The organism is Desulfomicrobium aestuarii (assembly GCF_055385525.1).
Window position 1 is genome coordinate 3,677,099 of sequence record NZ_AP042427.1, and the last position, 111,953, is coordinate 3,789,051.

Here is a 111,953-nt window from a genome sequence, read left to right on the forward strand (position 1 = left end):
ATTTCGGCCTCGGGCTGACTTATCTGGAGCGCGGGGAGACGGGCAAGGCCGACAACATCTTTCAGCGCCTGATCAAGATGGAGGCGACCTTCGAGGCTGAACACAAGCATCTTTTCAACGACTTCGGCATCAGCCTTCGCAAGAACGAGATGTACGACCAGGCCATCGAGTACTACGCCAAGGCCCTGGAACTGTCCCCCAATGACGAAAACCTCCATTACAACATGGCGCGGGCCTGCTTCGCCAAGGCCGACATCATGAAAACCGTCGAGCATCTGCGCAATGCGCTGAAGTTGAACAAGGACCTGGAGATAGCGCAGAAGTTTCTCTTGTATCTGAAAAAGAACAACTTGTTGCCGCAAAAATTATCCAGCACGGGACCTTCGACTTCCGAATGACCCAGTGAGCTCGACGGAGGCAGGCATGACCCGAGGCGGCGATGCGTCAAAGAGTGACAACCGAAGAAGAATTGAACGCTTTTCCATGAGCATTCCCTCGAAGGTACGTTCGATCATGTACGACCACTCCGACCAGGCATTGGCCACAAAGAACATTTCCGCCGGTGGCGTCTTTTTCGAAACTGGGCAGACCTACCCGGTGGGCACGCCCGTGACGCTCAAAATTTCCCTGGATTTCGGCAGCCGCAAGCCGGGGATGTTCCAGTCGCGCTTCCAGGTCGAGGGAACGGTCATCCGCAGCGAATCCAACGGCATGGCCATCGCCTTCGACCCGGATAAGGTGACGGCCATCCGCGTCAACTCCGCCGGCAAAGCCGGGCAGGCCGGCCCGGTCATGATCGGGATTGTCGGGGAGGACCCGCTCCTGAACGACCTGCTCGCGGCTCGCCTCAGTCAGGAAACCGGCGCCAACTGCAGCCATTCCTCGTCCTTGCCGAAGATCCTGGAGGCGGCACGTCCGAATCTGACCCTCCTCGACTGCACGGGCCTGACCATGGAAGAGTTGTTGCGGGAAGCCGGGGGAGAGGATTCGCCGTTCATGACCACTTCCGTGGCCCTCTTCAACGTGCCCGAGGACCGCTCGTTGGAGCTTGAGGCCCTGAACACGGGAATCCGCGGCGTCTTTTACCGCAACTCGCCTTTCAAGACCATGGTCAAGGGCGTGAACGCCATGCTGGACAACGAGCTCTGGTTCTCCCGTGAAGCCATGTCCGCCTTTCTGCTGGGCCGCCAGAACCGCCCCGTGGAAGCCGTCCCCACGGAGGAGGAGCAGGGAGAAGAGTTGAGCCAGCGCGAGCGCGAGATCCTGCTCATGCTGGCCGAAGGCGCCACCAACAAGGACATCGCGGCCAAGCTTTTTCTGAGCCTCAACACCATCAAGTCTCACATCTACAACATCTACAGGAAGATCGACGTTCCCAACCGGCTCCAGGCCTCCCTCTGGGCCGCCAAGCATCTGCGGGACACGGATAATTCTTGAATTTGCGCCGCAAGTGTATCAAGGAACATCGCACGCCGGGCAGGTCCCGGTTTTTTTCGTTCATCACACCCACAGGATGCCGTTCATGAAGATATTGTCCATCTCCGAGCTGGATATTCAGCCCGAGTTCGATTTTTCCACGTTCCTTTTTCTGGCCCAGGTCGACGAGATCGGTCCGCAGGAGATGCTTTCGGTGCTCGGCACCTGGGAGAAATGGCGGCTGAACCTGAAGGTCTACCAGCTCGGGGCGCGCAAGGGACACGTTCTCGTGTATCTCGAAAAGAAGGTGGAGGACGAGGTGGACGAGATCTGGAAGGCCTCGCCCTCGGAGGGTTTCAAGCATGAGGCCATCGCCCAGACCATGATCATGGGCACCTTGAAGGCTCTCATGCCGGAGTTGGGGGAAAAGGAGTGCGCGCCCGTGCCCGAGCCGACCAAGCCCCTGCGCCGCACACTGGAGAAACTCGGCCTGGACCTGCAGGAGTCCGGGGCCATGAACCGCAAGTACGCGACCCTCACCCCGTATCCCCACCGCTACGGCTGCGAGCGCTGCCATCTCAAGGACAGCTGCATCAAGAACATGAATCTCGATTTGAGCTCCATCATGAAGGGCAAGGCGGAATAGCGCGGATTTCTCGCTGTCACGAAGCAGGGCGGGTCAGGCATTGCCGGGCCCGCCCTGCGTGTTTCTTCTGTCCTGTCCCTTCCTGGTGGCGGAGTAAGGGCGGCGTCGCCGCCGCGTGCGGAGCGGGGTCAGTCCCCGAAGGCCCGGGCCATGAGGTGCCGGTACAACCCCCCCAGGTCTTCGGGCGTGCGGTCAAGCACGGCCCGCCAGACTTCGTCCGACTCCATGCACAGGTAAAGCTGTCTATCCAGCCCGCCCCCTTTGAGCCTGTCGGCCAGGAATCGCAACTGCTCCACGCGCAGAGGGCGCAGCAGGCGCTGCTTGCCGTCGATGCCCGTCACGAACTCCCCGTAGATATAGGACGACTGCGGAAAATTTTCGCTGATGCAGCGTTTGAGGTCCGGCATGTGCCGGAATGACCCCATGCTGACGTAGGCGATGTTCTCGGGCCGCAGATGGTCGAAGATCATCTCTACAGTGCGGGCGTACCCCTCCTGCCACCCCGGGAAATGGATGACGGGGTCGAAGTGCAGGCAGACCCGGAAGCCCGCTTCGGCGCAGCGTCTGGCGGCGGCCAGTCTTTCCTCCAGCCCGGCGCACTGGCCCTGCTCCTCCCGCTCGACGATGAAAGGCGCGTTCATGGACCAGGCCGGCAGAACGCGGGACGGGTCGCGGACCGCGTCCATCCAGGAGAGGTCGACGACCTTGGATTTGAGTTCCAGGCAGACCTGCGGGAAGCGCCCGAGAAATTCCACCAGATTCCGGCTGTAGCCCGTCAGAGCCTCCAGCACCAAAGAGTCGGTGAACTCGCCGGTGCCGACCCGGTAGCGGCGTCCCGGGACGGATTCAAAGGCCCGCTCCAGTTCGGCCCAGAGGTCGTCCTGGTTGGCCCAGACCTTGAGCACGCGGTCCTGGAAATAGGCCTGCAGGATGCAGTAGGAGCACCGCAGGGGGCAGTTCTCGCCAATGTGGATGATCTGGTACCCGCAGCAGCGGTAGTGGCTGGTGCCGGGGCAGTGGCGCAGGAAACGGCCCTTGTAGCGCTTGAGGTAGAGGATGTCCTCGCGGTCCAGCCCCGGTGTCAGGCTCTCGCCCTCGGCCAGGGTTTCGGGCGTCAGGTGGGGGAGCTTGTCCCTGACGCGGCGCGCGATGGGCGTATGGGCCACGGCCTCGTCCATGACGATGCGGCTGATGCCCTGCAGGTGCGCAGGAAGGGCGCTCATGCGCCCTCCGCCGGGAAGAGGGCGGCCAAGTCTTCGCGGGCCGCCATGCGGGCCAGTTCGGCGCCGGCCGCGCGGATTTCGTCGACGTTTCGCGCACGGACGGTCATTTCCACCATGTCGCTTTCGAACTGGTCAGGCTGGACGATGCGCCAGCGCGTTCCGGCCGCGACCCTGCGGGCCGCTTCGGTGAATTCCTTCTCCAGGGCGTCCAGGCGCGGGAATCGGCGCAGCCGGATCTGCTGGGAGATGCGGGCCATGGCGTCCTTGGGGGAGAGGCCTTCGGCCAGGATGCCGCCCACGCCGCAATCCCGCAGCAGACCGGCTGCGTCCGTGCCGTCCCGCAGGCACGTCTCCCGCAGCCAGGTCAGCAGGTTCACGGCGTTGCCGCGCGACCAGGACAGGCCGTCGAAGAGCGGTTCCAACGCGGCGAGGTCGCGGGCGGAAAACCCGGCCAGCAGTTCGGCGCAGGCCAGGGGGACGCCGTCGAGAAGGCGGTCCCAGTGCGCGGGCAGGCCGAGCCAGGCCTCGACCAGGCGCAGACGCTTGGAGCGCGGTTCCAGTCCCAGGAGCTCGAAGACGGGTGTCATGTCGGACGCCGGAATGGCGCGGAAATAGCGCATGGCCGCCACGACCAGGCGGTCGGTCAGCTCGCGCCCGATGTTGGACTGCAGGTACGCCAGGCCCCGTCCGGCCATGTCCAGGGGGCCCACGTCGAGGCACAGGACGTCCCGGCCCGCCTCGGCCAGGACGGCCACCCGCGCCGCGCCCGCCACCAGCAGCGGAGAACCTTCGCTGCGGTCCACCAGCACAGGCAAGAGCTGCCCGTGGCGTTCCAGGCTGCGGCGCAGGGCCACAGAGGCCTCTGCGGGCCAGAAGAGCCACGGTCCGGAAACATCGATGCTTGCGGCCGGGCAGTGCGAGATGCGTGCGTCTTCAGGCGCAATCGGCGGGATGGCGGCTGTGCTCATGATTTTCTCTCAACGATTTTGCAGAATTATGCGTGGCTGAAAAATCCGCCGCTCTTGACAACTTCCAAGCCCCCTCCCTATAGGGGTATTTCTTGAAAAAAGTTCAGGATAGCAGGAGGTTTGCAAGGTCGCCGGACAATGGAGCATGGGACCTTCATCCAATTTCTTCTCTTTTGCAAGCGATTTCCCGCCCTTCGTTCAGGAAGCCGGGGAAGGTTTTATACCCTGTAGCCGTATGGTTGCGTAATACTTTGCATAAGGGGGCTGTATGCAGGATCAACTTCAAAAACAGAGGACTTTCGCCCTGATAGGGCATGGCGGAACCGGGAAGACATCGGTGGCCGAGATGCTGCTGTTCAATTCCGGTTCCATCACTCGGTTGGGAAAGATCGACGAAGGGACCACCTCCCTTGACTACGAGCCCGAAGAAATCAAGCGCCGGGGCAGCATCCAGCCTGCCTTCGCCCAGTTCGCCTGGAAGAAGAACCTGAATTTCCTCATCGACACTCCCGGTGACAACAACTTCATCGGCGACCTTCCCTACCTCCTGCAGGGCGCGGACAATGTCGTACTGGTCATCGACGCCATCGACGGGGTCAAGCCCCTGACCAAGAAGATCTGGTCCGAGTCCGCCAAGGCCGGCCTGCCGGCCATGGTCTTCATCAACAAGATGGACCGGGAGCGCGCGAATTTCCAGATGGCCTACCAGGGCCTGTCCGAAGTCCTCGGCATCAAGCCGGTCCTGCTGTTCATGCCCATCGGCAGCGAGACGAATTTCAGCGGCGTGGTCGATGTCCTGGCCGAGAAGGCTTACGCCTTCGACGACAAGGGTGAGCTGAAGCCCATCGACATGCCCGCGGACCTCGCCGACGAGGTCACCGCCGCGCGCGAGATCGCCGTCGAGAACATCGCCGAGAGCAGCGAAGAGCTCATGGAGAAGTATCTCGAGGAAGGCGCCCTGACCGAAGAGGAGATGGCCGTCGGGCTGCGCGCCGGAGTGCTGAGCCGCGCCCTCGTCCCGGTATGCGCCGGCGCCGCCATGCTGAACAAGGGCGGCGTGCCGCTTCTGGACATCATGCAGAACTACATGACTTCGCCTCTCGAACACGCCGCCTGGCTCGACGCCGACGGCAACGAGCGTGCGTCCAGCCCCGACGCCCCCTTCGCCGCCTTCGTCTTCAAGACCATCGCCGACCCCTTCGCCGGCCAGCTTTCGGTCATGCGCGTGCTCTCGGGCGTCCTGGCCCCGGACGCCTCGGTGCTGAACGCATCCAAGGACGAAAAAGAGAAGATCGGCCAGATCCTGTTCCTCGAAGGCAAGAAGCAGAACCCCTGCAAGCAGGAAGTCGGCCCCGGCGCCGTGGTGGCCGTGGCCAAGCTCAAGAACACGACCACCGGCGACACCCTGTGCGCCGAAAAATCCCCCTTCGTCCTGCCCAAGCCCAAGCTGAGCCCCGGCATCATCTCCTACGCCCTGGCCGCTGCCGAGAAAGGCGACGAGGACAAGGTCTTCGCCGCGGTGCAGAAGCTCCTGGAAGAGGACATCAACCTGCGCCTGGAGCGCAACGACGAGACCGGCGACATGCTCCTGACCGGCATGGGCCAGCTGCACATCGAACTGGCCGTGGAGAAGGTCAAGCGCCGCTACAAGACCAACATCGTTCTGAAGACGCCCAAGATCCCGTACCGCGAGACCATCAAGGGCAAGGCCCAGGTCCAGGGACGCCACAAGAAGCAGTCCGGCGGCCGCGGCCAGTTCGGCGACTGCTGGATCCGCATGGAGCCCAACAAGCGCGGCGGAGGCTACGAGTTCCTCGATGAGATCGTCGGCGGCTCCATCCCGCGCAACTACATCCCCGCCGTGGACAAGGGCGTTCAGGAGGCGGCCGCGCGCGGTTTCCTGGCCGGCTACCCCATGGTCGACTTCAAGGTCGCGGTCTACGACGGTTCCTTCCACACCGTCGACTCCTCGGAAATGGCCTTTAAGATCGCCGGCTCCCTGGCCTTCAAGAAGGCCGTGGAGATGTGCAACCCCATCCTGCTCGAACCCATCATGCTCGCCGCGGTTTTCATCCCCGACGAGTTCATGGGCGACGTCATCGGCGACCTCTCCAGCCGCCGCGGCCGGGTCCTGGGCTCCGACTCCATCGGTGGCATCACCGAGGTCAAGGCTCACGTGCCCATGGCCGAAATGATGAAGTACGCCCCGGACCTGCGCTCCATGACGGGCGGCCAGGGCACCTTCACCATGGAGTTCGCCCACTACGAGGAATGCCCGCCCAACGTGACCGAGCAGGTCATCGCCGACAGCAAGAAGGAAGAGGAATAATTCCTCGCTTCCAGCCACGCGGTCCGCACACGTCCGCGTCGTGGAAACGCAAAACCCCCGCCGCGAGGTCGGGGGTTTTGCGTTTGTATCGTCTTTTCCCGGAAGCCTGCTGCTTGAGTTGACCCATCATGCCGGGGCAATTGTGACGAGCTTGAAGCGGCGACCTGTGAATCGCGGGCGATCAGGGAGTCTGTTCAATGAAAGCCTTTTCCGGCGTCACCTCGACGGGGTTGCCGGAGCTGTCTGCGCCGGCCATGGCAAAGTGGTATGTGCGTATAGGCAGCGGCCGGGAATTCCATGAGCGTCGGCCAGGATACACGCCGAAATACTGGTCTGCGATCCGTCCATCGTCATCGAACACGACTATGAGCAGCCTAGCCGCCTCCGAGCGGGGCAGGTGGAAGGAGGCTATGCCCCGGCCGGTTGCCATGTTCTCGGTGGTGTTCTCATGAGATTCCGGGCCTCTTGTCCAGGGTAGGGTGGGCGCTTTTGCCACGGAGATCTTCTTGGCCAGGCGTTTCGTGCTCACGAGGAATGGCGGTTCATCATCCGCGAGCGTGATTTTGTATGCTTCAAAGGGGGCCAGCAGTCTCAACGAGTAGCTCGTCCTTTTTCCAGACATCTCCTGGGAAGCGATGCGCCGGATCGCCGTGAAGGTGCGTTCATCGTTCTTGATCAGCAACTCCACGTCGCCCCTGGGCTGGGACGGTGATATGATGACCGTGAACTCCGTCATCAGGTTTGCGGTGTCCGCATCGATTTCGACAGCGAGTATTTCCTGGCTGCGAGCCGTTGCGGGCGGGATGAGGCCTATCCCTAGGCATGCGAGAAACACGGCGAGAAATCTCATAGATTGCTAACCTGTGCGTTTCTCATGCCCGCCGTTTCGCCGGGAGTGAGTTCGCCCAGTTCGTGGCTGCGGTTTCTGAACGGGGTCTCCTGAAAGAGCGTGTCAATGGATACGATGCGTGTCTTTGGTACGTGCCTGATCTGGAAGAAATTCAGCCTGTCGTAGATGGTCAGCTGGCGCTCGTCCTCGGCCAGCAGAAAGACAGGGTGTGTCGGGGGTGACTCTGGGGTGTCGAGACGGAGGGTGATCACGGGAAAGACGAGGCTTCGGCCCAGTTTGCCGTACAGCGTCGCAAACATGAATACCTGGCTGGCAATGACGATTATCGAAATGGTTCTGCCCAAGCGACTGAGGACGCCGTTGTCGTCCTTGCGGCAGGAGAGCGCCAGTCTGTCGATGACGAAGGTCGTACCTGTGGCCAGCGCAACGAGCAGGACAGCGAGGGCGAAAATCTGTGCCCTTGGGCCCTCCTGGTCCCCTTCGGCGTCGGGCCTGAACCATGGTCGGTTCGTCATGTGTTCGGCTAGGTTCGATGGATTGGCCAAAAGACGTTGGAGAAGGTAGACGCGGTTTTCCATCTTCCTGGAAGCTCCCGGCCTGCCCTGCATGGACTCGGAGAGAATTTCCCCTTTTACGGGTTGCAGCACGGCCCTGATATCGAAAATCTCCGCCTCGAAGTTCATGAGGCAGAAATACCCTGCGAGCACGCAGACCGTACCGGCGGACAGCAACAGATCAAGAACATTGAAGTACGTCCTGTTCAGAGATCTGTGCCGGTATCCCCAGATCAGCACGCACAACACGCCGGAGGTTGCCAGCGCAGCCAGGCAGGCGGCGAAGCACCACGTCAGTGCCGCCTCATGCAGCAGGGATTCAAGCACGCCGATACGGAAGCCCTTATCCGTCATCAGTCTGGTGAGGTTGGCGCATACGGCCGTCACCGCGTCCAAAGCGAACTGGATGTCCGCTTCGAACGAGACTGCGGGATCGCGACCGAGGAGGAGTTTGTCGTGCTCCATTCGCGCCAAGCGGCCGATGGCGTAAAGGGCAATGGCGACAGGCGCGGATATTTTAAGAGGCTTCACGAGGCGCTGGCTCAGTATGGCGAAACTATCTTGCCGCGATGTGAGGAGGAAGTCGTTATGCATTACTGGAATCCTTTTCCGTCGTGAGTTTGGAATAAGTTTTTATTTCTAATTTTGTAATATTAATTTATAAATATATATTCACAATAATGCGATAATTAATTGTATTTATATCATTTAATGTCAATATTCATAGATAGTTTTATTATTGATATAATTGATATTTAATTAAGGTTGTTCCGGAGCATTCGTTTCTTCCTTGAGGAGAGTTGGAATGAAAAGAAGTCTGTTTCGTGGTTCAAAACGTTTGGATTGTGTTTTGCATGTCATTCGTTGTATCGTTGTGAAATTGGTCTATCCGATTTCTACGTCTGAGCTGGCTTCGATCATCCGCCCCGTGCCGCCGCAGTGCTTCGTGGCATCACCGAGCCGTACAACGGGCTTTCCGTTGACGAGGACGTTCGAGCTGCCCATGACTGCCGTCCACGAGTTGGGGCCGCAACACGAGGAATGCGTCCCCTGATCGCCAAGGCGCAACGCAGGCCGCCCGTTGATGACGACATCGGGCGAACCGCTGACGGCAGGGCCGCGGACCGCATGGGTGCAACAGCTTCCGCCGTGCGAGTCGCGCGGACAGAAGGATTTGTCTCCGACTCTGCATGCTGGCGGCATGGAATCTCCTTTCTCGATGCGTTTGTCCCAAAACACCTTCATCCCCGAAAAGACGATCCCGGGAAGAGGCATTCCGGGGGGCGGAATGCTTCAAATGGGAGCGCAGATTCTCGCAGGCCGTGGCCGTGTCAGCCTGAAAGGACGCGCATTCCCATCACCGTGGGTCTTGCGTTGCCGCAAAGCCTGGCCTCTTCGGAGGAGAAAAAGGGGCCCGCATGGCGGCGGGCCCCTTTTTCTCCTCAGGCTTGGTTGGACATGGTTCTCCAGTCGTCGCTTTCCGACGTGCTGGCGATCTCGTGTGTTTTGATGATCTTGCGATATGTCATGTAGACGTCCTCAAGGTGCGTGAAGTGCGCCTTCCCGGGGTCCTGGCAGTTGGGCATGTAGGCCTGGATGTCGACGAGGATGGCGTCTTCGAGCTGGATGGTGAAGTAGTGCTCCATGGTCCCGGAGGCAGAAGTGCGATAGAATTTCATTTCAACCTTTGGGAGTTTTTCGCCGGTGGCCAGGGCCCTAAAGAGCAGGGGCGAAGCCTTGTCCATGACCTTGGTAATCTTAAGGGGCTTGTGTACGCGCTGGCCCGTGGGCTGTCCGGACTGGGGGTCCCGGGGCAGGATGATCTGGTGCTCGAAGGCCTCCACCAGGCATTCGTCCTCGTGGCCTTCCTGGTAGATGTTGCCCACCGAGGCTTCGGTGAAGTTTCCGGCCGTGATGAGTCCCTGACGCTCTCCGGTGATGCTGATATAGGCGGGAACCGGCATGATGCTCTCCTTTGGGATAAGGTTGTTGAAGATGTTTCCGTACAGGGCAACATTTGTGCCCCTGCTATAAAGTCAATTATATTGGAGTGTTGTGTTGGTAGCTGTGCGGCGAAGTCGGCAAGATGCTGCCCGATCTGGAAGGCGGAAAGAAAGAAATGGGTGGAAATGAATGAAAAATCAGGATGTTGTTACTGGCAACATCTTGCTTGAATTTAAGGCCGACTTTCTTGGTTTCTTGTCAATATGCTGAAATGACAAGTAATTTTCGAGCAATTTGTTGCCGGAATATATCAACTTAATCCGTTTCGCGGTATGCAGCGTGAAACGTCAATCTGGTTTCGTTGATGAAAAGAGGAGTTAGTATGTACTGGCTGTGTTCGGATATCTGCTACAAATCTTGCAGGGAATAATCGTCGGTCAATTGGCGGGTAGCATGGAGTTAATGACGATAAATTATTGTATTCTTGGTGATTTGAGCGAAGTAATTCAAAGAAGTCCATATTTGGCATGCAGAAATTATTATAAATTTCTCTCAGGGAGATGATATTTTATTTCAGGAATTGAATTGAGCAATATTCATATTTTTATGCACATGTAGGATTGTCATATATTAAGTAATTTGTAGTATTTTTATTCATATAGTTGTACGAATTGTTTTTATTGTAGCGTGGCCGTTAATAAATGACATGTCGGATGCGCTACAGTACAAGGGAGTAAAGGACGTTCTCCCATCTCTGCCTGATCCCATTTTTCAGACGTGGATCGCCCCCCTGAGTGAGGAGTCTCCGTGCGGTGAAGATATCGGCTTCTCCGACGAGTTCGAGTCGCTCAGGGCGGAAGTGGAGAAAGGTACGTCGTTGCATGGGGGACAGAGAACTGACTGGCCCCTTGTCCTGCGCGTCGCCACGCGGATTCTCGGTGGAAGCAGCAAGGATCTTTGGGTGTTGTGCTACGGCGTCATGGCGGCACATGAGTCCCAAGGACTCGTTTGTTGTGCGGCCGCCCTTTCAGCTTTTTCATCACTCCTCGAATCATATTGGGACGAGTTGCATCCCGGCATTTCCCGCGTTCAGCGACGAATTGCCCCTGTAAAATGGCTCGCGCTGCGCCTCGAAGCCAGCCTTGCGGCCGAGTTGAAGGCCGATGACAACGGCGCTGCCGCGATACTGAAAAATGAAGTTGGCAGACTGCAGGCGATCCTCGACGCCAAGTTCGGCGATGCGGCACCTTCCTTTGCCGGCCTGTCACGTCTGCTGGACAACTTTTCCAGCGAGGGGGGTGACGTCAGTGCTTCCCGCCCTCATCGCGTCGAGAACATCCCGCAGGCTTCATACGCTTCCTCTGATTCTTGCCTGCCAGACGACGATTTTCTGGCCTCCATTGACGGCAACGGCCGCGTGCCGACCGCAGTGCTGCCGCGTCTCCTCAGATCGGCTCAGGACCAGTGCCGGCAGCTGGCTGCACATTTTTCCTCGTTCGATGTCTTGGACTGGAGGGTGATTCTTCTGCACCGCGCGGCTCTGTGGTGCACCGTCGCCCAACTTCCCCTGGCCGATGCCGCCGGCGTGACTCAGCTGCGTCCCGTACCGCCGGAGAGGGCTCAGTCGTATGCAGCGGCGGTGGAGGTGGGGCGATTCCTGGAGGTTCTGCCCCGGTTGGAACGGTCCGCCGGAAAGGCGCCTTTCTGGTTTGACGGGCATTATCTTGTCGCCCGCTGTCTCGAAGGGCTCGACGCCTCCGGGGCTCTGGTCATTCTGAGGAGCGTGCTCGCCCAGTTTCTGCGACGTTATCCTGAGCTGGTCCGCTGCAAGTTTCAGGACGGAACTCCCTTTGCCTCGCCACGCACGATGCAGTGGCTCGATTCCCTCGAATCGCCTTGGTCCGGTCAAGCGTCGAAGTGCCTGACCTCAAGCGCGGGAGAGTCCGTCCATGAGCAGGAATTGCTGGATGAAAGTCTGGCCATTCGGGCGGAGAGGGGCTTCCCGGCCGGCCTGTCCCATCTGGAAAGAGTGCCTGCCGGGCGTAGCCGCGCGGCCGTACGGCAGGGGCTTCTGCTGGCGCGATACTGCATCGCCGCCGGAAACAAGAAGGCTGCCGTTCGACTCCTGCAGTCCCTCTACGGGCAGCTGGAGAAATGGGAGCTGCTGGATTGGGAGCCCGAACTCAGCGCCAGAATCATTTCGCTTCTTCTGTCTTTGCAGCCCAAGGACAGGGGGAGCGGGACGGAGCTGATGCTCAGCCGTTTGCACTGGCTGCATCTCGCGACGGCGGTGGGCAGTATCAAAGAATCGTAACTTCAATCTGTAACGGAGGCATTAATGGCCAGAGAGTCGTCAATCGCACCCAAGGAACGCATCAACGTCACGTTCAAGCCCGCTGCGGGCGGAGGCCAGGAGGAGATCGAACTGCCCATGAAGGTCATGGTCGTGGGCGATTTTCTGCAGAGGCACGATCCACGAAACCTCATCGACCGCAAGCCCGTGTCCATCAACAAGAACAATTTCGAGGAAGTCCTGTCCAAGCAGGAGCTCTCACTCCATATTGTCGTTCCCAACAGGCTTCGGGACAACGCGCAGGACTACGACATGTCTGTCGCCCTGAACTTCAAGGGCATGAGGGACTTCGAGCCCGCCGGCATCGCCGAACAGGTCCCGGAAATGCGCAAGCTTTTGCAGTTGCGCGACGCTCTCGTCTCCCTGAAGGGGCCAATGGGCAACATCCCGGCCTTCCGCAAGGCCATTGAGGATGTTCTTGCCGATGACCGTCATCGCGAGATGATCATGAAGGAGCTGGGCATGGACGATGCTGAAGTGAAGAGCGTTCCGAATACGAAAGACGCTGGTGGCGAGAGCTCCGAAGCCAAGGCCAAAGGATCCCAGAAAAAGAATTGAGACACCCCCTATCCAGCGAGGATATCCGTAATGAACCAGACCCAAGACACCGCCCTGGGGCGGCAAAGCACGGGCTCGCTTCTTGAGCAGATCATCCGGGAGACAAATCTCGATCCACAGGATGAAGGCTACGAGGCGGCGCGACTGGGCATCAGCGCCTTCATCGAGGAGATGCTCAAACCTTCCTACGCGGACGAGCAGGTCAAGAAGATCACGGTCGACCGCATGATCGCCGAACTGGACCGTCGGCTGAGCGCCCAGACGGACGAAATCCTGCACCATAAGCAGTTTCAGGAGTTGGAATCCGCGTGGCGGGGGCTCAAGCTCCTCGTGGACCGTACCGATTTCCGGGAGAGCATCTTCGTGGAGATGCTGCACGCCAGCAAGGACGAACTGCTTGACGATTTTCTCGACGCCTCTGAGGTCACCCAGTCGAGCCTCTACAGGCTCGCCTATACCGCGGAGTACGGCCAGTTCGGGGGTAAGCCCCTGGGGGCCATCATCGGTAACTACTATTTTGACCCGACGGCCATGGACATGCGTCTGCTGCAGAGTCTGGCCAGCGTTTCGGCCATGGCCCACGCGCCCTTCGTCGCCTCGGCCGGACCGTCTTTCTTCGGGCTGACCGGCTTCGACCGCCTGCCGGTCCTGAAGGACCTCCAGGATATCTTCAGCGGGCCGCGTTACGCCAAATGGCAGGCCTTCCGGGAATCGGAAGACTCGCGTTACGTCGGCCTGACCGTGCCGCGCTTTCTTCTGCGCCAGCCCTACGACCCCGAGGACAATCCCGTCAGGGCCTTTGTCTACAAGGAAAGCGTCGACGACGATCACGAGAACTTTCTCTGGGGCAATACCGCATTCGCCTTTGCCTCCCGCATCACGGACAGCTTCGCAAAATACCGCTGGGGGGCGAACATCATCGGTCCCCGCTCGGGTGGAGCGGTGGAGGATCTGCCCGTGCACCTCTACGAGAGCCTGGGCGATATCGAGATGAAGATCCCTACCGAAATTCTCATCTCCGACCGCCGCGAATATGAACTGGCCGAGCAGGGGTTCATCGCCCTGACCATGCGCAAGGGATCGGACAACGCGGCCTTCTTCTCGGCCAATTCCTGTCAGAGGCCCAAATTCTTCGGCCTCACCGCCGAAGGCAAGACCGCGGAGCTCAACTATCGTCTGGGCGCCCAACTCCCCTATCTTTTCATCGTCAGCCGACTGGCCCACTACATCAAGGTGCTGCAGCGCGAGCATATAGGATCATGGAAGGAGCGGACGGACCTCGAACGCGAACTGAACACTTGGATTCGCCAGTATGTGGCCGATCAGGAGAACCCGAGCTCCGACACGAGAAGCCGGCGCCCCTTGCGTGATGCGCGCGTGGTAGTGGAGGACGTCGAGGGCGATCCGGGCTGGTACCGGGTTTCGCTCAGTGTACGTCCTCACTTCAAGTACATGGGCGCGTACTTCACCCTGTCATTGGTCGGAAAGCTGGACAAGGAGTAATGCCGTGGCGGGGAGTCTGTTCGACCGGTTGACCCGCGGCGAGGCGGGGGCGCGCATGGATGAGGACGAGTCAATTCGCCGCCATCTTTTGCGCATGCTGACCACGCGCCAGGGCTCGGTCCAGGCGCTGCCGGACTATGGACTCCCCGACCTCAACGATTTGAGCCTGTCACGGGCCGAGGTTGTCCGGCAATGCTGCCTGGCCATCGAAAAGTGCATCGCCAGATACGAACCGAGACTTCGAGAAGCGAAGGTTATGCACATCTCCGTCGATGAGGGTAAGCTCAATATGGCCTTTCGCATTGAGGCCATAAGGGAGGACTCAGACGGGATGCAGGTCCCATGGCGCTGGTCCGTAGTCATGGACGGCGACCAGGTGAGGGGGGCGGCGTGAACACCTTCAACCGTTATTATCTGGATGAACTCGTTTCGTTGCGGGAACTCGGCCGAGAGTATTCCAGGAACAACCCTTCCCTGGCCCCCTTTTTCGACACGCCCAGACGCGACCCGGACGTGGAGCGCATTTTGGAGGGAGTGGCATTTCTTTGCGGGCGTCTCCGCCAAAAACTGGATGATGAATTGCCCGAGATCACGCATGCCCTGTTCAGCCTGCTGTGGCCCAACTACCTCCGCACCATTCCCTCCTGCAGCATCGTCCGCTACCGGCCTGCGCCAAATCTAACCTGGGCCGTGACCGTCCCTCGCGGCACCACGGTTGAGTCGGTGGAAGTGGAGGGTACCAAATGCCGTTTCCGCACGGTCTACGAAACCCAGATTCTGCCCATCCGGCTCAAGGACCAGGCCGTTTTCGAACATGACGGCCAGATCGTTCTGGCCCTGCGCTTCGACCTTGTCGGCGCCACCCTGGGGAACATTCCCCTTTCCAGGCTGCGCCTGTTCTTCACGGGGGAGCCGGCCATTGCACATTCCCTCTATTTCACCTTGACGCGCGGAGTCCGGGAGATTCGTTTCCTGTTGCCGGGAGACCGGGGAAACTATGCACCCGTTCATGTTCTTTCTTCCGACATGATACGCCCAGTCGGATTCAGGGAGGAAGAGGGGCTCTACCCGTACCCCGCCAACACGTTTCCCGGCTACCGGATCGTCCAGGAATACTTCTGCTTCAGCGAGAAATTCCTGTTTGCGGAGATATCGGGGCTCGACGCCTGCGTCGCGGCCGGAGGAGAGGCCGTGGCCGGCGCTTCGGAATTTGTGCTGCATTTCGTGCTGAAGGATTTCCCTGTGCAGTACGAATCTTGGAAGCGGCAGAACATCCAGCTGTTCTGCACGCCCGTGGTCAACCTCTTCTCCATGGATTCCACTCCGCTGACAGTGGATCATCGCCAGCCCGAATACCGCATCGTTCCCGATCCGAGGCTTCCGGACCATTATGCGGTGTACAGCGTCGAGCGGGTGAGGAGTTGGGGAGGCGATGGCAAGCTCCGGCGCGAATACAGGCCCTTCGAGTCCTTCGAGCACGGGAGCGGCCAGAATGTCGACGCGGCCTACTACCGCCTTCGTCTCAAGCCTTCCCTCAACGACCAGAGCACCGAGACCTATATTTCCGTCGTGCATTCCCAGGCGTCATCGGCGGCGTCCGGCGAGGAGATTCTCTCCCTGGAACTCATGTGCACGAACCGTCTCCTGCCGGTTCAGCTTTCCGTGGGGGACATCAACACGCATGCCGACGACACGCCGGACAGCGTGACCCTCGGCAACATCACCCCCGTTACGCCTCCCTATACGCCCCCCCTTGAGGGAGACCTCCTTTGGCGGCTGATATCCAACATGTCCCTCAACTACCTGCCCTTGAGCAACGTGCACGCCATGCGGGCACTTCTTGCGAGCTACGACTTTCGGGCGCTTCATGACCGCCAAAGGGCGCGGGTCCTGGACAAGACGCTGGGAGGCATGACGGGCATCGCTTCGGAGGAGACGGACCGGATTTACCGGGGGCTGCCCGTGCGCGGAGCGGTCACGCGGCTTGTCCTGGATCGAGGCGGTTTCAGCAGCGAGGGGGAGATGTATCTTTTCGCGTCGGTAATCAACGAGTTTCTGGCTCTGTACGCCACGGTCAACAGCTTTCATCAGCTTGTGGTCGTCGACTCCAGGAGGGGCGAGGAATACCAGTGGCCGGCCAGGCTGGGGAGGAAACTGATCACGTGAGCCTGCCCCGGAATTCCGAAACGCGCTGCGCGTCTGAAGCGCTGGCGCGCATCTCAGGAGGCTACGCCTTTTCGCGGGCGGTGGAGCATGTTCTGCGCGTCGTGGGGACGGAATGGCGGGGCGAGGATTGGCTGCGCTTCAAGGTCAATCCCAATCTGTCCTTTCCGCCGGGCGACATCCGCGGTGTGGAGTGCGCCGACGACGATTCCGAAGACGGACGTGTCTGGTTCGTGCTCAACCTGATGGGGCTGCACGGGGCAGCCTCGCCGCTTCCTGCGTATTTCGCCGAACACGTGGCCCAGCACCAGGATGAACCGGACGCTCTCCGCGACTTTCTGGACGTCATCAACCATCATCTCATTTCAATATTTTACGGGATCTGGAACAAGTACCGCTACTACCTTCAGTTCCGCGAACACGGGACGGACATCAATTCAAGACGGTTCTTCAGCTTCATCGGCCTGGGACACAAGGAACTGCAGGGCACCAGCGGCCTGCGCCGCGAACGCCTGCTGTCGTACATGGGGCTCATCGCCTTCAGCGGCGAGGCGACCGGCTCCCTGGAGAGCATTCTGCGCCACTATTTCGGACACCCATGCGTTCACATCATCCCCTGCATCCATCGTCAGGTGCCCATTCCCGTGGATCAGCAGTGCGCCCTCGGGGTGGCCAACTGCAGGCTGTCCAAGGATTTTCTGCTCGGCGGCGAGGTTCTCGACCAGACCGGAAAATTCCGGGTGCTTTTCGACGTTCTTGCATGGAAGCGTTTCACGGACTTTCTTCCAGGCGGGAACCTGTTTTCGGAATTGCAGACCCTCGTACGGTTCGTGCTGCGTTCGCGCCTCGGTTTTGACGTGGAGCTGAGGCTCAAAGCCGCAGAGATTCCGGAATTCATCATCGGCAAGGCCAGCCCGTGCCGACTCGGATGGACGACATGGGCCGGGGCAGGCGGGGACGGCGTCATCATTCTCGAAACAGACAGCAGATACATGGATTAGCCAATGATTGCTATGAATCTGTCTTCCCTTGTCGCGGCACTGGACGAGACCTGCCGCCAGGCGCTGGAGGAGGCGGCCGGGGCCTGCGTGAGCCGGGGCGGCTGTGAGATCGGCATCGAGGACTTTGTGGAGAAGATGCTGCCGACGTGCGAAATGCGGAACATCCTCACGCAGTTCGAGCGCGACCCGGAGGCGATGCGCCGTCTTCTGGCACCGGCGAGGCGGCAGGAGAAATTCGCGTCCCGACCCGTGTTCTCGCCGTTGCTCATAGGCTTCCTGCAGGAGGCCTACCTGCTTGCGAGCCTGGAACTCCGTCTGGAGAGGGTGGGGGTCGGAGAGCTGCTGCTGGCCATGCTGCTCAACCCCGCGCGCTATGGAGCCATGCCGTTTTACCAGGAACTCGGCCAGATACCGGCAGATGCCTTGCGCCGTCTTCTGCAGGGGCTGCGGGACGGGCGGGGCGCGTCCCCGGGGGACGCAGCGCAGGCCGGACAGCAGGGGTTTCTCGACAGGTACTCCACGGATTTTACTGCAGACGCCAGGGCCGGCCGCACGGACCCGGTCTTCGCACGGGGCGCGGAAATCCGCCGGATGGCGGATATCCTGACGCGCCGCCGCAAGAACAACGCCATCCTCGTGGGCGATCCAGGCGTGGGCAAAACCGCGGTGGTGGAGGGTTTGGCCTTGCGTGTCGTCGAGGGCCTTGTGCCGGACGCCCTCAAGGGTGTGCGCATCGTGGGGCTGGACATGGGGCGGCTGCAGGCCGGCGCCAGCGTCAAGGGGGAATTTGAAAAGCGACTCAAGGGCGTCATCGATGAGGTCAAAGCTTCGCCCGTGCCGACGATCCTTTTCATCGACGAGGCGCACACCCTGGTGGGCGCGGGCAACGTCCCGGGGGCGGGCGACGGGGCGAATCTCCTGAAGCCGGCCCTGGCGAGGGGGGAGATGCGGACCATCGCGGCCACCACCTGGAGTGAATACAAGAAATATTTTGAGAAGGACGCGGCCTTGGCCCGCCGTTTCCAGCTGGTAAAGTTGAACGAGCCGTCTCTGGAAGAAACGGTGACCATCCTGCGGGGCATCGTCCCGCATTACGAGAAGACCCATAAGGTCTACGTCCGCGACGACGCGGTCCTGTGCACGGCGGAACTTTCCTGCCGGTACATCAGTGGTCGTCAGATGCCCGACAAGGCCATCGATGTCCTGGACACGGCCTGCGCCAGGGTACGGGTGAATCTGGGGGCCAAGCCCGTCGATCTCGAAGCCATGGAAGAGGAACTGGCCGCAGTGCGCAGGGAACTCGACGCGTTGGAGCGCGATCGCGCGACATTCAGCCGGGACGACGTCGAGCCGTCAGACGTCGAAAGGCATGCGGCCTTGTGCGGACAAGCCGACACGCTCTCCCGGGAGATGGCGGCACTTGCCGAACGTTGGCGCAGAGAACTGGACCTGGCCGAGGCCATCCTGAAATGCCGCAATCAGGAAGGAGAACCGGACGAGGCAAAGATGAGGTTGCTTGTGGCGGAACTGCGCGCCGCGCAGCTCGACCGGCCCCTCGTCTTTCACGAAGTCACGCCTGATCTCGTGCGCGGCATCGTTTCCGAGTGGACGGGCATCCCCATGTCCAAGCTGGGGGGCAACGGACTTGGCGCGCTCGGTAGACTGGGGTCCGATCTGCGCCGACGGGTCCGAGGCCAGGATCACGCGCTGGAGGCCATCGAACGCGCGGTGCTTGCTGCCCAGGTCGGGCTGAACAGCGCCTCGAAGCCCACAGGCATTTTTCTGCTCGTGGGGCCTTCGGGGGTCGGAAAAACCGAGACTGCCCTGGCCGTCGCGGACTCGTTGTTCGGGGGCGAGCGCATGCTTGTGTGTATCAACATGACGGAATTCCAGGAAAAGCATACAGTGTCACGCCTCATAGGGTCACCTCCGGGCTACGTGGGTTTTGGCGAAGGCGGTCGCCTGACCGAGGCTGTGCGCAGACAGCCATACAGCGCCATCCTGTTCGACGAGGTGGAGAAGGCGCATCCCGAGGTGCTGAATCTTTTTTACCAGATCTTCGATAAGGGCATCCTCGCCGATGGCGAGGGACGGGAGGTGGATTTCCGCAACTGCGTCATCTTCATGACCTCGAATCTCGGCGGCGACATCGTTTCCGCCCTGTGCGAGGGGGATGAAATTCCCGACCCCGAGTTGCTGAATGAGGCCCTGCGTCCGGTCCTGCTCCGGCATTTCCAGCCCGCCCTGCTCGGGCGCATGACCGTCGTGCCTTTCACAACCATTCGCGGTGAGACCATGAAGGAACTCGTGGAAATGAAGCTGGCCAGAGTCGGGGCGCGCCTGGCCGGTAGGCATCGGATCAGTCTGAGCTGGGGAGAGGACGTCATATCCTCCATAATGGCCAGCTGCACTGCGGTGGAGACCGGGGCGCGCAACATCGACCACATCATCGGCGTCTCCCTGTTGCCAGGCATTGCGACCACTCTCCTCGGCGCCCTGGACGGCGGCGGGAAGGCATGCGGAGAACTTCGCGTGGGGCTGAACCGGGCAGACGGGAGCTTCACCTTCAGCCTGGGGGGACTTTCATGAGCGAGGTTCAGACCCTCAGAGAATGGTGTGGGCGTTTGCGGGCTTGTTCCGGTCCTGCGGCCGTGGCTCAGTGTCTGGCCAGGGCAGTGGCCGGTCTGTCAGGGTCGAAGGTCTGTTCGGTGGGCGTCTTTCTTCTGGATCAGAGCGGGGAGACGTTGCTCCTTGGGGGCCGTCATCCATGCGGTGCAGACGCCCAGGCCGAACCGGCTGCCGTCCCGGCCTGGGAGCTGGACGATCCCCTGGCCTTCAGCGTGCACGGCGGCAAGCCCTGTCGTGTCGCTTCGGAACTCTGCGCCGGGCTTCCTCCCTCCCTGGAATTGCTGTGCCCCGATATGACGGTGAATATCCGCAGCGCGGTCGTTGAGCCGTTGATGGCTCCGGGGGATTTCGTCGCGGGGGGGGTGGTGCTGGCTTCCAGAGGCCGGCTTGCCGAGGTCCCCAACCATGTCCGGATCGTGCTCGACTACGCGGCGGCAATTTTGGACGGGGCCGTGTTCAAGTCGCGCCATCAGTCCCTCGTGAACGGGTTGAGCCAGGATTGCGTCAGGCTCGAGCGCGAGGCCCGGGAGGCCCGGGAGAGGCCAGAGAACAGCATTCTCGGCATGAGTGAGTCCATGGAGGCCATCCGGACCATGGTCGTGAACATCTCGGCCAGCGACGCGCCGGTCCTCATCACCGGTGAGACGGGTACGGGCAAGGAGGTCGTGGCCACGGCGATCCACAAGGCAAGCGCCCGTCGAAACGGTCCCTTTGTGCTCATCAACTGCGCGGCCCTGCCGTCCAATCTGCTGGAGAGCGAACTGTTCGGTCACCGCAAGGGCGCTTTCAGCGGGGCCGAAACCGATCACCAGGGTCTGCTGCGCAGCGCCAACGGAGGCACGGTCCTGCTCGACGAGATAGGGGACATGCCGCCTGATATCCAGTCCAAGCTGCTTCGGGCGCTTCAGGAGCACACGGTGCGCCCGGTGGGTGATGTCCGTTCGCAGGCCGTCAACATCCGGGTCCTGGCTGCCACCAACAGGGACATGCACGCGGCCGTGGAAGAGGGATCCTTCCGACGTGACCTGTATCACCGTCTGGCGCTCGTCCACCTGAAACTCCCGCCGTTGCGGGAGCGTCTCGAAGATCTGCCGGTTCTGGCCAGGCACCATCTGGCGCAGTTGGCTGTCCGCTACCGCCGTCCCGGCCTGCGCATCGCTCCTGAGGCCTGGGCTGCGCTGTCCTCGCTTCCGTATCTGGGAAACGTCCGCGAATTCTTCTCCATGCTCGAAAGGGCGGTCATCATGACGGGCAAGGACTCCACGGCGCTTTCCGCCAGGGATCTTCTGGGGGGCGAGTCTGGCCGGAAGTACGGGGCGCTGAAGCTCAACGATCTCGTAAGAACATACGAATCCTCCATAATTCTCGAAGTGATGAAATTTTACGGAAACCGGACAAGGGAAGCCGCCAGCGCCCTCGGCGTCCCCATAAGGACGCTGAATCACAAACTGAGCCGGATCGACGGGGCCCAGGTCTCAATGGCCGGTATTTCGGAAGACAGTCACTACAGGAGCCGCCGTGGAACTCATGTTTGAAGTCATCAGCAGACAGAAATTTTCGACCGGCTTCTCCGTGTCTCATGTTTTCAGCGAAGCGGGAGGCTTCATCGGGAGGTCCGGTGAATGCGAGTGGATTCTCCCTGACAAGGGGAAGCGCATTTCCCGCAAGCACGCCGCCATCAGCTGCGATGGGCAATCGTTTTTCATTGAGGATGTCAGCCGTAACGGGATCTACACGGAACCGGGAAGGACCGCCTTGGAGAAGGGCGTGCAGCATAAGGTCGAGCACGGCGACAGCTATGCCATCGGCATCTATACCGTTCAGGCGCGTCTGCTGCGCCGTCCCGATGCGTACATCCCGCCCAGAACCGTCGAGGACTGGCTGGTTACTGACGACAACGTGCTCTCTTCGGACCCTCTTGTAGCCATGGACCAGCAGGAGGATTTCGAGGCCAAGCGGCGTCTGGGTTACTATGATGATCTGCTCGGTGAAATCGTGCCCGGCAAGGTCGATGTGCTCTCGGACCACAACAGCGCCGCCACGGACAGCCTGCCGCGTGTCTCCATGACGATGCAGCCCAAGGGCTTCGATCTGCCTGAGGACTGGGATAGCGATGACGATGAACTCTTGTTCTCGGGCGCCAGTTCTTCGGAGGCGATCCCGTGTCCCCCGATTACGGGGAAGTGTCCTGCGCATGAGACCCGGGAACGGATTCATTTTTCCGGCGTTGATGCATTTTTCAGGGCCTTGGGGTTCTCCAGTGCCCCGAACTCACCAGCGGAATGCGAGCGTATTCTTCGCCAAGCCGCCGAAATCGTTGTCGCGGCGGTGGACGGTATGCACCAATGTCTACGCAACCAGTCGGAATGCAAGGTTGATTTACGCCTTCCCGTGACCACGATGCGCCTGTCCGGCAACAACCCCTTGAAGTTCACGCCCACTCCCGGGGTGGCGCTCGAGCAGCTTCTCGCTCCGGTGCGCGAAGGCATGATGCCGGCAGGGGAAGCCATGCGAGCCGGATTCCTTGACGTGCACGGTCATCATCTGGGGCTTCTGGCGGGCGCCAGGGCTTCCATCCGGGGGGCTCTCGAAAAGGTTTCCCCAGCGGCGATCGAGGTCCGACTCGCCAGGAACGGACAGGTGCGTTTTTTCCGCAGTTCCAGGCTCTGGCACCTTTTTCGGAAAACGCATCAGGCGCTTCTGGACGACCATGAGGGTTTTGCGGCGTTTTTTCTTCACGATTTCGCCCGCGCATATGAGTTGCAGGTCAGGACGATCGAAGCTTTGCCGGGGCGGTCCGCTTCAAAAGGAGACTCATGATGCGTTTGCCTCTTCATGCGTTCATGTCGGCCGTGCTGATTACGTCAAGCCTTCTGTGCGGCTGCGGCAAGCCGAGCATAGAGCTGGCAGTGGCGAGCCAGGCCAATGTCAATCCGGACCATACCGGTCGGCCGTCACCGGTCATCGTCAAGATATACGAGATGCGTTCGGACCTGGCTTTCAGTCAATCGGACTTCGGGCCCCTTTTTGAAGCTCCGGTTCAAGTCCTGGGAGCCGATCTTCTTGCTGCTGATGAACAACTGCTCGTCCCGGGAGAGGCCCGACGGATAACGTACGAGCCGGTCGAGGGGACGAGGTTCATGGGAGTCGTGGCCGGTTTCAGGCAGGTGGACCGGGCCGCGTGGAAAACCGTCGCGCCCGTCGACTGCGAAGCGTCGAATATCGTGGGGATCGAGCTTCGCGATGTGACGGTTTCGCTCGTTCCCGACGACGAAGTCCCTAACTGGGATCCTGTGGAAGCGGTGAGGGACTTCCACAACCCCACGCCGGAACCTTCGCCCGCAGGCGAGGAGGTGGAGATGGTCTCCCCGTCCGCGGAGGAGCAGGGGCCGAAGGCCGCGAAGCGCAGCACACGTATGTTCATGCCGCTGGAAGAGAGATAGGGGAGGAGATCGCGATGCTTCCCGAGAAGATTTTCTGGTTTGAGGGAATGGCCGTGGGGCCGCAACATTTTCAGCAGCAGGACCGCTACATGGACTCCCAGATCCGCATGAGGGCTCTGGCCCATGTGCATCATGGCTGGGGCTTCATGGAATTCTCCATCGACGAGCAGTATCTCCCCCTGGGCAAGGTGGTGCTGAATCGGGCCAGGGGCTTTCTGCCGGACGGCACGTTGTTCGAGGTGGGGCAGGGGAGGGAAGTGCTCTCGTTGGACATACCCCCCGGAATCACCAACCGTCGGGTCGTGCTCGCCCTGCCTCTGTCGCCTGAGGGGGCTTCGGAGGTGCGCCAGGAAGGGCTCCATGGCATTTCGACACCCTATGTCGCCCACAGGTCCCTCATCCGAGACAGCGTCGCCGGCAGCCGCAAGGAGGTCGAAGTGACTTGCTGCCGACTGGATCTGAGGCTCATGCTCGAGGAGGAGACCGGGGTCAAAGGGTTCGTCAGCATGCCCGTGGTGCAGATTCTGGAGTGCAAGCCCGACAGGACGACCCTTTTGGACAAGGATTTCATGCCGACCTTCCTGCACCTCTCGGCGTTGCTCGCTTTGTCAGGCTATCTGCGGGAAATAGTCGGCCTTCTTTCCCATCGCGGCGACCAACTGGCCATGAGGGTCAGCAGCGCGGGGCAGACGGGCACGGCCGAAGCGGCGGATTTCTGGCTATTGCAGTGCATCAACCGTGCGGAGCCTGTCTTCCGTCATCTGGGAAACACCCCCTGCCTGCATCCCGAAGAGTTCTATGTCCACCTTCTGGGACTCGTGGGCGAACTCTCGACGTTTGCTGAGTCCGGCAAACGTCCGGCCGAACTCGCGCCCTACGACCACAGCGGCCAGGACGCGGTGTTCGCGGGCCTGATGAGCCACGCCCGCCAAGCCTTGAGCATGGTCCTGGAGCAGCACGCCGTGGAACTGCCGTTGCAGCAGCGCAAGTACGGCATCCTCGTCTCGCCCATCCACGACCGCAACCTGCTGGCCACGGCGACCTTCGTCCTGGCAGTTCGCGCGGACATCGACTCCGAGACCCTGCGCGCCACTATCCCGAAACAGCTCAAGATCAGTTCCGTGGAGCGCATTCGCGACATGGTCCGGCTGCAGCTACCCGGCATCAAGGTCCGAGCCCTGCCCGTGGCTCCGCGTCAGATTCCCTTTCACGCTGGCAAGACCTACTTCAAGCTGGAGATATCCTCCGAGGAACTGGCTCAGCTTGAACTCTCCGGAGGTTTCGCCCTTCATGTCTCCGGAACATTTCCAGGCATCCAGCTGCAATTTTGGGCCATCAAGGAGTAACGCATGCAGTTCGATGACAGCGACAAGACGTGTTTCGAAGGACAGGAATCATCAACGGCAATGTTTTCGCCTCCAGGAGAGGTCGTCCATGTCTTGCCGGGCAACGGCGCCCGATCCCCGGTGTACGTCGCCCAACAGGCCTCCCTGGAGGACTACACTCCCGGCCTGAATCCTTTGGTCAACTGTGCGTCGCATCTGCTGCTCGAAATGGTCTACCTGCGGACGCCGGGCGCCGAGGGTCTGGATCCGCAGGGTGGAGAGCGGAGGGATGGCGGCCAGGGGCTGGAGGCTCTTCGCCGGCGTCTCGAGGCGGGGATACGCGGTTTTGAAAACGTCGCGCTGGGGTGCGAGATCGACCACGCCCAAGTGCTCGCCGCCAAGTACGTCCTGTGTTCGGCCCTTGATGAAAGCGTCAGCACGTCGCCCCTAGGTGTCGGGGGGACTGGTCGAATCAGGCGCTTCTGACCACCTTTCATAACGAAACGTGGGGTGGAGAGAAATTCTTCCAGATCACCGAGCGATGCATGCAGCAGCCTGCCAGAAATCTTTACCTACTTGAACTCATATATCTTTTGCTGAGTCTAGGGTTCGAAGGGCGTTACAAGCTTCAGTCCCGGGGGCCCATCGAATTGGAACTGTTGCGGGAGAGGATATACCGGCAGGTACGGATGTTGCGTGGAGAGCCAGAACAGGATTTATGCAAGAAACTGCCTGAAGGAAAATACAGGAACAAAATATATACGTACGTTCCCATTTCCTTGCTGGTCACGTTTGTGGTTTCCTGTCTGGCTGTTTCGTATCTGGGGTTTGCCCATGTCCTCGCGAACCGGGCCGAGCCGATTCTGCATCTGTTTGCCATCCATGCCGGCAAGAACGGGGGAGGCGCGCAATGATCCGCCGTTTTCTTCATGCCCTGCGCGAAGCATTGAGGACAGGCTGGGTGCAGGGACTGCTTCTTGCCTTGTTCCTGCTTCTGGTCCTGTGGAAGCTTGGCCCCCTTGTGGCGGTGGCGGGACATGTCATTTTCGAGAGCGTCACGGCCAGACTCGTCGGCAGTCTCGGCATCGTGTTCACGTGGGGGCTTCTGGTGGCGGTTCTGTCCTCGCGGCAAAAGAGACGCGAAGCCGCAAACCCGGAGATCGCGGCCCGGAGGGAGCGGGATGCCGTCGCGCGCGACAGTCTTCGTGAGGAACTCGGGCACATTCGGCAAGTACTCAAGTCGGCCATCAGAACCGTGACGACTTCGAACTTCTACGGGCCGACGAGCCGTTCGCGCTATGCCCTGCCGTGGTACATGGTCCTCGGCCCCTCGAACTGCGGGAAGACCTCTATGCTTCTCAATTCCGGGTTGCAGTTCCCTTTGAACGAGCAGGCTGACAGACACCTCTACAAGGTCAAGGGTACCGACAGGGTCGAGATTCTTTTCGCCAATCAGGCTGTTTTCATCGACACACCCGGGGCCTATGCGGAAGGCGCCCCCGAGTCCGGAGCGCATGGTTTGTGGACGGCGTTTTTGCGCCGCCTGTTCCGGGCCCGGCCGGCAAAAGCGCTGAACGGGGTCGTGGTCTGCGTCAGCATGCGGGAGATGCTCGACGGCGATGCCTCTCGTCGGGAACATCTGGCCAGGACGGTCCGTGCCCGCTTGAGTGAGGTGCTGAAGCATCTGAGGTCCTACGTGCCGGTCTATCTCATATTGACCAAGTGTGATGCGGTTCCGGGTTTTGCCCAGTTTTTTTCACACTTGTCCCGCAGCGAGCGTGAGCAGATTTTCGGATGTCCCGCGGGCGGCAACGCGATGGAAGCCGACATGACGCGCAAGGAACTCAAAGCGCTGCTGCAGACCCTTGACACGCAGATCATCACCAAAATCCACCAGGAAAGGGACCCTCTCGCCCGTGCCGCAATGTTTCGCTTTCCCCAGGAGATGGCGGCGATTGCGCCCCGGATTCAGGACTTCACCTTCGAGGCCTTCGGCCCTTCCCGCTATCACCGGCCCGTAATGTTCCGCGGCTTCTTTTTTTCAAGCGCACTGTCCTCGTCGGACATCATGGGAGGCGCGGCCCGCACCGGGGAGTTGAGCTTTCAGAGCGGTTTCCGGGCTTCACTGGGCGATTATGCCCGTGGCTTTTTTCTGCTGCGGCTGTTCGAAAATTTCATCATCCCCGAGGCCGGGTTGGCGGCCGTCGACCGGGACCGTGTCTGGCTGCTCCGCCTCTGCCGTTTCGGGCTGCAGCTGGTGGCAGGGCTGGTGCTCGCGGGCGGAGTTTCCCTGCTGGCTCTGAGTTTCAGGGAAAATTTCAACCGTCTGGAAGTGTTTGAAGCCACCGCGCGGGATTACGAGCAGGAGCTTCAGAAGCATCCGATTGCCATGGACGCCGTGGAGATCCTGCCGGAACTCTCGCATCTGGAGCAGGCAATGACGGTATTTCGTAGCGGGCCGGACTCGTTTCTGACACGTGGGCTGGGATTGTACCTGGGAGCGTCCTTCGAGGAGGCCTCCAGACGTGCCTATCTGGACGCGCTGAACGGGCGCCTTCTGCCGCTCGTGCGTCAGGCCGCCGCGACGGCCATCGCGAGGTCCCTGGATGACTTGGGGGCCTTGAAGACGGCCATGCGGGCCTACCTCATGCTGTGCCAGCCTGCAAAGCTGAACGAAACGTTTTTGACGGGGTGGCTGGAGCACCGATGGTCTGAACTGTACTCCGGGCGAGCCGACGACCAACGGGCACTCATGCGCCACATGGCTTATCTGATCGAACACGGCATTTCCCCCGCGCCCCCGGATGAACGCCTTCTCGCCAAGGCCAGGGAATCAATGCTGAAGACGCCCTGTCACAACTCGCGTACCAGCAGATGAAGGACGAGGCATCCGATGGCGACCATGAGCCCTTCACTTTCCGTGGGGCTCTCGGCGGGCTTGTGTCGCCTTTCTCCGGAGATACGCGCCCAATCCCCTATCTGTACACGGCTGCAGGCTTTCAGGAATACATCATCCATCGCTGTCCGGGAATCATTCAGGGCCTGGCCGAGGATGGCTGGGTATTGGGCCCAAAGCCTCCCCTGTTCAGCTCTCTCGACATGGACAAGATCGCCAAGGACGTGCGGACCCTGTATTTCCGAGATTACATACGCCATTGGGGCCAGACGCTGGATGCGCTTGGCATAGCCACGCCCGGGAACATGGCCGGCGCCGCCACGCTGGCGGAGCAGCTTTCCGCCGGCGTGTCGCCCGTGGTCATTTTTTTACGAGAACTGCGCAAGAACATTACGTTTGCTCTCGAAGAACAGGAGCCGGGAAGCCTGGAGACCGCCGTCGAGGCGCAGGCGGTAAGGAAGGGCGCGCAGAAGCTGACGGGCGTGGCCGGGGCGGAACTCGCCAAGACGGCCACTGAAGCGGCCCGCAATGCCGTTGCTCAGGCCCATTCAAAGGCGGTTCGGGATGCGCTGAAAGACGCTCAGGCGGTCAGGGCGTCCTTCAAGTACTTGGACGGCTTGCTCGATGCTGAAGGCATGCCGATGCCCGCTCTCAAGGCGACCCATGACGCCATGGCCCGTGCGGGGGATTTCTTCCGCAGGCTTCGGGATAGCGACGACAGGGGGGGGAAGGTTCTGGACGCTCTGGAGGGTATTGTCGAAGAAAGGGACGAAACATTGCGTCAGGCGGCCAGTGCCGTGGAAAAGCTCCCGCCGCCTGTCCGCCAATGGTACGAGGCCGTCCTCCATGGGGGACTGCGCGACATGTTAGCCATGGGTGCGTCAGCCATTGACACGGCCTATCGGGAGTCCGTTCTCAATGAATACAATGCCAAGCTCAGGTCGCGTTATCCCTTCGACATGGAAAGCGAGAGTGACGCAAACCTCGCGGATTTTACCAACTTCTTCAAGAAAAACGGAGTGCTCGACTCGTTTTATGGCACCTACGTCAGACCGTTTGCCGGTGCCGACGGCGGGCTCCGCCCCATCATGGGCCAGACCCTTCCCATTTCGGTCGAGGCCATCAAGCGTTTGAAACTCGCGCACAGGGTGCAGGAGGCCTTCTTCCTTTCGGACCAGGAACTGGGTGTTCGCTTTCTCATGGAGCCCTACGCCCTCGACGTCACGCTCAAGCAGGCCGATCTGGGCCACGGGGACAAGATGTTGAGCTATTGGCATGGCCCCGTGCAGGGCGGGAGTTTCTCCTGGCCGCTCGGCGAGGGCCTGCCTCCTGAGGCTTCCTTCGCCATCTGCGATATCCATGCCGTCAAGGCGCACAGGACCCTGCGCGGGGACTGGGCCCTATTCCGCCTCTTGCATCGAGGAAAGATCAGTCCATTGGCGGACGGCAGTTGTCTCATCGAGTTGCGCGAAAACGGCAAGTGGGCGCAGTTCCTGATCCAGTTCCGGAACAAAGCCAATCCGTTTGATCCCGAGACATGCAGCTATTCGCTGCCGGAGTCGTTGCTTTGAATCGGCGGGGCGCCACGCGTATGTGCGGACGGGGTGAGCGCAGGTTGGGTCCGGTCCTGGCGTGTCTGCTCTTGCTCGGGATGAGCTGTGCGGGGAAAGGGCGCAGAGACCTCGAAGCGGCAGGGCCTGTCCGAGCGAGGGTTGTTGCGATGCGCAGCGAGGTGCTCGTCCTGCCCTCGGCGTCTTCCCTGCCTCTTCCGCAATCATCCCGGGAGCGGGGGGTGCCGAGGGAGGCCTGCGGACCCGTGGTCCGGCGGGTTGTCAATGGCGCTTCGGGAGTTGCCGTAATGGAAGGGTTCATGTCTCGCTGGCTTCCGATTGGCGAGACGGGAACCATGCGGCGGTCCATGCGTACGCTGTTCGCGGCCCAGGGGCCGCCGTTGCCGATGCTAAACCGGATGCGCAGGGATATCAGCCTGATACGCGATGTCATTGCGAGCTACGATCTCCCCCCGGAACTGGCATTCCTGCCGGTGATCGAAAGCCGTTTCGAGCCGTGGGCAGTGTCGCCGGCAGGGGCGGCCGGGTTGTGGCAGCTAATGCCCGAAATGGCGCGTCGTTTCGGACTCAAGGTTTCCGGAGGCGAGGACGAGCGGTTCGATATGCGCAGATCTACGGAGGCCGCAGCCGCATATCTGGCCGAACTGCATCGGCTCTTCCGTGACTGGCCCCTGGCGCTGGCAGCCTACAATTGCGGCGAGGGCGCCATGGCTCGGGCGCTGGAGCGCTCTGGCGCGGGAACTCTTTCGGAATTGACCGCCGCCTGTCGGGAGAATCGTGTTTTCCGTGAACTGCTGTCCGATGAAACGCTTGATTTTGTCCCAAGGTTCGTTGGCGCGGTGCAGGTCATGTCCGGCGTGGCGGATTTCGAGGAATTGATGTGTTCGACTGACGGCGACGCGCCGGAGACCGGCCCGTCCTTTCCCGAAGTGGCGCAAGGCGGCTCGTTTGGCGATGGAGAAGCGAGGCAGGCGGGCGTTGCCGTCCTTGGGTCGGCGCTGCGATGACGCGGGGGAATTCATGATGCCGACTTCACGGGGATCAATAGTCGCGGTTGAATCCTGGGGGCTGACCATACAGGGGCATGGTCGCGAGGAGAACGAGGATGCGTTCCTGAACTGGCCCGATCATCTTCTCTGGGGCGTGGCGGACGGCGTGGGGGGCGGATGCGGGGGCCGGGAAGCGAGTCGGCTTCTGGTGAGGAATCTCATGCGGACGCCCGCTCCGTCGTCTCTGGACGCACACATCGGCAATGTCAGGTGTCTTCTGGAGCGAGCCAACCATGAATTGCGTCAAGGGACCACGGGTCACGCGGCCAGCACGATCGTGACCCTGCTGATCCATCGGGACCGCGCCGCCTGCCTGTGGTCGGGAGATAGCCGTTGTTATTTGCGGCGCGGCGACGTTCTGTACCAGTGCACACGAGACCATACCCTGCGGCAACGCACGATCGATCGGAAGGAGCTTACGGTTCACGAAGCGGCGCGCATGGTGCGCGGCAATATCGTGACCAATGCCGTGGGGATCGGGGATGTCCTGGAATTGGACACGGCATGCTTTCCCCTGCGCAGGGGCGACAGATTCCTGCTTTGCTCGGACGGACTTTCGAACTGTATTTCCCCGGAAGTCTTGTCCGCATGTCTAGGCAGGTCAAGGGCCAGGGACGCCGCCTTGGGCATCGCCGAGGCCTTGCATGGATGCGTGCATTCCGACGACGCCACCTTAGTCACGGTCTTCCTTTGCGGAGGCTGAAAATGTCAAGGAAAGGGCGGCACCGTCCCTGGGCCTCGAAGAATTCCTCCCGCCAGAAGCTCATGGCTTCGGCCGGGGCGTTCGTTGGCGGTGACAGGTTTGTTCTGAGATCTCGGCTCGGTATGGGAGGCATGTGTGAAGTTTTTTCCGCCACGGATTTGCGCCGGGTTGAGTGCGGGGATTCGCAGCCTTTGGTGGCCGTCAAGAGGCTTCTGCCCGAGGTTGCCCAGGTCCGTCAGGCTCAGTCGACCCTGGCCAGGGAATTCTTCACCCTGCGTCATCTCGTGCATCCTGGAGTAGTCCGCGTTTTCGATCTGCACCGTGAAGGATGGGGTTTGTGTTTCAGCATGGAGCTGCTGGAAGGGATGCCGGCCCACGCCGTGCTGGGAAGCCATCCTGTCGGCCTTGGCGGGGCGGGCATCGCCGTGGGAGCAAGGATTTTTGAATCGCTTGCCTATCTGCACGCCCACGGTGTGACCCACGGGGACGTCAAGCCGGCCAACGTGTTTCTCGAGCAGGGGGGAAGAGCGGTGCTTCTCGACTTCAATGTCGCGCAGGTCCTGGAGCGCCCCGGGGCTGCCGGAGCAAAGGTGCTCCAGGGGCTGCCGAGCCGTGCCCGCATCCCGGGCCTGAGCCTTCTGCATGCCAGTCCCGAGGTCTTGAAGGGAGGCCCTCCAAGCCCTAGAGGGGATATCTTTTCGGCCAGCTGCACCGTCTACGAGCTGATCAACGGCCTGCATCCCTTCAATATGCTGCCCGCCCACGAGGCCGCGTCAAGGGGACTCAGACCTGCAAAGCCGTTGGCCTTGACCCGCGGGCAGTGGCGGGAACTCAGGAAGGGCCTGTCCTTCGAACCACAGGTCCGACCGACGGCGCAACGGCTCCGCGCCGTCCTTGACGAGCGCGGGTGGCTTGCGGGTTTTAGATGGATGCGTCCATACACCGGAGCGTGACGAATCCTGTACGTAGTTTGCGCTGAGTACGTGCTGGGTTCTCGGGAACGGTCGAGAAACGTCCGGACGTGGAGGGCGGTTGGCGTTGCCGTAGGATTATTCCTTCAGGGTTTCGAAGGCGGCACGATGTTGCGGGATGATGCCCCCCCTCGGGCCGGTCGGCCCGAAGGGGATGCATCGCGGGAGGGAGAAGTTAGCCGATGATTCCGGGGGAGTCTGCGGCGTCGACTTCAACAGGCGTGTTGCGCGCCTTGAGTATAAAGAGGACGAAGCAGACGGCGGCCACGGCGATGCCGACGGGGTAGCCGATGTCGGAGGTGGCCTGGATGGGGAATTCCGGGGCCACGCAGAGGTAGGTGGCGCAGACGGCGGTCATGAAGACGGCCGGAATCGTCGCGATCCAGTGCAGCTTGCCGTGGCGGACCATGTACATGGCCGCGGCCCACAGGACGATGGTGGCCAGGGTCTGGTTGGCGAAGCCGAAGTAGCGCCAGATGACGTTGAAGTCAGTCTTGCTGATGATGAAGCCGACCACGAACAGGGGCACGGCGATCATCAGGCGCTTGACGATGGACTTCTGCTCGATCTTGCCGAAGTCGGCGATGATCAGGCGCGCGGCGCGGAAAGCCGTGTCGCCGGAGGTGATGGGCAGGACGATGACGCCGATGATGGCCAGGAAACCGCCGATGGGTCCCATCAGCGTCGTCGCGACCTGGTCGACCACGGCGGCCGGGCCGCCGCTGGCCAGGGTCGCCTGCAGGGCGTCGGGGGTCTGGTAGAAGGTCATGCCCAGGGTGGCCCAGACCAGGGCGATGATGCCCTCGCCGATCATGGCGCCGTAGAAGATGGGACGCCCGCACTTCTCGTCAGGCAGGCAGCGGGCCATCATGGGCGACTGGGTGGCGTGGAAGCCGGAGATGGCGCCGCAGGCGATGGTGATGAACATCAGCGGCCAGATGGGCAGGCCCTTGGGGTGCACGTTGGCCAGTCCCACGCCGTTGGGGAAGAAGGTGTAGCCGTCGACGATGAGCATGGTCGTCAGGCCGAAGGCCATGATCAGCAGGCAGACCGTGAAGAGCGGGTAGAGCCGTCCGATGATCTTGTCGATGGGCATCATGGTGGCCAGGAAGTAGTAGGCGAAGATGATGGCGGTCCAGACCACCACGGCCACGTTCTTGTCCAGGTTGAAGCCGATCTTGTTGGCCAGGAGCTTGGCCGGTCCGAGGATGAAGACCACGCCGACCAGGAGCAGCAGGATGACCGAGAAGACATTCATGAACTGCTTGGCGAAGGCGCCCAGGTTGTAGCCCACGGCGTCGGGGATGGACTTGCCGTCGTAGCGCACGGACATCATGCCCGAGAAGTAGTCGTGCACCGCGCCGGCGAAGATGCTGCCCAGGACGATCCACAGCAGGGCTGCCGGACCGTACAGGGCGCCGAGGATGGGGCCGAAGATGGGGCCCAGGCCGGCGATGTTCAGCAATTGGATCATGTAGATGGTTTTGGGACTCATCTTGACGAAGTCGACCCCGTCCTCCATCCGGCAGGCAGGGGTGGCCCGGCATGTATCGGCGCCGAACTGCGCCTCCACGACCTTGCCGTAGACGAAATACCCGGTGATGAGCGCCGCGCAGGCAAGAAAGAAATAGAACATGTCTCACTCCTTTGGAAAATTGGTCGTAAGTTGGACGAGACCCTCGTCGGGCCCGCTCCGGGAGCCTGGTCGACCAATACCTCAACTGCGAGAAGGCAAACAATGCCCCTCGCGCCAATTGCCTCAAATGGCGCTTGAACGTTCCGTATGGAGTGATGAACCGATCTAGATGTGCGCGGGCATGGGCAGCAGAAAATCCACCTTCGTGCCCTGGCCCGGGGCGCTGACCACCGACGGGAGGTAGGACGGCCCGAATATCTGCTCCAGGCGCTGGAAGCAGTTGCGCACCCCGATGCCCCCGGACCGGGAATCGAGGCGCGTCTTGTCGAAGAGCTTCTCCACCTGGTCCGGGACCATGCCCACGCCGTCGTCGCGTACTTCGATATGCAGATGCTCTTCCTTCCGGCCGATTCGGACGCTGATCTCCCCCCCGTCCTCCCGGGTCAGGATGCCGTGCCGCACGCCGTTTTCCACCAGAGGCTGGATGATGAGCGGCGGGATGGGCCATGACTCGCACCCTTCCTCCACGTCGAAATTGACCCGGACCCGATCGCCGAATCGGGCCTGCTCGATGGCCAGATAGCAGCGGATCTGGTCCAGCTCTTCGGAGAGGGGGATGAAGCCCTTGCTCGCGTCCAGGCTTTTTCTCAGGTAGCTCGACAGGTCCTGCAGGAGGCTTCGCGCCTTTTCCGGGCTGGTCCGGCAGAAGGATGCGATGGTGTTCAGGGAATTGAAGAGGAAATGCGGGTTGATCTGGGACTGCAGGCGGCGGATTTCGGCATGGGCCAGCATGCGTTCGGTGATCTGGATGTTTTCGAGTTCCAGCTGGGTCGAAAAGAGGTTGCCGAGGCCCTTGGCCAGTTCGAACAGCATCAGGTCCAGGGATTTGCCGGCCGTGCCGTAGAACTTGAGGGTGCCGACGACGTTGCCGCCCTTGTGCAGCGGGACGATGACTGCCGAGGCGAAGGGGCAGCCGGGGTGGGCGCAGCCGATGTTTTCCTTGTTGCTGACGTACATGGGCTCGCCGGTTTCGAGCACCTCTCGCGTGGCGCTGGTCACGACCGGACGCCCGGCGAGGTGGTGGTCGCAGCCCTGGCCAACGTGGGCCAGTACGTTGACCCGGTCCGTGATGGCCACGGCGCCCACCGCGACGCGAGAATGGATGATGCGGGCCGTGGCGGACGCGCTTTCCAGGGTCAGGCCGGCCCGCAGGTGGCTGACCGTGGCGTTGGCGATGTCGAGGAGTTCCTGGGCCTGGATCGAGTCCTGCCTGGCCCTGAAGCGGAAGACCACGTTGATGACCTGCACGAAGGCCGCGGCGCCCAGGGTGTTCAGGATGATCATGGACGGGGCGATGATGCGCACCAGTTCCAGGGCCTGGGTGAACGAGTGGGACAGGGCCAGGACCATGCCCATGTGCATGGTTTCGCCGACCAGGGCCAGCCCGGCAGCCCAGCGCCAGTCGACGCTGCGCTCCTTGAGGTACAGGGTCAGCAGGCCGGCGGCCGCGCCCTCGATCATGGTCGACAGGCCGCACGGCACGGCGCTGAACCCGCCGATGTCGATGAGGATGCGGTGCCCGCCGGCGATGAGCCCCGAGGCGATGCCGACAACAGGCCCGCCGAAGAGGCCGCCCGTGATCACGGCCATGGCCCGGAGGTTGGCCACGGACTGGAAGACGAGGTTGCCGCCGTACGTGCCGAGAATGCCGGCGGTGCCGAAGAAGGCGATCTGCAGCAGCGTCGTGCGCCATTGCGGGCCCTGCTTGAGGCGGAGCTTGTGGATGGGCGTCACGGTCAGGAGCAGGAAGGCTCCGGCCACGATGAGCCCTAGCCGTTCGGCCAGGGCGAGTACGAGGGCGTCTGGGTTCATGGCGGTTTTCTTCAGGCCAGGCCCAGGCGATCGCGAAAGTCGCGCACCCGGCCCTTGCTGACGGTGATTTCGGTTGAAGCGCAGTCGCGCATGGTCAGAACGTATTTTCCGTTGAACCAAGGCGCAAAGTCGCGGACCTGGGCCAGGTTGACGAGTTCGGCCCTGTTGGCGCGGAAAAAGGACAGCGGTTCGAGTCGCTGCTCCAGTCGGTCGAGGGTGCACGGGCCATGGGCTGGAAAGCATCCTTCGCGGGTGTGGATCATTGTCCGGCGCTCCTCGGTGCGGATGAAGACCACGTCCCCGTGGTCCAGGAGCAGGACGCGCCCCCCGTTGTCCACCGACAGGCGCGTCAGCGACGGGCCCAGGCCCATGCCCCGTAGCAGGGACCGGAAATCGGGCTGGGGGGCGGACTGGGGCGCGGCCCGGCTGGTCAGGGCGCGCAGGCGGTTCAGGCACTTGGCCAGCCGCTCCATGGACACGGGCTTGAGCAGGTAGTCCACGGCGTTGTCCTCGAAGGCGCGGATGGCGTACTGGTCGTAGGCCGTGGCGAAGACGAAGAGCGGGGCTTCGGGCATCAGCATGGCCCGTTCCAACACCGAAAAGCCTGTTCCCCCCGGCATCTGGATGTCCTGGAAGACGACGTCGGGCCTGAGGCGTGCGATCTCTTCCAGGGCCTGGCCGGCGGACCTGGCCGTGCCCGCGATCTCGATGTCGTCGAACCCGGACAGGAGGAAGGACAGCTCGTCCAGGGCCGGGAGCTCGTCGTCAACCAGAAGGCATCGCAATGGCTTGGTCATGGTTCATCTCGCGTTTCGGACGCGTCGTAGCAGAATTCCAGGCAAAGTACACAGGCGGCTAACGGCCCGTTTCCCTTGGGGAATCAAACGGTTCGCAGACCGCGCATGGAAATGGAGCCCAGGGTGACCCGGTCGTTGAAGAAACTCGCCCCCTCTCCCGGGTCCATGGCCCCCAGAACGTACAGCAGGGGCAGGTAATGCTCCTCCGTGGGTATGGCAAGACGGGCGTGGGGCAAACCTTCGAACTCGACCAGGGAGTCGTGATCCCCGGCCTCGATGAGTTCGGCCATGGCCGCGTCGCACTCCACGGCCCATTCGAACCCTTCATCCTGCCAGGCCATGACCCCCAGGTTGTGGACCATGTTGCCGCTGCCCATGATGAGCACGCCCTGCTTGCGCAGGGGGGCGAGTTCCCGGCCCAGCTCGTAGTGGAAATACGGCGGCGCCCCGGCGTCGATGCTCAGCTGGACCACGGGGATGTCCGCCCGCGGGTACATGCGGCACAGCACGGACCAGGCGCCGTGGTCCAGGCCCCAGGAACGGTCGTGCCGGATGCGGGCGTAGCGCGTGGAGTCCATGACCTTGCGCGCCAGGGCCGGGAATCCGGGGGCCGGGTACTGCATGTGGTTCAGTTCCGCCGGGAATCCCGAAAAATCGTGAATGGTCTCGGGCATCTGCGCCGAGGTCACGCAGGTGCCGTCGGTCTCCCAGTGGGCCGAGACGCACAGGATCGCCCGCGGGCGGGGCAGTTCGTGGCCGAGCTGCGTCCAAGTGCGGCTGAACTCGTTGTCCTCTATGGCGTTCATGGGGTTGCCGTGGCCGACGAAAACAAGGGGCATCTTCATGGTTATCCTTTGGTGGCGAACACCCTGGTCCAGGCCAGGGTCAGGGCGATGGAGTAGAGGGCGGCGACGATGCCCAGGGCCACGTCGTACATGGCCGGGGCGGCCAGGGCCAGCCGGATGAAAAGGGTCGAGAGGGCGTAGCCCGAGTTGCGGAACACGGCGTGGAACGAGGGCCGGAAACACTGTGAGATGAGCACGACCAGGATGTCGGTGAAGATCAGCAGCGTATAGAAGACGGGAAAGAAATCGATGTGCGGCAGGCCCGCGAACTTGTTGTAGAGGTTGTTCAGCCCAAGAGTGACGAAGGTGCCCAGGAGCAGCAGGGCGATGCCCTTCTTGGCGGCCACGAAGCGGAACAGGTCGTGGGGCATGCCCATGTCCTGCTTTTTGGCGGGCTGGATGCGGTAGTAGACTCCAAGCAGCGCGAAGACCGCAAGGGCACCGAAGCCGTAACCCAGGATGTGGTAGACTTGGGTCAGTTCTGTCCCGATGGTGATGGGCTCGGCAAAATGGGACAGTTCCTTGAAGGCGTCGCGCAGGAGGATGAGGGACAGAATCTCGAACTGCTTGCCCACGGACCTGGAAAAGGAGCACGGCAGGGTGAAGATGAGGCTTATGACCTCCAGGATCAGCACCAGGGTGAAGGCCAGGTTCACGGCGTGAAAATGGTTGGTCGGGGTGTGCGCGGCCAGCGCTGCCGGCAGCAGGCCGTTTCTGTTGAGCTCGATCCCGGCCATGGCCCCCAGGAAGACGACGATGAGCCCCAAGGCGAAGCGGCGGTGCATGCGCTCGTGCTCCCAGAAGTGGTGCAGCGGGTCGAAGATGTAAGTCAGGCGTTCGAATATCTGGTCCATTGGAGTGCTCCTTCGGGTCGATGCCTTTAGAGATGCCTTGAGGCGATGGCCACGACCTCGCTCAGGTAGGACTTGCGGACCTCCTCCGACACGGAGGCAACGCTGCCGAAGAAGGCGTGGTGGAGCACTTCGATGCCGCAGAGCTCGAAAATCCCTGTGTCCGTGGTCATGGCCATGGCCTCGTGCATGCCCCGCGAGTCGCAGACGGTGCTGGGCAGCCCCGTGGTGCTGAAGATGAGGGCTTTCCTGCCGCTCAAAAGCCCCGTCATCATGTTGTCGTGGAGCGCGTAGGCGAAGTCCTGGCAGAAGACCCGGTCGAAGTAGCCTTTGAGCATGGCCGGCATGCCTGTCCACCATACCGGGTAGACGAAGGTCAGGATGTCGGTCCAGGAGACGAACTCCTGTTCCTGCCGGACGTCCTGGGCCCGCATGTGCGGCGGCGCCTCCAGTTCCACTCTCCCGAGCACCGGGTTGAATCCGATGCCGTACAGGTCGCGGCGGAGGATGTCATGCCCCATGGCCGAGGAGACCGCCTCCACGGAATCGGCGATGGCCGCGTTGAAACTCGCGGGGTTTGGGTGGCAGAAGATGATGAGATGGTTCATGGCGTCCCCTTGTATGCGCTGAGTTTCACGGGGTTCTTCCATCTGTTCCCGGCCGATGCGCCGGAGAACAGGGGATGGGATTATGATGAACCATACGTCACGTGAGAAATTCTGGAAAGTTTTTTTTGGTTCGAAGGGCGAAGTTGGAGCAATTCAAGCACGTTGTCAGGATGTCCGCAGGATTTCCGCAATCCGCTCGGCCTTCGGGATAAGACCCGTTTCGAGTTTGGAATGGACCAGGCGGCCCTCGACGAAGACCTCGAAGGATCCCCTGCTGCCTTCGCTCAGGCTCACCGATGCGCCGCACTCGACGCGCAGTCTGTCCGCAAGACTTGCGGCGCGCTGGGCATAGCCCGCTCACACGCCGCAATAGAGAATCCGTACCTGCATGTTCCGCCCCGGCCGTTTCAGTTCTGGAAATATTCCGTCTTCCTGAGTTCCCCGCCTTCGAAGGTCAGGACGTAGTAGCCGCCGCTTACTTCGTAGGTCATCTCCGTCACGTAGAGCAGGACTTCCTGCCCTCCGCGCCTGACCGTGATCTCGCCCACGCGCTCTTCCCAGAGAGGGTCGCCGCATTTCTTGCGCACCTTGGCGACGATGGTGCCGGGGGTCATGAGGTCGCCCTGGCAGCGCATGTCCGCGGACCATGACGGGCCGGCCAGGAATGTCAGGGCCGCCAGAATGAAAAAGCTCTTTCGCATCGGGCTGTCTCCGGTTAGGGGGAATTGCAGCGCCACACTAGGCCTCGACACAGGGGCGCGTAAAGGGGGGGAATATGGATTACCGGATCGAGAAGGACTCTCTGGGCGAAAGGAAGGTCCCGGCGCACGCCTATTACGGGGTGCAGACCGTGCGGGCCATGGAGAATTTCCAGGTCACGGGGATCCACATCTCCCACTATCCTCTGCACATCGAGGCCCTGGCGTGCATCAAGCAGGCCGCGGCCCTGGCCAACCTGGAGCTGGGCATCCTGGACCCGGCCATCGCCGAGGCCGTCATGGCAGCCTGCCGGGAGGTGCGGGAAGGGAAGTTCAACGACCAGTTCGTGGTCGACGTCATCCAGGGCGGGGCCGGGACCTCGGTCAACATGAACGCCAACGAGGTCATCGCCAACCGCGCCCTGGAACTCATGGGCCACGCCAAGGGCCAGTACGCCTTCTGCCACCCCAACAACCACGTCAACCTCTCCCAGTCCACCAACGACGTCTACCCGACGTCCCTGCGCATCACGGCCATCTGGAAGATCCGGGAGGTCATGCGCAGCATGGAGGACCTGGTCGAGGCCCTGGCCGCCAAGGGCGAGGAGTTCTCCGACGTGCTGAAGATGGGCCGCACCCAGCTCCAGGACGCGGTGCCCATGACGCTCGGCCAGGAGTTCGCGGCCTGGGCCGTGACCGTGGGCGAGGACATGGAGCGCATCCAGGAATGCCGCAAGCTGCTCATGGAGATCAACATGGGCGCCACGGCCATCGGCACGGGCATCAACACCGTGCCGGCCTACGCGGCCTTCGTCTGCGAGAAGCTCGCGCACATCACGGCCCTGCCCCTGACCAAGTCACCCAACCTCGTGGAGGCCACCTCGGACACGGGCGCCTTCGTGCAGCTCTCGGGCGTGTTCAAGCGCGTGGCCGTCAAGCTCTCCAAGATCTGCAACGACCTGCGCCTGCTGTCCTCGGGCCCCTTCTGCGGTTTGGGCGAGATCAACCTTCCTCCCCGTCAGCCGGGCTCGTCCATCATGCCGGGCAAGGTCAACCCGGTCATCCCGGAGATGGTCAACCAGGTCTGCTTCCAGGCCATCGGCAACGACCTGACCGTGACCATGGCCGCCGAGGCCGGCCAGCTCGAACTCAACGTCTTCGAGCCCATCATCGCCTTCAACCTCTTCCAGACCATGGACATGCTCGTGCGGGCCATGCGCATCCTCAAGGACCGCTGCATCGTCGGCATCACGGCCAACCGCGAGCGATGCGCCCAGCTGGTGCGGGCCTCGGCCGGCATCGTGACGGTCCTGGTGCCCTACCTGGGCTACGACGAGGCCGCGGCCATCGCCAAGGAGGCGGCCTCGACGGGCAAGGCCGTCTACGACCTGGTGCTGGAAAAGGGGCTCATGACCCAGGAGGAGCTGGAGGATGCCCTGGACCCCATGAAGATGACCCATCCGCGCATGGTGCGCAGCGGCCGTTTCTAGTCGGCGTCCTCTCCGTTTTTCCGCCAGATGGCGGCGATCTGAGCGGCCGCGCTCGTGATGAGCCGGTCGCCGTCCCGCCTGGCGAGCCACGTAAGGCTCAAGGGCACCTGCAGTTCGCCCGGCTCCCAGATGATGCCGGCCCCCTGCCGGGCCACGTCCAGGGCTTCGGCCTTGCGCAGGAGCGTCACGCCCAGGCCGCCCAGGGCCAGCTCCTTGACGATGTTCTCGTCCACGGCCTCTGTCACGGTGTTGGGCTGCACCCCGGCCTCGTCCATGCGCTCGCGGCAGAGCAGGTGGAAGGGGCACTGGCAGGTGGTCCAGACCCAGGGCATGGCCGCGATGCGGCGCCAGTCCAGGGTCGATGGGTCTTGGGCCAGATGCGCCGGCACGACCACGCTGACCGGCGTGGTGGCCAGTTCCACGACCGTCACGTCGGCCGGGAAGTCGGTGCCGAATGCGAAGCCCATGTCCATCTCGCCGCGCCGCAGCATTCCCTCCGTGGTCAGGGTCTGGCTGATGCAGAAGGTCAGGGACACCCGCGGCAGGGCCGTGGTCACGGCGCGGATGACGCGGTTCAGGCGCAGGAACGTCGGGTCGGTGTTGAGGCCGATGTTCAGGCTGCCGCCGACCTCACCCCGCAGGTGCACGGCCGCCCGGCCCATTTCCGCCGACTTCTCCAGAATTTCCCCGGCATGGGGCAGCAGGGTCTCCCCGGCCGGGGTCAGCCGCATGCCCTTGGCCTGCCGCGTGAAGAGCTCCACCCCGAGCTCATCCTCGAGGTTCCTGATCTGCACGGACAGGGCCGACTGGCTCAGGTGCAGGGCTTCGGCCGCCCGGGTCAGGTTCCCGGTCTGGGCCACGGCTTGGAAGGACCGCAGTTGAAACAGCTCCATTTTCGCTCCGTTCGGTTTTGTTGAACGCCGATTTCACAAATGAGCATTGGATTTGTCAAATCCCTGCGGGTAGCCGTGCAGACAGAGACAAGGAGGGTACATGTCCGCGCGAAAACTCGGCCCGGTCCTGCTGACGGGCTTCATCATCGGCCCCATCCTGGGGTCAGGCATCATCATCCTGCCGCCCCTGGCCTACGAACTGCTGGGGAACTGGGCCCTGCCGGCCTGGGTGGTCATCACGCTCGTGGGCGCGCTCTTCGCGTCCGTGTTCGGCAGCTTGAGCGTTCTCTTTCCCGGCGACAGCGGCGTGAGCCAGTGCGTGGCCGAGGCCTTCGGCCCTCGTGCCAGGACCCTGACCTCGTTCTTCCTCCTGGGGGCGGTCTGCGTCGGCCCCGTGGCCGTAGCTCTGACGGCCGCCAAATACATGGGGCTGGGCGGCTTCGTCCGCGACGGCTTCGTGGCCGCCGGGCTGGTCGTGGTCATCTGGGCGCTTCTGCTGCGCCGGATCACCTCCCTGGGCGGGGCGGCCTTCGTCCTGTCCACGGGGGCCGCTGTCCTGCTTCTCGTCGGAGGCATCGGGAGCCTCGCCTCCGGGGCGCCCGTGCCCATGCCCGCGACGCCCTTCGAGCCGGCGCGGTTCGGCTACGGCCTGCTGCTCCTCTTCTGGACGGTGGTGGGCTGGGAGATCATCGGCAACTACTCGGCCGAAATCCGCGACCCGCAGCGGACCATCCCGCGTTCCGTGGCCCTGAGCGTGGCCGTCATCGCCGGCGTGACCCTGGTCGTGGCCGCCGCCATGCAGGGCGTGGGCGGCCGCAGCATGACGGACATCCTCGTCCCGGTCTTCGGTCCAGGCAGCGCGCTGCTTCTTTCGGTGCTGGCCGTTGCGCTGTGTCTGGTCACGGAGCTGGCCTTCACCGGCGCCGTGGCCCGGCTCGTCTCGGCCATGGCGAGCGATGGGGTGCTGCCCGCCATGTTCGGGCTGCGCAACAGGGCCGGCGCCCCGGCCGCAGCGGCCACGGCCCTCACGGCCATTCATCTGGCGGTGCTGGGGCTGAACCTGTCCGGCGCGCTCGGTCTGGAGGATCTCGTGGCCATGGCCAACGCCTTTTTCCTGGCCAACGCCATCATGGCGCTGCTGGCCGGGACGCGCGTCCTCGCTTCCGGGGCCATGCGGGTGCTGTCGGGCCTTCTGGCCTGCGCGCTCGGCGTGATGCTGGCCATGTCCGCCTGGCCCGTGCTGGCGGTCCTGGCCGTCATGACGGGGTGGGCCTTCCGTCGTGGGCGGGCGCGCCTGCCCGAATGCGGCCGGGCTTGACGAAAGCGCCGGAAGCGGCGATTTTCCGTCCATGTTTCGGACCATCGCGCACGAGTTGCTGCGCTACCTGCAGGCGGCGCCCTTCCCTCACCTGACCACCCTCAAGGTTTCAGCCCTGTCCGTGGTCACGGGCCTTGAGGCGCGCCTCGTCCTGGCCGGGTCCGAACCGTCCTGGCTGGCCTGGGGCTGGGCGGCCCTGAGCGGGCTGTTCGCCTGGGGCGTGGTCCTGTGCCAGGCCGACGCCCTGTCCCGCTACCGCGAATTCAAGCGCCTGTGCGGTCTCCTGTCACGCTACGGCTTCCGCCCCAGGGTCTTCAGGCTGGTGGCCTCGTCGCGCTGCCAGCGCGACGCGGCGCTCCTGGCTGCGCGCCAGGCCGGTTGTCGGGACCAGGCCCGGCGCGTCTTCCGGGACCTGGGCTACCGCTGGTATCACATCCTGCCCGACGCCATCGTGGCCAACCCGCTGTATTTCTTTCACCCCAGATTCCTGCGCTCCACCTTCGTGCCGGGCAAGCGTCCCTGATCCCGACTACCAGTTCTCGGCCAGTTCCTCGAAATGGGCCTGGGGATGGTCGCAGGCAGGGCAGCGCTCGGCGGCCCTGGCGCCCTGGTGCACGTAGCCGCAGTTGCGGCAGCGCCAGCTGATCTTCTCCTCCCGCTGGAAGACCCTTCCCTCCTCGACGTTCCTGGCCAGGGCCCGGTAGCGGCGCTCGTGGTGCTTTTCAGCCACGGAGACGGCCTGGAACAGGGAGGCGATCTCGGGGAACCCCTCCTCGCGGGCGACCTTGGCGAAGTCCGGGTACATGTGCCCCCACTCGTGCTGCTCGCCGTCGGCGGACTCCAGCAGGTTCTCGAGCGTCGTGCCGATGCGTCCCGCCGGAAAGGTCGCGGTGATCTCGGCCTCGCCGCCTTCGAGGAGCTTGAAGAACGACTTGGCGTGCACCATCTCCTGGTCCGCCGTTTCGGCGAAGATGTCGGCGATCTGCACGTAGCCTTCCTTGCGGGCCTGCTTGGCGAAGAAGGAGTAGCGGTTGCGGGCCTGTGACTCGCCGGCGAAGGCGGTCAGAAGGTTCTTTTCGGTCCGGGTTCCTTTGATTGATTTCGACATGCTTCCTCCGTGGGTGGGTTGTCTGGGTGCCCCGTACCGGGCGTCGGGGCCATGTCCGCACACGGCGCCCGGGTTGACGCTCCGGGGATCGTGGTTAGTTATGTGCCATCAAAAGCCAGGAGGTGTCACCCATGGTTATCGATTTCAGTTCATATTACGATCTGCCCCGCAACATGGACAGCTTCTTCGAGGAACTCTGGAAGCCGAGCTCCCTGAGCCAGCGCCGGGTCGCCTATCCGCCCGTCAACATCAGCGAGACCGACGGCGAGATCATCGTCACGTCCGAAATTCCAGGTATGGACACCGGCGACATCGAGCTGACCCTGAACGAGAAGAGCCTCATCATCAGGGGCGCCAAGAAGAACGAGGTCGGCAACTACTATCGCCAGGAGCGCCCGACGGGCAGCTTCCAGCGGATCGTCAACCTGAACGTCCCCGTCCAGGCCGACGGCATCAAGGCGACCATGAAGGACGGGCTGTTGCGGGTAGTCCTGCCCAAGGCCAGGGAAAGCCGTCCGCTGACCATTTCCATCGACGCGCAGTGAGCGTCCGGCAAGAGGAGACGACGCCATGACCAACGATCTTGAAAAAAAGACGACCCCGGCCCTGCCCCGCTTCCGCCCCAACACCGACGTGCTGGAGCGCGAGGACGGCTTCCACATCTTCGTCGACATGCCCGGAGTGGGCAAGGACGGCCTGTCCATAGACCTGAGGGAAAACGAGCTCGAGGTGCGCGGCCGCGCGGTCTACCCGCGCGAGGAGAACGCCAAGGCTCTGCACGTGGAGTTCGGGGACGGTGAGTACGTCCGCACCTTCACCATCTCCGACGGCGTTGACCGCGAGGGCATCCGCGCCACCCTGAAGAAGGGGCTGCTGGAGCTCTTCCTGCCCAAGGCGGCCCGGCTCAAGCCGAGGCGCATCGAGATTCAGGCGGGCTAGCAGGCCGTCCCAAAACGGTGATCTGCCGCGTCAGCGGATAAAGCCAGACCGCTTATGTATACGAAAATACACTGCGCGTCCTGGCTTTATCCGCTTCCTTGCATCTGACCATTTTTGAACGGCCTGCGAATTTTCAGTTTTTCAAGAGTCGGCGAAACCGCCGACTGCAAGGCCCGGGTTTCCGGGCCTTTCTTTTTTTGGGCGTCCGGGTCAGGTCCAGCCCAGCTTGGCGAAGAGGGTGCGCATCTCTTCGTCCGGAGGGCACTGCAGGAGCATTTCCTCACCGTTTGCGGGATGGCGGAAACACAGCTCGACGCTGGCCAGCAGGAGGCGGCGGATGCCGAAGTGCTCGCGGAAGAAGCGGTTCTGGCGGCCGTCCCCGCGCAGGACGTCGCCGATGAGGGGGTGGCGGATGTGGGCGAAATGGCGGCGGATCTGGTGGGTGCGGCCCGTGCGGGGTTCGACGCGGACCAGGCTGTAGCGGGCCGTGGAGTGGGGCCCCACGGGATGCGGGATTTCGACGAGGCCCAGGCGTGTGAATTCGGTGCGGGCCGGGGCTTCGGCCCCGGACTCGCTCTTCAGGGGTGAATCGATGACGCCCTCTTCGTCCGTGAATCCGCGGACTACGGCCAAGTAGGCCTTGCGGACTTCCTGGGCTGCGAACTGCCGGGCCAGGACTGCCGCCGCGCCGGGCGAGAGGGCCATGATCATGAGGCCCGAGGTGGGCCGGTCCAGGCGGTGGACGGGATAGAGCCGTGCTCCCATCTGGTCGCGCAGCATCTGCAGCAGGAACGGTTCGCGGCCGGCGTGGGCGTTGCGGTGCACCAGGAGTCCCGCCGGCTTGTGCATGGCCACCAGGTCGTCGTCGCGGTACAGGATTTCGATCTCAGCCTCGATCATGGGTTTCGGTCAGCTCGCCGCGCAGGTTCCGCGGCATCTGCGCCCGGATGTCCCCGGGCGGGAGGCCGAGGCTGAAGAGGTAGATCATCTTGGTCAGGGCTGCCTCGGCCGTCATGTCCGCGCCCGAGACCACGCCGGCCCGGGCCAGGGCCGACCCGGCCGCGTACCCGCCCTGGTCCACGGTGCCGCGCAGGCACTGGGTGCAGTTGACGATGACCACGCCGCGCTCGCAGGCCTCGGCCAGGACGGCCATGAGCCCGGTATCGTCGGAGGGGCCGTTGCCCATGCCGTATGTTTCGAGGACCAAGCCCTGCAGGGGCGAGCGCAGCACGTTGGCCACGAGGTCGGCGGAGATGCCCGGGAAGAGGCGCAGGGCGCCGACCCGGGCGTCGGACAGCGGGTGGACGGTCAGGCCGTTCACGGGCCGCGCCGGCAGGATGTGCTCCGGGTGCGGCCTGATGGTCACGCCGATGTGCCCCAGGTCCGGGTAGTTGGGCGAGTCGAAGGCCTGGAAGCCCGCCGCGTCGACCTTGGTCGCGCGGCAGCCGCGCAGCAGGCGGTTGCCGAAGCACAGGCAGACCTCGGGGATGTGCGTCTGGGCCACGACCATGAGCGCGGTCACGAGGTTCTCGCGGCCGTCGCTGCGGACCCGGCACAGGGGGATCTGCGACCCGGTCAGGACCACGGGCTTGGCCAGTCCCTCAAGCATGAAGGGCAGGGCCGAGGCCGTGTAGGCCATGGTGTCCGTGCCGTGGATGATTACGAACCCGTCGAAGTCGCGGTACAGCTCGGCGATGTCCCGGGCGATGGCCAGCCAGTGCCTGGGGCCCATGTTGGACGAGTCCAGGAGCGGCGAGTATTCGCGGATGACGTACTCGGGCATCTCGGGGCTCGAGAAGTCGGGCATGGAGGCCATGACCCGCCCCAGATAGCCCGCCTCGGGGGCGTAGCCCTGGGGGGTGGGCTTCATGCCGATGGTCCCGCCCGTGTAGAGGATGCAGACTTTTTTCTTCATGCCGTTTTCCAGGCTTCAAGCTTCCAGTGGATGAACTCCATGACCTCCTCGTGCTCGTTCTTGCCCGCGCCGTCCACCCGGATGGGCTCGCCAAAGCAGAACCGCACCGGCAGTTCGGGTCGGATGAAGCCGTAGTCCTTGATGAGGGAGCCCACGCCCCAGGCGTCGGTCTTCAGGGCCAGGGGCAGCACCGGCACGCCGGCCTTCTTGGCCAGCTTGATGCCGATGGTGTTGAAGGCCGATCGGTCAAGGCCCGGCGTGCGCGTGGTCTGGGGGAAGACGATGACCGAGATGCCGCGCTTCAGGCGTTCCTGCCCCTCGTCCATGACGGTCTTGAAGTCTTCGCGGGGGTTGACGCGGTCCACGGCGATGGGCTCGATGGCGTTCACCACCCGGTTGAAGACGGGGTACCTGGTCAGGCTGCGCTTGAGCACGTAGGCCACGGGCTTGTGGGGGGCGAGAATGCCCGGCAGGCAGAAGGTCTCCATGGTCGACATGTGGTTGGCCACGACCACGCACGGGCCGTCCAGCTTTGCGTAGGCCGAGGCGTTTTCGATGACGAAGCGCACCCCGGCGGTCTCGGCCCGGCGCATGAACGTTTGGCTGTCGGCGGCCCACTGGGCCATGGAGTAGCCGCCGCGGGTCCGCCAGGCGGCCTCGCAGACGATGGCCAGGGTGCGGGCGTAGAAGGCGAAGCTCGGGAAGAGCCTGGAGACCGGGTCGACCTGGATTGCGGGGGAGACGTAGGGATCGTCGAAGGGCGCGATGTGCATGCGGGAATCCACCGGTTGGGTTTGGCGGGCCCGGGGCCCGCCGTTGTCTCGTGCCGGTGAGGGTAGCCCAAGTGGCTCCGGGCTTCCAGCGCTTTTTGCCCCATGCGGGGCCGGGGCGCCTAGAGGGCCTGGGTCAGCTTGGCCAGGATGGAGGCGAACTGTTCAGTCTCCTCCGGGCTCAGGGCGGCCTGCAGTTCGCGGGTCAGGTGCAGGTGATGGTCGTGGTGCTCGTGGAAGAGCTCCTCCCCGGCAGGGGTCAGGGCCACGAGGATGGAGCGGCGGTCGGTCTCGTGGGGGATGCGCGCCACGAGGCCCTGCTTTTCCAGGCGGTCCACGTTGACCGTAAGCGTGCCCGTGGTCACGCCCATCTTGGCCGCCAGTTCCTTCATGCGCAGCGGGGACTGCTGGCCCAGGATCTCCAGGGTGTGCATCTGGGGCAGGGTGATGGGCGTGTCCCGGACCACGGCCTGCTCCCAGGACGACAGCTTTTCGTAGAATTCGATGAGCAGGTCGCTCAGGCGCTCCAGGTCATGCATGGCCGCCCCCCGGACAGGCGCCGGCCTGCGCTTCGGCCGGACAGGGGCAGGAGTGGACCTCGACCGTCACCCGCTCCAGGTGCGGAACCTCGGCGATGAGTTCCTTGTAGAACTCCGGCGGACGAGGGGCCGCGTCCTCGATCGTGACATGGGCGGCCAGACGCCTGGGGCCCACGTTCCAGACATAGAGGTCGCGGACCTTGACCGCGCCGCCGTTTTCGAGGCGGCGTACGATGTCGTCGTGCAGAACCGGGTCGGCGCGGTGGTCCAGGAGGACCCGGGCGGTCTGGCGCAGCAGGCCCAGGGCCCAGCGGCCCACGACCAGCGCCCCGACGATGCCCATGACCGGGTCAAGCCAGGCCAGGCCCCAGAACCTGCCGCCCAGGAGGGCGAAGATGGCCAGGACCGAGGTCAGGGCGTCGGCCAGGACGTGCATGTACGCGGCTTTCAGGTTGTGGTCGTGGGCGTGGGAGTGGCCCTCGTCGCGCAGCCACCAGGCGCTGACCAGGTTGACTGTCAGGCCGATGACGGCCACCAGGGTGGCGGGGCCGAAGGAGATGGTCACGGGCGACACGAGGCGCATGATCGATTCCGCGCCCATGTAGGCCGCCACGAGGAACAGGCCCACGGCCGAGGCGAACCCGGCCAGGGCGTTGACCTTGCCGGCCCCGAAGACCAGGTCGGGGTTGTCGGCGTTGCGGCGGGCCCAGACGTAGGCGAACCAGGCCACGGCCATGGCCCCCGCGTGGCTGGCCATGTGCCAGCCGTCGGCCAGCAGGGCCATGGAGCCGAAGAGCCAGCCCGAGATGATCTCCACGGCCATGGTGGCCATGGTCAGCCAGAAGACGAGGCGCGTGCCGCGTTCGCCGTGATCGTGTTCGTGGTGATGATGGCCGCAGGAACAGGAATGGTCGTGCATGAGGACTCCTCTTTTTATTTGAACGCCTGAAATCTTGAAGATCAAATAAAAAGGGGATGTTTGATTGTCAAACTTAATTTCAGGAGAGGAGGACAGGCTCGCGCCGTTCCGTTGCCGCAGCAGACGCCGCGGTCCAACCTTCTTGTCCGGTCGCGGAGGCCATTGCCGCCCCCGTCCGGGGATTGACAATTGTCGCGGGCTTTGAAAGTCCCGGGAACAAACATTTTTCTGGAGGTAGACGTGCAGGACAAGGACGGACTCTTTTACTACCCGAACCCGGCCAACAAGCGCATCCGCATGTACGTGCGCGAAAACGAAGGCAACATCGAGTTCAGGTTGAGCAATGTGGACCATCCCGAGATCTGGGAGCAGCACGGCTGGATCGACATCGACATCGTCCGCCGCGGCGCCAGGATGTTCGAGGAGCGCGGTTCCAAGGGCGACCCGACCAAGATCTACGATCTGGAGACGGCCCGCTATCTGATCAGGGAATCCAAGAAGAAGTGATGCGGCTGACCCGGGGCCTGCCCATCCAAGGCTTCGTGCAGGTGGCCGGGGTGCGCGGCCTGGAGGAGGCGCGCATGCTGCGAGGTTGCGGGGCGGATCTGCTCGGGTTTCCGCTGCGCCTGCCCGTGCATGAGCCCGACCTGTCCGAACCCGAGGCGCGGGCTGTCGTCGACGCGGTGGGCCCCGCGTGCTGCGTGCTCATCACCTACGAGTCCGACCCGGTTCGTCTGGTGGAACTGTGCCGGTTCTTGAACGTCGGCATCGTGCAGGTGCATGCCGACGTCCCCCCCGCGACCCTGGCCCGCGTCAAGGCCCTTTCCAATCTTTCCATCATCAAGAGCTATGTCGTCGGCCGCGAGGGTGTCGGTCCCGTCGAGTTCGCGCGGGCCTACGCCCCGGTCTGCGACGCCTTCATCACCGACACCTTCGACCCCACCACCGGAGCCAGCGGAGCCACGGGCCTGCGCCACGACTGGGCCGTCAGTTCCGCGCTGGTCGGGTGTTCCCCGCTGCCGGTCATCCTCGCCGGCGGGCTGAACCCCGGCAATGTCCGCGAGGCCGTCCTGACCGTGCGGCCCGCCGCCGTGGATGTCCATACGGGCGTCGAGGCTCCGGACGGCTCCAAGGACCCGCTCCGCGTCCGCGCCTTCGTGCAGGAGGCCAGGGCCGGATTCGCCCGGGCATTTACTTCCTGATTTCCCCGAAGTTCCCCTGCTCACTCCAGGACGACGCGCAAGTCGACGCTGACCATGTCGTGAACTATATGGTAGCTCAGGTATTTGAAGAACCTGGCCGATCCGTACAGCACGCCCCACAAGGTGCGGTCCAGGTCGAGATGGGCCATGAGGGCCAGCCTGTCTTCGGCCAGGGGGCAGAGGTGGGCGTCGAAAGCGATCTCGCGGGCCACCCCGCGCAGGGTCATGACCGCGGTGACGCGGAAGTTCGGCAGCGTGGCCGGGGCGTCCGGAACGGGCGCCATGTCCGTGATCTCCACGGTGCAGGTCGGGAAATGGGAAACGAAGAAGAAGTCGTCGGACTTCAGGTGGTTCTCCAGCACGGCCTGCAGGTCTGTGCCGGCGAGGTCCGTGTTGGCGATGGAGTCCATGGCCAGCGTGAAGAGGCCCCTGAATCCCTCGCCTTCGCGGATCAGCGTGCCCTCGCGCATGGCCAGGGTGCCGGTGTGCCTGCCGCCCGCGTTCCGCCCGGTCCAGATCAGGGTCGATTCCGCGGGGACGGCCGTGTAGCGCGCCTTGCGCAGTTCCAGGACAGGGTGGGCGGGTTCCCATTCGTCGGTCTTCGTTCCTTCGAGGGGCTTGCCTTCGGCCTTCCAGGCCGGGAGGCCGCCGTGCAGGACCGCCACGTTGGCGTACCCGGCCCGGTGCAGCTTGCCGGCGGCCGTCACCGCGTCCAGGGACCCTTCGCCCGCGCCGTAGACGATGATCGGGGCGGTCTTGTCCGGCGCCAGGACGGCCACCTGGTCGAGGAAGGTCACCTCGTAGACGCAGGCGTTGCGCGCCCCGGGTATGTGTCGGGCCTCGAAGTGCTCCGGCGGCAGGACGTCCAGGACGATCTGGCGTCCGGATTGCGTGGCGGCCAGGATGTCTTCGGTGGATGCGGGCGTGCTCGGCATGGGTGCTCCTTGTTCGGACGGTTGGGCCGCCCGGTTGAGTTTGTCCGGCGTCTCCTGGTCGAAGCTCAGGGCAGCGGCGTCTCAGTGTAGGCCACGTCGGCCTCCTGGGAGCTGAAGGGGGCCATGTCCAGGCCTTGGCGCACGTGCCCCACGAAATCGGGGTTCAGGAGCATGGATTTGCCGGACAGGGCGATGTCGGCCTCCGCGAGGGCCTCAAGCGCCGTGACCCGGTCGTGGATCTTGCCGCAGATCATGAGGGGCTTGGTGGTCCGGGAGCGGGTCAGGCCGGACATGGTCTGGTCCGTGCCGAAGGCTTTGGCCCGGAAGTCGTAGGTAGACACGGACAGGGCGTCGATGGGTTCGGCGTCGATGAGGTCGACGAGTTCCTCCCACTCCCGGGCGTCCTTGAACTGGGAAACCTCCATATCCGCGATGGCCCAGTTGGAGATGCGCAGCGTGAGCAGCCGGTCCCGGGGGATGACCCCGCGCACGGCCCTGAGAATCTCCCTGGCCAGGCGGAAGCGGTTGGCCAGGGTGCCGCCGTACTCGTCTTCGCGCTTGTTGGAATAGGACGACAGGAACTGGTTGATCAGGTAGCCGTGGGCGCCGTGCACTTCCACGCCGTCAAAGCCCGCGGCCACCGCGCCTTTGGCCGTTTCCACGAAGCCGTTGACGACGTGTTCGATGTCGAAGCGGCTCATGGCCTCCGGGACAGGATAGGGCTTGTCCGTGAGGGGGTTGTCCTGCCGCGGGGCCACGGCGCTCGGGGCGATGGAGCGGCGGGCGGGGTTTATCTCGGGCCAGGCCATGCGCCCGCAGTGGAACATCTGCATGACGGACACGGCCCCGTTGGCGCGGATGGCGTCGGTGACGCGCTTCCAGGCATCGACCTGGGGCTGGGTCAGGATGCGCGACTGGCCGGGGTAGCCCTGGGCGCTCTCGTAATCCGTTACGATGGCTTCGGTGAAGACCAGCGCCGCGCCGTTCTCGGCCCGCCGGACCAGGAAGTCGAGGACGTCCTGGCGGGGGATGGATTCGGGGCCGGCAGACATGCGTGTCATGGGGGCCACGCCGAGGCGGTTTTTGAGGGTGAAGGGGCCTAGTTCGAACGGGGAGAAGATATCGGTGCTCATGGGGGGCTCCTTTGCTCAAGGGGAGATTCGATTTCTCTCATATGATTCCCCCCGTTGGTCAAGTGGCGCGTGCAGCCGCCTCCCTTCCGTCACCAGGCCGCCTACTTGAGGTCGAAGAGGATGCCGCCCGTCCCGTCCGGCACAGGCACCGGGGGCTCTGGAGCGTGGTAGATGCGGCGGATCTTCTCGCCGAGGTGCCGCAGCTCCTTCAGGCTCCGCTCGACCTCGCGGGCCTGTTCGAGGATGCGGGCGAGCAGCTGGTCCGATCGTTCCGGGTCCCGGGCGGCCTTGAGGGCGTCGATGTAGTCGAGCATGAGCCCGAGCTCCATGAGCTGGACCTGGGCGATGTTGTTCAGGCGGTCCGACAGGCCGCCCATGGTCCGCCTGTAGGTTTCGAGTTCCGTCTGGGCGATGAGGGCCCGCATGTCGTGCAGGATGACCTGGTAGCTCTCGGGTCGCCCGGTGTTGCGGTTGCGGCGGCAGCCCGCGGTGACGGCCACGTCCACCATCTCCCCGTTGCGGGTCTGCAGCCTGAACGGTTGGCCTGTGACGCCGCCGGCTTCGTCGATGAGGGCCATGAAGGCGTCGCGTTTCCCGGGGTTGGGGAAAAGGTCCCCGACGTTGGCGGCCAGGGCTTCCTCGCGCGAGGCGAAGCCGAAGAGGTTCACGGCCGCCATGTTGATGTCGGTGAAGGTGCCGTCGGCCGAGGCCACGAAGATGGGGTCCGTGGAGTTCTCGAAAATGCGGCGGTACTTCTGTTCGTTGACGCGCAGCCGCTCCTCGTCGTTCTTGCGGTCGGTGATGTCCTTGATGAAATGGTAGACCTGCTGGACCCGGCCCAGCCCCTGCTCCTTGTAGACCACCTCGCCCTCGTCCCGCACCCATCGGATGTCGCCGTTGGCGTGGACGATGCGGTATTCGATGCGGTCGAATTCCCTGTCGACGAGGCCGGCGTAGAACGCGTGGACCTTGTCCGAGTCCTCCGGGAAGACGAGGTCGATGGGGTGGAAGATGTTCTGTACGAACTGCTCGGCGGGCAGGCCGTAGAGCCCCTCCGTGGCGTGGTTGGCCGATTCGATGCGCGAGTGCTCCCGATCGAAGGCGATGATGACCTCGGGGATGGAGTCCAGGATGCGTTTGAGCTTTCTCTCGGCCTTGGTCCGCTGAGTGATGTCCGTCAGGGAGCACAGGAGGGCGGGGGCGCCTTCATGGACGACCTCCTGGGCCTGCATGATCATGAAGGATTCGGCGCCGTCGATGTCGCGCAGGGTGAATTCGAGATTGCCGGCGGCGCAGGCCGAAGCGCCGGCCGGAATGGAGTCCAGATACCTGCCGACGCGCCGGTGGTGTTTGGGGATGACGAAGTCGAAAAAGGGATGGCCCGGCAGCCCGGCCTGGCCGGTCTTGCAGAACGCGGCGAAACAGGTGTTGGCGTGACGGATGATGCCGTCCTTCAGAATGACCGTTCCCTGGCTGATGGCGTCCAGGATGCGCAATTGGTCCGTGCTCAGAAGCTGCATGTGCGTTCGGTGCGTCCGGGCCGGGGTGGTCCCGGCGGTTTACTTGGCGTTGATGGTGATGGCCCCGAGGGTCGTGAGGCTTGTCCGGGCCCGGGTGCCGGGGGCGTTGACCATGTGCCAGGCCGTGTACTGTTCGGCGTAGAGCGTGGCCGCCGACATGCCGTCCACGGGCACGACGACGGAAAGGCCCCGCATGGCCGCGCCCGTTGCCGTGTGCAGGACGGCGCCCTCGGCCGTGGTGCCGGTGACGATGACCGTGTGCACGCCGAGTTTTTCCAGGATGGCTTCAAGGTCCGTGCGGAAGAACTTGTCCACCGTGGACTGGACGATGGGCTCGCCGGGCAGGGGCAGGGCCTGGGGCAGGATGGTGTCCGGCGTGCCCTTGCTGGTCAGGCTGTGCACCACGGGCATGCCGGCCGTCCTGGCCCTGGCCAGGAATTCGCCGATGCGCGGCGCCGAGGCCACGCAGCGCGGACGGGTTTCCATGTTGCAGGTTCTCTCCTCAATGTCGAGGACCAGAAGCGCCGTGTCCGTGGCGTTGACCTCCACGGCTTTGAGCTCCACGGGCGCAGGGGCCTTTACGGCCGCCCACTCGTCGACGACGGTGCCCGCCGTGACGGCCGGTGACTGGAACAGAAACAGCAGAGAGGCAATGACAAAGGCGAAGGCTGAAGCGTTCATGGGGCCTCCTCACGGGTTGTGGTTTGCGCCTTGGCGTGGACGACGTCCGGGGCCTTGGCGCCCGCTTTCCGTATATTATACACGCCCCGGCCTTCGGCAATGACGACCTCCGGATTTGCGGCCGAAAAGATCTGCACCGTGGCGTTACCCACGCGGTTGCCCAGGAGCCGTACCTCGCCGACGGCGATGAGGTCCGCCGGGTCGGCGGGGCGCAGGTAGTCGACGCGCATGTCGATGGTCGCCACGCGGTCGCGGACCGAGCAGGCCGCCCACACGGCCGATCCACCGCAGGTGTCCACGAGCATGGAGATGAGCCCCCCGTGCAGGGCGGGTCGGCGCGGGTCGCCGATGAATTCGGGGCGGAAGGGCATGCGCAGGCGCGCGTAGCCCGGGCGGATTTCCTCGACCACCAGGCCCAGGAAATGGTCGAAGGGGATTTCGTGTTCGATGACGTGGCGGATGTCCATGGATACCTCGAATGGATAAACGGCGTAATTCATTTACATCGGCGAGACCTGCGCGCCCGTCAAGGGCCGGGGCGCGCACGGCCGCGAGACCGGGCTTGTCTTCGCCGCCGTCCCTCGGTAAACCCGCCGTTCGTTTCGACGCGAACTTCATCCGCAATACTCAACCCGCTAAGGACATTCGCGTGTCGTCTTTCGAACTCAAGGGCAAGGTCGCCCCGTGCACGTTGTTCCGCCCCCTGACCACGGATCTGGGCGTGCTGGCCGGGGACGTGGCCGCCCGCCTGGCCGAGACGCCGCACTTTTTGCGCGGCCTGGCCGTGATCATGGATTTTTCCGCCCTGGGCCCCATGCGCGACCAACTGGACGTGCCGCGCCTGACAGCGCTGCTGCGGGACCACGGCCTCACGCCCGTGGGCATCCAGGGCGGGGGCGAGGCCCACGAGCGTCAGGCCGCCGACCTGCATCTGGGCGTGTTTTCCGGGAACAGGGCCGAGGCGCCCCGGATCGGCAGCGTCCCCGCCCCCCCGGCGGAAACCGGGGCCATGGTCGTGGAGAAGCCCGTGCGCTCGGGCCAGCAGGTCTACGCCCGGGGCCGCGACCTTGTGGTGCTGGCGCCGGTGGGTCAGGGGGCCGAGGTCATCGCCGACGGCAACATCCACATCTACGCGCCCCTGCGCGGCCGTGCCCTGGCCGGGGCCATGGGCTTCGAGGGCGCGCGCATCTTCTGCACGGAACTGCGGGCGGAACTGATCTCGGTGGCCGGTCTGTACCGGGTCAGCGAGGATCTGCCCGGGAATTTCAACGGCGCCGCCGTTCAGGTTAGCCTGAGCGGGCGCCAGCTTGTGATCGAACCTCTCTAGACAGGACCAGGAGGGACTGTGGGTAAAATTATCGTTGTTACTTCGGGCAAGGGCGGGGTCGGCAAGACCACGTCCAGCGCGTCTCTGGCCATGGGCCTGGCCCGCCGGGGCATGCAGGTCGCTGTGCTGGACTTCGACGTGGGCCTGCGCAACCTCGACCTCATCATGGGTTGCGAGCGCCGCGTGGTCTACGATTTCGTCAACGTCATCCAGGGCGAGGCGACCCTGCACCAGGCCCTCATCCGCGACAAGCGGGTCGAGAACCTCTACATCCTGCCGGCCTCCCAGACCAAGGACAAGGACGCCCTGCGCATGGACGGCGTGGAGAAGGTCCTGGACGAGCTCTCTAGCCGCTTCGACTTCATCCTCTGCGACTCCCCGGCCGGCATCGAGCACGGGGCGCTCATGGCCATGCACTTCGCCGACGAGGCCGTGGTCGTGACCAACCCCGAGGTGTCCTCGGTGCGCGATTCGGACCGAGTTCTGGGCCTGCTGCAGAGCAAGACGAAGAAGGCCAAGGATGGCGGGAACATCCGCGAGCATCTGCTCCTGACCCGCTACGATCCCGAGCGCGTCAGCCGCGGCGAGATGCTGAGCGTGACCGACGTGGAGGAGATCCTGGCCATTCCGCTCTTGGGCGTCATCCCCGAGTCCAAGGCCGTGCTGGCGGCCTCCAACTCCGGCGAGCCCGTTATCCTCGACGACGCAAGCGACGCGGGCCAGGCCTACGACGACGCCGTGTCGCGCCTTCTGGGCGAGGACCTGCCGCACCGTTTCCTCACTCCGGCCAAGAAGGGCTTCTTCGCCCGCATCTTCGGAGGCTGACATGGGCATCTTCAGCTATTTCCGCACCAAGAAGTCGAGCGCAGAGGTCGCCAAGAGCCGGCTGCAGATCATCGTGGCCCACGAGCGCGCCCAGAACGGCGGGTACGAGTTCCTGCCGCGTCTGCGCCAGGAGCTGCTCCTCGTGGTCCAGAAATACGTGCACGTGGAACTCGACAACATCCGCGTGGACGTGAACCGGGACGGAGACTGCGAGGTCCTGGAATTCAACGTGACCCTGCCCGAGAACAAGCGCTGAACACGGACGCCCGCCGGGCCGCGTTGACAGCGGCGCGGCGGGCGTTTTAACCACGGCCTAAGCCCTTTCACCCCAACCATCCGCACCATGGCCTCAGAACGCACCCAACGCCCCGACATCACCATCCGCGAGATGGAACTGGACGACCTGGCCCCGGTCTATCACCTGGGCGAGCGCCTCTTCACCTGCGACCTCTACCCCTTCCTCTACCGCACCTGGGACGAGTGGGAGGTGGTCGGCCACTACAATACGGACCCGGAGTTCAGCCTCGTGGCCGAGGTGGACGACGCCCTGGCCGGGTTCATCATCGGCACCCTCATCAGCAAGGCGTCCTGGACCTACGGCTACATCGTCTGGCTTGGCGTGGACCGCGCCTTCCAGTCCACCGGGGTGGCCCACAAGCTTTACGACAAGCTCGTCGAACGCATGGTCGAGGCGGGAGCGCGCTACCTCATCGCCGACACGGACCCGAGCAACGCAGCGGCCCTCAAGTTCTTCACCAAGAAGGGCTTCAAGGACGAGCGCGAGCACGTGGTGCTGTCCCTGAACCTGAGCCGCACCGAGCGCTACCGGGCCCTGCTCGAAAAGCACGGCAACGGGCACGGCGAAGCCGAGCCCCGCAAGAAACCCCGCCGCCCGAAGACGGCGGCCGCCAAAAATCAGGAAAAGCCCATCTGCGGAGCCACCTCCCTGGAACCCGAGTCCTGATCGGTTTGTCCTCCCGCTTCAGTGCCGGTCCGTGAAGGTCCGTGCCCGTCCGTGTCAGGCCAGATATTTCTTCTGACACCCCGGACAATGCGTCGACGTCCTCCCCGCCACCTGCTCCGCCCTGAGGGCCCTGCCGCAGGCCGGGCATGGTTCGCCCTTCTTGCCGTAGACCTGGAATGAATCCTGGAAGATGCCGCTCTTGCCATAGGCGTTGCGGTAGTCGCTGATGGTGCTGCCGCCGGCCGCGATGGCCTCCAGCAGGATGCGGCGCAGTTCCTCGAAGAGGATCAGGCGCCGGGCTTCGGGAATGGCGGAGGCGATGCTCGCCGGGTGGATGCGGGCGGCGAAGAGGGACTCGTCGGCGTAGATGTTGCCGATGCCGGCGAGGATGGTCTGGTTGAGGAGCAGGGCCTTGACCCCGGCCCGGCGGGAGCCGATGCGCCGCGCCAGATCGCCGGCGCAGGCGTCCAGGGGTTCGGGGCCGAGATTCCTGAAGAAATCCCACTGTTCGATCTCGCCGGGGCCGAAGACGGCGCAGTAGCCGAAGCGCCGCGCGTCCTCGAATACCAGGCGGTCGCCGCCGTCCAGCCCGCAGACGAGATGCGTATGCTTCGGCAGGGGCAGGCCAGGTCCGGCGACCCAGACGCGTCCGGTCATCTTGAGATGAAAAACCAGAAGCCCGCCGTTGTCGAGGTGCAGGCGCAGGAGCTTGGCGCGCCTTGAGACGTGGGTCACGGTCCTGCCCGGCAGGCTTTCCGTGGCGCCTGCGCGAAGGACCGAGGGCGTCAGGAGGCTGGCGTCCTCTATTCTGCGGCCCTGGATCAGGGCGTGCAGTCCGCGGGCGATGGTTTCGACTTCGGGCAGTTCGGGCATCAGTCGAGGGGAAGGTTCAGCGTCACGGTCTGCCCCTGGCGCAGGACCGTCAGTTCGAGGGGCTTTTTGTCGCGGGACGCGGCCATGGCCGCGAAGTGCAGGTCCGTGGCCTCCTTCAGTTCCCGGCCTCCGGCCGAGAGGAGGACGTCCCCGGGCAGAAGGCCGGCCTGTTGGGCCCTTGAGCCGGGCTCGACGCTCTCCACCCGCATGCCGGTGTCCTCGAAGACGACGTTCATGCCCAGGCGGCTCTTGTGCTGGGCCGCGCAGTGGAAAAAGACGGCCGTGCCCGGCATGGGGCGCAGGGACGGGTCGGCCTGCTGCCGGAAGTCCTCGCCGCCGCGCACGGGCATGACGGCCAGGCACGAAGCCGAGGGGTCCAGGGTGCGCAGGCGGTACTCGATGCCCCAGCCATGCTCCACGTGGCCGCCGCCGGCCAGGATGAGCACGGGCAGACCCAGGCGGTCGCGCCAGGCCAGGGCCTGTTCGGCCATCATGGAGTCCCACAGGGCCTGCACCAGGAAGAACTTCTCGCTCATGGAGGCCATGTCCGGCATCTTTTCGGACGTCGCGTTGGCCGCGGCCTTGCGCATGCTCTGATGCAGCCCGACCTGCTCCTCCAGGGCGGCCTGCTGAGCCGGGCTGACGGGGATGATGCGGCCGGGCAGGAGCTTGCGGTCCTCGGGGCTCAGGGCTTCGGCGCCCTTGTCGCGGAACTCCGTCAGCACCCGGCGCGGGATGTTCAGGGCCGCCACGGGCAGGCCGTACTGCTCGGCCAGTTCGAAGACAGGCCTGTACTGGGCGTAGGGGAAGCCCCACAGCTTTTCCCATCCGACCGCCTCGCCCAGTTCCGCGGCCGACAGGGTGCGGGCGTTGAAGCGGTCCAGGACGGGCTGGGCCGTGACCGGGAGCATCTCCAGGCCGATGGCGAAGCGAGCCCCGCCGCCGGCCATGCCCTCGATGAGGCGGGCCTTGACGGCGTGGTCGCAGAGGTTGGTGTGGCTCTCGCCCAACAGGACGAAGTCCGCGGAGCGGGCCAGGCCGGCGACGGCGTCGTCGGCCAGCACCGTCCCTTCGGCTGAAAGGAAGGAGCCGGCCGGCGGCGACACCCAGGGGGGCGTCACCGCCGTCGGTTTTGCGCAGCCGGCCAGCACGGCCAGCAGCAGGGGGAGGACCAGGCGGGTCATCAGTCCCAATTGCGCTTGTCCTCGATGAAGCGGATCTGCGGCGGCAGGGTGCCGGGCGTGAGGATCTTGAGGGCCGGGCGGATCTTGATCTTCTCGCGGAACATGTGCAGCAGCTCCTCCTCGCGCTTGAAGCCCGAGGTTTCGATGAGAAGCGTCATCTCGTCGATGCCGCCGGGGTTGGTGACCTCGATCTGCCAGCGCTTGATCTCCTCGAAGCCCGAGATGACCTGCTCGACCTGGTGCGGGTACACGAACATGCCCTTGATGCGGGCGGTGGTGTCCACGCGGCCGACGATGGTCCCGAGGCGCGGGGAGGTGCGGCCGCAGGGGCAGGGCGCGCGGTCGATGTAGGACAGGTCGCCAGTGGCCAGGCGGATGAGGGGGTAGGTCTTGTTGAAGGCCGTGACCACGATCTCGCCCACTTCGCCGTCCTTGAGCGGGATGCCCGTGTCGGGGTGGCAGATCTCGACGTAGGCGCGGTTGGCGATGTGCAGCCCGTTCTTGTGGAAGCATTCGTAGCCGATGCAGCCCACGTCGGCCGTGCCGTAGCCCTGGCGCATGATCAGGTCGAACTTCTTCTCCAGGGTGGAGCGCATCTTCTCGGAGAATTTTTCGCCCGTGACGAAGGCCACCTCAAGGTAGAGGTCCTTGCGCAGGTTCAGGCCCTTCTCCTCGCCCTTCTGGGCCAAGTGCATGAGGTAGCTCGGCGTGCCGACGTAGCCCGTGACGCGCAGCTTCTTCATGATGTCGAGCTGGCTGCCGGTGTTGCCGGGGCCCGTGGGCACCACGGCGCAGCTCAGCTGGCGCAGGGGCTCCTCGAACATGAGGCCGGCCGGGGTCATGTGGTAGTTGAAGGTGTTCTGGACCAGGTCGCCGGAACGGAAGCCCGCGGCGTAGAAGCTCTCGGTCCAGCCCCAGTAGTCGTCGCCCCTGTCCTCGGGGTCGAAGATGGGGCCGGGGGACAGGAAGACGCGGCGCAGCTCTCCCAGGTCCTTGGTCAAAAGGCCCCCAAGGCGCGGGCCCATGGACTGCAGGAAGATGAGCTCCTTCTTCTTCAGGATGGGGACGTGCTTGAGGTCGATGAGGTCGCGGAACTTCTCCACGGAGAACTGGGCGCGGTCGAAGCGTTTCTTCACGTCCTCGGAATATCTGTATGCGTACGAAAGCAGCTCCTTGAGCTGGATCTGGTAGTATTTCTGGCGCTCGGTGGCATCCAGAACTTCGCGCCGGCTGAAAATGCCTTCAGTGCGATCCTTGCGGGTCATCAGCGCTCCTCCTTGCGGGGCTCGGTCCGGCCGTGGGGTCGGGGTTGAATGGTGAAAGAGAATCCATCTCTACAGGAATAGAAAAAGGATTTGCAAGAGTGTTCCTGCAAATCCTTGGAATAGATGGAATTTGGCGATTGCGGCTATTCTTCCGGCAGCTCGCCGTCAACGGCGTCTTCGTCCGCCGGGCCTTCGTACTCCTGGGTTTGCGGCTCCTCGAGCTGGGCGTAGGTGCGCGCGAAGACCAGGAATCCCGTGTGGGCGACCATGCGGTCGTCGGGACGCAGGCGCTCGGGCACGGGCTTGTAGTGGCGCAGGAATATCTCCAGCACCTCGATCTGCCGGAACGGTCCGCCCTCCATGGCTTTCAGCAGGTCCTGGACCTGGTTGGTGGTCGGCAGCAGGAATCCGATCGGCGCGCCCGGAACCACGGCGCCGGGGATATGTTGGATGTAGTCGCAGGGTTCGCGCACGTCCAGAAACAGGGCGTCGGCGGCATGGGGGTGGAAGCCCTCGGCGATGTCGTGGTGGAACTGCTCCACGCGGTGGGACAGGCCGATGCGTTCCAGGTTCTGGCGGCAGAGGGTGTAGAACTCCTCGCGGCGCTCGTAGGTGTAGACCTTGCCCGTGTCGCCAACCAGCCAGGCCAGGGCCGTGGTCAGGCCGCCGGAGCCGCAGCCGGCCTCGACGATGCGGCAGCCCGGGCCGATGCCCAGCTTCATGGCGATGTACCCGATCTCCTTGGGGTAGATGATCTGGGTACGGCGTTTGACGGACTTGATCAGGTCGTAGAGGGTCGGCCGCATGACCGTGAAGGGGTAGCCCTTGTGGGTCAGGACCTGCTGTCCCCAGCCCGCGGCGCGGACCTCGTCGAGGTGGAGAATCCCCTCGTTGGTGTGCATGACCTGCCCTTCCTGGGCCGAAACGAAATATCTCTTGTCCTTTGCGTTGAGCAGCATTACCAGCTGTCCCGGTTCGAGCATGTGGCCTCCTGTGCAGTGAGAAGGCGGGAGTAGCCACGGCAAAATGGGATGTCAAGCCAGCGCCTGCCCCTCGAAGGGTTTTTCTTGCTATGGACACGCCTGCCGGGTATGTATTCTCCTTGATTCGTGGCGCGGCGTGCGTCCGGCAGTGACCGGCCCCTTTCGCCTCCTCAAGACCCCCGCGCCCAGAGATCGCAAATTTTCATCGGATTTCCGTCCGCAAATTTCACCATTTTTCCCGGCCCTGCCGGAAACCTATTTCATTTGAGGATATTCATGGGAGAAAAGCAGAAGCGCAAGATGTTCATCAGCGTTTTGCCTGGCGAACAGGTCGAGGTGGCCATCATGGAGGATGGCATCGTCGTAGAGTACTACGTCGAGATGCTCCACCAGAGCAAAACCAAGGGCAACATATATAAAGGAAAGATTCACAACATCGACCAGGCCCTGCAGGCCGCCTTCATCAACTACGGGGCAGAGAAGAACGGCTTTCTGCAGGTCGACGAGGTCCACCCCGAATACTACCAGAGCGACGTGGCCACCCGCGGCAAGTACCCGCCCCTGCAGAAGGTCCTGAAGCCCGGCCAGGAAGTGCTGGTGCAGGTCGTCAAGGAGCCCGTGGGCTCCAAGGGTGCGTTCCTGACCACCTACCTGTCCATTCCGGGCCGCTATTTCGTGCTCACCCCGGGCCGCGAGCAGCTCGGCATCTCCCGCAAGATCGAGGACGAGAAGGAGCGCGACCGCCTGAAGGAGGTCGTGGAGGAGCTCAAGCTCGACGAGGGCCTGGGCGTCATCGTGCGCACGGTCAGCGAGGCCCAGAGCAAGAGCAGTCTGTCCAAGGACCTGCAGGTGTTAAAGCGCCTGTGGAAGGACATTCGCAAGAAGGGCATCGCCTCAGAGTCCCCGTCCCTGGTCTACGAGGAGAAGGACCTGGCCTTCCGCGCCATCCGCGACTACCTGACCCCGGACATCGCCGAGTGCTGGGTCGACGACGAGGAGACCGCCAGGCAGATCACCGAGTTCGCGACCCTCCTGTTCCCGCGCCGCAAGACGTTCATCAAGGTCCACACCGAGACCGAGCGCACCCTCTACGAGCGTTTCCGCATCGAGGCGCAGCTGCAGAAGATCTTCAGCCGCACGGTCAACCTGCCCAGCGGCGGTCAGCTCGTCATCGACCACACCGAGGCCCTGACGGCCATCGACATCAACTCCGGCAAGATCGGCGGCGAGAAGAATTTCAAGGAAATGGCCCTGCGCACCAACATCGAGGCCGCGCGTGAGATCCCCAACCAGCTCATGCTGCGCGACATCGGCGGCCAGATCGTGGTCGACTTCATCGAGATGAAGGACGGCAAGCACATCCGCGAGGTCGAGAAGGAACTGCGCCAGGCCCTCAAGGTCGACCGGGCGCGCACAGACATCGGGCGCATCTCCAAGTTCGGCCTGCTCGAGATCGTGCGCCAGCGCCTGGGCACGTCGGCCCTGTCCGGCAGCCTGGAGCCCTGCCCGCACTGCTCCGGCGCCGGCACCCGCCGCAACCTGGAATGGCGGTCCATGCAGGCCCTCAAGGACCTGTACCGCGAACTGCGCAAGGACAAGCAGACCGAGGCCTTCACCTACACCACCGACGCGGACCTGATGCACTACCTTGTCAACCGCAAGCGTGAAAAACTTCTGGAGTTCGAGCAGACATTCGAGCGCAAGATCTACATCATGCCCTCGGCAACGCCCAGCTGCGCATTCTGCTAGGTTCCTCGATGAAAATACTGGTTCACATGTGCTGTGGGCCGTGCGCCATCACGCCTGTCCGGGTCCTCCTCGAGGCCGGGATTGGCGTGACCGGCCTGTTCTACAACCCCAACATCCACCCCCTGCAGGAATACCTGCGCCGTCGCGAGGGGGTGGCCCAGGTGGCCGAGCGTCTCGGCATTCCGGTCATCTTCAAGGACGACGAGTATGACCCGCAGGCGTATTTCCGGGGCGTGACCTTCCGCGAACCCAACCGCTGCGCCCCCTGCTACGCCCTGCGCCTGGAACGGACCCTGTCCATCGCCCGGCGCGGAGGGTTCGACGCCTTCACGACCACGCTCCTCTACAGCAAGTTCCAGAAGCACGAGCAGATACGGACCATGGGGCAGGATCTGGCCCAGGGGACCGGCGTGGAGTTCCATTACGAGGATTTCAGGGCGGGGTGGTCCGAAGGCATCGCCCTGTCGAAGGAGTGGGGGATCTACCGCCAGCAGTACTGCGGGTGCCTGTACAGCGAGTTCGAGCGGTATTCCTCCGAACTGCGCAAGCGCGCCTGATCCATGCTGCTCTACGTTCATGTACCCTTCTGCGTGCGCAAGTGCGGGTACTGCGCCTTCCACTCCGGGCCTTTCTCCGCGCCCGAGGCGGAGCGTTACGTGGAGCTCGTGCTGAACGAGCTGAACTGCCTGGGAAAGGCCCTCGGGCGGCGCACGGTGGAGACGGTCTATATCGGCGGAGGGACGCCTTCCCTGCTGACCCCGGCGCAGATCGGGGCCATCCTCGAAGGGGCGGCCTCGCGTTTCGACCTGGAAGCGGGAGCCGAGATCACCCTGGAGGCCAACCCCGAGTCGGCCTTGAAGGCCGGCTTTCTGGCCGAGGTTCGGACCTTGGGCGTCAATCGTCTGAGCCTCGGCGTTCAGAGCCTGCGGGACGACCTGCTGGCCACGCTCGGCCGCTCCCATGACGCCGCCCGGGCACGCCTGGCCTCGCGGGCGGCGCGCGAGGCGGGGTTTGCGAATCTGAGCCTGGACATGATCTGGGGGCTGCCCGGCCAGGACGTGTCCGCATGGCTCGAAGACCTGGCCGGCATCGTGGCGCTGGCCCCGGAACACGTCTCCTGCTATGGTCTGAGCCTGGAGGAGGGCGCGCCGCTGGCCGAGTCCGTCGTCGCCGGGCGGCTGTCCCTCCCCGAAGAGGAGGAGGGGGCCCGCATGTATCTGGAAGGGTCGGCCTTTCTCGAATCCGAAGGGTACGGGCACTACGAGATCTCGAACTACGCCCGTCCCGGCCGGGAGAGCCGGCACAACCGGGGGTACTGGTCCGGCCGGGACTATCTGGGGCTGGGTCCGGCCGCCGTGTCCACTCTGGACGGGCGGCGCTGGGCGAACCCGGCCGGTCTCGACGAGTACGCCCGCACCGTGGCCGCCGGCGTCGAAAGGGAAGGGACGGAGGTCCTGACCGCCGATGTGCGGCGGCAGGAAATGGTCATGCTGGCCTTGCGCACGAAGGACGGCCTGGACCTGCAAGAATTCATGGCAGCGACCGGAATTGATTTTCCGCGGCGCGACCCGGCTGTCGAGCGGCTTCGCTCCAGCGGGCTGGTCCGCCTCGGCGCCGGTCGCCTTCAACTGACACGCGAGGGCATGCTGGTCAGCAACTCCGTCATCGAACTGGTGCTCGGAGTCCTGGACCGCACGCCCGCATCAACCGCGCAGGAATCGTATGACTGACAACACAGAATTTGGTGAGACCCCGAACGGGACATCCCAAAACGAGAATTTCGAAGCGAAGGCATTCACCATGGCAGACCTGCCGCCCGTCCTGCGGGCCGCGTCGCTGCGCCTGAACTGGACCGAGCTCATGCCGGTCCAGACCCAGACCATCCCGCTCATGCTGGAGGGGCTCGACGTCATGGTCCAGTCCCAGACCGGCAGCGGCAAGACCGGCGCCTTTCTGCTGCCGACTCTGAACCGTATCGATGCGGCCTTGGGTGCGCCCCAGGCCCTGGTCCTAGTCCCAACCCGCGAGCTGGCCGTGCAGGTCACGCGCGACGCCGAGGAGCTGGGCCGGGAGTGCGGCGTGCGGCCCGTGTCCATCTACGGCGGTGTGGGCTACAAGGGCCAGATCCAGGGACTGGAGAGCGGGGCGCAGCTGGTCATCGGCACGCCGGGACGCATCCTCGACCATCTGCTCAAGGGCACCCTCAATCTGGACCGGCTCAAGGTCATGATCTTCGACGAGGCCGACCGCATGCTGTCCATGGGCTTCTACCCGGATATGAAGCAGCTGCAGCGCTACCTGCCGCGCGGCCTGCAGTCGGCCATGTTCTCGGCCACCTACCCCGGCCACGTGAAACGCCTGGCCCAGCAGTTCCTGAAGGACCCGGTCTTCGTCTCCCTGAGCCAGGAGCACGTCCACGTCAGCGAAGTGCTGCACGTGGTCTACAAGGTGCCGGCCATGCAGAAGAGCCGCATCCTGGTCAAGATCATCGAGCAGGAAAACCCGGCCTCGGCCATCATCTTCTGCAACACCAAGGCCGACGTGCACTTCGTGGCCACGGTCCTGCGCCGCTTCGGCTATGACGTGGGCGAGATCAGCGCCGACCTGACCCAGGTCGCCCGCGAGGAGGTGCTGGAGAAACTGCGCCTGAACAAGCTCAAGTTCCTGGTGGCCACGGACGTGGCCGCGCGCGGCATCGACATCCACGAGCTGTCCCACGTCTTCCAGTACCAGCCCCCCCAGGACCACGAGGCCTACGTGCACCGCACGGGCCGCACGGGCCGGGCCGGGGCCGCCGGGGTGGCCATCTCCTTCGTCTCGGGCATGGAGGAGATCGAACTCGAGCAGATCGCCAAGAAGTTCTCCATCCCCATGGTCGAGCACCAGGTCCCGGCCGACGAGGAGCTGGAGGCGCTCATTTCCCAGCGCGCGGTCTTCCTGCTGGAGTCCCGCCTGCGCAAGGCCGACAACATCCAGAAGGAGCGCATGCAGCGCTTCATGCGCACCGTGGGCGAACTGGCGACCAACGACGATTCCCGGGCTCTTCTGGCCATGCTCGTGGACGAGTTCTACCAGGCCACGTTCCATGCGCCGCTGGAGCAGCCCTCGGAGAAGATGGTCGACATGGTCCGCCCGGTGCCCGTCGAGGCCCGTCAGGCGGCCCCGGTCGATGGCGGCCGGGCCGAGGGCGAGAAGCGCCGCCGCAAGCGTTCCCGCAAGAAGCCGGGCAACGGAGGCGAGGCGCGAGAACAGGAGCGGACCGATACTCCTTTGGCGCCGCACGAAGAGGACGCATACGTCCCCGCACCCGAGGCGGCGGCAGCTCCGCAGGCGGAAGCTTTGCTCCCGCAGCGAGATGCGGCGCCGGCGGTGGAGGGCGGCCGCGAAGAGCCGGAAGACGCCGAGCTGACTCCGCTCGAAGAGGTTTCTGAAGGCAGTCCCGCGGAAGCGGTGGAGGGCCAGCCTGCGGCCGCGCCGAAGAAGCGTCGTCGCCGCCGCCCGCGGAAATCCTCAGCCCAGAAGGCCGAAGGGGCCCGTGAAGGCGGAGCCGAGCAGGCGCCTGCCGAGGCTCGTCCCGCCGCGCGCAAGGAACCTGCGGAGCCGCGCCCGGCGGAGGAAGCGCCGGCGCCAAAAAGGGCGGACAATGACCGGGGTCGTTCCCGGGGCAGGAAGCCTGCGGACCAGCCGGCCGAACCGGCCAAGCCCAGGAAGAAGATATTCCTCGAATAGAGCACAAGCCCCGGCCTCGCCGGGGTTTTTGTTTGGGGCGCGTGCCGTGAGGAGGGGGCTGTCGTCGGCCGGGTTCCGGTGATTGCGGCTTTGCGGTCGACGGGATGGGGAAATTCACGTAGGCGGGATGGTGCAGTTCCGCACAGAAATATCGAGGCCGGTTTCACTTTCGTCAACGGAAGGGGCCGCTACGGGACGGGAGGCAGCATGACACACGAACGACGCACGAGAAGCCGCGTCAACCTGGAATTTCCCCTGACCATCGCCTTCGAGGGCAAGCGCGTCCGGGGGCGGGTCCACGATCTGAGCCTCAAGGGCCTGTCCTGCTCCACGGAGGAGTGGATACTGCCCGGCAAGGAGTGCGAGGTGACCCTGGAACTGGATTCGGGGCTGCGCATGCACATCCACGGCCGCATCATCCGGGCCGGCCAGGACGGCGCCATAGATTTCCTGCGTATGGACGAGACGAGCTTCGGCCACCTGCGCAACCTCGTCCGGCTCTACGCCGAGGACGCCGACGTCGTGGACGAGGAACTGCGCCGCCCGGCGTTCACTCCAGAGGGCGGGCCTTTTCCAGAGTGAGCAGGGTCTGTTTCAGGGGCAGGCCGGGGCCGAACCCGCCCAGGCCCAGGTTTGCAGCCAGAACGCGGTGGCAGGGGTAGAGCAGCGGCCAGGGGTTGCGGGCCATGACGCTGCCGACGGCCCGGGCCGCGCGCGGAGAGCCGCACATGGCGGCCAGCTGCCCGTAGGTGGTGAAGGCCCCACGGGGGACGCGGCGGCGCAGGTTGTCCAGGACCAGGATCGAAAAGGCCGAAAGTCCGTTCCAGTTCATGGGCAGCTCCGGCCAGACATCCTCTTCCAGGCGGCCGTAGTCCGCGACGATTCGTGCGAGTTCCGCCCCGAACGGTGAGCGCGGCGGGGTGGCCGGCCTGCGGTCGCCGCTCAGGTCGATGGCCGTCAGCAGGCCGTCCCGCCAGTGAAAGGTGGCCGAAAACCAGTCGTTGGCGAAGGTTTCCGCAGTCATGTTCATGCGTGTTCCCCTCCATCGGGATTGAACCATTGCGGCAGGGGGAGGCCAAGCGCCTTGCCCTGCCAGACGTCCTCATGAGCGAGCAGACGCCTGGCGGCGTCGAGAAATCCGGCCTTGTCCAGGGCCCAGTCCGGGGCGACCAGTTCGCCCGGGGCGGGGTCGCCCCCGAGCCTGTGCACGACGATTTCCGGCCGCAGGAGCGCAAGCCCTCGCACCAGCCATCGCAGGGATTCCTCATTCGTGAGGAGTTCCACGCGACCTTCGCGCCAGTCCCGCTCCAAAGCCGTGCCTCGGCAGATGTAGAGATTGTGGAATTTTACGCCGGCCACGGGCAGGCTGTTGACAACGGCCATGGTTTGTTCGAAGTCCGCCAGGGTTTCGTCGGGCAGGCCCGTAATGACGTGGGCGCAGACCTTGATGCCCCTCTCTCCGGCCTCGCGCGCCCAGCGCTTGAAGCAGGCCGCGTCGTGGCCCCGGTTGATGCGTCGCAGGGTGCGGTCGTGGGCCGACTGCAGGCCCAGGTCCAGCCAGACCTCCTCGAAGGGGGCGGCCCGCAGGATGTCCAGCTTTTCCTCGTCCAGGCAGTCCGGGCGCGTGCCGACGGCGATGCCGACGAGGTCGGGCAGACCCTCCAGCGCCTGCATCATGGCCCGCAGCCGCGAGGCCGGGCCATAGGTGTTGGAGAACGACTGGATGTAGCCCAGGAAGCGGACTCCCCCACCTCTGGCCAGGATGCGTTCGCGGCCGGCCAGGTACTGGTCCGCGAGGGACATTTCGGCGGCCCTGCCCGTTCCCGACCCCTTCTCGTTGCAGAAAGAGCATCCGCCGACGGAAATGCTGCCGTCGCGGTTGGGGCAGGAACTGCCCGCGTCCAGGGGGATCTTGCGGACCCGGTGCCCGAAACGTCGCCGGAAGTAGACCGCGAGGGAATGGAATGGGTTTGGTGACATGCCTGGTATGATTGAAATTTGTCCCTTCCGGGGCGGTAGTTGCCTGCGCGGTGATCTTCTGGTATTCAGCGCGGCTCATTACACGTCATTTTTCCGGCCCGTCGGGTCAGTGTTCCGCCTTGGCATGTCCCGGAAGAGTCCGTGCGAGCGGACCATGCTGAACATGATAAAAGAGGAAATATATGTCCAGAATTTTGGATAAGATTTTAGGGTTCTTCTCGAACGACCTGGCCATCGATCTCGGGACCGCCAACACCTGCGTCTATGTCAAGGGCAAGGGCATCGTCCTGCGCGAACCCTCGGTCGTGGCCGTCAAGCGCGACAACCGCGGCAACAACAAAGTCCTGGCCGTGGGCGCCGAGGCCAAGCGCATGCTCGGCCGCACGCCCGGCAACATCGTGGCCATCCGGCCCATGAAGGACGGCGTCATCGCCGACTTCGAGGTCACCGAGGCCATGCTCAGGCACTTCATCTCCAAGGTGCACAACAGCCGCCGGCTGGTGCGGCCTCGCATCGTCATCTGCGTGCCCACGGGCATCACACAGGTCGAGAAGCGCGCCGTGCGCGAGTCGGCCCAGAGCGCCGGGGCGCGCGAGGTCTTCCTCATCGAGGAGCCCATGGCCGCGGCCATCGGCGCCGACCTGCCCATCACCGAGCCGACCTCCAACATGGTCGTGGACATCGGCGGCGGCACCACCGAGGTGGCGGTCATCTCCCTGGCGGGCATCGTCTACTCCAAGTCCGTGCGCATCGGCGGGGACAAGATGGACGAGGCCATCCTGCAGCACGTCAAGCGCAAGTACAACATGCTCATCGGCGAAAGCTCGGCCGAGGACATCAAGGTGACCATCGGCTCGGCCTATCCCCTGGATGAAGAGCTGGTGATGGACGTCAAGGGCCGCGATCTCGTCTCGGGCATCCCGCAGAACATCTCCATCACCTCCGAAGAGGTGCGCAAGGCCATCTCCGAGCCCGTGGACTCCATCGTCCAGGCCGTACGCATCGCCCTGGAACAGACCCCGCCCGAACTGGCCGCGGACATCGTGGACCGCGGCATCGTGCTGACAGGCGGCGGGGCGCTGCTCAAGGGACTCGACAGCCTGCTGCGCGAGGAGACCTCCCTGCCCATCACCGTGGTGGAAGACCCTCTGTCCACGGTGGCCCTCGGTTCCGGCAAGGTGCTCGACAACCTGGATGTACTGCGCGAGGTAACCATCGATTAGACGTATGTCGCCCCGCTTCAAATATCTGCTTCTGTTCTTCTTTCTTCCGCTTTTTCTCTACTTTTCCATGTACACGTGGAACTGGAAGACGGGGTATCTGGACCGGCTGGCCGCCATGGTCGGTCTGGATGTCGCCGGCTGGGTCATGACTCCCGGGCGCTGGCTGCAGAGCAACGCCGACGAGTTCTGGTCCCGCTACGTCTATCTGGTGGGGGTGCGGCAGGAGAACGAGGATCTGACCCAGCGGGTCCGCGAACTGGAACTCGAACTGGCGCGGGTCTCCGAGAAGGCCAAGTCCGCCGACCGCCTGACGTCGCTGCTGCGCTTCAGCCCCGAGGCCAACTGGGAGTCGCGCGGCGGCAGGGTCATCGGCCAGCGGCTCGGTCCCAACGCCATCCTGGAGACCCTGCTCATCGACCTGGGCTCGGCCCACGGGGTGCGGGCCAACGACCCGGTCATCTCGCCCCGAGGGGTGGTGGGCCGCATCGTCAAGCCCGGCATGCATTTTTCTTCGGTTCTGCTCCTTTCGGATTCGACCAGCCGGATACCGGTCATCACCAGCGACGGACGGGTTCCGGCCATCGTCCAGGGACAGGGGCCGGGCGCGTTTCTGGAAGTGAAGTTCATCCCCCGCAACGATCCCGTGGCGCCCGGCGAAATCCTGATCAGCTCCGGGCAGGGCGGCGTTTTCCCCAAGGGGATTCCCGTGGCCCGGGTGGTCGAGGTGACACCCGCCGACGTCTCGCTGTTCCAGAAGGTCTACGCCGAGCCGCTGCTGGCGCTGCGATACTACGAGGAACTGCTGGTCCTGAGCCGCACTGACGGGTACGATCCGGGGCAGCCCATGGCTTCCGCCGGCGCCGCACAGCCGGCGGCCAACAGCACCGCAGGCCAGGTCGTCCCCGCGGCGGGTTCGGCCAAAGCCGCGGCGAATTCGACCAACGCCACCTCCGACAAGCCGGACCAACCTGCGGTGAACGCCTCGAAACCGGCCGCTAGCGGGGCCGAACCGTCCAAGCCGGCGCGCCATCCCGTGCGCAAGAGGTCGTGAGATTGTCCGCCGCTCCGTACGGCTCTCGACGTCCGGGCCGCATACCCGACCCGGTCTGGTGGGCGGGGTACCTCGTGCTTGCGCTCTGGGGCCAGGAAGTTTCCGGAGGGTTCGACTTCCTGACGCCCGGACTCCTCGTCTGCCTTCAGACGGGCCGCTGGTTGACGGTGGGCTGGATGACGGTGCTGTGGGTGCTCGTGCAGGAAGGGATCGGCAACCTGGCCTTCGGGGTGGCTGTGCTCTTCTACGCAGGGATGTTCGCCTTCTTTCTGCTCACCAAGTGGCTGCTCGAACCGGAAAACCCGCTCTTCATCCTCCTTTTTTCCCTAGTGCTCTCCGTGTGGGCCTGGGTTGTCCTGAGCGGGGCCATCAGCTTCCAGGAGATCGGGGCGCGGATGCATTCGCCCTGGCCTTGGGTCGCGAAGCAATGGCTGGCGTACGTGCTGTTCTGGGGCGGGATGCTGATCGCCTACCGCAGATGGGGCGGACATGGGCGCGTTTGACACCCCCGAGAGGCCCCGGATTTTTTCCGGCCCCAACCTGCTGCTGATCTGCATCGTCCTGCTCTTCTGCGTTTTCGGCATACGCCTCTGGTACCTGCAGATCTACAAGAACGACTTCTACACCAGCCGCGCCCAGGAAAACAGGACCCGGCAGAGCACCATGTTTTCCCCGCGCGGCATCATCCGCGACCGGGGCGGCGTGCTCCTGGCCGAGAACACGCCCGCCTACGCCCTGGCCCTGGTCCGCGAGGATTGCCCGGACATCCCGAAGACCCTGGACCAGGTCAGCCGCTGGACGGGCCAGCCGCGCGACGAACTGGAGAAGGTCTTCGAGATCGGCCGCAAAAGGGTCAAGCACTTCGACGAGCAGGTCATCGTGCCCAACATCCCCTTCGAACTCGTGGCCCTGGTCGAGGCGCACCGGCAGGACTGGCCGGGCCTGACCATCGCCGTGCGCCCGAAGCGCTCGTACGCCTACGGTCCTACCCTGGCCCACGTCCTCGGCTATGTGGCCAGGGCCAACGAGGAGGAGCTCAACGACGACCCGGATCTGCAGCTCGGCGACGACGTGGGCAAGCAGGGCGTGGAATATGTCCTGGAACGTCGGCTGCGCGGGACCAAGGGGCTGGAGGAGTTCGAGGTCGATGCGTCGGGCCGGGTCCTGTCGTCGCGGATCGTCACCCAGCCGGTCAAGGGAGAGGACCTGAACCTGAGCGTCTCCCTGCCGCTGCAGGAAATCGCGACCAAGGCCCTGGACGGCCGCACGGGCTCCGTGGTGGCCATGGACGCGGACACGGGCGAGATCCTGGCCCAGGTCAGCCTGCCCAGCTACGATCCGAACGAGTTCGTCGTCGGCATCAGCCACGCCAAGTGGAAGGAACTGCTCGAGGATTCAGAGCACCCCATGCAGAACCGTCCGGTGCAGAGCGCGTATCCGCCCGGTTCCGTCTTCAAGCTGGTCGTCGGCGGCCTGGCCCTGGAAAGCGGCTCCGTGATCCCGGCCACGACCGTGTTCTGCTCGGGAAGCTACAAACTCGGCGAGCGGTCTTTCAGGTGCTGGAACAAAGGCGGGCACGGCGTTGTCGATTTCAAGAAGTCGCTGCGTGAGTCCTGCGACGTATACTACTATCAGCTTGGTGAACGGCTGGGCGTGAACGCCATCAGCGATTACGCGACCCGCTGCGGCTTCGGCGTCAAGACCGGGGTCGAACTGCCGCACGAGCGCTCGGGCAACATGCCCACCGCCGAATGGAAGCTGAAGCGTTTCGGCGAGAAATGGCAGCGCGGCGAGACCCTGAACTACTCCATCGGTCAGGGGTACACCCAGACGACCCCGCTGCAGGTGGCCAGGTTCGTGGCCGCGCTGATCAACGGCGGGCGAATCCTGCGGCCGACTCTGCTCGCCACGGCGTCGCCCGACGTCGTCGGCGAACTGCCCATGAAGGCCTCGACGCGAAAGCTTGTCCTTGACGCCATGGTGGCCACGGTCGAGGAGGAGAGGGGCACCGCCCGCCTGCTGCGCCGCGAGGGCATCCGCATCGGCGGCAAGACCGGCACGGCGCAGGTCGTCAAGCTCATGGACAAGTACGAGAAGAAGAAAACCCAGGAGATCCCCTACAAATACAGGGACCATGCCTGGCTGGCGGGGTTCGCCGAGAAGGACGGGCGGCGGTATGTGGCCGTGGCCATGGTCGAGCACGGCGGACACGGCGGCTCGGACGCCGGGCCGGTGGTCGGAGCGGTGTTCGACGCCCTTTTCGGCGTGCCGCAGGGGAATTGAGGGAGACGCACATGTTCGACAGACGCCTTGTCTTCCATATCAACTGGGGCCTCGTGGCCCTGACCGCGATCCTCTTCCTGGTCGGGGTGGTCAACCTGTACTCGGCCAGCGCCCTGCGCGTCGCTTCCGGCATCGAACTCGACAGCTACTTCAACAAGCAGCTGCTCTGGGGCGGCGTGGGGCTTCTGGTCCTGTCCTGCATCGTCCTGGTCGACTACCGTCACTTCAAGGCCGTGTCCTGGCCCTATTTCATCCTGTCGCTGCTGCTCCTGCTGGCGGTCAGCGTGGCCGGCAAGACCATCTACGGGGCCAAGCGCTGGCTCGATCTCGGCTTTTTCAACCTGCAGCCCACGGAACTGGCCAAGATCGCCGTGCTCATCCTCGGGGCGCGGCTGCTGGCTCGCATGGACGGGCGTCTCGGGTGGATCAACCTGGGGAAGATTCTCCTCGTGGGACTCGTGCCGGCAATGCTCGTGGTCAAGCAGCCCGACCTGGGCTCGGCCCTGAACATCCTGATGATCCTGGGCGGGATGATCCTGTTCAAGGGCATCACCGCGGGGGTCTTCAAGGTCCTGATCGTGGCCCTGCCCGTCATGCTGCCCTTCGGGTGGTTCTTTCTCCACGACTACCAGAAGCAGCGCATCCTGACGTTCCTCGACCCCGGGAACGATCCCCTCGGGGCGGGTTACCACATCATCCAGTCCCAGATCGCCATCGGCTCGGGCGGGTTCTGGGGCAAGGGCTTCCTGCAGGGCACCCAGAGCCAGCTGCGCTTCCTGCCCGAGAAGCACACGGACTTCGCCTTCGCCGTCTTCGGCGAGGAGTGGGGGTTTTTCGGTTCCATGATCCTGCTGGTGCTTTTCTGCTCCTTCCTCTACCAGATCTACATCGTCGCCATGGAGGCCAAGGACGATTTCGGCAGCTACCTCGCAGCCGGGGTCTTCTTCTACTTCTTCTGGCAGATCCTCATCAACATGGGCATGGTCCTCGGCATCATGCCCGTGGTCGGCATCCCCCTGCCCTTCGTCAGCTACGGAGGCAGCGCGTCCGTGGTCAATTTCTGCATGATCGGCGTGGTCCTCAACGTGGCCATGCGCAGATTCGTCTTCAAGAACGCCTGACATCCCGGCTCCGCCGAGCGGAGTGCGCCTCGTTTTTCAGACTCAAGCGGGAGGAAAGCGCTTCGTAGCCCATTGGGCGGGGCCCTGTTTCCCTGTTTCGGAGGGTGCGCCCAAAGCACGTGAATTTCTGAACAAAGTGCGCAAACCCAGGACTTGCAAACCAATTTGCGAACAGTTTGGCCAAAAAGATTTTGACACGAAAATGGGAATCAGATAGAGGCCCTGTGACTTTGAACAAAAATTCACATACTCTTTGGGGGGGCGGCATGATTGATCTTGATTGGACATTTTTTGCGCAACTTGTGAACTTTTTGATCATCCTGACGGTGCTGAACCTGATCCTGTTTCGCCCGATCCGTGGGATCATCAAGAAGCGGGCCGAGGTCATGAGCGAAAAGCTCGGCTCCATCGAGGCCTTCACGGCCCAGGCTGAATCCAAACTCGAAAATTACAAGGCTTCCCTGTCCGGTGCCCGGGTCGAGGCGCAGCAGATGCGCGTGTCCCTGAAGGCCGAAGGGACCGAGGCCGAGGCCGCGGTGCTGTCCAAGGCCGGCGCTGAAGCCGCCGAGAAGGTCGCCGCCGCCCGCAAAGAGATTGATGGTCAGAAGCAGGCCGCCCTGAAGGCCCTGCGCAACGAAGTCGCGGGCTATGCCAAGAACGTCGCCGATAAGGTGCTCAGCAAGGCGTAGTCGGGCTGAATTTCCTTGTGTGTCACAGATTTACTTTTTCATATAAGGAGGGCGGAATTTTGAAAAAATTCAAGACTGTCGGATTGGTGACGGCAGCACTGGTTCTTTGCGCGGCGATAGCCTTCGCCAGCGACGGAGAGGGTGGGGGCCACAACAAATGGCTCGACCTTCTGTATCGCTTTATCAATTTCGGCATCGTGGCCTTCCTGGTCTACAAGTTCGCGGGCAAGCGCATCGCGGACATGCTGACCGGTCGCACCAAGCAGATCGAGACGGACCTGGCCGACCTCGACGAGCGCAAGGACGACGCGGAGAAGCGCCTGCTGGAAGTCGAGGCGAGCATCGCCAATCTCGAGGCCGAGAAAGCCAAGATCCTTGCCGACGCCAAGGCCCAGGGTGAGGCCATGCGTCAGGCGATCATCGAGAAGGCCGAAGCCCAGGCTGTGCAGATCAAGGCTCAGGCCGAAGTTTCCGCGGCTCAGGAGGCCAAGCTGGCCATTGACGCCATCCGTGAAGAGCTGGCCGAAAAGATCGTCGCTGCCGCCGAAGACATGGTGAAAAAGCAGCTGAAGAAGAAAGATCACGAAGATTTGGTCAACGAATATCTTAAAAAGGTGGTGCTCAATTGACTGGGAATATCGTAGCAAGACGGTACGCCAAGGCGTTGTTCACCGTTGCGCAGGCGCAGTCCGACAAGGCTGTGATGGCGCAGTACGGCGACGACTTGGCCAGGCTGGCTGGAGTCCTGGAGAATGCGCCTGAGCTCACGAAGATCTTCCGCAACCCGATTTTCGGCGTGGAAGAAAAGAGAGGAGTGATCGTCAAGATTCTGGACAAGGTCGCGCCCTGCGCCATGGTCCGGAACTTCTGTCTGCTTCTGGCGGACAAGAACAGGCTGGCTTTTCTCCCCGAGATCAACGCGTCTTACGGCATGCTCCTGGATGCGGCCCAAGGCGTTCTTCGCGGCAAACTGGTGACGGCTGTGAAGCTTTCCGACGGTGTGCAGAAGAACGTTGTCGACAAACTGCAAAAAGAGTCGGGTCAGAAGGTGGTTCTTGATTACGAAGTTGATCAGGACATCATCGGCGGGCTCATGCTCAAGATCGGGGACAAGGTCCTTGACGCTAGTATTCGGGCTCAACTGCAAATTTTGAAAGAAAATATCAAAAGGGGTGAGTAGAGGCTATGCAGATCAAAGCAGAAGAAATTAGCCAGATCATCGAAGGCCAGATCAAGAATTACGAGAAAAAGGTCGAGATGAGCGAGACTGGCGTGGTCCTGTCGGTGGGTGACGGTATCGCCCGCGTTTACGGCTGCGAAAACGCGATGGCCATGGAACTCCTCGAGTTCCCCGGTAACGTCATGGGCATGGTTCTGAACCTTGAAGAAGACTCCGTGGGCGTCGCTCTTCTCGGCGAGACCGAACACATCAAGGAAGGCGACATCGTCAAGCGTACGGGCCGGATCTTCCAGGTTCCCGTCGGCGACGCGGTCATGGGCCGTGTCATCGACCCCCTGGGCAATCCCATCGACGGTCTCGGGCCGATCCAGACGGATCTGTTCCGTAACGTCGAAATCAAGGCTCCCGGTATCATCGCCCGTAAGTCCGTCCATGAGCCCATGTACACGGGTCTGAAGGCCATCGACGCCATGACCCCCATCGGCCGCGGACAGCGCGAACTGATCATCGGCGACCGTCAGGTCGGCAAGACCGCCGTCGGCGTCGACGCCATCCTGGCCCAGAAGAACAGCGACATCCACTGCTTCTACGTCGCCATCGGCCAGAAGCGCTCCACCGTCGCCCAGGTCGTCGAGGCCCTGCGCCAGAACGGCGCCCTGGCCTACACCACGGTCATCTCCGCCACCGCTTCCGAACCGGCTCCCCTGCAGTTCATCGCGGCCTACTGCGGATGCACCATGGCGGAGTTCTACCGCGACAACGGCAAGCACGCCCTGATCGTTTACGACGATCTGTCCAAGCAGGCTGTGGCCTACCGCCAGATGTCCCTGCTGCTGCGCCGCCCTCCGGGACGTGAAGCTTTCCCCGGCGACGTTTTCTACCTGCACTCACGTCTGCTGGAGCGTTCCTGCAAGGTCAACGACAGCCTCGGCGCCGGTTCCCTGACCGCCCTGCCGGTCATCGAAACCCAGGCCGGCGACGTGTCCGCGTACATCCCGACCAACGTTATCTCCATCACGGACGGTCAGGTCTACCTGGAGCCCAACCTGTTCATGGCCGGCATCCGTCCCGCCATCAACGTCGGTCTGTCCGTCTCCCGAGTCGGCGGCGCGGCCCAGATCAAGGCCATGAAGAAGGTCGCCGGCACCCTGCGTCTCGACCTCGCCCAGTACCGCGAACTGGCCGCCTTCGCCCAGTTCGGCTCCGACCTGGACAAGGCCACCAAAACCAAGCTGACCCGCGGTGAGCGTCTTGTCGAACTGCTCAAGCAGCCCCAGTACCAGCCCATGCCCGTCGAAGAGCAGGTCGCAGTGCTGTACGCCGGCACCCGCGGCTACCTTGACGACGTCGCCGTGACCGACGCCATCCGCTTCGGCAACGAACTGGTCGACTTCATGCGTAACCAGAAATCCGACGTCCTGGCCGAAATCGTGCAGACCAAGGACCTTGGCGCCGAAACCGAAAAGAAGCTGGCCGCAGCCCTGACCGAGTTCAAAGCCGGTTTCAAAGCCTAGGATCGTTTAAGGAGTCGTAAATGGCATCACTGAGGGACATTCAAAACAAGATCGTCGGTGTGAAAAAGACCAAGCAGATCACGAAAGCGATGAACATGGTCGCTTCCGCGAAACTGCGTGGTGCTCAGAACCGAATCGAGCGCTTCCGTCCCTATGCTGATAAGTTCCATGACATTCTTATCGATCTGGCTTCCCGCGCCGACGCCAGCGTCCATCCCCTGCTCGAGAAGCGCGAAGAGATCCAGAACATAGGCATCGTTCTGGTCACTTCGGACAAGGGGTTGTGCGGCAGCTTCAACGCGAACCTCTGCAACGCCGCCAACAGGCTGGCCAAGCAGAAGGAAGCAGAAGGCAAGACCGTCAAGTTTATCTGCATCGGAAAGAAAGGCAGGGATTTCATCCGCAAGACGAAGTTCGAGATCGTTTCGCAGTACGCTGAGAATATGACCAACTTCGATTTCCAGTTGGCCAGCGAAACGGGCAACCTCGTCATCGATGGGTATCTCTCCGGACAGTTTGACGAAGTGCATATCGTTTTCGGAAAGTTCGTGAGCATCGCCAAGCAGGAAGCCACGGCGTCCCAGATTCTCCCGGCCGAGACGGCCGAGGCGGAAGCACCGACCGGCGCCACGAGCGAATACATCTTCGAACCTTCGGTGGAAGGGCTTCTGGCCGAACTTCTGCCCAGATATGTCAAGGTCCAGATGTACCGCGGCCTGCTTGATACGTCGGCCAGCGAACATGCGGCACGCATGTCGGCCATGGATAACGCGACCAAGAACTGCGACGAAATGGTCGGCAGCCTGACCCTTGTCTACAACAAGGCGCGCCAGGCGAGCATCACCACCCAATTAATGGACATCGTAGGCGGTGCCGAGGCACTGAAAGGATAAGGGGGCATAACGCATGAGTGCTGTTAATACCGGTAAAATAGTGCAGGTCATCGGGCCTGTTGTCGACTTGGAGTTTGCCGAGGGCAAACTTCCTGGCATCCTGAACGCCATTCTGATCACCAACCCGACCATCGACGCCGAAGAAGACAACCTGGTCGTCGAAGTCGCCCAGCACCTTGGCAACAGCGTCGTCCGCTGTATCGCCATGGACAACACCGACGGCCTCGTTCGCGGCCAGATCGGCAAGGACACGGGCAAGCCCATCCAGGTGCCCGTAGGCAAGGCCTCCCTGGGCCGCATCCTGAACGTCGTGGGGCGCCCCGTGGACGAAAAGGGCCCCATCGTCGCCGAGAAGAGCTACCCGATTCACCGCCCGGCCCCGAGCTTCACCGAGCAGTCGACCAAGATCGAAGTGCTTGAAACCGGCGTCAAGGTCATCGACCTGCTCGTCCCCTTCCCCAAGGGCGGCAAGATGGGCATGTTCGGTGGAGCCGGCGTCGGCAAGACCGTTATCCTCATGGAGATGATCAACAACATCGCCAAGAACCACGGCGGCATCTCCGTGTTCGCCGGTGTCGGCGAGCGCACCCGTGAAGGAAACGACCTTTATCACGAAATGATAGACGCGGGCGTTCTGGACAAAGCCTGCCTTGTCTACGGTCAGATGAACGAACCTCCGGGAGCCCGTTCCCGCGTCGCTCTGACCGCCCTGGCCGCCGCGGAGTACTTCCGTGACGAAGAAAACCAGGACGTGCTCCTCTTCGTCGACAACATCTTCCGTTTCACCCAGGCCGGCTCCGAAGTCTCCGCGCTTCTCGGCCGCATGCCCTCCGCCGTCGGCTACCAGCCGACCCTGGGCACCGACCTTGGTGAACTGCAGGAACGCATCACCTCCACCAACAAGGGTTCCATCACCTCGGTGCAGGCCGTTTACGTTCCCGCCGACGACTTGACCGACCCCGCGCCGGCTACGACCTTCTCGCACCTTGACGGTACCATCGTTCTGTCCCGTCAGATCGCAGAACTCGGCATCTACCCCGCGGTGGACCCGCTGGACTCCACGTCCCGCATCCTCGACCCCAACGTCATCGGCATGGACCACTACATGACCGCTCGCGCCGTGCAGAGAATCCTCCAGAAGTACAAGGACCTGCAGGACATCATCGCGATTCTGGGCATGGACGAACTGTCCGACGAAGACAAGCTGACCGTCTCCCGCGCCCGCAAGATGCAGCGCTTCCTGTCCCAGCCCTTCTTCGTTGCCGCCCAGTTCACCGGCAAAGAAGGCCGCTACGTGAAGCTCGAAGACACCATCAAGGGCTTCAAGGAGATCATCGAGGGCAAGCACGATTCCATTCCGGAGTCCTGCTTCTACATGGTCGGCGGCTTGGACGAGGCTCTGGAAAACGCCAAGAAACAGTAATTCTTGCCCTGGGGTATTGATATGGCTAAGACAATAACGCTTGAAATTGTGACACCGGACAAGATGGTGCTCAAGGAAGAGGTCGACTATGTCGGCGCTCCCGGCATCAACGGTGAATTCGGTGTCCTGCCCAATCATATCCCGTTTCTCTCTGCGCTTGGTATCGGGAGCCTCTACTACAAACTGAACGGCAAAAAGTACTATGTCTTTGTTGCCGGCGGGTTTGCCGAGGTGTCCCCTGCGAAGGTGACAGTTCTTGCTGAAGTGGCGGAAAAAGCTGAAGAAATCGATCTGGAGCGGGCCCGCAGGGCTCAGGATAGAGCCGAGCAGCGCGCCAAGCAGCAACAGGAGAAATTGGATCACGCGGCCGTGCAGGCCGCTCTGGCCAGGGCGCTTCACCGCATGAAGTGTCGTGCTAGCGCCGTGAGCGAAGGCACGTGCCGCATGTAATGAAGGCTGTATGACGACTACGAAGGCAGGTTCTCCGGAACCTGCCTTTTTTTTGGCTTCGGGGTCTTGAACCGCGGCCCATCTGTCGATATTTTCCGGGCCTGTTTGCGAACAGGATGAGGATAACCGTTGCGTCGCCGGCTCCCCGTCAGGAGCCGATACCTTTTTCCCGCTGGCCGGGAGGCTTCGTACAGCCATGGAGACACGAATGAGCGCCACATTGGGATATGTTCTTCTAGCGGCCGGAAAGGGGACGAGGATGCATTCCGATTCCCCTAAAGTGCTGCAGACGGTATTGGGCAAGCCGTTGCTCGGGTACGTGTTCGATGCGCTCGGACACGTCCCGCCCGGGCTCGTCTGGACGGTCATCGGTTTCGGGGCGCAGGAGGTTCGGTCGACGTTCGCCTCGCGTGATCTGCAGTTTGTCCTGCAGGAGGAGCAGCTCGGCACGGGTCACGCCGTCTCACTGGCCTGGCCGGAGATCGTCGCGAGCGGTCTGTCCCATGTCTGCGTTCTGAACGGAGACACTCCGTACGTTCCTGTTCAGGAGGTGGAGGCCCTTGCGGATTTGTGCCGTGAAGAAGGGGCGGCAATGGGCATGCTGACCCTGGAGCTGGAAAATCCTTTCGGGTACGGCCGTGTCGTACGGTCAAACGAGGGCGTTGTCCTGCGCGTCGTGGAGGAGAAGGACTTCGACGCCGTGGAGTACGGCGGGGAGATCAACGAGGTCAATTCCGGCGTATACGTGTTCGATGTTGTCAAGTGTACTGAGCTCTTGGCGAAAATGGACCGGGACAATGCCCAGGGCGAGTTCTACCTGACGCAGATGATCGGCCTGTGTGCACAGGCCGGGCTGGCTGTCGCAGGCATGCCCTTCGGCAGTTCCGAACTCTTGCGCGGCATCAATTCTCCGCGGGAGCTGGTCGACTTCGAGGAAGCTCTCCGGGCGCGCATCGTCGAGGAACATATGCGAGCGGGCGTCATTCTTCGCAACGGCGTGTCGATCGTCATCGGTCCCGATGCCGAGATCGCCCCGGGCGCCGAGATAGTCGGTCCCTGTGAAATCTACGGGCGCAGCCGCATTGAGCGCGGTGCGCGCATCTCGTCACACTGCTGGATCAGGGACGCGGTTCTTGGTCCTTGCCAAGTGAAATCCTTTTCTCATATTGAGGGGGCACATGTCGGTGAAGGCGCATCGATCGGCCCATACGCCCGTCTCCGGCCTGGGGCCGACATCGGCCGAAAGGCCCGGGTAGGCAATTTCGTGGAGGTCAAGAATGCGGTCCTCCATGAGGGCGCCAAGGCGGGGCACCTGTCCTACCTCGGCGACAGCGTCATCGGGGCGGATGTGAACATCGGCGCGGGCACCATCACCTGCAACTATGACGGGGTCCGCAAGCACCGCACCGAGATCCGCGAGAAAGCCTTCATCGGGAGCAATACCGCACTGGTGGCCCCGGTGATCGTGGGGGCCGGGGCGGTTGTCGGAGCCGGGTCGGTGGTGACGAAGGATGTCCCTGACGGGGTCCTCTGTGTCGCCAGGGCCCGGCAGACGAACATTGAGAGAAAAAAGCGCCAAGAAAAACCTCAATCCTAGGACGTTACATGGATATCCTGAATCAACTCACCGAGAAGATAACCCTTCTCCTGGAACGCCAGGAGGCCTTGAAACTTGAGAATTCGCAATTAAAGGAATCTCTTGAGCAGGAACGACAGACCAAGGAGGCGGTCCTGGCCAAGGTCGAAAATATCTTGAACAGGTTGCAAGAGGTTGATAGAAACTAGTCAATGCCAGGATACAATTTGACCGTGCTCGGCCTCGAACTTTCCTTCGCGGCCGACGTTCCGCCCGAGCGGATTCACCAGGCGGTGGATTTCGTGCACAAGCGATACAGCGAGTTGCAGGGGCGGGCCAGCAACATGAGCAAGGAGCGGCTCCTGACATATCTGGCACTCAGTCTGGCCGACGATTATTTACATGATCAAGGGAGGCTGTCGCAGCTTGAAGGCAATCTGCAGCAGCTTCTTTCGAAGATAGATAGTCCTGAAGAACAGCAGACCTAAACCCTGGAGGGTCAGTGATTGGTGATGCGTTTTTGAGCCAATAAAGCGCAATTAGGGTAGCTTACAACGGCCTTGTGTGCATGCTCCGGACAATACCGGAGAAGCCTGATGGGCTGTAGCCAACCCCCTCTTAACTTAAGAGGTTCAAAATAATTCCCAACACTGCCTTCCGGGGCTTTTCAAAAGTCTGTCCTTTCGAAGAGCCAGGCCCGCCCGATTCCCTCCTTGCAGATGCGACGATCACACGCGCTGTCGTTCCCAACGTCCGATTGAAGGACAGGAGCGTCACTTTATGGCCCTCGCGCAGGCGTTTCAATATATTGCGCCAAGGAGTTTTTCATGGCTGACATCATCATCACCGCATTCATCTGTATCGGCATCGGTGCGGTAGCGGGTTATCTTTTCAAGAAATATATCACCGACAAGGAAATCGAGGACGCACAGAAGCTTTCCGAGCGCATTCTCGACGAGGCGAAGAAGGACGCCCAGGCCCACAAGAAGGAACTGCTGCTTCAGGCCCAGGACGAGGTCTTCGCCCTGAAGAAGGAGATCGAGCAGGACGCCAAGGACCGTGAGCGCGAGCTCAAGAAGAACGAGGCCAGGCTCCAGGCCAAGGAAGAGCGTCTGGAGAAGAAGGTCGAATCCCTGGCTCAGAAGGAAAGCGAGCTGGTCAACCTGGAGAAGAAGGTCGCCAAGCAGGAACGGGCCGTGGAGGAGAAGGAGGAGTCCCTGCAGGAGATGGTCACCCAGCAGCAGGCCAGGCTCGAGGAAATTTCTGGCCTGACGGCCGAAGAGGCCCGCACCCGTCTCATGCAGGAGATCGAGAGCAAGGCCCGGCATGAAGCGGCCAAGATGGTCCGCGTGATTGAGGTCGAAGCCCAGGAGACCGCCCACCGCAAGGCCCAGATGATCATCGCCAGCGCGGTCCAGCGCTACGCGGGCGATTACGTCGCCGAGCACACGGTCAGTTCGGTCGAACTGCCGAGCGAGGACATGAAGGGCCGCATCATCGGCCGCGAAGGGCGCAACATCCGCGCCATCGAAGCCGCCACGGGCGTGGACCTGATCATCGACGACACGCCCGAAACGGTCATTCTGTCCGCCTACAACCCCCTGCGCCGTGAAGTGGCCAAGCGCTCCCTGGAGCGCCTCATCAGCGACGGCCGCATCCATCCCGCCCGCATCGAGGACATCGTCAAGAAGGTCGAGAAGGAGATGGACGTCCAGATCCGTGAGATCGGCGAGCAGGCCACCTTCGACCTCGGCGTGCACGGCATCCACCCCGAGATCGTGCGCCTGCTGGGGCAGCTGCGCTTCCGAACCAGCTTCACCCAGAACGTGCTGCAGCACTCCCTGGAGGTCGCGTTCCTGTGTGGCATCATGGCCGCGGAGCTGGGCCTGGACATCAAGAAGGCCAAGCGGGCCGGTCTGCTCCATGACCTGGGCAAGGCCGTGGACCACGAAGTGGAAGGTCCCCACGCCATCATCGGCGCCGACCTGGCCAAGAAGTACAACGAGTCGAGCGAAATCGTGCACGCCATCGCGGCCCACCACGAGGACGTTCCGCCCAAGTCCGTGTACGCGGTCCTGGTGCAGGCCGCCGATAGCCTGTCCGGCGCCCGCCCCGGTGCGCGCAAGGAGCTGCTGGAGAGCTACGTCAAGCGCCTGGAGGAGCTGGAAGGCATCGCCACCGGCTTCAACGGCGTGAGCCGCGCCTTCGCCATCCAGGCCGGCCGCGAGGTGCGCGTCATGGTTGACTGCGACGCGGTCAACGACGATCAGATATTCATGCTGAGCAAGGACATCGCCAAGCAGATCGAGGAGAAGATGACCTACCCCGGCCAGATCCGGGTCACGGTCATCCGCGAGAAGAGGGCCGTAGGTATTGCCAAGTAGCTCCTTCGTGCGGCTTTTATTTCTCGGCGACATAGTTGGCAGAACAGGGCGGCAGATGGTGAAGGACCATCTGCCGCGTTTGCGTCGTGAAATGGGCCTGGACGCCGTGCTGGCCAACGGCGAGAACGCTTCCGGGGGCCTGGGGATTTCGGCCAAGAGCGCCATGGAACTGCGGCGTGCCGGGGTGGACGTGCTGACCACGGGCAACCACGTCTGGAAGTTCCCCGACATCCGGCCCATTCTGGCGAGCGAACCCTGGATACTGCGGCCGGCCAACTACCCGGCCGGTGCGCCTGGACGGGGCTGCGGCGTGTACAGCCTGGGGGAAGGACTGCCCGAGCTTGCGGTGCTGAACCTCCAGGGACGGACGTTCATGGACCCCGTGGACTGCCCTTTCGCGACGGCCGAGGGCCTGCTGGTATCCATCCCGTCCGGGGCGCTGGTCGTTGTGGACATGCACGCCGAAGCCACCTCCGAAAAGCGGGCCCTGGCCCACATGCTGCGCGGCCGTGTGCAGGTCGTTGTGGGCACGCACACGCACGTCCAGACCAACGACGCCTGCGTCCTGGACGGGGTCACGGGGTACATTTCCGACCTCGGCATGTGCGGGCCCGAGGACTCGTGCCTGGGCATGGACAACGACGTCATTCTGCGCAAGTTTCGGACCTGCCTGCCGCAGCGTTTCGAACTTGCGAAGGGACCGTGCATGCTGAACGGTATTGTGATCGAACTGGACCGGGGAAAATGCCTGAGCATCGTCCCCTGGCAATACAGGGAACATAAGGAAGAGCCATGACAGACAAAGAGTTGGCCCGCCAGCTGGAACAGATCCGGCGCGGGAGCGTGGAGATCATCAACGAGGAGGAACTGGTCGAGAAGCTGCGCCGCGGCACGCCCCTGCGCGTCAAGGCGGGGTTCGACCCCACGGCCCCGGACCTGCATCTGGGCCACACCGTACTCATCCAGAAGCTCAAGCATTTCCAGGAACTCGGCCACCACGTCATCTTTCTGATCGGCGATTTCACGGGCATGATCGGCGACCCGTCGGGCAAGTCCGAGACGCGCAAGACCCTGACCCGCGAGGCCGTGCTGCAAAACGCCGAGACCTACAAGAAGCAGATCTTCAAGATCCTCGACCCGGAGCGGACCGAGGTCGCCTTCAACTCCACCTGGATGGACGCCTTCACGGCCGCTGATTTCATCGGCTTGTGCTCCCGCTACACCGTGGCGCGCATGCTCGAACGCGACGACTTCGAGAAGCGCTTCAAGGGCAACCAGCCCATTGCCATCCACGAGTTCCTCTACCCCCTGGTGCAGGGGTACGATTCCGTGGCCCTGCGCGCCGACGTCGAGCTCGGCGGCACGGACCAGAAGTTCAACCTGCTTATGGGGCGCCACCTGCAGCGCGAACACGGCCAGGCTTCGCAGATCGTCCTGACCGTGCCCATCCTCGAAGGCCTCGACGGCGTGCAGAAGATGAGTAAGTCCCTGGGCAACTACATCGGCATCGACGAGGCTCCGGCCGACATCTTCGGCAAGGTCATGTCCATCTCCGACGAACTCATGTGGCGCTACTACGAGCTGCTCTCGGACCGCTCCCTCGACGACATCGGGAACCTGCGTGATCAGGTTCTGAACGGGGCCCTGCACCCCAAGACCGCCAAGGAGGATCTGGCCGAGGAGATCACGCGCCGCTTCCACGGTCCGGAGGCGGCTTCCGGCGCGCGCGAAGGGTTCAACGCCGTGTTCGCCAAGCAGGGGATTCCCGAGGACATCGAGGTCTTCGAAGCGGCTGCCGGAACGACGCTGGTCGACGTGCTGAGCGAGAGCGGGATATGCTCGTCCAAGGGCGACGCCCGCCGCATGTGCAAGCAGAACGCCGTGACCGTCGACGGCCGCAAGGAGGACGATCCCGCCTTTGCGTTCGCGTCAGGCGAATACGTGCTCAAGGTCGGCAAGAAGCGCTTCCTCAAGGTCTTGGCGAAGTAGGGGGGATCAATGTGGCGTAAAATCGTGCTCCTGGCCCGCATGGTCAAGATCGAGCATTCCATCTTCGCTCTTCCCTTCGCCTATCTCGGCATGCTCTGGGCTGCCGGCGGGTGGCCCGGCTGGCGGGTCTTCATCGCCCTGACCGTGGCTATGGTCGCGGTGCGCTCCTTCGCCATGGCCGTGAACAGGCTGGCGGACCTGCCCATTGACGCCAAGAACCCGAGGACCCAGACGCGTCCCTTGGTGACCGGGGAGATCGGCGTGGCCGAAACGCGGCTTTTCATCGCCGCAAGCGCCGCCATCTTCGTCGCGGCCTGCTGGTTCCTGAACCCGCTGTGCCTGGCGCTTTCGCCTGCGGCCCTCGTCTGGTCCGGGCTGTACAGCTTCACCAAGCGCTTCTCGGCTCTGTGCCATTTCTTTCTGGGGTCGGTCCTGGGTCTGGCCCCGCTGGCCGGCTGGCTGGCCGTTTCGCCCGCGGTGGAGATGGCCCCGGTCCTGCTCGCCCTCGGAGTGACCTTCTGGGTGGGCGGTTTCGACATCCTCTACGCCTGCCAGGACGTGGAGTTCGATCGGTCCGAGGGCCTGCATTCCCTTCCGGCCATGCTTGGCGTGGGACCTGCCCTGGCCGTCTCGACCTTCAGCCACGTGGTCACCAGCCTCTTTTTTCTCCTGGCCGGCTGGGCCTCCGGAGCGGGGCTCGTCTATCTCGCCTTCTGCCTGGCGGTCGCCGTGATCCTGCTTCTGGAGCATCGTCTCATCTCGGAGCACGACATGAGCCGGGTCAACCTGGCGTTTTTCACCTTGAACGGTTTTGTGGCCGTCTTTCTGTTTGCCGGGGCCGTCCTCGATACGGTGCTCGGGTAACTCTGTCCTTTGAGGGAGCGTCCCATGCGCGAAGTCAATGTTTTCCCTTCCTACCGCGGGGAAATGGAATATGTCTGCCTCGGCTGTCAGGCCAGGTATCCCATCGATGAACTGCACTACACCTGTCCGCAGTGTAAGGGCGTGTTCCTGCTGGAGGACACCCGTTTCGGCGAGCTCGAAAAGACCTCCGGCCAGGCCTGGCGCGACACGTTCGACCTGCGCGCCGCCACCAAGAACCCTGCGCTGCGCGGCATCTTCCGTTTCTACGAGCTGATGGCCCCCGTCCTGAGCGAGTCCGACATCGTCTACCTCGGCGAGGGCAACACGCCCGTGACCCGCTCTTCCTCCGCCCTGGAGCGCCTTGTGGGCCAGCCCATGGCTTTCAAGAACGACGGGCAGAACCCCTCGGCCTCCTTCAAGGACCGCGGCATGGCCTGCGCATTTTCCTACCTGCGCCATCTCGTGGCCAAGCACGGCTGGGACAACGTCCTGACCATCTGCGCCTCAACGGGTGACACCTCGGCCGCCGCGGCGCTCTATGCCGCCTACGTGGGTGCGCCTCTGACCTCCGTGGTGCTACTGCCCAAGGGCAAGGTCACGGCCCAGCAGCTGTCCCAGCCCCTGGGCAGCGGGGCGCGCGTGCTCGAAATCCCCGGCGTGTTCGACGACTGCATGAAGGTCGTCGAGTATCTTGCCGACCATTACCGCGTGGCCCTGCTCAACTCCAAGAACGCCTGGCGCATCCTGGGCCAGGAAAGCTACGCCTTCGAAGTGGCCCAGTGGTACGATTGGGACATGCGCGGCAAGGCCGTGTTCGTGCCCATCGGCAACGCGGGCAACATCACGGCCGTCATGGGCGGCTTCCTGAAGCTCCTGCGCCTTGGCGTCATCGACGTGCTGCCGCGCATCTTCGGCGTGCAGTCCGAACATGCCGACCCGGTCTTCCGCTACTACGCCCAGACTGCAGGCGAGAGACGTTACGAGGCCGTCAAGGTGCGCCCCTCCGTGGCCCAGGCGGCCATGATCGGCAATCCCGTCTCCTTCCCGCGCGTGGCCTTCCTGGCGGACAAATACCAGGCTCTTGGCGGCTCCTTCCAGGTGGTGCAGGTCAGCGAGCAGCGCATCATCGAGTCCATGCTGCTGGCCAACCGCCACGGCCACATCGCCTGCACCCAGGGCGGCGAATGTCTGGCCGGGCTGCTCAAGGCCCGGGAGCAGGGCCTCATGGACAAGGACGAACTGGCCGTGCTCGACGCTACGGCCCACGCCCTCAAGTTCTCGGGCTTCCAGGACATGTACTACCAGAATTCCTTCGGGCCGGAATACGGCATCACGCCCGACGAGAAGCTCGCCAACGCCCCGCGCCTGGTCATCGGGCAGGAGGACAAGGATCGTCTTTCCGAAGACGCCTTCACGGCCCAGGCGGCGCAGAATGTCGTCGAGATTCTGGGGCTGAACAAAAGGTAGAACGGGCCGAGACGAATCGTACAGGAAAGGCCGGGGCTTGCGTCCCGGCCTATTTTTTGGCGTAGAGCGCGATGCCTTCGTATGGCTGTACGAGGAGGAACTCGCCGCGGAAAGCACGTCGAGGCGGTGTCTTGCGTACGGAGAGCACGGGAATCAGGAAGCGCTTGAGGACAGGGAGACGATGGCGATGCCGTTCGCGTCGGCGTATTCCAGGGTGCGCCCCTGTTCGAAGAAGATGCACCCGCCTGCCTCAACGGCCAGGCAGGTGGCCCCGACCTCGGCCATGACGCGCAGGGTACCGGGACCTACGGCGGGCATGTCCAGGCGCCTGTCCTGTGCCGGCTTCGGGCGCTTGATCACGACGGCGCCGGCCCCTCCCAGCTGGCCGCCGCGGCGTATGGCGGCGTCTGTGCCCTCGATGGCCTCCACGGCCAGGACGATCCTCTCCCGAACCACCAGGCACTGCCCGATATCGAAGGCCCCGAGACTTTGGGACACGTTCCAGCCGAAGGAAATGTCCTCCTGCTCGCGCTCCGTGGGCCTTCTGCGGGTCAGGACGCCCTCGGGGGCGAGCAGGTCGGGGGAGTAGAGATGGGGGGCCAAGACCTGCATGCCCTCGCGTTCCAGTTCCGCGGTGACGGCACGCAACAGCGCGTCGTCGCCGCGGGTCTTTGTCGAAAAAAGGAGCTTCGCGGCGCGCCAGTCCGGGCGCAGGTCGAGGGCGCGGGGCTTGTTGATGGGACCGGCCATGACCACGTGGGTCACGCCATGGGCGGTGAAGAAGTCGATGAGACGGCCTAGTTGGCCGAGCTTGAGCCAGACAAAGGCGTCACAGAACTCGGGAAAGGTCGGGTCGGTGTCGGACGCGAATCCGGCACCGACGACCCGCTCTCCCCTTTCCGTCGCGGTTTTGGCCACAGTGATGGGAAACGCACCGCCGCCGGCGATGATGCCAAGGGTCCTGCTCATGCCCGGCTAGATGCGTTCAGGCGTGATGGTGCCCCGTTTGCTGGCGCGTATGAACTCCAGGAGCTTCATGACCTGTGGGAAGCTACCGAGCTCGGTCTCGACCTGCTGCATGACCTCGTTGCGCTCCTGATTGGAGCGCCAGATGAGCTTGTAGGCCGACTTGAGGGCGCTGATCTCCTCGGAGGAGAAGCCGTGGCGGCGCAGGCCGATGAGGTTCAGGCCCCGCAGGGTGGCGCGCTCGCCCACGGCCAGCATGAACGGGGGTACGTCCTGCGCCACGCCGGTCTTGCCGCCGATGAAGGCGAAGTCGCCGATGGTCACGAACTGATGCACGGCCGAGAGGCCGCCGACAACCACTTCGCTGCCGACGATGACGTGGCCGGCCAGGGTGGCGGCGTTGGCCAGGACGTTGTTGTCGCCGACGATGCAGTCATGGGCGATGTGCGAGTAGGCCATCATCAGGTTGTCCGACCCGACTCTGGTCACCCCTCCGCCGCCTTCGGTGCCACGGTGGATGGTGGAAAATTCGCGGATCTTGTTGCGGTCCCCGATTTCGAGGCGGGTCTGCTCGCCGTGGAATTTGAGGTCCTGGGGCTCTCCGCCGACACAGGCCATGGAATGGACGTGGTTGCCGGCTCCGAGAGTGGTGAAGCGTTTGATCTGCGCCCCGGCGTCTATGACGGTGCCGTCGCCGATACGCACGTCATCCTCGATGACGGCATACGGCCCGACGGTGACGCCGGTGCCCAGAATCGCGCCGGGAGCGACGACTGCGGTGGGGTGGATGGTCGTCTGCATCAGTCCTCCCTGGGCACCACGGATGCGGTCAGGATGCCTTCGGCCACGACTTTTCCGTCTACCATGGCCTTGCCGTTGGTCTTCCACATCATCATCTTGTGGCGTTCATAGGTGACGTGCAGGTGCAGCTGGTCGCCGGGGAACACCGGGCGGCGGAACCGCACTTTCTCCATCCCTGTGAACAGGAAGATCTTCCCGACGGTCTCGGCCGCGGGCAGGCTCTTGATAACCATGATCCCGCCGGCCTGGGCCAGGGCCTCGAGGATGAGGACGCCGGGCATGACGGGGTAGGACGGGAAATGGCCCTGGAAAAAAGGCTCGTTGATGGACACGCTCTTGATGGCGTGCACGGACTTCATGGGCTCGAAGCTCAAGACCCGGTCCACGAGCAGAAAGGGGTAGCGGTGAGGAAGCAGGTCCAGGATGTCCCGGCTGACGATTTCGCCGCTTTCTGGTTTGGTGATCATGTCGTTACCCTTTGTTGGCGATTTCTTCCCGTAAGGCGGCCAGTTCCTTCTCCAGTTTCGAAAGACGTCGTTTCATCTCCGGCAGCTTGGGCATGATGGCGGAAGTCCGCAGGAACGTGCCGTGGGACATGGCCGGGATACCGCTCATATCCTGCTTGGGCGGGACGTCCTGCCCGATGCCGGACTTGGCTCCGATGCGGCAGCCGTCCCCAAGGTGGATATGCCCGGCCACGCCGACCTGGCCGGCCAGGATGACGCCGTCGCCCAGGGTCGTGGAGCCGGCGATGCCGACCTGAGCCACGATCAGGCAGTTGCGGCCGACGCGGACGTTGTGTCCGAGCTGGACCAGGTTGTCGATCTTGGTGCCCTGGCCGATGCGCGTCTCGCCAAGGGCGGCGCGGTCGATGGTCGAGTTGGCCCCGATTTCGACGTCGTCCTCGATGACGACCCTGCCGATCTGCGGGAACTTGGTCATCGCTCCGGCGCCCTGGGCAAAGCCGAAGCCGTCGCTGCCGAGCACCGTGCCTGCATGGAGAATGACGCGCTTGCCCAGGCGCGTCCCGGCCATGAGGGAGCAGTTGGGGTAGATGACGCAGTCCTCGTCGATGACGCAGTCTTCGCCTATGTAGCTGCCGCTGAAGACCCGGACCCCGCGGCCGATGCGCGCGCCCTTGCCGATCGACACGAAGGGCGCCACGGCGGCGGCGGGATCGATATCGGCTTCGGGATGCACGAAGGCCAGGTCGCTTACGCCTTCGAAGCAGCCTTGGGGCTTGGCGAAGAGGTGCACGCACCGCGCGAAGTCAAGGTAGGGGTTGGTGCTGATGAGGCAGGGTTTGTCCCCAGGGGCCTGGTCTGCCGAAACGATGACCGCCCCCGCCCTGGTTGTGGCCAGTTGGGGGGCGTACTTCGGGTTGGCCAGGAAGGACAGTTCCGAGGGTGAGGCGTCGGCCAGGGTGTTGACACCGCTGACGTCCATGTCCCTGCCCTGCAGAGGCAGTCCCAGGCTGGTTGCGATTTCGGAAAGAAGCATCTCTGTCCCGGTTACTTGCGCATGGCCTTGTTCAGTTCGGCAATGATGGCGCTCGTCACATCGACGTTGTCCTGGCTGAAGACAAGGCCGCTGGCCTGCTTGTCGAAGATGGCCGTGAACCCGTTCTTCTTGCCGTAGTCCTGGATGACTTCCAGGAGCTTGTCGATGATGGGCTTGGACAGGCTCTGCTCGGCCTGCTGCAGCTTGCGCTGGTAGCTCTGCCCCATGTCCTGGAAGTCGCGAACCTTGCGCTTGTACTGGGCTTCCTTGTCCAGCTTGGCTTCCTGGCTGAGCATCATGGACTGCTTCTGCAGTTCGTCCTTGAGGGTGTCCAGGGACTTCTTCTGGGCGTCAAGGTTGTCCTTCATGTCCTTGAACTGGGACTTGAGCTGCTCCATGGCCTTGGAGCCGGGTTCGGACTTGGCGATGACGGCCTTCATGTCCACAAAACCGATCTTCGTTTCGGCGCCGGCCGTCAGGCTCATGCACAGGACGAGAAAAAACGTCAGGATGAATACACGCATGGAAATCTCCTCGATATGTCGGTAATCTCTGGTTTGATGTTAAAAGAACTGTCCAACTGAAAATTCGAAACGTCCTTCTCTCTCGTTGTTGATTTCGTCAAGCGGGTAGCCGTACTCCAGGCGCAGGGGGCCGAGGGGGGAGTACCAGCGTACGCCTGCGCCGACGCTCTTGTACAGGTCGGCGTCGATCTTCTCGTCTTCGTCCCAGGCCTTGCCCGCATCGAAGAAGACCAGGCCGAGCAGACCCATTTCCTTGTGCAGGGGGACCAGATATTCGGCATTGAAGAAGAAGCTCTTGTTGCCGCCCTTCTCGTCGCCTTCGTCATACCCTTCCGAGGCGTCCCTGTCATCGTACAAGGGGGAGATGCTGCGTTCTTCGTAGCCGCGGACGGAGTTCATGCCTCCGAGGTAGAACCGCTCGAAGGGCGGGATTTCTTCGCCGCCGTTCTCCATGATGTAGCCTGCCTGGGCGTGCAGATGGATGACGGTTTCCAGGAAGACCGGGAAGTAGTGGTTGGCGTCGGCGATGTACTTGATGAAGTCGTCGTCGCCGCCCAGGATGCCGCCGCCGTACTCCACGGAGAACTGGTGCGTCATGCCCTTGGTCGGGTTGATGCGGCGGTCCGTGGTGTCGCGCTTGATCGATCCGTAGAGGGCACTGGCCCAGTTCTCGCCTTCGATGTCCTTGATGACCTTGTCGGCGTCGTCGTCGACGTCTTCGATGGTGTACTGCTCGAGGCGGTAACTCCAGTTCAGGTTCGTGTACTCGCCCAGGGGGTATCCGAAGAGCAGGCGTCCGCCCACGGACTGCTTGTCGTAGTCGGAATAGTCGTTGAGCTTGTTGTAGAGGCTCACGCCCATGCCGAGCTTGGTGTCGTTGTAGTGGGGGTTCCAGAAGGTTGCCGTGTAGTCGGCGGACTTGGCGCTGATGGTGCCCGTGAAGCCGAGCTGGTAGCCCATGCCGAAGAGGTTGCGTTCGAGAATCTGACCCGAGAAGAACACCTGCGAGTAGCTGGAGTAGCCGACGCCGGCCGCGAACTGTCCGGTGGGCTTTTCCTTGACCTTGACCCTGAGGTTCAGCTCGCTGGGCGAGCCGGCGGGTTCGGGGGTGATTTCAACGGTTTCGAAGAAGTCGAGCTTGTTCAGGCGCGCGTTGGACCTGCGCAGCTGGGAACCGTTGAAGAGGTCGCCGTCGGCCAGCCGCATTTCGCGGCGGATGACGTTGTCCCTGGTCTTGGTGTTGCCCTCGATGAGCACGCGGTTGATGGACACCTTGGTGCCCTTGGACATGGTGTAGGTCAGGGCCACGGTGTTTTCGGCATCGTTGCGGTCGATTTTCACGTCGGCCTCGGCAAAGGCGTAGCCGAAGTTGGAGTAATGCTCCGTCAGCTTCTGCAGGTCGGAGCGCATGACGGATCGGTCAAGATATTCCTTCTCCGCGACAAGTTCGTCCATCTTCACCACGGAGTTCAGGTCCTGCGGGGCGCCGATCATCTCGCCGGCGTACTCCACCGAGGTGACCTTGTAGCGCGCGCCCTCGTCCACCTGGAATGTGACGGTGATGCCCGTGTCGGAATACGTAACCTCGGGCTGGCCGACCTTGGCGTTGAGGAAGCCGCGGTTGCCGTAATACGCTTCAAGGGCGGCGGCGTCGCGGTCGAGGATCTCCTCGCGCAGGACGCCCGACCCGGTGATCCAGGACAGCATCCCGCGTTCGGACAGGGCCAGTTCGTCCTTGAGGTCGTCGGGATCGAGCTGTTTCGCGCCCTGGATGACGATGTTAGTGACGTAGAGCTTGTTGCCCTCGTCGACGATGATGTTCAGGCGGGCGCGTTTGGCGTCGGCCTGTTCGAGGGCGTAGCTGACCTTGGCGTTGTAGTAGCCGTCCTTGCGGTACAGTTCGCGGATCTTGCCCATGTCGTCGGCCAGGACGCGCGGGTTGAGGACTGCGCCGGTCTTGGTGGCGATGGCCGCCAGCAGGTCGTCGGCGTCCAGCTCCTGGGCGCCCTGCACGGATATGGCCTGGATGAGGGGCTTTTCCTTGACCGTGATGATCAGGCGCTTGCCCTCGGAACTCTCCTCCATGGAGATTTCGATGTCGTCGAAGTAGCCGAGGTCGTAGAGGCTTTTGAGTTCCGCGTTGACGACCTTGGGATCGTATGCGTCGCCGGGCTGAATCTTGAGGCGCATGAGCACGACGTCGTCGTCGAGGATTTCGTTGCCGCGCACGTCGATGGCGGCGATTCGGTCCTTCTGCTCCATGCCGAGCTTGATCTTGGCCGCCGTCTCGTCAATGGCCGGGAGGATGTTGATGACCCCTTCCTTGACGACGAAGAACGGTTTGGGCTCGGCCACGCCGTAGGCTTCCACCAGACGGGTGTCCAGGCTGATGCTTTCCCCCACCTGGCTGAAGCTGCCGTAGACGGCATGGCCGGCGCCGGCCAGCAGAGCCATGTCCTTGGCCACGTTCAGGTCCAGATATTCGATCTGCTGTTCCTGCAGCAGGCTGAGGGTCTCCTCCTCGGACACGACCTGAAAGCCCATGTCCGTGAGCCGATCGCGCAGCATCTTGGGCAGGCTTTCTTCCAGGTAGGCCATATCCGGGCCGGCATTCACGGCGAAGGGCAGAACGATGACCTTCCCCGAAGTTTGCGCGAAGGACGGTCCGGCGCACAAGAGACCAAGGGCGAGAAGCAGAAGCAGGAACGCATTACGATTCATAGAGTTCTCCGGAACGAAGCTCCAAGGTGCGGCGCATGCACTGGGCAAGTTCAGCATTGTGGGTGACGACGACCAGGGTCACACCCTGATTCCTGTTCAAATGCAGCAGGAGGTCGTTGACCTCCCGTCCTGTTCGTTCATCCAGGTTGCCGGTGGGTTCGTCGGCCAGCACCACCGAGGGTTCGAGCAGGATGGCGCGGGCGATGGCCGCGCGTTGGCGCTCTCCTCCGGACAGGGTGGTTACCCTGTGATGGAGGCGATGCGCAAGCCCCACGCGCGACAAAGCAGCGTCGGCCATTTCCAGGGCCCGGCCCCGGGGCATGCCGCCGATGATGCCGGGCATGGCCACGTTTTCGCGCGTGGAAAACTCGGGCAGAAGGTGGTGGAACTGGAACACGAAGCCCATGTTCCGGTTGCGGATGCGGGCCCGTTCCTTCCAGCCGAGGGTGGAGATGTCCGCGCCGTCGAAGAGGATGGTACCCCTGGACGGTACGTCCAGGGTGCCCATGATCTGCAGCAGCGTGCTCTTGCCCGAGCCCGAGGCCCCGATGATGGCCAGGGAGTCCCCGCGGCTGACGGTCAGGTCTATGCCGTTCAGCACGGTGAGGGTTTCCTCGCCCTGCTGATAGGATTTGCCGATGCCCTGCAGGCGGTAGACGTCACTCATAGCGCAGGGCCTCGGTGGGGTGCATCCCGGCCGCCTGGCGGGCAGGGTAGAGGGTGGCGAGAAAGCACAGGATCATGGCCGACACGGCGATGAGCGACATGTCCAGGAGCTCCGTCTTCACCGGGAGGTGGTCCAGGTAGTAGACGTCGGCCGGGAGCTTGATGAACTGGTACTTCTTGAGCAGCGAACAGATGGCCAGGCCCAGGCCGAACCCGATGCTCGTGCCCACGGCGCCGATGAGGGAGCCCTGCAGGATGAAGATGTTGCGGATCTGCGTCGGGGTGGCGCCCAGAGCCATGAGCACGGCGATGTCCTTGGTCTTTTCCATGACCATCATGACCAGGGTGGTGATGATGGAAAAGGAGCCCACCAGCACGATCATGGTCAGGATCACGGCCATGGCCGTCTTTTCGAGCTTGAGGGCCGCGAAGAGGTTCTGGTTCATCTCGATCCAGTTGCGCGAGTACAGGGGGAATCCCCCCAGGGCGCGGACCAGGAGTTCGCCGGTCTGCTGCACGGCGTCGATGTCGGTCACGCGGTACTCGATGCCCGTGACGACGTCGCCCTCGAAGCCGAGGATCTTCTGGGCCTCGGGGATGGAGACGAAGACCAGGGACGAGTCGTATTCGTACATGCCGGAATTGAAGATGCCGACCACGTTGAAGAAAAGGATCTTGGGCGAAAATCCGGCGGCGGACTTCTTGCCGCTCGGCGCGAGCAGGCTGACGCGGCTGCCCATGGTCAGTCCCAGGCGGGCGGCCAGTTCCTTGCCGATGACGATGCCCGGCGTGTCCGCCGGTTCCCCGAGGTTCTTCAGGCTGCCGCTGACCAGGTCCTTCTCCACGGACAGGACCTGTCCGGCCGTGTCCGGGTCGATGCCGCGCAGGACAACACCTTTGACACCCGTGGGCGTGGACAGCATGACCTCATAGTAGATGAAGGGAGTTGCGGCCGCGATGCCGTCGAGCTTCAGGCTCTTGTCCACCAGACCGTCGTAGTTTTCGATGGTCTGCTTGACCGAGCCGACGATGAGATGGGAGTTGATGCCCAGAATCTTGTCGCGCAGGTTTTCGCTGAATCCGTTCATGACCCCGAGGACGACGATCAGCGAGGCCACGCCGATGGCCACGCCCAGCACCGAGATGAGCGAGATGACGGAAATGAAGGCCTGTTTGCGCCGGGCCAGAAGATACCGCAGAGAGACAAACAGTTCGAATTGCATGGGTTCTCGCTTGGTGGAGACGTGCCGGACAAGCAGCGCCGGGGCGCTAGCCGGCGATCTCGGGCCGCAGCAGCGGGAAGAGGATGACCTCCCGGATGGACGGCGAGTCCGTCAGCAGCATGACGAGGCGGTCGATGCCGATGCCCTGCCCTGCCGCGGGGGGCATGCCGTACTCCAGGGCGCGGATGTAGTCCTCGTCCATGGCGTGGGCCTCGTCGTCACCGGCAGCCTTATCGCGCACCTGCTCCTCGAACCGGTCCTTCTGGTCGTAGGGGTCGTTGAGCTCGGAAAAGGCGTTGGCCATCTCCTGTCCGCAGATGAACAGCTCGAACCGGTCCGTGATATCGGGGTTCTGGTCGTTCTTGCGCGAGAGCGGGGAGATGTCCGTCGGGTAATGGTAGATAAAGTGCGGCTGGATGAGCTTGGGCTCCACCAGGTTGTCGAAGAGCTTGGCCTGGAGCTTGCCGAGCTTCTCCTTGGGGTGCACGGCTTCGCCGAGCTTCTGGGCCAGGTCCTTGCACTTGTCGTAGTCTTTGTAGATTTCCGGGGCGACGCCGCCGATCCTTTCCAGGGATTCGTGGAAGGGCATGCGGACCCAGCCGTCCTGCAGGTCGATGACCTGCCCCTGGTATTCCACCAGATGGGTGCCGTTGACGGCCTTGGCCACCCCGCCCAGGAGTTCCTGGGTCAGGTCCATGAGGTCGACGAAGGTTGCGTAGGCCCAGTAGAATTCGATCATGGTGAATTCCGGGTTGTGCCGCGTGTCGATGCCTTCGTTGCGGAAATTGCGGTTGATCTCGTAGACCCGGTCGAAGCCGCCGACCAGAAGCCGCTTGAGGTACAGTTCCGGGGCGATGCGCAGGAAGAGGTCCATGTCCAGGGCGTTGTGGTGCGTCCGGAAGGGCTTGGCCGTGGCGCCGCCGGCGATGGGCTGCATCATGGGCGTCTCGACTTCCAGGAAGCCTCGCTCGTTCAGGAAATTGCGGATGAACTGCACGATGGCCGTGCGCTTGCGGAAGATCTCGCGGGCGCGGTCGTTGACCAGCAGGTCGACGTAGCGCTGGCGGTAGCGGGTCTCCACGTCCTTCAGACCGTGGTACTTCTCCGGCAGGGGGCGCATGGACTTGGTCAGGAGGCGTACCTGATCCGCCTTGACGGTCAGTTCGCCGGTCTTGGTGCGGAACAGGCCGCCGACCACGCCGACGATGTCGCCGATCTCGAATTTCTTGAAAACCCCGTACGCCTCTGCGCCGAGGTCGTCGCGGGCAGTATAGACCTGGATTTTTCCGCTCGTGTCCTGGATGTGGAAGAAGGTCACCTTGCCGAAAGAGCGGTGGGCCATGATGCGGCCGCACAGGGAAAACGAGCCGGCTTCGCTGGCCAGCGTTTCTTCATCCTTGTGCCCGTGGGCGTCGAGGATGTCTCCGATTTCGGCCGAACGGCGGAAATCGTTGGGATATAGCGGAATGCCCGCGTCGAGCAGGAACTGGGCCTTTTCCTTGCGGTGGCGCAGCAGTTGCTTTTCGCTGGGGGCATTTGTCTGTTCTTGTGTCAAGGAAAGTCTCCTCGGGGTATTGGCGTCGGATAAACAAACGCGGGTATTGGAAATTGTACCCGTCGTCAAGAAAAGTCAATGCCGGGAGCTGGCGTCCGGCCTGCAAATCCGCCGGGTTGGAGGCTCTGCGCCAGCCGTTTTCCGTTGCCCAGGATCGCGCAATCGGAAACGCGCAGTTGCGCCAGGAGCCGGGCCAGGGCCAAACGCTCGGATTTCGGGGAGAAGAGCGGGTAGTCGCTGCCGAAGAGGATGCGGCCCCGGTCATGGCGGGCCAGAAGTGCGCCCATGGCCGAAGCGGGGATGGCGTCATGGCAGCAGGACGTATCCATATAGATGTCCTTCCCGGCCAGGTGCTCCAGGGTTTCGTCCCACAGGCCGAGTCCGCCCAGATGGGCCGCCACGACGTCGAGGCCCCGGTGGCGCGTGAGCACGAGGGACAGGTCCCGCGGTCGGGAAAGGGTGGCCTCTCCGGGCCGGGCCGGACCCATGTGGATCATGACGAGGAATCTGCCTCGGACGCTCTCCCAGACGGGGTCCCAGAGCGGCGAGTCCAGGGGGATGCCGGAGAGGTCGGGGTGGATTTTCAGCCCGCGGATGCCGTTTCGCTCCAGGCGGTCCAGCTCATCCGCCCAGGCGGGGTGTTCCGGGTGGACCGTCCCCAGGGGGATGAGGTGCGCGTGGGTCCTCCGCAGCCCGATCATCCAGGAGTTGGCCGGAATCATCTGGTCCGGGCGCAGGGCCGCGGTGAAGCAGATCGCCTGCGACAGCCCGGCTTCGGTCAGGTGCGCGAGGAGGTTTTCGGCCGAACCGTCGCCGGCCGGATCGCGTCCGAACTCACGGCCTATGGCCGCCGCCAGCCGGGGGCCGATCTTGGGGGGGAAGACGTGGGTGTGGCAGTCGACCATCCTAGACGAAGAGGGCCGAGAGCCAGTCGGGTACGCGGACCGGCCGGCCCTGGGCGTTGACCACGGCGTGCTGGGTAGTGCCCCTGGTCAGGACGTGTTCACGCCTCTCGTCGGTGATCTCGTAGACGAAGTTCAGGCTGGCCCGGGACTGCCCCGCCAGGCCGGTGCGGATGTGGATGACGTCGTCGTAGCGCGCCGGGGCGAGATATCGGCAGGAGGCCTCGCGCACGGGCAGGAAGATGCCGCGTTCCTCGACGACGCTGTAGCTGAAGCCCAGGTTCCTGATCAGTTCGCTGCGGCCGCGTTCGAAGAGGTGCAGGTAGTTGGCGTAGTAGACCACCCCCATGGCGTCGGTCTCGCCGTAGGACACGCGGTGCGTGAGCCAGCACGAGGGCTTGGGGAATGCGTCGGTCATGCGTTCCGTCCGAGGCAGAAGGGGAGGAGGTCAAGCCCTTGGGGCAGGAACAGGCCCGAGGCGCCGGCCGTGCGCTCATCGAAGACGGCCGGACCGTCCGCACGCGGTTCGCGGGTGTGGAAAACCAGGAACGGCACCGGGTCTTCGGTGTGGGTGCGGCGCACAACGGGGGTGAAGTGGTCGCAGGTCACGACGATGGTCGCGTCCTCGCCTTTCAGGGCCGCCAGTACCGGGGCCACGATGCGTTCGTCGAAGAGTTCGATGGCGCGCTTCTTGAGTTCCGCGTCGCCCATGTGGCCGCACTCGTCAGGCGCTTCAACATGGAGGTACACGAAGTCGCCACGCTCGAGAAATTCGAGAGATGCCCTGACTTTTCCTTCGTAGTTGGTGTCGATCAGCCCGGTTACGCCCTCGACTTCGAGAACGTCCATGCCTGCGGCCCTGCCCAGGCCCTTGACCAGGTCCACGGCCGAGACCACGGCCCCGCTCAGGCCGAAGCGGTCGGCGAAGGCCGGCAGGATCAGGGGCCGTCCCTGGCCCCAGGGCCAGACGGAGGTGGCCTGGGAGGTGGGCTCGGAACGCAGGAATTCGTGGGCGGCCTTGAGGAAGGCCGCAAGCTCCGGAAAGGTCGCGAAGGCCGCCAGGTCTTGGGCGACAAGCTGGTCCAGGATGTCGTGGGGCGGCCGGATGTTCAGGCCGGCCGCAGCGGTCAGGGCGCCTCCGCGCTGCACCAGGAGGTGGCGGTACTGGATGCCCTGGACCGGTTGGAATGGGCTTCCCTGGGCTATTTCCGCCAGCCTGGCGACAAGGGGCGCGGCCACGGCGGTGCCGATGTGCCCGGAGGAATAGTCCAGCATGACGCCTTCGTCCGAGAGTTCCGTCAGGTTGACCAGGTTCATGCGCCAGACCAGGTCGTCGGGGTCCAGGGCCAGGCCCTGGGCCGCGGCCTCGATGGGGCCCCGGCCGGTGTGGTGCGCCCGCGGGTCATAGCCCAGGAGCGACATGTTGGCCACGTCCGAGCCGGGCGGCATGCCTTCGGGCACGGTCCGGCACAGGCCGCAGCGGGAGCGCGGTGCCAGGGAGTCGAGAGTCGGCGTGGCCGCGGCCTGCAGCGTGGTTCGCCCGCCAAGGGCATCCAGGGGCCAGCCGGCCATGCCGTCGGCCACGAGAAAGACGGTCTTCATCAGATGATCCTGTAGTGCACCGGCGGGTCGAGCACGAAGCTGAATTTCTTGATGGTGTCCAGGGCCGCGGTGACATTCTGCATCTGGGCCGAGTGGCTGATGAAGACGATGGGCACGCCGGCGTCCGGCGCGTACTGGCGCTGCACGACCTGGGCGATGCTGATGTTGTATTCGCCCATGACCCCGGCGATGGAGGCCATGACGCCTGGACGGTCGACCACGGTGAAGCGGAAGTAGTGGCGGAACACGGTCAGCTCCGGGGCCAGGATCTGGGCCTGGGGCAGTCGCGTCTCCAGGAAGCCCGTGTTGTTGGGTACGCAGTTGGTGCGGGCCAGGGCCAGGATGTCGGCCAGCACGGCACTGCCCGTGGGCAGGTCGCCGGCGCCCTGGCCGTAGAGCATGACCGGCCCGACGGCGTTGCCTTCGAGCAGTATGGAGTTGAAGGGCCCGTCGACCTTGGCCAGGATATGGTCCTGGCGCAACAGCGCGGGGTAGACTCCAGCATGGAGCAGCCCGGACTTCTCGCGGACCTGGGCCAGCAGTTTCAGGCGGTAGCCGAATTCCTTGGCCAGGGTGATGTCGAACTGTTCGACTTTGGAGATGCCCTCCACCGTGAGCCTGCTCAGGGGGAAGTCCAGGCCGTAGGCCAGACGGATGAGGATGACCAGCTTGTGGGCGGCGTCGATGCCCTCGACGTCCAGGGTCGGGTCGGCCTCGGCGTAGCCCTTGGCCTGGGCCTTGGCCAGGACGGTGGCGAAATCCTCGCCCTTCTCGGACATCTCGGACATGATGAAGTTGGCCGTCCCGTTCAGGATGCCGGTCATGGCCTTGATGCGGTTGCCGGCCAGGCTCTCCTTCAGGGTCTGGATGATGGGGATGCCGCCGGCCACGCTGGCCTCGTAATAGAGTCCCAGGTTCCTGCTGGCCGCCAGTTCGAAGAGTTCGGGGCCGTGTTCGGCCAGCAGGGCTTTGTTGGCCGTGACCACGGATTTGCCGGCGTTCAGGGCCCGGGTGATGAGCCTGCGCGGAAAATCGATGCCCCCCGCCAGTTCGACCACGATGTCGATCTCGGGGTCGCCGATGATGTCGTCGATGTTCGTGGTGAACGTGGTGTCCGGCGACGGGACGACGTTTCTGGGCTTGTCCAGGTCGCGGACCATGATGGTCTTGACCTTGAGGGTCTTGCCGAGCCTGCGCTCGATCCAGTCGTTGTTCTCCTGGATGATCTTGACGAGGCCGGAGCCGACCGTGCCCAGGCCGGCCAGGCCGAGATGGATGACGGAGTCTTTCAAGGGATTCCTCCACGCCGCAGCATTGAGAAAAAGATTATCGAGTTGAAGTCCGCTCTTTGCCCCATCCGTGGCGCGCTGTCAAAAGCGGGCGCTCCGGGGAGGCGGGAAAACGATTGTGGTGGTCATTTCCTGTTGACGCTTAATCCTGATTTGTATAACCAGCGTTTTCTTCACACGAACGGAGAGGTGGCCGAGCTAGGCTGAAGGCGCTCGCCTGCTAAGCGAGTATAGGGGCGTAAACCTCTATCGAGGGTTCAAATCCCTCCCTCTCCGCCATCCCCTGGAGGGTTGGCAGAGTTGGTTGATTGCACCGGTCTTGAAAACCGGCATGCCTTTGCGGGCATCTGGGGTTCGAATCCCTAACCCTCCGCCACACGCGATCACTGCCGCTGGAACTTAATCGTTCCGGCGGTTTTTTGTTTTTCGGCGCAGCCTTTTCTTTCGGGCCGGGGACGGCGCCGGCATTGTTTTCGGGCCGCTCTTTCTGTAGGGGAAAGGGCGCTTCAACCCCAAACCAAGGATGGCCGGCATGGATGTGACCCGCACGAAGATTCCAGGAGTCTTGCTGATCAAGCCCAAGGTTTTCGGGGACCACAGGGGCTTTTTCAGCGAGACGTACAGCCGCAGGCGGTTCGAGGACAGCGGCCTCGACGTCGACTTCGTGCAGGACAACCACGCCTTCTCGGCCCAGGCCGGCGTGCTGCGCGGGGTGCATTTCCAGTCCCCTCCCATGGCCCAGACAAAGCTGGTGCGCGTGACTCGCGGCGCGGTCTTCGACGTGGTGGTGGACCTGCGCAGGGGTTCGCCTGCCTTCGGCTGCTGGGAGGGCTTCACGCTTTCGGCCGAAAATCATCTCCAACTGCTCGTTCCCGCCGGTCTGGGGCACGGCTACATGACCCTGGAGCCGGACACGGACTTTCTCTACAAGGTCGACCGGTATTACTCCCCCGAACACGACGGCGGCATCCTGTGGTGCGATCCGAACCTGGGCATAGTCTGGCCGGACCTCCCGCCCATCCTTTCGGAGAAGGATACGCGGCTGCCGCGGCTGAAGGATTTCAACTCTCCGTTCCGCTTCTGACGGGGGGCCTGAATTGCCGAGCTTTTCGGTCGGCAATTGGCCTTGCGAACACTGTTTTCCAAATGTTGCAAGGGGGTTAAGGTGGGGCGGAAGATCGTGATTTTTTTCATTATCTCTTGACACTCCACGAGTCTCTTGCATACACAGAGGCAATTATTTCTTGAGCGGTTTTTCACATTTCATCTTAACGCGGTAGGAGGAGAGGACTGTGGCAAAATGCAAGAGCTGCGTGGTGTTGCCATTCCTGATCGGTTTGGTGGCATCGATCGTGCTTGGTTGGTGGGGCTTTCCCAAAGTCCTGTACAGTCAGAAGACCCAACCCATCCGGTTCGATCACGTCGTGCATGTGGAAGATCAGGCCATGGCATGCGAAGACTGTCATGCCTTTCGGGAGGATGGTTCCTTTACCGGCCTGCCCACCAATGCGAACTGTGTCGGCTGCCATGAGGATGTCCAGGGCGAGGATCCCGAAGAGGCCCGTTACGTGACCGAGTATGTGCAGCAGGAAAAGGAAGTCGAATGGCTCGCGTACCAGACGCAGCCGGACAACGTGTACTTCTCCCATATCGCGCACAAGGAACTCGAGTGTACTTCGTGTCATCCCGATGTGGCCAAGATGAAGACCCCGCCTGTGTACTACGAGAACAGGCTCTCGGGCTACAGCAAGGACACCATGAAGATGTGGCAGTGTGAAGAATGCCACGCCAAGACCGGCGCCAGCAACGCCTGTTTTGTGTGCCACAAATAAGACAGGAGCGAGTTACGATGGGAATCGACAGAAGAAGCTTTATTTCCTTGGTGGCTGGCGGTGTGGCGGGCAGCCTCTTCACTCCCGTGATCTGGAAATCCCTTGATGACGTGTCCATCTGGACCCAGAACTGGCCCTGGATTCCGCGGCTGCAGTACGGCGAGGAGGCGAAAGTCCCGGCCCTGTGCAAGCTCGGCGCCGACGCCTACGGCATCAAGGTCAAGACCGTGGCCGGACGCCCCGTCGTGGCCGAAGGCGACGCGGACCACCCCCTGAGCCTGGGCGGCATCTGCCCCCTTGGCGCGGCCAGCGTGCACATGCTCTACAGCCCTTCGCGGGTGAAGAACCCCAAGCTCAAGGACGGCTCGTCCTTCAAGGACATCAGCTGGGAAGAGGCCGAAGACCTCCTGGCCGGTAAACTCAAGGAAGCCGGCGCCGGCGTGGCCATGATCAGCGGCGATGAAACCGGTTCCGTCACCGACGTGCTGGCGGGCCTGGTGGGCAAGGCCGGATCCGACAAGACTTTTCTGATGCCGGGCGAAAGCGCCCCGGCCGCCGCGGCCCTGGCCATGATCGGCGGGGACGGCCAGGTCGGCTACGACATCGAGAACGCGAGCTACGTGCTCCTGCTCGGCGCCGACGCCCTGGGCTCCTGGGCCAATGTGGCCCGCAACGGCAAGGCCTTCGGGGCCAGCCGCGAAAAGGGCGTGAAGTTCGTGTACGCAGGTCCCGCCCAGAACGGCACCTCCGCGGTCTGTGACAGCTGGGTGCCCTGCGCTCCCGGCACCGAAGCCGTGCTGGCTTTGGGCCTGGCCGCGGTGATCTCCGCCGGCGGTCGCGACCGCGCCTCCTGGCCGGGGTACGCCGATTTCGCCAAGTTCGTGCAGTCCGCGTATGCACCCGAAAAGGTCTCCGAAATCACGGGCGTGTCCGTCGACGTCATCAAGGGCCTGGCCCAGGAACTGGTCCGCACGGGCCGTCCGCTGGTCCTGACCGCCGCCGGCGCCGGACAGGGTCTGGGCGCCTTCGAAATGGCCGCGGGCATGAGCCTCAATCTGCTGCTGGAACGGGTCAACACCGTCGGCGGCGTGCGCATCCTGCCTTGGAGCCCCAAGGTCGTCGAGTCCGCCCCTGAAAAGAAGGCCCTGCTCGCCGCCGACCTTGCCGGCTACCTGACTTCCGTCGCCGACGGCGCGACCGAGGCCCCGGCCCTGCTCATGGTCCACGCCGCCAACCCGGCCTATGCCATGCCGAACCTGGCCAAGGCCCAGGCCGCCATCGACAAGGCCGGCTTCGTGGTCTCCTTCAGTTCTTTCATGGACGAGACTGCGGCCATGGCCGACCTGATCATGCCCGACTGCTACGCCTTCGAGCGCCTGGACGACGCGTACTCCCCGTACGGCTCCGGCCAGCCCAACTATACGGTGGCGGGCGCCGTCATCAAGCCCGTCTACGACACCAAGCCCACCGGCGACGTGATCCTGTCCGTGGCCGCCAAGGCCGGACTGGAACTGGGCTTCGAAACCTTCGAGGACGTGGTCAAGGCCAAGGCCGAGGCCCTGGGCGCCGATTTCGACGCCATGGTCGAAGGCGCCCCCTGGCTCGGCGAGGAATTCCCGGCTCAGGACCTGGCCCTGTGGGCGACCCCGCTGAAAGAGGTGCCCGTGGCCGCCAAGGACGGCAAGTCCCTGGCCCTGGCTCCTGTCGCCCAGCTCAAGGTCGGCAGCGCCAAGATCGCCATCCCGCCCTTCAACACCAACGCCATCCGTTTCGACGAGATGCTCGGCAAGGACATGTACGTTCTCATGAACGGCGCGACGGCCAAGAATCTCGGCGTGAAGAAGGACGACGCGGTCAAGCTCTCCGCCGCTGCCGGCGAGTGCAAGGCCCGCGTGCGCATCTTCGAGGGCGTCATGAACGACACCGTGGTGGCCCCCCTCGGGTTCGGCCATACCGCCTGGGATGATTTTTCCAGAGGCAAGGGAGACAATGTCTACAAGCTGCTGGCCGCCGAGGCCGAAGGCGAGACCGGCCTGTCCCGGTTCGCCACGGCGCGGGTCACTGTGAGCAAGGCGTAGTCGTTCCGTAAGCACCTGGCGAAAAGAAGAGGATACCCACAATGCAAGCAAAAGAATTCAAGGTGAAATGGGGCATGGTTGTCGATCTCGACAAGTGCACCGGATGCGGTGCCTGCTCCGTGGCCTGCAAGGCGGAGAACAACCTGCCGCCCGAGGTCGACGCGTCCAACAAGCTGCGCACCAACGACTGGATGAACATATACGAGCTGTCCAACGAAAAGCCCTTCCCGGAGCATGAGGTGGCCTACCTGCCCCGGCCCTGCATGCAGTGCGGAAAGCCCTCGTGCTCCACGGTCTGCCCCGTCGTGGCGACCCTGAAGGACGAGGAGGGCGGCATCGTCAGCCAGATCTACCCCCGCTGCATCGGCTGCCGGTACTGCATGGCGGCCTGCCCGTACCATGCCCGCTACTTCAACTGGTTCGACCCGATCTGGCCCGAAGGCATGGAAAAGGTTCTGACCCCGTACGCTTCCACCCGTCCCCGCGGCGTGGTCGAGAAGTGCACCTTCTGTCACCACCGTTTCATGGCGGCCAAGGAACAGGCCCGCATGAACGGCGAGGACCCGACGGAACTGGCCGAGGACGCCTACATCCCGGCCTGCGCCGAGATCTGCCCCACGGGCGCGATCAAGTTCGGCGACCTGAACAACCCCGAGCATGAAGTCAGCAAGCTGGCCGCGTCCGAGAACGCCTTCCGCCTGCTGGCCAAGCTCGGCACCGACCCGCAGGTCTACTACTACTCCAAGCGTGAGTGGGTGCGGAAACTCGGGGACAACTACCTGAAGAATGCGAAGGGAGGCGAACATGTCTGATAGAGCGTACTGGCCCGAAGGGGTGGAACGTTGTTCTGTTGGGAAGTTCCTGGCCTGGTTGGGCGTGATCAGCATCTTCCTCGCCTGGGGCGGATACGGCGCGTTCAAGGTGCTGGGAACCGGCATCGGCGTGACCGGACTGGACAACTACTTCGGGTTCGGCCTGTGGATCACCTTTGACCTCGCGGTCATCGCCCTGGGCGCCGGCGCCTTTTTCTCCGGCTTCCTGCGGTACATCATCCGCATCGACGAACTCAAAAACATCATCAACTTGGCGGTCATCGTTGGTTTCCTGTGCTACTCCGGCGCCATGCTCGTCCTGGTTCTGGACATCGGCCAGCCCCTGCGGGCCTGGTTCGGCTACTGGCACCCCAACGTCCACTCGATGCTGACGGAAGTCATCTTCTGCATCACCTGCTACTGCACGGTGCTGATCATCGAGTACGTTCCGCTCATCCTGGAGAACCGCAAGATCAACGAAAACCGGTTCTGCCATCACCTGGCCCACAACTTCCACGTGTACATGCCGCTCTTCGCCGGCATCGGCACTTTCCTGTCCTTCTTCCACCAGGGTTCCCTGGGCGGCATGTACGGCGTGCTCTTCGGCCGTCCGTTCGTGTTCCGCGAAGGCTTCTTCATCTGGCCCTGGACCTTCTTCCTGTTCATCTCCTCGGCCATCGCCTCCGGTCCCGGCTTCACCATGCTCTGCGCCGCCCTGATGGAAGCCATCACCGGCCGCAAGCTGGTCAGCTACGAGACCAAGAAGCTCATGGGCAAGATCTCCGGTCTGCTCCTGTGCGTGTACATCTTCTTCAAGATCATCGATACCTACGCCTGGGCCAAGGGCATCCTGCCCGGCATGGGTCTGACCTTCGACCAGATGTTCAACAGCGAGTACGGCTACGGCAAGATTCTGCTCTGGCTCGAACTCTTCTGGTTCGGCGCCATCCCGGCCGTGATGCTGATCACCCCCTGGGTGCGCGAGCGTCCGGCTCTCATGTACACCGCGGCGATCATGACCGCCATCGGCGTGACCATCAACCGCTTCGTCTTCACGGTTCAGGCCCTGGCCATTCCGGTCATGCCCTTCGACCGCTGGACGACCTACGTTCCGAACTGGGCCGAATGGTCCACGTCCGGCATGATCGTGGCCTACGGCTTCCTGGTCATGAGCATCTCCTACAGGTATCTGCCGATCTTCCCCCAGGAAGTGAAGCTGAACAAGTAGGACGCATCCCGCTCCGCACAAAGGCCCCTTCGGGGGCCTTTTTTATTGGTGACAAAAGGCGGCCGGTTGTGCTCATCTTCGCACTTGGTCCGGCGCCGTGTCGGGCCGCAACACAGCGCGAGGAGCCGTCATGAGTCGTTACGGGGAAGGGCGCCTGGACGCCGTCGACGCGGCACGAGCCTTGGGGCTCGGGCTGGTCTATTACGGCCATTTCGTCGAGCAGACCATGTACCTGCAGAATCCAGCGGCGACTCTGCAGTACAAATGGATCTACTCCTTTCACATGATCCTCTTCTTCGTGCTGTCCGGCCTGATCCGCGGTGCGCGTCCGGCCGTCGCGCCGCCGAAGGCCTTCGTGGCTTCGACCTGGGCGGGCAGGATCGTGCCGTACCTGTTTTTCAGCCTAGTCCTGGCGCTCTTCTCCCTGTTTCTGCCGGGGTGGTTTCCCATCGTCGACCTCTCGAAGCCGGCCGGCTACCTGCAGGCCACCGTGGCCACGGCCATGGGTTTTCCGCTTTTCTGCGTCCCCCTGTGGTTCGTGGCCTGCCTCGTCAGCGTGGAGTGCGTGCACCGTCTGGCCGGATGGGCGCTGGACACCCCCAGGCGCATCCTGCTGGCCGCTGCGGCCTGCTACATAGGGGGGTACGCCCTCAACGAGCGGTATTTCTTTTTCGGGCAGAACATGAGCTTCTGGCTTCTGCACGAGGTGCCGGTCGTGTACGCGTTCTATCTCATCGGGGTTCTCCTGGGACGCACACGGGTGCTGGACAGGGTCGGGCCCGGGACGGCAGTCGGCATATTTCTTGTCTCGGCCGCGGCAGTGCACCTGACCTTCGACCTCAACCAGGGGCCGTTCCGCTATCTGCAGGCCGTGATCATACTTCTTTCCGGGCATGGACATTTCCTGTGGTTCCCGTTCACGGCCCTCGCCGGTACGTGCATGGTCCTGGCCTTGGGCGTGGCGCTGCAGAGGTCTTCGTTTCTGACATTTCTGGGCCGCAACGGCATGATCCTGCTGGCCATGAACGGGGTTTTCTACCACTTCGTAAACAAGCCCCTGGCCGCATGGACCCTGGCCACCTTCCCCGGGGACGGACGGACGATCTTTCTCGTCAGCGCGGCGGTAACCGTTTGCAGCATCGCGGCGTGCGTGCCCGTCATCCACGGCCTGAACCAGGCCATCCCCCAGCTTGTGGGCAAGCCGCGCGAGACGGGGATGTTTTTCGGTCCGCTGGTGCGCGGCTAGGGCCGTCGTGAATACGCTGCGCATCCTGCCTGCGGAAGGTGCAGGGAGATGGCGGTGACGGCCGACGAGCGAGGTTTGCGACGGACGCTGCTGACCCTCAATGTCTTTGCGGCCCTGAAGATGACGCTCTTCCCCATGGCCGTGATCACGCTCTTCTGGAAGGACGAGATCGGCCTGTCGCTGACCGAGATCCTGACCCTGCAGGTGTTCTTCTCCCTGGCCAGCGTCATCATGGAATACCCTTCGGGCTACGTCAGCGACAGGCTGGGGTACCGGTTTGCCCTGATCACGGCCTGCGTCTTCGGGCTCCTGGGCTGGGGGTGGTATCTGGCGGCCGAGACCTTCTGGGGCGTCCTGCTGGCGGAGCTGCTGCTCGGGGTGAGCTACGCCTTCATCAGCGGCTCCGACACGGCGCTTCTCTTCGAAAGCCTGCGTGCCGCCGACAGGGTGGATCTCTACGCCCGCTGCGACGGCCGCATGGTCGGCTGGGCCCAGGGTGGCGAGGCGACCGGGGCGCTTCTGGCGGGTTTCATGTACGCCCAGTGGCCCCTCATGCCCTTTGTGGCGCAGATCGCCGTCTGGACCGTGGCCCTTGGTTTGTGCCTGAGCCTGCGCGAGCCGGCAGGGGAGGACGGGAGGCATGTCACCTCCCATCTGGCAGAGGCCCTGGGCGTGTGCCGACTGGCCTTCACCAGCCCGGCCATCCGGTCGACGATCCTGAGCGGGACGCTCCTGGGCCTCGCCTCCTTCTACATGGTCTGGCTCATCCAGCCCCACATGCAGGCCTGCGGCGTTCCCGTGAGCTGGTTCGGCCCGGCATGGGCCGGCGCCAACCTTGTCGTGGCCCTGGCCGCCTCAGGCAGCCACAGGGTGCAGCGGAGCATCGGCATGCGGGGCATGTACGGGCTCTTCTTCCTGCTCATCGTCGCCGCCTATGCCGGTCTGGGCTTTTCCACAGCCGTGGGCAGCTTTGCCTTTTACTACCTGCTCACGGCCATGCGCGGCCTGCAGGGCCCGCTCATGCGCTCCCGCCTGCAGGCCCTGAGCGAGCGCCGCAACAGGGCGAGTATCCTTTCTCTCCACAGCCTGATGTTCAGGTTGGGCTTCGTACTGACCGGCCCCCTGGTGGGCCTGCTGGCCGACGCCGAGGGGCTGCCGGCGACCTTCCTCACCCTGGCCTGTGCATTCGCGGTGGCGCTGCCGCTGGCCGGGAGAGAATTTTTGCGCCGCAACCATGTGGATTCCAAAATCTAGTTAGC

108 protein-coding genes, 2 tRNA genes, 1 other RNA gene and 2 pseudogenes (1 of these 113 cut by a window edge) are annotated in these 111,953 nt (G+C 63.4%); 68 read left to right on the forward strand and 45 right to left on the reverse strand.

The window, feature by feature from the left end:
• The 3 genes from ACZ5AC_RS16935 to ACZ5AC_RS16945 all read left to right on the forward strand — a co-directional run.
• On the forward strand, positions 1-398 hold the 3' portion of the coding sequence (locus tag ACZ5AC_RS16935; RefSeq protein ID WP_464248740.1) for a tetratricopeptide repeat protein. Its footprint begins 388 nt before the window's first position; only the last 398 of its 786 coding nucleotides appear in the window; its start codon lies off the left edge, out of view; the stop codon is at positions 396-398.
• Positions 399-423: 25 nt separating this feature from the next.
• Positions 424-1,437 (forward strand): LuxR C-terminal-related transcriptional regulator, encoded by a 1,014-nt coding sequence (locus ACZ5AC_RS16940; protein WP_464248741.1) that lies wholly within the window; start codon positions 424-426, stop codon positions 1,435-1,437.
• Positions 1,438-1,522: 85 nt separating this feature from the next.
• Positions 1,523-2,062, forward strand: coding sequence for a hypothetical protein (locus tag ACZ5AC_RS16945; protein ID WP_464248742.1), 540 nt, complete (start codon positions 1,523-1,525; stop codon positions 2,060-2,062).
• A 128-nt stretch (positions 2,063-2,190) separates the two neighbouring features.
• On the opposite strand, the gene ACZ5AC_RS16950 is transcribed toward ACZ5AC_RS16945, so the two are convergent.
• Together ACZ5AC_RS16950 and ACZ5AC_RS16955 are read right to left on the reverse strand one after the other, a co-directional pair.
• The gene (locus tag ACZ5AC_RS16950) at positions 2,191-3,285 is read right to left on the reverse strand and encodes an SPL family radical SAM protein (RefSeq protein ID WP_464248743.1); all 1,095 of its coding nucleotides are present in this window, start codon (positions 3,283-3,285) and stop codon (positions 2,191-2,193) included.
• Entirely contained in the window at positions 3,282-4,253 is a 972-nt protein-coding gene (locus ACZ5AC_RS16955; protein ID WP_464248744.1) for a hypothetical protein, read from the reverse strand. Before ACZ5AC_RS16955 ends, ACZ5AC_RS16950 begins: the two co-directional genes overlap by 4 nt.
• 268 nt (positions 4,254-4,521) lie before the next feature.
• Between ACZ5AC_RS16955 and fusA the strand changes: the two genes are divergently transcribed.
• Positions 4,522-6,582 carry an elongation factor G gene (gene fusA / locus ACZ5AC_RS16960; protein ID WP_464248745.1) on the forward strand — a complete coding sequence of 687 codons (2,061 nt, stop codon included), beginning with the start codon at positions 4,522-4,524 and terminating at the stop codon, positions 6,580-6,582.
• 181 nt (positions 6,583-6,763) lie between these two features.
• On the opposite strand, the gene ACZ5AC_RS16965 is transcribed toward fusA, so the two are convergent.
• The 4 genes from ACZ5AC_RS16965 to ACZ5AC_RS16980 all read right to left on the reverse strand — a co-directional run bounded on the left by ACZ5AC_RS16965 (position 6,764) and on the right by ACZ5AC_RS16980 (position 9,950).
• Entirely contained in the window at positions 6,764-7,432 is a 669-nt protein-coding gene (locus ACZ5AC_RS16965) for a hypothetical protein (protein ID WP_464248746.1), read from the reverse strand.
• The gene (locus ACZ5AC_RS16970) at positions 7,429-8,580 is read right to left on the reverse strand and encodes a hypothetical protein (protein ID WP_464248747.1); all 1,152 of its coding nucleotides are present in this window, start codon (positions 8,578-8,580) and stop codon (positions 7,429-7,431) included. Before ACZ5AC_RS16970 ends, ACZ5AC_RS16965 begins: the two co-directional genes overlap by 4 nt.
• Before the next feature lie 291 nt (positions 8,581-8,871).
• A complete protein-coding gene (locus tag ACZ5AC_RS16975) occupies positions 8,872-9,261 on the reverse strand; it encodes a PAAR domain-containing protein (protein ID WP_464248748.1) in 390 nt (129 codons plus the stop codon).
• Between the two features lie 167 nt (positions 9,262-9,428).
• Positions 9,429-9,950: an Hcp family type VI secretion system effector gene (locus tag ACZ5AC_RS16980; protein ID WP_464248749.1), complete on the reverse strand. Its 522-nt coding sequence runs from the start codon at positions 9,948-9,950 to the stop codon at positions 9,429-9,431.
• Between the two features lie 686 nt (positions 9,951-10,636).
• Here ACZ5AC_RS16980 and tssA point away from each other — a divergent pair.
• The 18 genes and pseudogenes from tssA (at position 10,637) to ACZ5AC_RS17070 (ending at position 32,076) form a co-directional block, all read left to right on the forward strand.
• Positions 10,637-12,244 (forward strand): type VI secretion system protein TssA, encoded by a 1,608-nt coding sequence (tssA, locus tag ACZ5AC_RS16985; RefSeq protein WP_464248750.1) that lies wholly within the window; start codon positions 10,637-10,639, stop codon positions 12,242-12,244.
• Between the two features lie 24 nt (positions 12,245-12,268).
• Positions 12,269-12,841 carry a type VI secretion system contractile sheath small subunit gene (gene tssB, locus ACZ5AC_RS16990; protein ID WP_464248751.1) on the forward strand — a complete coding sequence of 191 codons (573 nt, stop codon included), beginning with the start codon at positions 12,269-12,271 and terminating at the stop codon, positions 12,839-12,841.
• Between the two features lie 30 nt (positions 12,842-12,871).
• The gene (gene tssC / locus ACZ5AC_RS16995) at positions 12,872-14,344 is read left to right on the forward strand and encodes a type VI secretion system contractile sheath large subunit (protein WP_464248752.1); all 1,473 of its coding nucleotides are present in this window, start codon (positions 12,872-12,874) and stop codon (positions 14,342-14,344) included.
• 4 nt (positions 14,345-14,348) lie between these two features.
• Positions 14,349-14,738 carry a type VI secretion system baseplate subunit TssE gene (gene tssE, locus ACZ5AC_RS17000; protein WP_464248753.1) on the forward strand — a complete coding sequence of 130 codons (390 nt, stop codon included), beginning with the start codon at positions 14,349-14,351 and terminating at the stop codon, positions 14,736-14,738.
• Positions 14,735-16,510 (forward strand): type VI secretion system baseplate subunit TssF, encoded by a 1,776-nt coding sequence (gene tssF / locus ACZ5AC_RS17005; protein ID WP_464248754.1) that lies wholly within the window; start codon positions 14,735-14,737, stop codon positions 16,508-16,510. The genes tssE and tssF overlap by 4 nt, the downstream gene beginning before the upstream one ends.
• The gene (gene tssG / locus ACZ5AC_RS17010) at positions 16,507-17,508 is read left to right on the forward strand and encodes a type VI secretion system baseplate subunit TssG (protein WP_464248755.1); all 1,002 of its coding nucleotides are present in this window, start codon (positions 16,507-16,509) and stop codon (positions 17,506-17,508) included. The genes tssF and tssG overlap by 4 nt, the downstream gene beginning before the upstream one ends.
• A 3-nt stretch (positions 17,509-17,511) precedes the next feature.
• Positions 17,512-20,097, forward strand: coding sequence for a type VI secretion system ATPase TssH (tssH, locus tag ACZ5AC_RS17015; protein WP_464248756.1), 2,586 nt, complete (start codon positions 17,512-17,514; stop codon positions 20,095-20,097).
• Positions 20,098-20,159: 62 nt separating this feature from the next.
• Positions 20,160-21,671 (forward strand): sigma-54 interaction domain-containing protein, encoded by a 1,512-nt coding sequence (locus ACZ5AC_RS17020; protein ID WP_464248757.1) that lies wholly within the window; start codon positions 20,160-20,162, stop codon positions 21,669-21,671.
• The gene (gene tagH / locus ACZ5AC_RS17025) at positions 21,664-22,956 is read left to right on the forward strand and encodes a type VI secretion system-associated FHA domain protein TagH (protein WP_464248758.1); all 1,293 of its coding nucleotides are present in this window, start codon (positions 21,664-21,666) and stop codon (positions 22,954-22,956) included. Before ACZ5AC_RS17020 ends, tagH begins: the two co-directional genes overlap by 8 nt.
• A complete protein-coding gene (gene tssJ, locus ACZ5AC_RS17030; protein WP_464248759.1) occupies positions 22,953-23,579 on the forward strand; it encodes a type VI secretion system lipoprotein TssJ in 627 nt (208 codons plus the stop codon). The genes tagH and tssJ overlap by 4 nt, the downstream gene beginning before the upstream one ends.
• A 14-nt stretch (positions 23,580-23,593) precedes the next feature.
• Positions 23,594-24,925, forward strand: coding sequence for a type VI secretion system baseplate subunit TssK (gene tssK, locus ACZ5AC_RS17035; RefSeq protein ID WP_464248760.1), 1,332 nt, complete (start codon positions 23,594-23,596; stop codon positions 24,923-24,925).
• A 3-nt stretch (positions 24,926-24,928) separates the two neighbouring features.
• On the forward strand, positions 24,929-25,390 hold the full coding sequence (locus tag ACZ5AC_RS17040; protein WP_464248761.1) for a DotU family type IV/VI secretion system protein: 462 nt from the start codon (positions 24,929-24,931) through the stop codon (positions 25,388-25,390).
• Positions 25,387-25,818, forward strand: a complete 432-nt coding sequence (icmH, locus tag ACZ5AC_RS17045; protein WP_464250627.1) for a type IVB secretion system protein IcmH/DotU — start codon at positions 25,387-25,389, stop codon at positions 25,816-25,818. Before ACZ5AC_RS17040 ends, icmH begins: the two co-directional genes overlap by 4 nt.
• Positions 25,815-28,795 (forward strand): annotated as a pseudogene (gene tssM / locus ACZ5AC_RS17050) (type VI secretion system membrane subunit TssM); the annotation flags it as partial. The gene icmH and the pseudogene tssM, both read left to right, overlap by 4 nt.
• A 93-nt stretch (positions 28,796-28,888) precedes the next feature.
• Positions 28,889-29,371 (forward strand): type VI secretion IcmF C-terminal domain-containing protein, encoded by a 483-nt coding sequence (locus ACZ5AC_RS17055; protein ID WP_464250628.1) that lies wholly within the window; start codon positions 28,889-28,891, stop codon positions 29,369-29,371.
• A gap of 287 nt (positions 29,372-29,658) precedes the next feature.
• Positions 29,659-30,378 carry a lytic transglycosylase domain-containing protein gene (locus ACZ5AC_RS17060; protein WP_464248762.1) on the forward strand — a complete coding sequence of 240 codons (720 nt, stop codon included), beginning with the start codon at positions 29,659-29,661 and terminating at the stop codon, positions 30,376-30,378.
• Between the two features lie 13 nt (positions 30,379-30,391).
• Complete coding sequence (locus ACZ5AC_RS17065) at positions 30,392-31,123, forward strand: PP2C family protein-serine/threonine phosphatase (protein WP_464248763.1); 732 nt, start codon at positions 30,392-30,394, stop codon at positions 31,121-31,123.
• Between the two features lie 62 nt (positions 31,124-31,185).
• Positions 31,186-32,076 carry a serine/threonine-protein kinase gene (locus ACZ5AC_RS17070; protein ID WP_464250629.1) on the forward strand — a complete coding sequence of 297 codons (891 nt, stop codon included), beginning with the start codon at positions 31,186-31,188 and terminating at the stop codon, positions 32,074-32,076.
• A gap of 193 nt (positions 32,077-32,269) precedes the next feature.
• Here ACZ5AC_RS17070 and ACZ5AC_RS17075 read toward each other — a convergent pair whose 3' ends face one another.
• The 8 genes and pseudogenes from ACZ5AC_RS17075 to ACZ5AC_RS17110 form a co-directional block, all read right to left on the reverse strand.
• Positions 32,270-33,730 (reverse strand): carbon starvation CstA family protein, encoded by a 1,461-nt coding sequence (locus tag ACZ5AC_RS17075; protein ID WP_464248764.1) that lies wholly within the window; start codon positions 33,728-33,730, stop codon positions 32,270-32,272.
• Positions 33,731-33,895: 165 nt separating this feature from the next.
• Positions 33,896-35,602 (reverse strand): LytS/YhcK type 5TM receptor domain-containing protein, encoded by a 1,707-nt coding sequence (locus ACZ5AC_RS17080; RefSeq protein ID WP_464248765.1) that lies wholly within the window; start codon positions 35,600-35,602, stop codon positions 33,896-33,898.
• Between the two features lie 11 nt (positions 35,603-35,613).
• Positions 35,614-36,399: a LytR/AlgR family response regulator transcription factor gene (locus tag ACZ5AC_RS17085; RefSeq protein ID WP_464248766.1), complete on the reverse strand. Its 786-nt coding sequence runs from the start codon at positions 36,397-36,399 to the stop codon at positions 35,614-35,616.
• An 83-nt stretch (positions 36,400-36,482) separates the two neighbouring features.
• Positions 36,483-37,244 (reverse strand): 4,5-DOPA-extradiol-dioxygenase, encoded by a 762-nt coding sequence (gene ygiD, locus ACZ5AC_RS17090; protein WP_464248767.1) that lies wholly within the window; start codon positions 37,242-37,244, stop codon positions 36,483-36,485.
• A 2-nt stretch (positions 37,245-37,246) separates the two neighbouring features.
• A complete protein-coding gene (locus ACZ5AC_RS17095; RefSeq protein WP_464248768.1) occupies positions 37,247-38,098 on the reverse strand; it encodes a hypothetical protein in 852 nt (283 codons plus the stop codon).
• A 26-nt stretch (positions 38,099-38,124) separates the two neighbouring features.
• Entirely contained in the window at positions 38,125-38,703 is a 579-nt protein-coding gene (locus ACZ5AC_RS17100) for an NAD(P)H-dependent oxidoreductase (protein WP_464248769.1), read from the reverse strand.
• Between the two features lie 165 nt (positions 38,704-38,868).
• Positions 38,869-39,045: pseudogene (locus tag ACZ5AC_RS17105) on the reverse strand (Rdx family protein); the annotation flags it as partial.
• Between the two features lie 65 nt (positions 39,046-39,110).
• On the reverse strand, positions 39,111-39,404 hold the full coding sequence (locus ACZ5AC_RS17110) for a DUF2845 domain-containing protein (RefSeq protein WP_464248770.1): 294 nt from the start codon (positions 39,402-39,404) through the stop codon (positions 39,111-39,113).
• Positions 39,405-39,478: 74 nt separating this feature from the next.
• On the opposite strand from ACZ5AC_RS17110, the gene aspA reads away from it, so the two are divergent.
• The gene (gene aspA, locus ACZ5AC_RS17115) at positions 39,479-40,891 is read left to right on the forward strand and encodes an aspartate ammonia-lyase (RefSeq protein ID WP_464248771.1); all 1,413 of its coding nucleotides are present in this window, start codon (positions 39,479-39,481) and stop codon (positions 40,889-40,891) included.
• Here the strand turns inward: aspA and ACZ5AC_RS17120 are convergent.
• Complete coding sequence (locus ACZ5AC_RS17120; RefSeq protein WP_464248772.1) at positions 40,888-41,784, reverse strand: LysR family transcriptional regulator; 897 nt, start codon at positions 41,782-41,784, stop codon at positions 40,888-40,890. The genes aspA and ACZ5AC_RS17120 overlap by 4 nt on opposite strands.
• Positions 41,785-41,884: 100 nt before the next feature.
• Here ACZ5AC_RS17120 and ACZ5AC_RS17125 point away from each other — a divergent pair, with 100 nt between their 5' ends.
• Positions 41,885-43,102: an APC family permease gene (locus tag ACZ5AC_RS17125; protein WP_464248773.1), complete on the forward strand. Its 1,218-nt coding sequence runs from the start codon at positions 41,885-41,887 to the stop codon at positions 43,100-43,102.
• Positions 43,103-43,133: 31 nt separating this feature from the next.
• Entirely contained in the window at positions 43,134-43,625 is a 492-nt protein-coding gene (locus ACZ5AC_RS17130; RefSeq protein ID WP_464248774.1) for a hypothetical protein, read from the forward strand.
• Positions 43,626-43,631: 6 nt separating this feature from the next.
• On the opposite strand, the gene rbr is transcribed toward ACZ5AC_RS17130, so the two are convergent.
• Positions 43,632-44,210, reverse strand: coding sequence for a rubrerythrin (gene rbr, locus ACZ5AC_RS17135; RefSeq protein WP_028576899.1), 579 nt, complete (start codon positions 44,208-44,210; stop codon positions 43,632-43,634).
• A gap of 131 nt (positions 44,211-44,341) precedes the next feature.
• Between rbr and ACZ5AC_RS17140 the strand changes: the two genes are divergently transcribed.
• Together ACZ5AC_RS17140 and ACZ5AC_RS17145 are read left to right on the forward strand one after the other, a co-directional pair.
• Positions 44,342-44,755, forward strand: a complete 414-nt coding sequence (locus tag ACZ5AC_RS17140) for an Hsp20/alpha crystallin family protein (protein WP_464248775.1) — start codon at positions 44,342-44,344, stop codon at positions 44,753-44,755.
• A 25-nt stretch (positions 44,756-44,780) separates the two neighbouring features.
• Complete coding sequence (locus ACZ5AC_RS17145) at positions 44,781-45,149, forward strand: Hsp20/alpha crystallin family protein (RefSeq protein WP_464248776.1); 369 nt, start codon at positions 44,781-44,783, stop codon at positions 45,147-45,149.
• Positions 45,150-45,359: 210 nt separating this feature from the next.
• On the opposite strand, the gene ACZ5AC_RS17150 is transcribed toward ACZ5AC_RS17145, so the two are convergent.
• From ACZ5AC_RS17150 to ACZ5AC_RS17170, 5 genes are all read right to left on the reverse strand, one after another.
• Positions 45,360-46,049, reverse strand: coding sequence for a pseudouridine synthase (locus ACZ5AC_RS17150; RefSeq protein WP_464248777.1), 690 nt, complete (start codon positions 46,047-46,049; stop codon positions 45,360-45,362).
• Positions 46,036-47,064, reverse strand: a complete 1,029-nt coding sequence (gene ansA, locus ACZ5AC_RS17155) for an asparaginase (RefSeq protein ID WP_464248778.1) — start codon at positions 47,062-47,064, stop codon at positions 46,036-46,038. Before ansA ends, ACZ5AC_RS17150 begins: the two co-directional genes overlap by 14 nt.
• On the reverse strand, positions 47,061-47,837 hold the full coding sequence (locus ACZ5AC_RS17160) for a lysophospholipid acyltransferase family protein (RefSeq protein ID WP_464248779.1): 777 nt from the start codon (positions 47,835-47,837) through the stop codon (positions 47,061-47,063). The genes ansA and ACZ5AC_RS17160 overlap by 4 nt, the downstream gene beginning before the upstream one ends.
• A 119-nt stretch (positions 47,838-47,956) precedes the next feature.
• On the reverse strand, positions 47,957-48,373 hold the full coding sequence (locus ACZ5AC_RS17165) for a MarR family winged helix-turn-helix transcriptional regulator (RefSeq protein WP_464248780.1): 417 nt from the start codon (positions 48,371-48,373) through the stop codon (positions 47,957-47,959).
• The gene (locus ACZ5AC_RS17170; protein WP_464248781.1) at positions 48,366-49,292 is read right to left on the reverse strand and encodes a cation diffusion facilitator family transporter; all 927 of its coding nucleotides are present in this window, start codon (positions 49,290-49,292) and stop codon (positions 48,366-48,368) included. Before ACZ5AC_RS17170 ends, ACZ5AC_RS17165 begins: the two co-directional genes overlap by 8 nt.
• Before the next feature lie 240 nt (positions 49,293-49,532).
• Between ACZ5AC_RS17170 and ACZ5AC_RS17175 the strand changes: the two genes are divergently transcribed.
• Positions 49,533-49,799: a hypothetical protein gene (locus ACZ5AC_RS17175; protein WP_464248782.1), complete on the forward strand. Its 267-nt coding sequence runs from the start codon at positions 49,533-49,535 to the stop codon at positions 49,797-49,799.
• Positions 49,799-50,494 carry a phosphoribosylanthranilate isomerase gene (locus ACZ5AC_RS17180; protein ID WP_464248783.1) on the forward strand — a complete coding sequence of 232 codons (696 nt, stop codon included), beginning with the start codon at positions 49,799-49,801 and terminating at the stop codon, positions 50,492-50,494. Before ACZ5AC_RS17175 ends, ACZ5AC_RS17180 begins: the two co-directional genes overlap by 1 nt.
• 20 nt (positions 50,495-50,514) lie before the next feature.
• Here ACZ5AC_RS17180 and ACZ5AC_RS17185 read toward each other — a convergent pair whose 3' ends face one another.
• From ACZ5AC_RS17185 to ACZ5AC_RS17205, 5 genes are all read right to left on the reverse strand, one after another.
• Positions 50,515-51,429 (reverse strand): rhodanese-like domain-containing protein, encoded by a 915-nt coding sequence (locus ACZ5AC_RS17185; protein ID WP_464248784.1) that lies wholly within the window; start codon positions 51,427-51,429, stop codon positions 50,515-50,517.
• Between the two features lie 65 nt (positions 51,430-51,494).
• Positions 51,495-52,562: an oxidoreductase gene (locus ACZ5AC_RS17190; protein WP_464248785.1), complete on the reverse strand. Its 1,068-nt coding sequence runs from the start codon at positions 52,560-52,562 to the stop codon at positions 51,495-51,497.
• Between the two features lie 101 nt (positions 52,563-52,663).
• The gene (locus ACZ5AC_RS17195) at positions 52,664-54,082 is read right to left on the reverse strand and encodes a PAS domain-containing protein (protein WP_464248786.1); all 1,419 of its coding nucleotides are present in this window, start codon (positions 54,080-54,082) and stop codon (positions 52,664-52,666) included.
• A gap of 39 nt (positions 54,083-54,121) precedes the next feature.
• Positions 54,122-54,763: a cysteine hydrolase family protein gene (locus ACZ5AC_RS17200; protein ID WP_464248787.1), complete on the reverse strand. Its 642-nt coding sequence runs from the start codon at positions 54,761-54,763 to the stop codon at positions 54,122-54,124.
• On the reverse strand, positions 54,760-55,230 hold the full coding sequence (locus ACZ5AC_RS17205; RefSeq protein ID WP_464248788.1) for a PaaI family thioesterase: 471 nt from the start codon (positions 55,228-55,230) through the stop codon (positions 54,760-54,762). The genes ACZ5AC_RS17200 and ACZ5AC_RS17205 overlap by 4 nt, the downstream gene beginning before the upstream one ends.
• 182 nt (positions 55,231-55,412) lie before the next feature.
• Between ACZ5AC_RS17205 and minC the strand changes: the two genes are divergently transcribed.
• The 4 genes from minC (at position 55,413) to ACZ5AC_RS17225 (ending at position 57,879) form a co-directional block, all read left to right on the forward strand.
• Positions 55,413-56,090 carry a septum site-determining protein MinC gene (gene minC, locus ACZ5AC_RS17210; RefSeq protein WP_464248789.1) on the forward strand — a complete coding sequence of 226 codons (678 nt, stop codon included), beginning with the start codon at positions 55,413-55,415 and terminating at the stop codon, positions 56,088-56,090.
• An 18-nt stretch (positions 56,091-56,108) separates the two neighbouring features.
• Complete coding sequence (minD, locus tag ACZ5AC_RS17215; protein WP_464248790.1) at positions 56,109-56,915, forward strand: septum site-determining protein MinD; 807 nt, start codon at positions 56,109-56,111, stop codon at positions 56,913-56,915.
• A 1-nt stretch (position 56,916) separates the two neighbouring features.
• Positions 56,917-57,171, forward strand: coding sequence for a cell division topological specificity factor MinE (gene minE / locus ACZ5AC_RS17220; RefSeq protein WP_464248791.1), 255 nt, complete (start codon positions 56,917-56,919; stop codon positions 57,169-57,171).
• A gap of 87 nt (positions 57,172-57,258) precedes the next feature.
• Positions 57,259-57,879 carry an N-acetyltransferase family protein gene (locus ACZ5AC_RS17225; RefSeq protein WP_464248792.1) on the forward strand — a complete coding sequence of 207 codons (621 nt, stop codon included), beginning with the start codon at positions 57,259-57,261 and terminating at the stop codon, positions 57,877-57,879.
• 54 nt (positions 57,880-57,933) lie between these two features.
• Here ACZ5AC_RS17225 and mutM read toward each other — a convergent pair whose 3' ends face one another.
• The 4 genes from mutM to ACZ5AC_RS17245 all read right to left on the reverse strand — a co-directional run bounded on the left by mutM (position 57,934) and on the right by ACZ5AC_RS17245 (position 62,184).
• Entirely contained in the window at positions 57,934-58,752 is an 819-nt protein-coding gene (gene mutM / locus ACZ5AC_RS17230) for a bifunctional DNA-formamidopyrimidine glycosylase/DNA-(apurinic or apyrimidinic site) lyase (protein WP_464248793.1), read from the reverse strand.
• Positions 58,752-59,936 (reverse strand): ChaN family lipoprotein, encoded by a 1,185-nt coding sequence (locus ACZ5AC_RS17235; RefSeq protein ID WP_464250630.1) that lies wholly within the window; start codon positions 59,934-59,936, stop codon positions 58,752-58,754. The genes mutM and ACZ5AC_RS17235 overlap by 1 nt, the downstream gene beginning before the upstream one ends.
• Positions 59,936-61,201, reverse strand: coding sequence for a phenylacetate--CoA ligase family protein (locus ACZ5AC_RS17240; RefSeq protein ID WP_028576916.1), 1,266 nt, complete (start codon positions 61,199-61,201; stop codon positions 59,936-59,938). The genes ACZ5AC_RS17235 and ACZ5AC_RS17240 overlap by 1 nt, the downstream gene beginning before the upstream one ends.
• 143 nt (positions 61,202-61,344) lie before the next feature.
• Positions 61,345-62,184 (reverse strand): tRNA (adenine-N1)-methyltransferase, encoded by an 840-nt coding sequence (locus ACZ5AC_RS17245; RefSeq protein WP_464248794.1) that lies wholly within the window; start codon positions 62,182-62,184, stop codon positions 61,345-61,347.
• A gap of 276 nt (positions 62,185-62,460) precedes the next feature.
• Between ACZ5AC_RS17245 and ACZ5AC_RS17250 the strand changes: the two genes are divergently transcribed.
• The 5 genes from ACZ5AC_RS17250 (at position 62,461) to ACZ5AC_RS17270 (ending at position 68,244) form a co-directional block, all read left to right on the forward strand.
• A complete protein-coding gene (locus ACZ5AC_RS17250; RefSeq protein ID WP_464248795.1) occupies positions 62,461-63,933 on the forward strand; it encodes an Rne/Rng family ribonuclease in 1,473 nt (490 codons plus the stop codon).
• An 8-nt stretch (positions 63,934-63,941) separates the two neighbouring features.
• Positions 63,942-64,490, forward strand: coding sequence for an epoxyqueuosine reductase QueH (locus ACZ5AC_RS17255; RefSeq protein ID WP_464248796.1), 549 nt, complete (start codon positions 63,942-63,944; stop codon positions 64,488-64,490).
• A 3-nt stretch (positions 64,491-64,493) separates the two neighbouring features.
• Positions 64,494-65,663 (forward strand): radical SAM family heme chaperone HemW, encoded by a 1,170-nt coding sequence (hemW, locus tag ACZ5AC_RS17260; protein ID WP_464248797.1) that lies wholly within the window; start codon positions 64,494-64,496, stop codon positions 65,661-65,663.
• 70 nt (positions 65,664-65,733) lie between these two features.
• Entirely contained in the window at positions 65,734-67,662 is a 1,929-nt protein-coding gene (locus tag ACZ5AC_RS17265) for a DEAD/DEAH box helicase (RefSeq protein ID WP_464248798.1), read from the forward strand.
• Between the two features lie 207 nt (positions 67,663-67,869).
• Positions 67,870-68,244, forward strand: coding sequence for a PilZ domain-containing protein (locus ACZ5AC_RS17270; RefSeq protein WP_464248799.1), 375 nt, complete (start codon positions 67,870-67,872; stop codon positions 68,242-68,244).
• Here ACZ5AC_RS17270 and ACZ5AC_RS17275 read toward each other — a convergent pair.
• A complete protein-coding gene (locus ACZ5AC_RS17275) occupies positions 68,213-68,692 on the reverse strand; it encodes a methylated-DNA--[protein]-cysteine S-methyltransferase (protein WP_464248800.1) in 480 nt (159 codons plus the stop codon). The genes ACZ5AC_RS17270 and ACZ5AC_RS17275 overlap by 32 nt on opposite strands.
• Positions 68,689-69,642, reverse strand: a complete 954-nt coding sequence (gene mnmL, locus ACZ5AC_RS17280; protein ID WP_464248801.1) for a tRNA modification radical SAM protein MnmL/YtqA — start codon at positions 69,640-69,642, stop codon at positions 68,689-68,691. Before mnmL ends, ACZ5AC_RS17275 begins: the two co-directional genes overlap by 4 nt.
• A gap of 182 nt (positions 69,643-69,824) precedes the next feature.
• Here mnmL and ACZ5AC_RS17285 point away from each other — a divergent pair, with 182 nt between their 5' ends.
• From ACZ5AC_RS17285 to thrC, 21 genes are all read left to right on the forward strand, one after another.
• Positions 69,825-70,865, forward strand: coding sequence for a rod shape-determining protein (locus ACZ5AC_RS17285; protein WP_464248802.1), 1,041 nt, complete (start codon positions 69,825-69,827; stop codon positions 70,863-70,865).
• A 4-nt stretch (positions 70,866-70,869) separates the two neighbouring features.
• A complete protein-coding gene (mreC, locus tag ACZ5AC_RS17290) occupies positions 70,870-71,916 on the forward strand; it encodes a rod shape-determining protein MreC (protein ID WP_464248803.1) in 1,047 nt (348 codons plus the stop codon).
• Positions 71,913-72,419: a hypothetical protein gene (locus tag ACZ5AC_RS17295; RefSeq protein WP_464248804.1), complete on the forward strand. Its 507-nt coding sequence runs from the start codon at positions 71,913-71,915 to the stop codon at positions 72,417-72,419. Before mreC ends, ACZ5AC_RS17295 begins: the two co-directional genes overlap by 4 nt.
• Positions 72,406-74,199, forward strand: coding sequence for a penicillin-binding protein 2 (gene mrdA, locus ACZ5AC_RS17300; protein WP_464248805.1), 1,794 nt, complete (start codon positions 72,406-72,408; stop codon positions 74,197-74,199). The genes ACZ5AC_RS17295 and mrdA overlap by 14 nt, the downstream gene beginning before the upstream one ends.
• Positions 74,200-74,210: 11 nt before the next feature.
• On the forward strand, positions 74,211-75,320 hold the full coding sequence (gene rodA, locus ACZ5AC_RS17305) for a rod shape-determining protein RodA (RefSeq protein WP_464248806.1): 1,110 nt from the start codon (positions 74,211-74,213) through the stop codon (positions 75,318-75,320).
• Between the two features lie 266 nt (positions 75,321-75,586).
• The gene (locus ACZ5AC_RS17310) at positions 75,587-76,009 is read left to right on the forward strand and encodes an ATP synthase F0 subunit B (RefSeq protein ID WP_464248807.1); all 423 of its coding nucleotides are present in this window, start codon (positions 75,587-75,589) and stop codon (positions 76,007-76,009) included.
• 59 nt (positions 76,010-76,068) lie between these two features.
• Positions 76,069-76,638, forward strand: coding sequence for a F0F1 ATP synthase subunit B family protein (locus tag ACZ5AC_RS17315; RefSeq protein ID WP_464248808.1), 570 nt, complete (start codon positions 76,069-76,071; stop codon positions 76,636-76,638).
• Positions 76,635-77,189, forward strand: coding sequence for an ATP synthase F1 subunit delta (gene atpH, locus ACZ5AC_RS17320; RefSeq protein ID WP_028576929.1), 555 nt, complete (start codon positions 76,635-76,637; stop codon positions 77,187-77,189). The genes ACZ5AC_RS17315 and atpH overlap by 4 nt, the downstream gene beginning before the upstream one ends.
• 5 nt (positions 77,190-77,194) lie before the next feature.
• Positions 77,195-78,703 (forward strand): F0F1 ATP synthase subunit alpha, encoded by a 1,509-nt coding sequence (atpA, locus tag ACZ5AC_RS17325; protein WP_464248809.1) that lies wholly within the window; start codon positions 77,195-77,197, stop codon positions 78,701-78,703.
• Positions 78,704-78,723: 20 nt separating this feature from the next.
• Entirely contained in the window at positions 78,724-79,596 is an 873-nt protein-coding gene (locus tag ACZ5AC_RS17330) for a F0F1 ATP synthase subunit gamma (RefSeq protein ID WP_464248810.1), read from the forward strand.
• A 13-nt stretch (positions 79,597-79,609) separates the two neighbouring features.
• Complete coding sequence (atpD, locus tag ACZ5AC_RS17335) at positions 79,610-81,019, forward strand: F0F1 ATP synthase subunit beta (RefSeq protein ID WP_464248811.1); 1,410 nt, start codon at positions 79,610-79,612, stop codon at positions 81,017-81,019.
• A gap of 21 nt (positions 81,020-81,040) precedes the next feature.
• Positions 81,041-81,469 (forward strand): F0F1 ATP synthase subunit epsilon, encoded by a 429-nt coding sequence (locus tag ACZ5AC_RS17340; protein WP_464248812.1) that lies wholly within the window; start codon positions 81,041-81,043, stop codon positions 81,467-81,469.
• A gap of 208 nt (positions 81,470-81,677) precedes the next feature.
• Entirely contained in the window at positions 81,678-83,066 is a 1,389-nt protein-coding gene (gene glmU, locus ACZ5AC_RS17345) for a bifunctional UDP-N-acetylglucosamine diphosphorylase/glucosamine-1-phosphate N-acetyltransferase GlmU (RefSeq protein ID WP_464248813.1), read from the forward strand.
• 8 nt (positions 83,067-83,074) lie between these two features.
• Positions 83,075-83,254 (forward strand): hypothetical protein, encoded by a 180-nt coding sequence (locus ACZ5AC_RS17350; RefSeq protein ID WP_043774879.1) that lies wholly within the window; start codon positions 83,075-83,077, stop codon positions 83,252-83,254.
• A gap of 24 nt (positions 83,255-83,278) precedes the next feature.
• On the forward strand, positions 83,279-83,533 hold the full coding sequence (locus ACZ5AC_RS17355; RefSeq protein ID WP_464250631.1) for a cell division protein ZapA: 255 nt from the start codon (positions 83,279-83,281) through the stop codon (positions 83,531-83,533).
• Positions 83,531-83,713, forward strand: a non-coding RNA gene (gene ssrS / locus ACZ5AC_RS17360) — 6S RNA. Before ACZ5AC_RS17355 ends, ssrS begins: the two co-directional genes overlap by 3 nt.
• Before the next feature lie 159 nt (positions 83,714-83,872).
• Positions 83,873-85,429, forward strand: coding sequence for a ribonuclease Y (gene rny, locus ACZ5AC_RS17365; RefSeq protein WP_464248815.1), 1,557 nt, complete (start codon positions 83,873-83,875; stop codon positions 85,427-85,429).
• Positions 85,430-85,436: 7 nt separating this feature from the next.
• A complete protein-coding gene (locus ACZ5AC_RS17370; protein WP_464248816.1) occupies positions 85,437-86,225 on the forward strand; it encodes a TIGR00282 family metallophosphoesterase in 789 nt (262 codons plus the stop codon).
• Positions 86,222-87,418, forward strand: a complete 1,197-nt coding sequence (gene tyrS, locus ACZ5AC_RS17375; protein WP_464248817.1) for a tyrosine--tRNA ligase — start codon at positions 86,222-86,224, stop codon at positions 87,416-87,418. Before ACZ5AC_RS17370 ends, tyrS begins: the two co-directional genes overlap by 4 nt.
• A 9-nt stretch (positions 87,419-87,427) precedes the next feature.
• Positions 87,428-88,282 (forward strand): UbiA-like polyprenyltransferase, encoded by an 855-nt coding sequence (locus ACZ5AC_RS17380; RefSeq protein WP_464248818.1) that lies wholly within the window; start codon positions 87,428-87,430, stop codon positions 88,280-88,282.
• Between the two features lie 24 nt (positions 88,283-88,306).
• Complete coding sequence (gene thrC, locus ACZ5AC_RS17385) at positions 88,307-89,749, forward strand: threonine synthase (protein ID WP_464248819.1); 1,443 nt, start codon at positions 88,307-88,309, stop codon at positions 89,747-89,749.
• 153 nt (positions 89,750-89,902) lie between these two features.
• On the opposite strand, the gene ACZ5AC_RS17390 is transcribed toward thrC, so the two are convergent.
• The 13 genes from ACZ5AC_RS17390 to ACZ5AC_RS17450 form a co-directional block, all read right to left on the reverse strand.
• Positions 89,903-90,718: an LpxI family protein gene (locus ACZ5AC_RS17390; RefSeq protein WP_464248820.1), complete on the reverse strand. Its 816-nt coding sequence runs from the start codon at positions 90,716-90,718 to the stop codon at positions 89,903-89,905.
• A 6-nt stretch (positions 90,719-90,724) separates the two neighbouring features.
• The gene (lpxA, locus tag ACZ5AC_RS17395; protein WP_464248821.1) at positions 90,725-91,516 is read right to left on the reverse strand and encodes an acyl-ACP--UDP-N-acetylglucosamine O-acyltransferase; all 792 of its coding nucleotides are present in this window, start codon (positions 91,514-91,516) and stop codon (positions 90,725-90,727) included.
• Positions 91,516-91,980, reverse strand: coding sequence for a 3-hydroxyacyl-ACP dehydratase FabZ (gene fabZ, locus ACZ5AC_RS17400; protein WP_028576943.1), 465 nt, complete (start codon positions 91,978-91,980; stop codon positions 91,516-91,518). Before fabZ ends, lpxA begins: the two co-directional genes overlap by 1 nt.
• A gap of 7 nt (positions 91,981-91,987) precedes the next feature.
• On the reverse strand, positions 91,988-93,016 hold the full coding sequence (gene lpxD / locus ACZ5AC_RS17405) for a UDP-3-O-(3-hydroxymyristoyl)glucosamine N-acyltransferase (protein WP_464248822.1): 1,029 nt from the start codon (positions 93,014-93,016) through the stop codon (positions 91,988-91,990).
• Positions 93,017-93,027: 11 nt separating this feature from the next.
• Positions 93,028-93,540 carry an OmpH/Skp family outer membrane protein gene (locus ACZ5AC_RS17410; RefSeq protein WP_464248823.1) on the reverse strand — a complete coding sequence of 171 codons (513 nt, stop codon included), beginning with the start codon at positions 93,538-93,540 and terminating at the stop codon, positions 93,028-93,030.
• 39 nt (positions 93,541-93,579) lie between these two features.
• Positions 93,580-96,261: an outer membrane protein assembly factor BamA gene (gene bamA, locus ACZ5AC_RS17415; RefSeq protein WP_464248824.1), complete on the reverse strand. Its 2,682-nt coding sequence runs from the start codon at positions 96,259-96,261 to the stop codon at positions 93,580-93,582.
• On the reverse strand, positions 96,251-96,928 hold the full coding sequence (locus tag ACZ5AC_RS17420) for an ABC transporter ATP-binding protein (protein WP_464248825.1): 678 nt from the start codon (positions 96,926-96,928) through the stop codon (positions 96,251-96,253). The genes bamA and ACZ5AC_RS17420 overlap by 11 nt, the downstream gene beginning before the upstream one ends.
• Positions 96,921-98,150, reverse strand: a complete 1,230-nt coding sequence (locus tag ACZ5AC_RS17425) for a lipoprotein-releasing ABC transporter permease subunit (RefSeq protein WP_464248826.1) — start codon at positions 98,148-98,150, stop codon at positions 96,921-96,923. The genes ACZ5AC_RS17420 and ACZ5AC_RS17425 overlap by 8 nt, the downstream gene beginning before the upstream one ends.
• Before the next feature lie 46 nt (positions 98,151-98,196).
• The gene (gene lysS / locus ACZ5AC_RS17430; protein WP_464248827.1) at positions 98,197-99,705 is read right to left on the reverse strand and encodes a lysine--tRNA ligase; all 1,509 of its coding nucleotides are present in this window, start codon (positions 99,703-99,705) and stop codon (positions 98,197-98,199) included.
• 65 nt (positions 99,706-99,770) lie between these two features.
• Positions 99,771-100,610, reverse strand: a complete 840-nt coding sequence (locus ACZ5AC_RS17435) for an amidohydrolase family protein (RefSeq protein WP_464248828.1) — start codon at positions 100,608-100,610, stop codon at positions 99,771-99,773.
• Between the two features lies 1 nt (position 100,611).
• Entirely contained in the window at positions 100,612-101,025 is a 414-nt protein-coding gene (locus tag ACZ5AC_RS17440) for an acyl-CoA thioesterase (protein WP_464248829.1), read from the reverse strand.
• The gene (locus ACZ5AC_RS17445) at positions 101,022-102,209 is read right to left on the reverse strand and encodes a cofactor-independent phosphoglycerate mutase (RefSeq protein WP_464248830.1); all 1,188 of its coding nucleotides are present in this window, start codon (positions 102,207-102,209) and stop codon (positions 101,022-101,024) included. The genes ACZ5AC_RS17440 and ACZ5AC_RS17445 overlap by 4 nt, the downstream gene beginning before the upstream one ends.
• Complete coding sequence (locus ACZ5AC_RS17450; protein ID WP_464248831.1) at positions 102,209-103,501, reverse strand: homoserine dehydrogenase; 1,293 nt, start codon at positions 103,499-103,501, stop codon at positions 102,209-102,211. Before ACZ5AC_RS17450 ends, ACZ5AC_RS17445 begins: the two co-directional genes overlap by 1 nt.
• A 180-nt stretch (positions 103,502-103,681) precedes the next feature.
• Here ACZ5AC_RS17450 and ACZ5AC_RS17455 point away from each other — a divergent pair.
• The 9 genes from ACZ5AC_RS17455 to ACZ5AC_RS17495 all read left to right on the forward strand — a co-directional run bounded on the left by ACZ5AC_RS17455 (position 103,682) and on the right by ACZ5AC_RS17495 (position 111,948).
• Positions 103,682-103,777 (forward strand) — tRNA-Ser (locus ACZ5AC_RS17455).
• Between the two features lie 6 nt (positions 103,778-103,783).
• Positions 103,784-103,874 (forward strand) — tRNA-Ser (locus ACZ5AC_RS17460).
• Between the two features lie 156 nt (positions 103,875-104,030).
• Positions 104,031-104,582: a dTDP-4-dehydrorhamnose 3,5-epimerase gene (gene rfbC, locus ACZ5AC_RS17465; RefSeq protein WP_464248832.1), complete on the forward strand. Its 552-nt coding sequence runs from the start codon at positions 104,031-104,033 to the stop codon at positions 104,580-104,582.
• A 208-nt stretch (positions 104,583-104,790) separates the two neighbouring features.
• Entirely contained in the window at positions 104,791-105,330 is a 540-nt protein-coding gene (qrcA, locus tag ACZ5AC_RS17470) for a menaquinone reductase multiheme cytochrome c subunit QrcA (RefSeq protein ID WP_464248833.1), read from the forward strand.
• 17 nt (positions 105,331-105,347) lie between these two features.
• Positions 105,348-107,408: a menaquinone reductase molybdopterin-binding-like subunit QrcB gene (gene qrcB, locus ACZ5AC_RS17475; RefSeq protein ID WP_464248834.1), complete on the forward strand. Its 2,061-nt coding sequence runs from the start codon at positions 105,348-105,350 to the stop codon at positions 107,406-107,408.
• A 41-nt stretch (positions 107,409-107,449) separates the two neighbouring features.
• Positions 107,450-108,220 carry a menaquinone reductase iron-sulfur cluster-binding subunit QrcC gene (qrcC, locus tag ACZ5AC_RS17480; RefSeq protein WP_464248835.1) on the forward strand — a complete coding sequence of 257 codons (771 nt, stop codon included), beginning with the start codon at positions 107,450-107,452 and terminating at the stop codon, positions 108,218-108,220.
• Positions 108,213-109,448: a menaquinone reductase integral membrane subunit QrcD gene (gene qrcD / locus ACZ5AC_RS17485; protein ID WP_464248836.1), complete on the forward strand. Its 1,236-nt coding sequence runs from the start codon at positions 108,213-108,215 to the stop codon at positions 109,446-109,448. Before qrcC ends, qrcD begins: the two co-directional genes overlap by 8 nt.
• Positions 109,449-109,578: 130 nt before the next feature.
• Positions 109,579-110,694 (forward strand): acyltransferase family protein, encoded by a 1,116-nt coding sequence (locus tag ACZ5AC_RS17490; RefSeq protein ID WP_464248837.1) that lies wholly within the window; start codon positions 109,579-109,581, stop codon positions 110,692-110,694.
• Between the two features lie 48 nt (positions 110,695-110,742).
• Entirely contained in the window at positions 110,743-111,948 is a 1,206-nt protein-coding gene (locus tag ACZ5AC_RS17495; RefSeq protein WP_464248838.1) for an MFS transporter, read from the forward strand.
• Positions 111,949-111,953 lie beyond the last annotated feature (5 nt).

Bases quoted from the DNA above. Each gene is read 5' to 3' on its own strand.
- ACZ5AC_RS16940 (WP_464248741.1), top strand. From the start codon at position 424: ATGACCCGAGGCGGCGATGCGTCAAAGAGTGACAACCGAAGAAGAATT.
- ACZ5AC_RS16945 (WP_464248742.1), top strand. From the start codon at position 1,523: ATGAAGATATTGTCCATCTCCGAGCTGGATATTCAGCCCGAGTTCGAT.
- ACZ5AC_RS16950 (WP_464248743.1), bottom strand. From the start codon at position 3,285: ATGAGCGCCCTTCCTGCGCACCTGCAGGGCATCAGCCGCATCGTCATG.
- ACZ5AC_RS16955 (WP_464248744.1), bottom strand. From the start codon at position 4,253: ATGAGCACAGCCGCCATCCCGCCGATTGCGCCTGAAGACGCACGCATC.
- fusA (WP_464248745.1), top strand. From the start codon at position 4,522: ATGCAGGATCAACTTCAAAAACAGAGGACTTTCGCCCTGATAGGGCAT.
- ACZ5AC_RS16965 (WP_464248746.1), bottom strand. From the start codon at position 7,432: ATGAGATTTCTCGCCGTGTTTCTCGCATGCCTAGGGATAGGCCTCATC.
- ACZ5AC_RS16970 (WP_464248747.1), bottom strand. From the start codon at position 8,580: ATGCATAACGACTTCCTCCTCACATCGCGGCAAGATAGTTTCGCCATA.
- ACZ5AC_RS16975 (WP_464248748.1), bottom strand. From the start codon at position 9,261: ATGCCTCTTCCCGGGATCGTCTTTTCGGGGATGAAGGTGTTTTGGGAC.
- ACZ5AC_RS16980 (WP_464248749.1), bottom strand. From the start codon at position 9,950: ATGCCGGTTCCCGCCTATATCAGCATCACCGGAGAGCGTCAGGGACTC.
- tssA (WP_464248750.1), top strand. From the start codon at position 10,637: ATGTCGGATGCGCTACAGTACAAGGGAGTAAAGGACGTTCTCCCATCT.
- tssB (WP_464248751.1), top strand. From the start codon at position 12,269: ATGGCCAGAGAGTCGTCAATCGCACCCAAGGAACGCATCAACGTCACG.
- tssC (WP_464248752.1), top strand. From the start codon at position 12,872: ATGAACCAGACCCAAGACACCGCCCTGGGGCGGCAAAGCACGGGCTCG.
- tssH (WP_464248756.1), top strand. From the start codon at position 17,512: ATGATTGCTATGAATCTGTCTTCCCTTGTCGCGGCACTGGACGAGACC.
- tagH (WP_464248758.1), top strand. From the start codon at position 21,664: ATGTTTGAAGTCATCAGCAGACAGAAATTTTCGACCGGCTTCTCCGTG.
- tssJ (WP_464248759.1), top strand. From the start codon at position 22,953: ATGATGCGTTTGCCTCTTCATGCGTTCATGTCGGCCGTGCTGATTACG.
- tssK (WP_464248760.1), top strand. From the start codon at position 23,594: ATGCTTCCCGAGAAGATTTTCTGGTTTGAGGGAATGGCCGTGGGGCCG.
- ACZ5AC_RS17040 (WP_464248761.1), top strand. From the start codon at position 24,929: ATGCAGTTCGATGACAGCGACAAGACGTGTTTCGAAGGACAGGAATCA.
- ACZ5AC_RS17055 (WP_464250628.1), top strand. From the start codon at position 28,889: ATGGGCCAGACCCTTCCCATTTCGGTCGAGGCCATCAAGCGTTTGAAA.
- ACZ5AC_RS17060 (WP_464248762.1), top strand. From the start codon at position 29,659: ATGGAAGGGTTCATGTCTCGCTGGCTTCCGATTGGCGAGACGGGAACC.
- ACZ5AC_RS17065 (WP_464248763.1), top strand. From the start codon at position 30,392: ATGATGCCGACTTCACGGGGATCAATAGTCGCGGTTGAATCCTGGGGG.
- ACZ5AC_RS17070 (WP_464250629.1), top strand. From the start codon at position 31,186: ATGGCTTCGGCCGGGGCGTTCGTTGGCGGTGACAGGTTTGTTCTGAGA.
- ACZ5AC_RS17075 (WP_464248764.1), bottom strand. From the start codon at position 33,730: ATGTTCTATTTCTTTCTTGCCTGCGCGGCGCTCATCACCGGGTATTTC.
- ACZ5AC_RS17080 (WP_464248765.1), bottom strand. From the start codon at position 35,602: ATGAACCCAGACGCCCTCGTACTCGCCCTGGCCGAACGGCTAGGGCTC.
- ACZ5AC_RS17085 (WP_464248766.1), bottom strand. From the start codon at position 36,399: ATGACCAAGCCATTGCGATGCCTTCTGGTTGACGACGAGCTCCCGGCC.
- ygiD (WP_464248767.1), bottom strand. From the start codon at position 37,244: ATGAAGATGCCCCTTGTTTTCGTCGGCCACGGCAACCCCATGAACGCC.
- ACZ5AC_RS17095 (WP_464248768.1), bottom strand. From the start codon at position 38,098: ATGGACCAGATATTCGAACGCCTGACTTACATCTTCGACCCGCTGCAC.
- ACZ5AC_RS17100 (WP_464248769.1), bottom strand. From the start codon at position 38,703: ATGAACCATCTCATCATCTTCTGCCACCCAAACCCCGCGAGTTTCAAC.
- ACZ5AC_RS17110 (WP_464248770.1), bottom strand. From the start codon at position 39,404: ATGCGAAAGAGCTTTTTCATTCTGGCGGCCCTGACATTCCTGGCCGGC.
- aspA (WP_464248771.1), top strand. From the start codon at position 39,479: ATGGATTACCGGATCGAGAAGGACTCTCTGGGCGAAAGGAAGGTCCCG.
- ACZ5AC_RS17120 (WP_464248772.1), bottom strand. From the start codon at position 41,784: ATGGAGCTGTTTCAACTGCGGTCCTTCCAAGCCGTGGCCCAGACCGGG.
- ACZ5AC_RS17125 (WP_464248773.1), top strand. From the start codon at position 41,885: ATGTCCGCGCGAAAACTCGGCCCGGTCCTGCTGACGGGCTTCATCATC.
- ACZ5AC_RS17130 (WP_464248774.1), top strand. From the start codon at position 43,134: ATGTTTCGGACCATCGCGCACGAGTTGCTGCGCTACCTGCAGGCGGCG.
- rbr (WP_028576899.1), bottom strand. From the start codon at position 44,210: ATGTCGAAATCAATCAAAGGAACCCGGACCGAAAAGAACCTTCTGACC.
- ACZ5AC_RS17140 (WP_464248775.1), top strand. From the start codon at position 44,342: ATGGTTATCGATTTCAGTTCATATTACGATCTGCCCCGCAACATGGAC.
- ACZ5AC_RS17145 (WP_464248776.1), top strand. From the start codon at position 44,781: ATGACCAACGATCTTGAAAAAAAGACGACCCCGGCCCTGCCCCGCTTC.
- ACZ5AC_RS17150 (WP_464248777.1), bottom strand. From the start codon at position 46,049: ATGATCGAGGCTGAGATCGAAATCCTGTACCGCGACGACGACCTGGTG.
- ansA (WP_464248778.1), bottom strand. From the start codon at position 47,064: ATGAAGAAAAAAGTCTGCATCCTCTACACGGGCGGGACCATCGGCATG.
- ACZ5AC_RS17160 (WP_464248779.1), bottom strand. From the start codon at position 47,837: ATGCACATCGCGCCCTTCGACGATCCCTACGTCTCCCCCGCAATCCAG.
- ACZ5AC_RS17165 (WP_464248780.1), bottom strand. From the start codon at position 48,373: ATGCATGACCTGGAGCGCCTGAGCGACCTGCTCATCGAATTCTACGAA.
- ACZ5AC_RS17170 (WP_464248781.1), bottom strand. From the start codon at position 49,292: ATGCACGACCATTCCTGTTCCTGCGGCCATCATCACCACGAACACGAT.
- ACZ5AC_RS17180 (WP_464248783.1), top strand. From the start codon at position 49,799: ATGCGGCTGACCCGGGGCCTGCCCATCCAAGGCTTCGTGCAGGTGGCC.
- ACZ5AC_RS17185 (WP_464248784.1), bottom strand. From the start codon at position 51,429: ATGCCGAGCACGCCCGCATCCACCGAAGACATCCTGGCCGCCACGCAA.
- ACZ5AC_RS17190 (WP_464248785.1), bottom strand. From the start codon at position 52,562: ATGAGCACCGATATCTTCTCCCCGTTCGAACTAGGCCCCTTCACCCTC.
- ACZ5AC_RS17195 (WP_464248786.1), bottom strand. From the start codon at position 54,082: ATGCAGCTTCTGAGCACGGACCAATTGCGCATCCTGGACGCCATCAGC.
- ACZ5AC_RS17200 (WP_464248787.1), bottom strand. From the start codon at position 54,763: ATGAACGCTTCAGCCTTCGCCTTTGTCATTGCCTCTCTGCTGTTTCTG.
- ACZ5AC_RS17205 (WP_464248788.1), bottom strand. From the start codon at position 55,230: ATGGACATCCGCCACGTCATCGAACACGAAATCCCCTTCGACCATTTC.
- minE (WP_464248791.1), top strand. From the start codon at position 56,917: ATGGGCATCTTCAGCTATTTCCGCACCAAGAAGTCGAGCGCAGAGGTC.
- ACZ5AC_RS17225 (WP_464248792.1), top strand. From the start codon at position 57,259: ATGGCCTCAGAACGCACCCAACGCCCCGACATCACCATCCGCGAGATG.
- mutM (WP_464248793.1), bottom strand. From the start codon at position 58,752: ATGCCCGAACTGCCCGAAGTCGAAACCATCGCCCGCGGACTGCACGCC.
- ACZ5AC_RS17235 (WP_464250630.1), bottom strand. From the start codon at position 59,936: ATGACCCGCCTGGTCCTCCCCCTGCTGCTGGCCGTGCTGGCCGGCTGC.
- ACZ5AC_RS17240 (WP_028576916.1), bottom strand. From the start codon at position 61,201: ATGACCCGCAAGGATCGCACTGAAGGCATTTTCAGCCGGCGCGAAGTT.
- ACZ5AC_RS17245 (WP_464248794.1), bottom strand. From the start codon at position 62,184: ATGCTCGAACCGGGACAGCTGGTAATGCTGCTCAACGCAAAGGACAAG.
- ACZ5AC_RS17250 (WP_464248795.1), top strand. From the start codon at position 62,461: ATGGGAGAAAAGCAGAAGCGCAAGATGTTCATCAGCGTTTTGCCTGGC.
- ACZ5AC_RS17255 (WP_464248796.1), top strand. From the start codon at position 63,942: ATGAAAATACTGGTTCACATGTGCTGTGGGCCGTGCGCCATCACGCCT.
- hemW (WP_464248797.1), top strand. From the start codon at position 64,494: ATGCTGCTCTACGTTCATGTACCCTTCTGCGTGCGCAAGTGCGGGTAC.
- ACZ5AC_RS17265 (WP_464248798.1), top strand. From the start codon at position 65,734: ATGGCAGACCTGCCGCCCGTCCTGCGGGCCGCGTCGCTGCGCCTGAAC.
- ACZ5AC_RS17270 (WP_464248799.1), top strand. From the start codon at position 67,870: ATGACACACGAACGACGCACGAGAAGCCGCGTCAACCTGGAATTTCCC.
- ACZ5AC_RS17275 (WP_464248800.1), bottom strand. From the start codon at position 68,692: ATGAACATGACTGCGGAAACCTTCGCCAACGACTGGTTTTCGGCCACC.
- mnmL (WP_464248801.1), bottom strand. From the start codon at position 69,642: ATGTCACCAAACCCATTCCATTCCCTCGCGGTCTACTTCCGGCGACGT.
- ACZ5AC_RS17285 (WP_464248802.1), top strand. From the start codon at position 69,825: ATGTCCAGAATTTTGGATAAGATTTTAGGGTTCTTCTCGAACGACCTG.
- mreC (WP_464248803.1), top strand. From the start codon at position 70,870: ATGTCGCCCCGCTTCAAATATCTGCTTCTGTTCTTCTTTCTTCCGCTT.
- mrdA (WP_464248805.1), top strand. From the start codon at position 72,406: ATGGGCGCGTTTGACACCCCCGAGAGGCCCCGGATTTTTTCCGGCCCC.
- rodA (WP_464248806.1), top strand. From the start codon at position 74,211: ATGTTCGACAGACGCCTTGTCTTCCATATCAACTGGGGCCTCGTGGCC.
- ACZ5AC_RS17310 (WP_464248807.1), top strand. From the start codon at position 75,587: ATGATTGATCTTGATTGGACATTTTTTGCGCAACTTGTGAACTTTTTG.
- atpA (WP_464248809.1), top strand. From the start codon at position 77,195: ATGCAGATCAAAGCAGAAGAAATTAGCCAGATCATCGAAGGCCAGATC.
- ACZ5AC_RS17330 (WP_464248810.1), top strand. From the start codon at position 78,724: ATGGCATCACTGAGGGACATTCAAAACAAGATCGTCGGTGTGAAAAAG.
- atpD (WP_464248811.1), top strand. From the start codon at position 79,610: ATGAGTGCTGTTAATACCGGTAAAATAGTGCAGGTCATCGGGCCTGTT.
- ACZ5AC_RS17340 (WP_464248812.1), top strand. From the start codon at position 81,041: ATGGCTAAGACAATAACGCTTGAAATTGTGACACCGGACAAGATGGTG.
- glmU (WP_464248813.1), top strand. From the start codon at position 81,678: ATGAGCGCCACATTGGGATATGTTCTTCTAGCGGCCGGAAAGGGGACG.
- ACZ5AC_RS17350 (WP_043774879.1), top strand. From the start codon at position 83,075: ATGGATATCCTGAATCAACTCACCGAGAAGATAACCCTTCTCCTGGAA.
- rny (WP_464248815.1), top strand. From the start codon at position 83,873: ATGGCTGACATCATCATCACCGCATTCATCTGTATCGGCATCGGTGCG.
- tyrS (WP_464248817.1), top strand. From the start codon at position 86,222: ATGACAGACAAAGAGTTGGCCCGCCAGCTGGAACAGATCCGGCGCGGG.
- ACZ5AC_RS17380 (WP_464248818.1), top strand. From the start codon at position 87,428: ATGTGGCGTAAAATCGTGCTCCTGGCCCGCATGGTCAAGATCGAGCAT.
- thrC (WP_464248819.1), top strand. From the start codon at position 88,307: ATGCGCGAAGTCAATGTTTTCCCTTCCTACCGCGGGGAAATGGAATAT.
- ACZ5AC_RS17390 (WP_464248820.1), bottom strand. From the start codon at position 90,718: ATGAGCAGGACCCTTGGCATCATCGCCGGCGGCGGTGCGTTTCCCATC.
- lpxA (WP_464248821.1), bottom strand. From the start codon at position 91,516: ATGCAGACGACCATCCACCCCACCGCAGTCGTCGCTCCCGGCGCGATT.
- lpxD (WP_464248822.1), bottom strand. From the start codon at position 93,016: ATGCTTCTTTCCGAAATCGCAACCAGCCTGGGACTGCCTCTGCAGGGC.
- ACZ5AC_RS17410 (WP_464248823.1), bottom strand. From the start codon at position 93,540: ATGCGTGTATTCATCCTGACGTTTTTTCTCGTCCTGTGCATGAGCCTG.
- bamA (WP_464248824.1), bottom strand. From the start codon at position 96,261: ATGAATCGTAATGCGTTCCTGCTTCTGCTTCTCGCCCTTGGTCTCTTG.
- ACZ5AC_RS17420 (WP_464248825.1), bottom strand. From the start codon at position 96,928: ATGAGTGACGTCTACCGCCTGCAGGGCATCGGCAAATCCTATCAGCAG.
- ACZ5AC_RS17425 (WP_464248826.1), bottom strand. From the start codon at position 98,150: ATGCAATTCGAACTGTTTGTCTCTCTGCGGTATCTTCTGGCCCGGCGC.
- ACZ5AC_RS17435 (WP_464248828.1), bottom strand. From the start codon at position 100,610: ATGGTCGACTGCCACACCCACGTCTTCCCCCCCAAGATCGGCCCCCGG.
- ACZ5AC_RS17440 (WP_464248829.1), bottom strand. From the start codon at position 101,025: ATGACCGACGCATTCCCCAAGCCCTCGTGCTGGCTCACGCACCGCGTG.
- ACZ5AC_RS17445 (WP_464248830.1), bottom strand. From the start codon at position 102,209: ATGAAGACCGTCTTTCTCGTGGCCGACGGCATGGCCGGCTGGCCCCTG.
- rfbC (WP_464248832.1), top strand. From the start codon at position 104,031: ATGGATGTGACCCGCACGAAGATTCCAGGAGTCTTGCTGATCAAGCCC.
- qrcB (WP_464248834.1), top strand. From the start codon at position 105,348: ATGGGAATCGACAGAAGAAGCTTTATTTCCTTGGTGGCTGGCGGTGTG.
- qrcC (WP_464248835.1), top strand. From the start codon at position 107,450: ATGCAAGCAAAAGAATTCAAGGTGAAATGGGGCATGGTTGTCGATCTC.
- qrcD (WP_464248836.1), top strand. From the start codon at position 108,213: ATGTCTGATAGAGCGTACTGGCCCGAAGGGGTGGAACGTTGTTCTGTT.
- ACZ5AC_RS17490 (WP_464248837.1), top strand. From the start codon at position 109,579: ATGAGTCGTTACGGGGAAGGGCGCCTGGACGCCGTCGACGCGGCACGA.
- ACZ5AC_RS17495 (WP_464248838.1), top strand. From the start codon at position 110,743: ATGGCGGTGACGGCCGACGAGCGAGGTTTGCGACGGACGCTGCTGACC.